Origin of the sequence: Exiguobacterium artemiae (genome assembly GCF_033342815.1) — a bacterium.
Lineage (GTDB): Bacteria > Bacillota > Bacilli > Exiguobacteriales > Exiguobacteriaceae > Exiguobacterium_A > Exiguobacterium_A artemiae_A.
In genome coordinates this window covers 1-115,343 of record NZ_JAWPEN010000010.1, presented here as the reverse complement: position 1 = coordinate 115,343, position 115,343 = coordinate 1, and the positions used below count along the sequence as shown (strand labels likewise).

Genomic DNA, 115,343 nt, shown 5'->3' with positions numbered 1-115,343 from the left:
AGAAGAGCATGAAAAAGGCTGCAGGATAGATCCCGAGTAATGTAAATAAACTGAGTGCAGACGTATCAAATTGGCTTTGGTCGAATCGTAAAAAGGACAGGAGAAAACCGGACGGGAAAACTCTGTTATTCCCGAACAACAGTATAAAGATGATGGCGACAGCCCAGACAAGAAATAATAAATAACGACGATACATGTTGGTACGCCTCCTCTCTTAAATCATTTTCCTCAAACGGAAAAATTCAAACGTGAAACGCTAGGTCCAGTATACCTGATTCCGTACAAGGGAATCTTCTTGTCCTGATTACAAGATTCGTGATACGCTAACGATGAAATAAATGGAAGCGCTTTTATTAAATGCGCAATCGATTGCGCAAATTGTTCACAAGAGGAGTCGATCAATCACATGGAACGTAAATGGTGGCATGACAGTGTGGTCTATCAAATTTATCCGCGGAGTTTCAATGATTCAAACGGAGATGGGATCGGGGATCTCGTTGGCATCATCGAAAAACTGGATTACTTAAAAGAACTTGGAATTGATGTCATCTGGCTGAGTCCGGTCTATGACTCACCAAATGACGACAACGGATATGATATTCGGGATTATGAAGCCATCATGAACGAATTCGGGACGATGGCGGACTTTGATCGTCTGCTCGATCAGGCGCATGAGCGAGGGATTAAAATCGTGATGGATCTGGTCGTCAACCACTCGTCGGACGAGCACGCCTGGTTTGCAGAGTCACGAAAGAGCAAGGACAATCCATACCGGGACTATTACATTTGGAGAAGCGCCAATGAAGACGGGACGCTCCCGAACAACTGGGGCTCGATTTTTTCCGGACCGGCTTGGGAACTGGATGAGACGACAAACGAATATTACTTGCACCTGTTTTCTAAAAAGCAACCTGATCTGAACTGGGAAAACGAAAAGTTGCGTCAAGAAGTCTATCAAATGATTACGCGCTGGTTGGATCGCGGGATCGACGGCTTCCGGATGGACGTCATCAACTTAATCTCGAAGACACCCGGTCTTCCGGATGCGACGGTTCCTCCCGGTGCTCTATACGGGGACGGCGGACAACATTATATTAACGGACCAAGAATTCATGAGTTTTTAAAAGAAATGAATGATGCTTCTTTCGGTAATTATGATGTCTTGACGGTTGGTGAAATGCCGGGGGCGACGACTGACGACGCCATTCTTTATACAGATCCGGAACGCAAAGAAGTCAACATGGTCTTTACGTTTGAACATATGGACTTGGATTCCGGTCCGGGTGGGAAATGGGATGTAAAACCCTTTGATCTTCAGAAACTGAAAGAAAACTTTACGAAATGGCAAGTCGCCTTACACGAAAAAGGGTGGAACTCGCTGTACTGGAATAATCACGACCAGCCACGCGTTGTCAGCCGATTCGGAAATGATACGGCGTATCGCGTCGAATCCGCTAAAATGTTAGCGACCCTGCTGCACTTGTTAAAAGGAACTCCCTACATTTATCAAGGGGAAGAAATCGGCATGACGAACGTGGCCTTTGAATCGATTGAGGACTATGAGGATATCGAAATCCGTAATATGTGGAAAGAACGGACCGAACAAGGGGCTTCACCGGCAGAGTTATTACGTGCTGTCCATGTGAAGGGACGGGACAATGCCCGGACACCAATTCAATGGGATGCGACGGAGCATGCTGGATTTACGACGGGTACACCCTGGTTAAAAGTTAATCCGAACTATCCGACCATTAATGTTGAACAGGCTTTGGCCAATCCGGATTCCATCTTCTATTATTACAAACAGCTGATTGCGTTACGTCATCAGCACGATGTAATCGTATATGGTGAATATGCCTTGATTTTAGAAGAGGAAACGGACATCTATGCGTACACAAGAACGTATGAAAATGAAACATGGTACATTTACTGCTCATTCAGTCAGGAAGAAGTAACAGTTCCACTGTCTCACGATACTTCTGATCCGGTTATTGGAAATTACAATGAATCACCGGCAGGATCAAAAGAAGAGTTGGTCCTTCGACCGTATGAAGCAATCGTCTATCGGACGACACGATAAAATCAGAAAAACAATTAAAAATAAGGGTGGCGGACATGATATCCGTCACCCTTATTTTTAATTGTTGAAGTCCGTTTCTTCTCAAAAAAAGAACGTATCCTTCTTGTTCTAAGTAAAACACGAGTCATTCAAGACGTCGTTTTGACGAATTGTTTGATCGTATCGATAATCTGTTGTTGATCCTCTTTCGTCGTTTCGAGCCGGATACCGTACAAACGCTGGTCATCAAACCATTTTTCATGTAAGATCCGTCCGTTCAGCTTCAAAGGTTCGAGACCGGGTAAAAGAGAAAATTCAACGACGATTGACATCGAACGATCAATCGGCAGTTTCAGCGGTGTTGCAATCGCCATGCCACTCGGGGAGAGATTATGAATTTTCATCGATCCGACCGGTGTCCGCCGTCCCTCTTTGACAAGATAGAATTCACCGGAAACCGGTTGATCAAACTGATACCGGAACGATTCATTGCGTTTGATTTTCAAATGAACACCTCCTGACTTCCATTATCCGTTAAAAGAGAACAATCTTCTAGCGAAATGTTGAAAATCAGGAAGGTGATTGCATTATGCGGCCAAATCTTTCGAAGGAGCCGTCGGATGAATCCGTTTGGCAATATACATGAAAGGAGTCGCGACCCAGGCAATGACGAATTTAGCGAGATAAGTGGTGATGAAAATCTGCCACCAGATATCAAATGGTAAGCTGTGAAAGGCGATTGCACAAAACGTTAATGTATCAATCAATTGACTGAGGACAGTCGAACCGGTTGTACGTAACCAAAGTTTCTTTTCACCCGTCTTCTGACGGATTTTTGAATAGATAAAAACATCAAACAATTGTGAGACAAGGTAGGCGGACAGGCTGCCGAGCGCAATCCAAGGAAGCAACCCGAATAGAAGATTCAATGAATTTGACATGTCTTTTGCGAGTGTGTCATTAAGCGGCGTATACAGTAAACTGTATTGCATCAATAACGTTGTCGTAATCAATGAGAAAAAGCCCATATAAACGCCTTGACGCGCGACTTTCTTCCCGTACTTTTCATTTAAGATGTCGGTCGCCAAGTAACAGCTTCCGTATACGACGTTACCTAATGTGAAAATATAAGAATAAAGTTCGACTTGTTGTGTGACTTGGATATTGGCAATGATCGTTGCGATGGCAATCCACATCATCAGACCGGTTTTGCCAAACAGACGATAACTGAGTAATAATAATCCCATCGTAATTAAGATGGAAGGAAACCATAACCATTCGTTCATGTGAGAACTCCTTTCTGAATCATACAAACCAAAATTTTACGCTGTTTTTAGTTTGATGTCAAAAAAAACCGACGCCTGATTGCGTCGGTCGAATTTCAAGGGCGTTGCAGGGAATAACGTTTACGGCGACCCTTGCTGAAGTAATCATCCTGTTTGACGAATCCGTTCGTCTTCAAAATCTTAGAAGCGATCTCTTGATGGGGAGAGGTCGGCAGGATACGGGCACGCACTTCGTAAAGAGCCAGTACGTTCGACTGCTCGAGTGCTTGCTGCACCGCCTTTGTTCCAAAACCTTGTCTACTGTACGGATCGAATACCATCAAATCAAGTTGGAAATAATGCCCCATCTTTAATAAGAGTACGCGACCGACCAGCTGTTCGTCGACGAGAATATCAAAGTAGAAGTCTTCGGCATAACTGTGTTCAACAGAATCGAAGGCCCGTTCGGTTCCTAGCTCATGATCGTATCCTTGAATTTCCTGACGAGATAATCCGTAAGCCTGTTCGCCGTACTTTAAAAAATGTTCGAATTCAGTCTGATCTACATGACGTAGTGTTCGACGTTTTAAATCCATGACGGTGTCCTCCTCTGATCGCATTTCACTCTGCTCATTTATTATAGCGACTTGAGGAAACAAATTGCAAAAGATAGCCGGAAGGAATCACGCACGTGTAAGGAAACGGGAAGAGGGAAAAAGCAAGTTGTAAACGGATTGTGATTGTTTCATTTCGTGATGAATATGGTAAAGTAATGATGTAGACATCTGTATGCTGGAAGGGGTTGGAAAATGTGTTCACAGAACGCGATGGAATCAAATTACGCTTAGAACAAATCGAACGCTTATATTCTGATTTGAATCGGGAAGCGAAACAATTGACGGAGCGGTTACGCCAACTTGACGAACAAGGTGACGAAGTCCGTCACGATCTTGCCTTGAATAAAGAAGATCGCGATCATTTGAAATCAAGTATTGACGAGACGTTGCAGGCATTATTACAACGGACGACTGTCGATGCTAAAGTCGAACAAGAAAAACAAGAAGATTTGATTTCTAAAAAAGCACTCATCGAAGACATCGAAGGGTTATTGAAGAAAAAGAAATAAGCTGGCGCAGGCTAGCTTATTTTTTTCTGGGAGTGAAACGGATTGGATAAACAAAAAGTGATCTTGACGACATGCTTAAGACCGACAGAAGATATGAAGATCAGACGGCAACAACTTTTTGAAACAGAACAAAATATCGACTTTGCTGTCGTAGAACGAAAAAAACTGAGTCTGCTGGCACTTCACGAGCAACATCAGCTGCCCGTTCTTGTCGTGGATAAAAACCGGTTGGAGTACTATCCGGCAGGAACGGACAGTTCCTTTTTCTTTCATCCGTCCAGTGCGGTTTTTCGGATCAAACAATTCGACCGCGACGGTCACGACCCCTTGATTGCGATTGCCCGATTGCAAGAGGGGATGACAGTGCTTGATTGTACGTTAGGTTTAGGAGCAGACGCAATTGTCATGAGTCATGCGGTCGGCCGGTCAGGTCAAGTCACCGGTATAGAGAGTAATCCGGTCACGGCACTGATCGTCCGGGAAGGATTACAGCAGTGGATTGAAGGATATTCGCCAATCGTTGAGGCGATGCGTCGGATTAACGTTCAACTGACGGAACACTCCACATATCTTAAACAATGCGCGAGTAAGTCGGTGGATGTGATTTATTTTGATCCTATGTTTGAAAAAACGGTTTCGGAATCAACACATCTAGACGGATTGCGGCAATTGGCAAACTATGAACCGTTGACAGAACACGTGTTAGCTGAAGCGAAGCGTGTCGCGCGACAAAGAATCGTCTTAAAAGCTCATTTTGAGAGTGATCTCTTTGAACGGTACGGATTTGAGCGTACAAAACGAAAGTCGTCCAAGCTGCACTATGGTGTTCTTGAATTATGACGGCAACAAACCCCTCTGAGTCAGACTCAAAGGGGTTTTATCTGTTGCTTCAAATTATTCGATGGCTTCTTTTAATTCTTCTTCCATATCGTCAAATGTATCTTGAACCGATTCAACCGGTTGCTTCGTCAAGAGGCTGACAACGACAGTAAAGAGTAAGCTAGTAAAGAAACCAGGTACCATTTCGTATAATGTATCACTGAGTCCGAGCTGGACCCAGGCAATAACCGTAATAGCACCGGATAACATACCGGCAAGTGCTCCTTGTTTCGTCATCCGTTTCCAATAGAGCGAAAGCAGGATGATTGGACCAAAGGCCGAACCAAAACCGGCCCATGCATAACCGACGAGTGATAAAATCGTAGCTGACGGGTTCCAGGCTAATACGGAACCGATGACAGCGATGACTAGGACAGCAATGCGTCCTGTTAAGACTAACTGTTTATCCGTCGCTTTTTTGTTTAAGAACGTTTTATAAAAATCTTCTGTTAAGGCACTTGATGTGACGAGTAACTGGGACGAAATCGTCGACATGATCGCAGCAAGAATTGCTGCCATCAGGAACCCTGTGATATACGGGTGGAACAGAACGTCAGAGAAGCGGATAAAGACTGTCTCCGGATCACCAAGCCCGTTGCCTTGTCCTTCAAAATAAGCGATCCCGACAAGTCCTGTCATCATGGCACCGATGATTGAGACAAACATCCAACTGATTCCGATACGACGTGCGTTTTTCAAATCTTTAACTGAACGAATGGCCATAAAACGAACAATGATGTGCGGTTGTCCGAAGTAACCAAGTCCCCATGCGAGGAATCCGATGATTCCGAGGAATGTCGTTCCTTTTAATGGGTCAAACAAAGTAGGGTCTAAGTTTTCAGCATAGCTGTAGGCTCCGTCAATCCCGCCTACATCTGTCAACGCGACAATCGGTACAAGGACAAGCGCGATGAACATGATACAACCCTGGACGAAGTCGGTCCAACTGACTGCGAGAAAACCGCCAAACAATGTGTAGGCGACAACGACCGCAATCGTCAAGAGCATACCATAATGATAATCAAAGCCGAATGAGCTTTGGAATAACTTTCCGCCGGATACAATACCAGCTGATGTGTAGAACGTGAAGAAAACGATAATGACGACTGCTGAAACCGTCCGTAAGACACGTGATGTATCTTTGAAACGATTTTCCAAGAAGTCGGGAATCGTAATCGAGTCGTTCGCCATTTCCGTGTAGAGACGAAAACGCGGCGCTAAAATCAGGTAGTTCACGTAACATCCAATCAGTAATCCTAAAGCAAGCCATAAAGCAGATACGCCAGTAGCATACATGGCACCGGGTAATCCCATCAACATCCAACCACTCATGTCGGATGCTCCGGCGGATAGAGCTGTGACACCGGGTCCTAAGTCCCGACCACCTAACATATAATCTTCCGTGTTTGTCGTTCGCTTGTAGGCAATGTAGCCGATAGCAAGCATCATGACCAGATACAAGCTGATAGAAATCCATTCTTGCGTCATAACAATAAATCCTCCAATTTAAACTTTTTTTGCGCTGTTCATCTCTTCGTCAAAATAAGCACAATCGATTTGTTCCCCACGTTACAAGGTCTAAAACAACAAAGCAAGTCTTCACAATGTCGTTAAAAGCGGCGTCAGCCCTCGTCTATCAAGGGATTGGGACGGTTTTCGTCCCTGTTGAAGTTTAAATTTTCTGAATTTTGTCTTGTGAACGTAACACGAAAGAAAAACCACTGAAATCTATAACGTTATTAAAAACGGTATGATTAAAAGTTTATTTGCACAAAAAAACGATTCAAGTAACGTGAAAGTTACTTGAATCGCGGGTTTCATCACTCTTAATCCGTAAAGACAATCGCTTCATAAGCCGTTCGAAGACGATTGAGTGCCTCGTCCAATTGACTGCGCGGGCATCCGAAGTTCAATCGCTCAAAGGCTGAAGCATTTTTTCCGAATGGTTGTCCGTGCGTCAAGGCGAGACCAGCCTGTTCCACTAACCAGTCCGCCCGTTCTTTTGAATCAAACGGAAGTGCACGGCAGTCGATCCAAAGCAGGAAGGTCGCGTCCGGTACAACGACAGTGAGACGTGGCATTTCTGTTTGAATTCGCTCGACGGCATGATTTCGGTTTTCCTCAAGATAAAGCAGCAACTCCCGTAACCACGCTTCACTGTCGGGATCAGTATAAGCAGCAATGATAGCTGTTGCTGCAAAAGCATTCGGATGGACAAAATTCGCCTGTTGTACCTGCTCGATTTTGAGCCGCAAGTCGGCATTCGGTACAATCAGATATGACGCATACAGCCCCGGGATATTAAATGTTTTAGAAGGGGCACTGACTAATATCACCTGATCATAATCAAAGGCAATGATCGGGTGATGAGTCGCTTCGGAAAACAGCAGGTCAGCGTGGATTTCATCCGATAACACATAGACGCCGTATTGTTTAGCGAGTGCAACTAACCGTTGCAATTCATCGTAATGGAATACACGGCCGGTCGGATTATGCGGATTACATAAAATTAGCATGCGGGCGGTTTTCATTTGTTGTTCCAACATGGAAAAGTCGATTTCATACCGATCATTTTGCAAGCGGAGCGGATTTTCAATTAAACGTCGTCCGTTTGCTTCAATGACATGATGGAAAGGCGGATAGACCGGAGTCTGGATGATGATTTCGTCGTTTTCTTCGGTCAAGGCCAATACACTGTGCGCGAGGGCGGGCACAACACCGTTTGAATAAAGAATCGTCGCCGGATCAATCGATTGATTGTAACGTTTTTCAAACCAATGTTGAATCGCGTGTTTTGCTTCTTCTTCGAACAAGGAATATCCGAAATTGCCGCTTGCGGCCCGTCTAGTCAAGGCTTTCGTAATGGAGTCGGCAGGACGGACATCCATATCCGCAACCCACATCGGAATCAGTTCATCCGATCCGAACAACTGTTTCAAACCATCCCATTTGACGGAACCGGTTTGTCTTTTTTTCAAAATTTCATCGAACATATGCTCCTTCATTCTGATCAGTCCTTTCTATAAAAAAGTTACCATAACTTCACAGTACCGAATGCCTCTTATTTCGGCAAGCTGGAAAAATAGAGGTTTTAAAAAATGAGCGCATGGGAAAACTCAATATCGTACACAAAAAAAAGGACGGGGTGGATTTTATGTTACATTCAAAAGTGTTAGTAGGACGATCACCAGAAGAACTCGAAGAACGACTTAACCAATTCTTTGAGGAAAACGGTGTCGGTTCAAATTCAATCATCACACTCAAATTCTCGACATTCGTCGCATCGAAAGCGGATGAACATTATTCTGTGTTGATTGTTTTTGATAACTCATTAACTAAAACAGTCCTTTAATGAATCGTTAAAACGGTTAGGGGAAAGTTTTCCTCTAACCGCTTTTTTTCTATATTTGTGAAAATGTTGAATTTCATATTGGCTTACGTTATACTAATATTAGAAAAAACAGGCTTCCGTAGGTTAATGGCAGACCTCAGCAATGGTAATGCTGCAGTGCGAGTTCGATTCTCGCCGGAAGCATCAAAATAAACAGGTCTTCCGTCACAAGTCAATCACTTGAACGGGAGGCCTGTTTTTTTTCCAGAACAGGAACAGATTGTGAAGGAGACATCCATGAATCAATTAAATGTTTCGATTGGTAACGAAATCAAACGGATCCGGCAAGAGCGGAATTGGACACAATCCGAACTGTGTCAGGGAATTTGCAGTCAGGCAGAAATCAGTAAAATCGAGAATGGCCGCAACTCACCCACGGTTGATCTGTTGCAACAAATTGCAGAACGATTTCATATTCCGGTCTCTTCCTTTTTTATCAATGAAGAGAAAAAAACAAATTTTCGAGTACGCGATCAAGAAATAATCCATCTCACACGTCTGAATCAATATGCTGAAATATTTAAACGCATTGATCGGTATCTGACGGAAGAAATGGACAAAGAGATCATCATTTTATTGCGTTATCATAAATTGATTATTGAAGAACAAACGAGCATCATCGATTATCGAACGTGTATCTCACAACTTTTGAACATTTCAGCAGAGGAAAATTTGATTGAAGAGTCATTCCTGCTGTATTTAAGAATTCAAATGTCGATTGCGATTTTATATACGAATTACGGCGAGTACCGCCATGCGGATTCTATTTACTCCCTACTGTTTGAGATTGAATATGATACGATCGAATACAAGAAAGTAAAATTAAAAATTGTATACAACTACATCCGGAACTTGATCAAACAAAAGGAATTTTCTCTGATTTTAAAAGAAACAGAGGCAGCTATTAATGAAAGTAATCAGTTGAAGGACACAAGTTTTTTGGGACACTTTTACTATCAGCAGGGATACGCATTAGAGCAGTTAAACAGTCCTTCAGAGCGGATTCAGGAGGCCTATACACTTGCCTATGGTATCTTCTTGGCAACCGAAAATACTTCATTCGCAACCATTTTAGAAGATCATTTATCAGATACGATGTATTTTTCATTAAAATCAAACTAAAGAACTGTTATGCGACAATAGCCGGAAGAGATGGAAAGGTAAATTATGATGAAATCATTACCTCATATGATTGGAAATGAAATCAAACGGATTCGTAAAGAAAAGAAAATGACACAAAAAGAATTATGCGACGGGATATGTAGCCAGGCAGAGATCAGTAAAATTGAAAATGGGCGCAATTCGCCAACGATTGACTTATTGCAACAAATTGCGAAACGATTGCGTGTACCACTTTCTTTATTATTTCGGGACCAATTGGAGAGTGACGCATTTCGGGAAGCCGATAATCATTTATCCAGTCTGTTTCGTGAGAAGAAATATCAAGAGATGAGACAAGAATTATTACGAACTGATGCGAGTCATCACAATGAAATCCGGCTGTTGAAAGCGTACTTTACGATTCTGTTAGAGGTAAAGACGGAGAAAATTGATTACCGTACTGCTTCAGCATTATTATCACGACTGACGGATCAAGAAGATATCTGGTACGAATCACCTAAAATGTTCATTCGGATCAAGATGGCTATCTCAAATCTGCACGTAGAGAATGAGCAGTATCACTTGGCGGAAAAAGTTTACGAAGAGTTGGAAGAACTGACGTACGACACGGAAGAATTAAAAAAACAATTGATTAAGATTTATTACAATCATTCTCAATTGTTGACCTATGAAAAAAAATATAAAGCCGGCTTAAAAATTACAGAAAAAGCACTAAGCTACAGTTTATCTTTGAATGATGCTTCTTTCATCGCTCATTTTTATTATCAACGTGGTTATTATCATGAAGTGATGCTGGGTGATGACAGTTCATCGGCACAACGGGATTATACAATTTCATATGCGTTGTTTCGTGCCTTTCATCTGCATACCTATGAAGAAATCGTTCTTAAAGGAAAAGAACGATTTCTACTGTTTACATTTTAAAATGTTTCCCCAGCCTTCTCACATGCGGAGAGGGCTTTTTTGATGAGTTCATCCGCACGGTCCGGATATTGTTGGTGTCCTTCCAAAATGATGGTCTGAACATCTTCAATGCCGAAGAAACGGAGTATATCGAGCATGTAACGAACGGCATGTTCGGAGTCCGCTTTATCGGCCGTCGAATAGTCACCGCCGCGTGAATGCAGTAACAACACTTGTTTTCCTTTCACCAATCCGATCGATCCTTCTGCGGTATAACGGAATGTCTGACCTGCTTGCGCCAGATAGTCCATATAGTTATGAAGGGGGGCCGGGACGGTCAGGTTCCACATCGGGAAAGAGAAGACAATTTTGTCCGAGTCGAGAAATCCGGTCAGGTATTCTTGTAATTTTCCGAGCGGAACATCGTCATCGGGATCTACCGATTCCCCGCGAAACAGTTTAGCAGCAGCGGATGCGAGACGTAAATCAAAAAACGGCAACCGTTCCTCAAATAAATTGAGAACAACGATTTCGTCTTCCGGATGATGTGTCCGGTAGCTCGAAAGAAAAGCTTCATTCATATGCGAGCTGATTCCTTTCTTTTGATGGGTACTGTCATTGGCTTCGATAAATAAAAGACGGCTCATGACTTAACACTCCTTTCAATCTTTATTAGTCAATTACCCGATTGAAGACTTCTTTAGACGTGAGGAATGAAATGCAAATTGATGGAGGATTTAGGTTTTAATTCCAACTTGATAAGGAAAAGGAAAGAATGAATTGAAGGGAAAGAGGGGATGATATGAAGGCGAATACCCGTCCTTCATCGACAAATCTTCACTATCATCGCGAATTAAACGCAAACTATCAGCTGTTTGGAATGATTATTTTTGTACTGACCAGTTGTGGCGCCGCTCTGTATATTTTTTCAAGTAGTATCAGTCAAACCGGATTAGGGTGGTCAGACGGATGGCGGGCACTTTTAATTTTTATCGTCGGTGGGATTCAATATTTAGTTGGAAAAAGTAATCTGACCGAGCGCTGGAAACCGCATGTGATGTCGAGCGTCTTCTTATTGATCCCTTTCATCTACTATCCCTATATCGATAATGGAGCACAGACGGTATGGGCAGCCTCGTTGTTGTTTGTCTTGACGTCGCTGGTCGTCATCAACCGGACGATGTTACTGTATGCGACGGGTATCAGTGTTCTGTCCTTACTGTACGTCTGGTTAAATGCACCGACAGGATCGTCAACATTCAGTTCAACGGATCATATTGCACGAATCGGACTGATTCTTATTGCCACACTCATCAGCCTGTTGATTCATAGACAGTATGTTTCACGGCTGGAACGAAATATCGACTACTTAGCTCGACTGAAGGAACAAGCTTTTTTCGATTCGGTCACGGAACTAGCGAATCGGTCTTTTTTTGTGATTGAAACGGAGAAAAAAGCCGTCACGGGAGATATCATCTGTCTGATTGATTTGGATGATTTCAAGACAGTCAATGATGCGTTCGGTTACCGAATAGGAGACCGGACGTTGCACATCATCGGAAAACGGTTGATGACACGTTTTTCCGGTTGTATCGTCGCCAAAGCAAGTGGAAGCGCTTTTTTATTACACGCGACATCCTCGCAACCGGATCAGTTGTGCGATGAAATCTTAGCTAGCATCGCTGAGCGTGTTCAGATTGATTTCAAACAAATCAATGTAACCGCAAGTATCGGAGTGTCATTCGTCAATGGAGAATCGATTGATCATGTCATCAATGATGCCGAGATTGCATTGTTTACGGCAAAATCAAATCGAAAAAATACATTCGCCATTACAGATCAAGTCACTCAAAAAGAACGGAAACGGGCGATGCACTTGACGCGTGATCTGTATGATGCCGACCTTGATCGTGATTTCTTTGTTTTGTTCCAGCCGCAGGTCAGCTCAAACAGTCATCACATCACGGGCGCGGAAGCTTTAGTCCGGTGGAATCATCCGAAGTATGGACAAATTTCGCCACTGGAATTTATTCCATTGGCAGAACGGACACGATTCATCGAGACACTTGGAGGATGGGTAATGCGTAAAGCTTGTCTGCAAGGACAGCAGTGGTTAGAACAAGGACGAAAACCAATCACGATTGCCGTTAATGTCTCGCCTTGGCAGTTGCGGCAAGAAGACTTCACTGAAAAAGTATTGGATATTTTACAAACGACCGGTTTTCCGCCTTACTTATTGGAAATAGAAATGACGGAACATATCTTTGTCGAAGGAACGGAACAAATCATTGAGACATTAAATGCCTTGCACCTTCACGGGATTCGGATTGCACTGGATGATTTCGGAACAGGATTCTCGTCGATGCAGACACTTGTCGAGCTGCCCTTTGATCAGTTGAAAATTCCGAAAGAAATCGTCCAGGCCGCAATCGACTCGGAGGAAAAACGGGCAATCGTCGAAATGATCGTTCAATTGGGAAACCGTTTGAAGATGACGATTGTCGCAGAAGGCATTGAATCGATGGCAGAAGCGGAACTCTTAACGCAATTCGGGTGTCAAACCCTGCAAGGTTATTTATTCTATAAACCGCTAGAAGCATTATCCGTCGAACCCTTACTCGACAAACAAGCATAATAAAAAAGCTCAACGATTTTCACTGTCGTCATATGACGTTTGTGAGAATGGTTGAGCTTTTTTTGTGTTACAGATAGCGGGCGAAATGACGTTCCAACAGTTCTTGTCCGGCAGCAATGACCGCGCAGATGCCCCAGTAGATGAAGGCGATGACAAAGTAAACCGTCATGTAGTCAAACTCCCGTCCGCCGACGATTTTAGCCCGTTGAAAAATCTCAGGCACCGTAATCATGGCAGCGAGCGAAGAGGCTTTTACCAAATCAAGAAGGACATTTGATAACGGGGGGATTGCCAGGCGGACGGCCTGCGGCAAGATAATGCCGACGAACACACGGTATCTGGAAAGCCCGAGCGATTGTGCCGCTTCTCGTTGCCCATGATCAACGGACAAAAGTGACGAACGAATGATTTCAGCCATATAAGCAGCACTGTTCAGACTGAAACCGGCAATGGCAGCGGTTAAGGCATCGAGCTGAATGTTAATGACAGGCAAACCAAAGTAAAACATGAATAATAAGACGAGAATCGGTACACCGCGCATGAAGGAGATGTAGAGAGTGGCGACTGTCCGTAACAGACGTGATGCGGATAAACGTGCCAAAGCAAGCAACAAGCCGAGTCCAAGACCAATCAACATGCTGAGTACCGAAATCCAAAGCGTATGACCGAGCCCTCCTAAGATGTAGGGAAACGCTTCTCTTGCTAATTCCGGGTTAAAGACAGACCGCCATTCAATCTCAGAGAAACTGTTCAATTCACGTCGACGAGCGTCGTTTTGATGTCAGGCATTTTCGAGACGTCTTTGTTGGCATAAAAAGTCTTGGACAGTTTAGCGAGTGTGCCGTCTTTTTTCATTTCGTCGATTTCAGCATTGATGTTCGACTGTAACTCTTTGTTGTCTAAATCCATGATGAGTCCGACTTGGCTTGGATTGTAGGCAATATCAGGATGAATCGTGATGTCGAAATCTTTAAAGAAGTCGACGGCAAGGCTCTGGAGATAATAATCGTTTAAGATGACATCCGTCCGTCCGTTGGAGACATCACGTAAATATTGATCATTCGTTGCATTATCATATGTGACTTCCTTGGCACCGTATTTCTTAGCCACTTGCATGTACGTTGTCGTCGCTTCTCCAGCTGCTTTTTTCCCTTTTAAATCGCCGAGGGATTTGATGCCGGATAAATCACTTTTACGAACAATCGCTGTCCCGTACGTATATTTGTAAGGTTTAGAGAAGGCAAACTTTCCTTTGCGTTCTTCCGTAATCGTAATATCGTTGGCCGCTAAATCCACTTGACCGGTGTTCACGCTTGTCAGCATTCCGTCAAAAGACATTTCTTTAAACGCGACTTTTAAATCAAGACGTTTTGCGATTTCTTTAACGACTTCAACATCAAATCCGGTCAATTTGTTACTTTTTTCTTCATGGAAAGAGGTCGGATAAAGGGTACCTGCTGTTGCAACGGTCAAGGTTCCTTCTTTTTTAATTTTATCGTATGCGGTCATTTGTTTTTCTTCCTGACCACATGCACTAAGGACCAGGGCGGTTCCTGCAATCAAGAGACCCGTCCATTTTACAGAGTTTTTCATTTTAATATTCTCCTTTTCCAAACAAGCACTGATAATTTATTTTCTATTTAAAAATACCACGGAAAAAGGAATTACGGCAAAAATGAATATCATCTTAAAAAATATTTTATTCAAAAAAATTATTCATCTATATGTAAGCGTTATCATCATGATGAGACGGTCTATCAAGGGATGGGAGAACTCAAATTTTGGAAATATACATGGTAGCGAATAAACATAAAAGAGTGTAAAGTATATTTTAACAGAATATACAGAAAATTTAGAACGGTTAGGAGCGTGGTAACATGTCATTTCATCAAATGCCGCAGCGGCAAGGACTTTATGATCCGAGACAAGAACACGATGCGTGTGGAATCGGGGTTTATGCTCATCGGACGGGACGAGCCAGTCATGAAATCGTTCAAAACGCCTTGAAGATGTTGTGTCAGATGGAACATCGGGGAGGACAAGGAAGTGATGCGAAAACCGGCGACGGAGCCGGCATTCTCACGCAAATACCAGATCGTCTCTTCCGTCAAGCCTTGCGAAATGTCCATCTGCCGCGCAGTGGGGACTACGGGGTCATGATGATGTTTTTACCGCGGGAAGACCGGTTGCGTCAACGGTTGGAACGGGCTTTGGAATCAATCATCCTATCAGAAGGACAACGTTTGATCGAATGGCGGACGGTCCCGGTCACGAACACCGTGATTGGAGAAAAAGCCCGTCAAACGGAACCTGTTATCCGGCAATGCTTCATTGAAGCAAACAAAGTGGAAGGACTGGCGTTCGAACGGGCATTGTTTCTGATTCGCCGCTTATTTGAACGGGAAGCGGAGCAGCTTGGAATTGAACAATACGTCTTAAGCAGCTCAAGCGAAACGATTGTTTACAAAGGACTTGTGACAACCGATCAGCTTGGTTTGTATTTTGATGATTTACAGGATGAACGGTATCAGTCCGGCTTTGCGATCGTTCACTCGAGATTCAGTACGAACACGTTTCCGAGCTGGAAACGTGCCCATCCCAACCGCTATTTAATCCATAACGGTGAAATCAATACACTGCAAGGAAACGTCCGGGCGATGCGGAGCCGGGAAACCGGTTTGGCTAAGACGACTTACGGGCGTCGGGCAAAAGATGTCCTGCCGCTTCTGGATGAATCGGGCAGCGATTCATCGATGCTTGATAATGCATTCGAGTTTTTGTATTTATCCGGATTAACGTTGGCGGAAACCGCCTTGATGCTCGTCCCGGAACCGTTTGAACATGAGGAGGTCCGACCGGCAAAACGGGCCTATTATGAATATCACAGCAGCATGATGGAACCGTGGGATGGTCCGTCAGCAATCGTCTTTACAAACGGCAAACAGATCGGTGCGACACTCGACCGGAACGGTCTGCGACCGGCACGCTATATGATGATGCGGGACGGGCACTTCATGTTATCGTCGGAATCCGGTGTCTTACCGATTGCGGAACACGATATTTTGTTTAAGAAACGTCTTGTTCCGGGAGAACTGTTGCTCCTTGATTTTGCATCCGGTCAATTGATTTCGGATGAAGAGGTCAAGCGTGAACTCGCGATGCGTCATCCGTATGCCGAGTGGTTGGCGGAAGAGATGATTGCCTTACCGACAGATGTAAAAACGGAGCCGGTCTCGAACCTCGGAACGTTACAACGGTTGTTTGGTTATACACGGGAAGACATCGATCAGTATTTGATTCCGCTCGTGGAAGAGAAAAAAGATCCGTTAGGGGCGATGGGAATAGATATCCCGCTTGCTGTCCTCAGTGAGCGGCCGCAATCCTTATTCCGGTATTTTAAACAATTATTCGCACAAGTGACGAATCCGCCGATCGATGCATTGCGGGAACAAATTGTCACGTCGACTATGACCTGGCTTGGTCAGCAAGGGGAATTGCTGACGCCGAATCGGCAGAATTGCCGCCGGATCCGACTGACATCGCCGGTCCTCACGCCAGCGGAAGCCGCGGCGCTCAAACAGACGAAACTCGTCCACAAAACACTTTCGACAGTGTTTGACGGTCAGCTGGAGGAAGCACTCGAAGCGTTACTCGAGCAAGCTGTCCATGCCGTCCGGGGAGGCTGTGAACTGTTGATTCTCTCCGATCGGAATGTTCGGCCGGGAGCAGTCCCGATGCCGATTCTCCTTGTCACGAGTGCCGTTCATCATCATTTGATTCGGGAAGGGTTACGAACGAAAGTCAGCTTGATCATCGAAGGCGGAGAAGTCCGGGAAGTCCATCATTTTGCCGCCTTAGTCGGATACGGAGCCGATGCTGTGCATCCTTACCTCGTCTATGCGACGCTTCAGGACGCGGTTGCCGAGACAATGGCCGATTACGCCGAACGATACCGGTCCGCGGTAACGGAAGGTGTGGTCAAGGTCATGTCGAAAATGGGCATTTCGACGGTCTTCAGTTATCGGGGGGCTCAAATTTTTGAGGCTGTCGGTATTTCCGAAGAAGTCATCGACCGGTACTTCACGGGAACCGTCTCGCAACTCGACGGGTTGACGCTGTCATTGATTGAACAAGAGGCTCTTCGCCAGCATGAAGAAGGAGTCAAGCGGACACGGCTTGAGTCCGGCAGCGTTTTCCGCTATCGCCATGACGGGGAACACCACGCCTTTAACCCGGCGACGATTCATCTGTTGCAACATGCCTGCCGGACCGGACGGTATGATTTGTTTAAAACCTATTCCTCGCGGATCCAGGAAGAACCGGCGACGTTTTTACGTCACCTGATGTCTTTCCGGGAAACAACCCCAATTCCGCTTGCCGAAGTGGAGCCTGTCAGTGAAATCGTCAAGTATTTCAAGACGGGAGCGATGTCTTACGGCTCGTTGTCGAAAGAAGCGCACGAGACGTTAGCCATCGCGATGAACCGGCTCGGCGGTAAAAGTAACAGCGGTGAGGGCGGCGAAGAAGAGGAACGGTACCAGTTAGATGAAAACGGGGATTCCCGGATGAGCCGGATCAAACAGATTGCGTCCGGACGATTCGGTGTCACGAGTGATTACCTCGTTCATGCCGACGAACTGCAAATTAAGGTGGCGCAAGGGGCGAAGCCGGGAGAAGGCGGGCAGCTGCCGGGTGAAAAAGTCTATCCTTGGATTGCCCGTGTCCGTGCCTCGACACCGGGTGTTGGATTGATTTCACCTCCGCCGCACCATGATATTTATTCAATCGAAGATTTGGCGCAGTTGATTCATGACTTGAAACGTGCGAATGACCGGGCGCGGATCAGTGTCAAACTGGTCGCAAAAGGCGGTGTCGGAACGATTGCTGCCGGCGTCGCCAAAGGACTGGCCGATGTCATCGTTATCAGCGGTCATGACGGGGGAACCGGTGCTTCACCGAAGACCAGCATTCAGCATACGGGATTACCGTGGGAACTGGGCTTGGCCGAAACCCATCAAACGCTGGCCTTAAACGGATTACGGGACCGTGTCATTCTGGAAACGGACGGAAAGTTATTGACGGGACGTGATGTCGTCATCGCTGCGATGCTCGGTGCCAATGAATACGGTTTTGCAACGGCACCGTTAATTGCCGTCGGTTGCATTATGATGCGGGCCTGCCATCTCGATACATGTCCGGTCGGCGTTGCAACACAAGATCCGAAGCTTCGTGAGAAATTTACAGGGTCAGCGGATCATGTTGTTCACTTCATGGAATTTGTCGCCGAAGAAGTCCGCGAATATTTAGCGCAACTCGGTGTGAGACGTTTAGCCGATTTAGTCGGTCGGACGGATCTGTTGCAAACATCGGACCGGTTAAAGACGCATTGGAAAGCAGCCAGTCTCGATTTATCCCGTCTGTTCGTCATGCCGGGATATTCAGCTGAAAACCGGCAGTACCAGGAGCATCACGTCTCAGCTTCCTTTGACGGGCGTGAACTGGAAACGCTCGTCACGGATCAATCGTTTACGGAACAACAAACCTTTACCTTACCGGTCACAAATACGGACCGGGCAATCGGAACGAATACCGGATCACGTTTGACACGGCTGTATGGAGCGATGGGGCTTCCAACGGATCGGTTAACGCTCAATCTGACGGGTTCAGCCGGTCAAAGTCTTGGTGCCTATATCCCGCGTGGCATGACGTTAAATGTGTCGGGAGATGCCAACGATTATGTCGGCAAAGGATTATCCGGCGGCGTCATCGCCGTGCGCCCGCAGGCCAAATCCAGTTTCGTCTCCTCGGATCAGGTCATCATCGGGAACGTGGCACTGTACGGGGCAACGAGTGGAGAGCTTTACGTCAACGGTCAGGCCGGGGAACGATTTGCTGTCCGGAACAGCGGAGCGACGGCAGTCGTCGAAGGGATCGGCAACCACGGTCTCGAGTATATGACGGGCGGAAGTGTTGTTATTTTAGGTGATGTCGGACTGAACTTTGCCGCCGGAATGTCCGGCGGTGTCGCGTACGTCCTGCCAAAAGACGTCACCCGTTTTGAGGCCCGGATCAACCGGGAGCTTGTCGTAACAGGAGCCGTTTCCGACCCGGAAGAGGCAACCCGCTTAAAAACGTTTATCGAGCGGCATGTCGCCCGGACGAACAGTGAACAAGGGCATGCAATTTTAGCAAACTGGGATCATGTCCTCAGCTCATTCATTCGTGTCATACCGTCGACGTATCAAGCGGTGACGACTTTGATGGCGGGATATGCGCAACAGGGACACAATACGGAAGAAGCGATGTTGCTGGCATTTGAAACGCATATCGGACGCGGAACAGGAGGGAAACAATGAAGAGACGGGATCAATTCATGAACGTTCCCCGCCAGTCAGGCAAGGAACGTGACAGCAGTGAACGGATTGGTGATTTTAACGAGTATAAAGAACGTTTTTCTGAAGCGGAGGCTTCGGAACAGGCTAGCCGTTGTATGGATTGCGGGACACCGTTTTGCCATGTCGGTGAGACGTATGGACAAGTCAAAATCGGTTGTCCGGTCTACAACTTGATTCCCGAGTGGAACGTGCTGGTCGAACAGGGGAATTTTCAGGAAGCCCTTGAACGGTTGCAGGAAACGAATAATTTTCCTGAATTCACGGGCCGGGTCTGTCCGGCGCCATGTGAAGGATCGTGTACGCTATCCATCAATGAACCGGCCGTTACGATTAAACAGATTGAACGGACCATCATCGACATCGGTTTTGAGAATGGGTGGGTCCAACCGCGTATCCCGTCAGTCAGAAGTCAGCACCGGGTTGCAATCGTCGGTTCAGGTCCGGCGGGCTTAGCGGCAGCCGATCAATTGAACCAAGCGGGACATCATGTGACCGTCTTTGAACGGGAAGATCAAATTGGCGGACTGTTGACGTACGGGATTCCGGCGATGAAGCTTTCCAAAGATATCGTCGCCCGCCGTGTCCGGTTGCTTGAGACGGAAGGGATTACATTTAAAACCGGTGTCACGATCGGTCTCGATGTCTCTCTCGATCAACTGGAAACCGATTACGATGCCGTCATTCTCTGTGTCGGTGCAACCGAGCCCCGCAAAATACTGGACGCACCGGGTCAGGGCGTCGGATACGCGATGGACTATTTGACGAGTGTGACACGGCAACTCCTGACCGGACAATCTTTGATCGACTTGCATGATACACGGGGGAAAGATGTCCTTGTCATCGGAGGCGGGGATACGGGCGCCGACTGTGTGGCGACGGCACTGCGGCAAGGCTGCCGCTCCGTCGTTCAGTTCGGCAAACATGAGATGCCGGGTTCAACACGGACAGCGGACAATATGTGGCCGGATACACCGAACCTGTTCACTCTCGATTACGGATATGAGGAAGCACACGTGCAGTTTGGTCGCGATCCCCGGGAATACTTGATTGCGATTGAGCGTTATACGACGGATGAAGCCGGCCGATTGACCGGTGTCTGGACGGTTTATAATGACAAAATCCGTCATGCCGACGGACGGGTGGAGTTTCAAAAGCTTCCCGGAACCGAAAAATATTACCCGGTTGATACAATGCTGATTGCCATCGGCTTCAGCGGCGTCGAGCAGGATGTTCTGCGGCATCTGCCGGTCGCGACCCAAAACGGTAAGATTAAAACGTTGGCGTACGCGACCAACCGACCGGGTGTCTTTGCGGCGGGGGATGCCCGGCGTGGTCAGTCCTTGATTGTTTGGGCGATCCGCGAAGGACGCGAAGTCGCTGAAAAAGTTGAACAACATCTTTTAACCGTGCACAAACAAACCGGTTGACCCGGATTAGACATCAACAAACGTTCGAACCTCCTCAGGCGGGAGATTCGGACGTTTTTTGATCTGTCAGGAATTTTGGACAAAACTAAAAAAAGAAATCGAATAAATCGGTTTGTCATCGCCCCGTTTTTAAGCGCTTTCAGATAGGATAAAAGGGAAGGGGTGAACAGGATGGATATGACGACCATTATCTTTGTCTGCGACTCGGGCTTAGTTAGCAGTGTCATGGGGGCAAAAGTCTTACGGGATCGATTACAAAAAGAGCGATTATCTGTCACGATTGAAACGTGCCGGGCCAAAGAAATTCCGGCGGATGTCAGCTTTCTGGTCGGTCCCCGGCAAATCGTTGCCAATCTTCCGGTGAGGTCCTCGTGCCGGGTATTTGCCATTGATCATTTGTTGGCAACGGCATCCTATGATGTTTTAATTGAGACCATTAGAAATGAGTTGATGCAACGTGACTGATTTTACGGCCCGTGAGCGGGAAATCTTGTTTTATTTACTGACGAAATCAGAACCGGTTCAGATTCAGGAAATTGCGGAAGCATTGGAAACTTCGGAACGGACGATTCAACGGGAACGAGACCGGCTTGGACAAACCGTAGCACCGTTTCAGTTGGAACTGGTTTATGTAAGGGGACGCGGTTTACAGCTGAATGGGGATGAGGGACAGAAACGGGAACTGCGTGAAGCGCTATTATTATCCCATCGTCAGTTACCCTCAGCGGAAGACCGGCAAGTTGAACTCGCGTACCGCCTTTTGCAGGAACAAGGAATGATCAAACTCCAGGCTTTGGCACATGCCATGTACATCGCACCGAGTACAATCAGTCAAGATTTAGAACGGATTGATGAATGGTTCTGTCAGTATGCACTGGAATTAAAACGTAAAAAGGGGTTAGGGGCAGAAGTCATCGGTGACGAAATCAACAAACGGCGGTTGCTGGTCTCGTTGATTTTTACGCAATGGGATGTCTTGTCCTTTTACCGGTTCCTGCAAGGTCATGTCGATCAACTGCCGCAGCTGCTTCAGATTCAGCAGCGGGAATGGATTGAAGCGATCAACCAATCGTATGCCGTTATCGCTCCTTTGACGAAACAGCAGGATATCAGTGATCGACTACTCATGCGGGCGGCGCTGAGTTTAGCCGTTCAAGCGATTCGGATGGACCAGTTTCCGATGGTCTATGAATTAAAAGCCTATCCGCTTGAAGTCTTGCATCACGTCGATACGCTTCAGCAACGTTTGCCGTACCCCTTATCGATTGCCGAGCGGCAATGGATTTCTGAAGAGTTACGGAATTTTCAACAAGATCAGCTGGAGACCGGCGAAGAACTGGTTATTCGTCTGCGTGTCAAACGACTGATCGAACAGGTCTCCTTATTGTACGGAGAAGGTTTCACGGAGGACCGGGCACTCGAACATGGGTTGGTCAGTCACATCATGTCGTATACGAAACAAAACATCGTGAATCCGTCTTATGTCATTAAACAGATCGAACGGGAGTACCCGCGTTTGTTTGACGCTGTTAAACAAGCCGCTGAATTCGTCTTCAACGATCAAACGTTTGCGGATTATGACTTAGCCTTTTGGGTGATGCACTTTGGCGCCGTTTTAAGTAAACCGTTGCCGAAAACACCCTACCGTGTGCTCGTCGTCTGTTCGGCGGGACTCGGATCGTCGAAATTACTGATGAACCGGTTACGGCAGGAATTTACAGAACTCGAGCAAGTCGAAAGTTCGTCTCTCTTTGGGATTGGACGTCTCCAGCTGAAGGATTATGACTTTGTGTTATCGACGGTGCCGTTGCCGGACATTAGTCAACCGCATCTGCTCGTCAATCCGTTACTGCCGAAAGAAGAAGTCGATCGGATCCGGAAGTTACTTGTTTCCCTACCGAAATCGTTCCAATCTCCCGTCCGTCAGGAGTCATCGGGATGGCTGGATTTAGTTCGATTAGAAGAATTGGTCAAGACGGCCCGTCAATTAAGTGACGCGTTTTCCATTGAAACGATTGCTTCGCAAACGGAAGGGTTGGAAGAAATCCTGCTTGAAATCAGCAATGGACTGGTCGAAAAAAACGTAACCTCGTCGGCCGTCCAATTATCGGCGCAATTGTTACGGCGGCACGAGATGTCAGGACTCGGTATTCCAGGGACACGGTTGGCTTTATTTCATGGTCGCGACGAATCGATTCATCGTGGAGGGTTCTTCATCTATGAGCTGGACCAATCAATCGATCTTTTGGGGATGGATCAGCTCATTCAACCGGTCGAACGGATTTTAGTACTCGCGGCACCAGAAGAAGCGACGGATCAACTGCTGCAACTGCTCAGCTCAATCAGTGGTGCGATCATCGAAAATGATGAACAAACCCATCAATTTGAATACGGGGATGTTCATCAACTTCAACAGATTTTGAACCGGACATTCCGGAAAGTCATTGAAAGAGAGCTCGAGACGGTCGAACAACCGATTAATTTCTCATGATGACGATAAATCAGAAGAACCATTCGTTGATACGGATGGTTCTTTTGGTCTTGTCCAAGTTAGTTGCCAAAACGTGAACTAGGAAAGATTGAGTAAGCGTTTCCAGAGCGCATACAATAAGGGCATAGCAAAGCACTTATCTTACAATGCAAACGAAATGGAGGGTACACCAATGACAACAACACAAGCAGGAAAACGTGGACTCCGTGTCCAGGTTCAACGGTTCGGAAGTTTCCTCAGCGGGATGGTCATGCCGAACATCGGCGCATTCATCGCCTGGGGGATCATTACGGCGTTATTCATTCCGACCGGATGGGCACCGAATAAAAGTCTGGCGGAGTTAGTCGGTCCGACGATTACGTATCTGTTACCGCTTCTGATTGGATTTACCGGCGGAAAACTCATGCATGATGTCCGCGGGGGAGTCGTCGGGGCACTGGCGACGATGGGGGTCATCGTCGGAACAGAAATTCCGATGTTCCTTGGCGCAATGGTCATGGGACCACTCGGCGGATTTACCATCAAGAAATTTGATCAACTGATTGAAGGCAAAGTTAAACCGGGTCTTGAGATGCTCGTCAACAATTTCTCGGTCGGGATTATCGGAGGTTTGTTGATGATCGGTGGCTTTAAACTGTTTGGTCCGCTGATGACGGGATTGGACGACATCATGGCAGCGGCTGTTGGAGCAATCGTCAGTGCGCATTTGCTGCCACTTGCGAGTCTGTTCATCGAACCGGCTAAAATCTTGTTCCTTAACAATGCGATCAACCACGGGATTTTGAGTCCGCTCGGCTTGGATCAAGTCAGCGAAGCCGGAAAATCGGTGCTGTTTTTACTTGAAGCGAATCCGGGACCGGGTCTCGGTTTGTTACTCGCTTATTCGGTCTTCGGTTCAGGCGCAGCGAAAAAGACAGCACCAGGGGCAGCCTTCATCCAGTTCATCGGCGGGATTCATGAAATCTACTTCCCGTATGTGCTGATGAAACCGGTTCTCTTACTCGCCATGATTGCCGGCGGTATGAGCGGTATCCTCACTTTCGTCTTATTTGATGTAGGTCTGGTCGCACCGGCCTCACCAGGAAGTATCATCGCTGTCCTTGCGATGGCATCCCGCGGTTCATATGTCGGTCTTGTTGCCGGTATCTTGATTTCTGCATCCGTTACGTTTGTTGTGTCGTCTGTCTTGCTCAAAACGAGTAAAGCAAAAGAGACATCACTCGAAGAAGCAACAGCTAATGTCAGCGCGATGAAAGGTAAAAATTCGATTGCTTCTTCGCTTGTTTCAGCTGAATCCGCAACTTCGTTAGCGCACGTCGAACACATCATTTTTGCTTGCGACGCCGGAATGGGATCGAGTGCAATGGGCGCATCCGTCTTACGCAACAAAATCAATAAAGCCGGACTGCCGATTAAAGTAACGAACACGTCGATCAGTCAACTCCCGACAGATGCCGAATTCATCATCACGCACCAGGATTTGACGCAACGGGCGAAGGAACAAGTGCCGCAAGCTGAACACCGGTCCGTCGAAAACTTCTTGAATGCCGGTTACTATGATCAACTGGTTCATGAAATTGAAACAGCACGCAATAAAATTTCTTAAAAAATAGACAGGAGTGAATGAAGGATGGCAACTGCGATGAAACTAGAAAAAGAAATGGTGTTACTGAATCAACAGTTCAATACGGACGAGGAAGCGATTGAAGCAGCGGGAACGTTGCTCGTCGATCATGGGTATGTCCGTCCGAACTATATCGAATCGATGAAAACCCGTCACCGGTTGTCGACGGTCTACATCGGAAACCATGTCGCGATTCCCCACGGGACGGAAGAGTCAAAAGAAGAAGTCTTAAAAACGGGATTATCCATTCTGCAGGTTCCGAACGGCGTGTCGTTCGGAACAGAACAGGCGAAGCTGATCATCGGGATCGCCGGCATCGGTGACGAACACCTGGAACTGCTGTCGCACATTGCCATCATCTGTTCGGATGAAGAGAATGTCGAGCAGTTGGTCAAAGCGCAAACAGCCGAAGACATTATCCAGCTGTTATCTGTGGAGGTGTAAGCCATGAAAGCCGTTCATTTTGGTGCAGGAAATATCGGCCGGGGCTTCATCGGCTTACAATTGGTTAAATCAGGTTATGATGTCTGTTTCATTGACGTGAATGCCGAAGTCGTCGAAGCGTTGAAAACGCGCGGGGCGTATACGGTCGGTTATGCAGCGGAAGAAGCAGCGGCGGAAGAGGTGTCGCGTGTCACAGCCTTGAACAGTCAGACCGAAGCCGAGCGGGTAATCGAAGCTATCGCGACAGCCGATGTCGTGACGACAGCTGTCGGACCGACGTTGCTTGCGAGAATTGCTCCCTTGCTTGCAGAGGGACTCAAACAACGGACGACAACTAAAAACGTTTTTGTGATCGCATGTGAAAACATGATTGAAGGATCCAGTCACTTGCAGCAAGAAGTGATGCACCATCTCGAGTCAATACCGGCCAATGTCTTTTTCCCGAATGCCGCCGTCGACCGGATTGTCCCGTTGCAACACCATGACGATCCGTTATACGTCGAAGTCGAACCGTTTTTCGAATGGGTCATTGAGACAAAGGCATTACCGGATGGTTATCCGGTGTTCGAAGGCGTGACATACGTGGCTGACATCACACCGTTCATCGAACGGAAATTATTCACCGTCAACACCGGGCATGCGATCGCCTCTTACCTCGGTGCGTTGTTTGGAAAAGAGACGATTGCCGAAAGTCTGCAGGATGTCCGTGTCCGGCGTGGCGTACAAAGTGCCTTGTATGAAACCGGATGGCTACTGCTTGAGAAATACGGCTTTGATCCAAAAAATCACAGTGCCTATATCCAAAAAAACATTAAACGATTTGAAAACCCGCGGATTCATGATGAAATCGTCCGTGTTGCCCGTTCACCGATCCGGAAGCTCGGACCACGTGATCGGTTGGTCAAACCGGCCCGTGAATTAATGGATCGTGGTATCGAGGCGAATGGATTAGCTTTAGGGATTGCCGCGGCTTTAACCTATTCCGATCCAAATGATTCAGAATCTTCTGAATTAAATACTTTTATCGAACAAAACGGCATCCGAAAAACCGTTTCGACTTATCTGGGACTGGAAGCAGACGAACGTCTCAGTCAACTGATCGTCAGTCAGTATGAACAGATGCATCCGATGAGTGATTCCATTGCCTGATCCCGTTTGATCTGAACCAGTTCCGGTGTTTGCCGGAACTGGTTTTTTTGTCTTTAAGTCCAATTGTTTTAGGAAAAGCATCATAGTTTTCTATTTTCCAAATCTTTAACATAAATTCATAGTCTTGTGTATAACAAATTTAGAATATTCGTTATCGAATATTTTTAACAGTTTTTGCGATGTACGCTATAGAAACGGAACTATTCTCCGATCCGATTCTTAGTTAAGAGAAGGTGGCATTATGCAAAATTATAAAGTGAACGTATATATGGTAAAAGGCGCACGATTAAAAACCAATCATTCTTTGACAGCCAAACATTTGATTTATACAAGCCAATTTTCATCCCATACACCGGTTGAACTGCTTCATCAATTGCTGTTAAATCGTTTGACACTCGAGCAGGAACAGAACCAGCACTTGATGTATACACTCGAAGTCAATACCGTTGTCGACCAGTACGTGATTGATGTCCGTCTTTCCTCTGAAGGGGACGTATCGGACACGGTAGAACGCGGACTGATTGAATTGATTGAACGAGAAGAAGTGAGACATATCCAGGCACTTGAAATCGGAAAACCGGATTATGCCGAATTTGCGCATCTGGTCCTGCACGTCAAACCGGGAGCTCATCGCGTCGATCAAGAGAAAATGCAACATGTCTTTGATGGATCCGGCGTTCAAGGGCGGATTATCCTGCAAAAAGAGCGGATTGACAGCCGGGAACCGTGTCATTCCATCCAACTGTTGATCGGTGGGATGGAGAAGAGTTTATACAGCCTCTCACATTACCAGCTGGATCCGCTGTTTCGGAAATACGGTTTAGTCATCCAGTCCCTGAATCTGTTGCCGTTTGACTTGTTCTTGATTCGTGACAAAGTGGCGATGTTATCCTCCGCTGACGCTACCCGGCTGTGGATTGATGATATCACGACTTCTAAAAACGGCAGAAGCCATCAAATCTGCTTCAAGGATGGTCAAGAATTCATGACGGTCATCTGTGATTTACACGGCTCGATCCGCTCCTATAAATGCTCTTGAGACAGTCTTTGACGTTTAACATGGTTTCATTTCGGTTAAATCCTTTAGAGAAGAAGCTGAAGCTAAAGAATTGGAGATGAAGGCTATGTTATCAGAAAAGCAAATTGAGACATTCAAAACACGTTTGTTAAAGGAAAAAGATAAAACGGAAACAAATATTGAAAATCGCGAAGTCGATTATGATACGGGGGAACTGTCGAGCTACGACAACCACCCGGGCGATTCGGGAGACGAATTGTTTTTACGGGAACGCGATCAAGCAATGACAGATATGCAGGAAGAAATGTTATCGGACGTCGATGTCGCGTTAAAAGCGATTGAAGACGGCACGTACGGAATCTGTAAAGTCTGCGGCAAAGAAATTGAAATCGAACGTCTCGACATCATTCCGGAAACGTTATTATGTATCGAAGACGCGAAAAAAGAAGAAGAGCAGCTTGGAAACGATCCGACGTCGCGCCCGAGTGAAGAGGCGGTCCTTGATCCATCCGTTACGGCAACCGGTAAAGACATCGACGGGGCAACTGACGGATTCAGTAAAGTCGGTGAGTTCGGAAACTCGGATACACCTTCGGATAAAGAAGACGGCATCGATCCGACACGCTAATTCGACCAATCCGCACGTCAATCCATTTTTTTGGAGATGACGTGTTTTTATGTGATAAAAAATCGTAAAAAAATATCGGAAAATTTTGACTTTTACAAAACATTTGGTACGATAGAAACGAGAAGACATTTCGATAGGGGTAAAATGAAAGCGCATACATGAGATACCTTCTCGTCGGTTGACCATTTTATTTGAGGGAGGAACAATCAGATGATTTATGAGATTCCAAACACGCAAGGGTCAAAGGTACAATACAAGGATCGTTATGAAAATTTCATTAACGGAAAATGGACGGCACCGGTCGGTGGAGAATATTTTGATAACGTGACGCCGATTACCGGGAAAGTATTATGTCAAGTCGCCCGTTCCGGTAAAGAAGATATTGAACTCGCTCTCGACGCGGCACATGCGGCAAAAGATGCCTGGGGTAAGACGTCAGTCGCAGAGCGGTCAAACATCTTAAATAAAATTGCGAATCGGATGGAAGAAAATCTTGAGATGCTTGCCTATGCGGAAACGCTCGAAAACGGGAAAGCGGTCCGTGAGACACTGAATGCCGATCTTCCGCTTGCCATCGATCACTTCCGGTACTTTGCAGGTGTCATCCGGGCCCAAGAAGGTTCAATCGGGGAGCTCGACAACGATACAGTCGCTTATCATTTCCATGAGCCGCTTGGAGTCGTCGGTCAGATCATCCCGTGGAACTTCCCGATTTTAATGGCTGTCTGGAAACTCGCACCGGCACTCGCGGCAGGAAACTGTGTCGTCTTGAAACCGGCGGAACAAACACCGGCAAGTATTTTACTGATGACGGAACTGATTGAAGACTTATTACCTCCGGGTGTCCTGAATATCGTCAACGGTTTCGGACTGGAAGCCGGAAAACCACTCGCCTCAAGCAAGCGGATTGCGAAAATCGCCTTTACGGGTGAGACGACGACGGGACGACTCATCATGCAGTATGCGTCGCAAAACATCATTCCGGTTACACTCGAGCTCGGTGGGAAATCACCAAACATCTTCTTCGCTGATATCATGGATGCCGATGATGCCTTTTTCGATAAAGCAATCGAAGGGTTACTGATGTTTGCCTTGAATCAAGGGGAAGTCTGTACGTGTCCTTCACGTGCCTTGATTGAAGAATCCATCTACGAGCCATTCATGGAACGGGTCCTCGAACGTGTCAAAGCGATCAAACTCGGTAATCCGCTGGATGCTGACGTGATGATGGGAGCTCAAGCTTCGAGTGAACAAATGGAGAAAATCCTGTCGTATCTCGAAATCGGAAAATCGGAAGGGGCCGAGTGTCTGATTGGCGGCGAACGGAACCATCTTGACGGTGACCTCGCGGATGGTTATTATATTCAACCAACGATTTTCAAAGGAAACAACAAGATGCGGATTTTCCAAGAAGAGATTTTTGGGCCTGTCCTGTCCGTCACGACATTCAAAACAGAAGAAGAGGCGCTGCAAATTGCCAATGACACGCTGTACGGCTTAGGCGCCGGTGTCTGGACGCGTGACATGAACCGGGCGTACCGCTTCGGACGGGCGATTGAAGCAGGACGCGTTTGGACGAACTGTTACCACCAGTATCCGGCACACGCTGCGTTCGGCGGATACAAAATGTCGGGAATCGGCCGTGAAAACCATAAAATGATGCTCAACCATTACCAGCGGACAAAAAATCTTCTCGTCAGCTACAGCCCGGATAAACTTGGTTTCTTCTAATCGAAGAAAGGATGTGGCGACATGGTCGAACGTGTACTTGCGACCGATGCCGGCTTGGAATTGATTGAACTGTTGAAAGCAAAACACGGACCGTTGATGTTTCATCAATCGGGTGGATGCTGTGACGGCAGTTCCCCGATGTGTTTTGCGGAAGGGGATTTATTTTTAGGCGATCAAGATTTATTGATCGGTACAATCGGCGGCTGTCCGTTTTATATTCATGAGGACCAATACGCTTACTGGAAACATACGCAACTGATCATTGATGTCGTTGATGGTCGAGGCGGGATGTTTTCCTTGGAAGGTGTCGAGGGCAAACGGTTTTTAACACGTTCCCGTGCTTTTACGTCCGAAGAATATGCGGAGCTCACAGCTGCTGCCAAACCATAGAGCCATGAAATGAAGACACCTCGCCCGAGTATTTAAGTGCTTGTGACTTAGATACTCCGGGCAAAGGTGTTTTTTTTGTGGCATCACGTTATAATTAAAAGATATTTCACAAAAAAGAGGAGGACGAAACATGGCGACTTTTCAAGAGTTGACGTCCATTGAAGCCGTAAGGGACTTGTATCTCGGACAGCGGGCGAGTTTTATTTATGTTTCGAGTCCAGGCTGTGGTGTCTGCGCTTCGTTGTTTCCGCAGATTGAGCCGATATTAGCAAGTCATCCCGAATTTCGGTCGGGACATGTCGATTTAGGGAGCGTCCCGGAAATTGCTGGAGAATTTTCCGTATTTACCGCTCCGGCTTTGCTGTTTTTTGTGAACGGGAAAGAAATTCACCGGGAAGTACGAATCGTTCCCATTGAACCGTTTACTAAAAAAGTCGAACAGCTCAGTCGATTGGTGGCATCGCTCGATTAACAATATTACATCGTCAGGAGGAAACAGACATGCGTTATCCTTATTTAGGTTGGACCGGACAAACAATCGGTGTGACGGCTCCGTCTTCCGGATTACCGGAAGAACTGCATCCGATGATTGAAGAGGCGACGAATCGATTACAGGATCGGCAAATGACTGTTCAAGTCGGACAAACCGTTTGGACACAACAGCAGGCAACAAGCGCGCCGGCTCAAATACGGGCGGACGAGCTGAATGCGATGCTGCAAAATCCGGAAATTGATGCGATCATTCCGCCGTTCGGAGGGGAACGGGCGATTGATGTGTTACCATTCCTGGATTTCGAACGAATTCCGCCAAAGTGGTTGCTCGGGTATTCGGATAACAGTACATTGCTGTTTGCGATTACGGTCAAGACCGGCATTGCGACGGCGCACGGACCAAACTTCGTCGACATGCGCAGTGAAGAATGGGATGAAACGACGACAGCTTGGCGACGAGTTCTCGCGACGCCCGCCGGATCGACCGTGACGCAGTGGACATCTGATTTGTATCAGACGAATTGGAATCATGCGGAACGGCCCGAACGTTACATGTACCACCTCGACGCGGCAACAGAGTGGAAAACAATCAATCCGGCTCAAAAACAGGTATCCGGCCGGTTGCTTGGTGGATGTCTTGAGACGATTCGTCATCTCATCGGAACACCGTACGGAGACGTGACCACGTTTCAGGCGGATCAGCTGAATGAAGAACCGATTCTTTGGTACTTTGAAGTATCGGAAGCGAGTGCCACCGACGTTCACCGTTCGCTGATGCAGATGTACCTTGCGGGGTGGTTCGAGCGGGCATCGGGCATCGTATTCGGGCGAACAGCCGGCGGACGGACGGTTGAGGAGTATACCATCCTCGATGTGTATGAAACGTTTAAAGGTTTGTTGGACATTCCGGTGTTTTACGATCTCGATATCGGTCACCAACCGCCGCAAATGACACTCGTCAACGGAGCATCAGCAACCATCATGATTCAAGGAAAAGATTCTAGATTAGACATGACATTCCAGTAATCTAGAAGAGGAGGACAGATATGGCGAGTCGGAAGTTTCAATCGTTAGCAGCGTACAAGCGGGTGCACATCAATCCGGAAACACGGCGGATGACCCTGCCTGAACCGTTTTATGATGCGTTACAGGTAAAAGATGAACTTATGTTAGCACAGGTCGGTCAAGTGCTGATTATTCGGAACCCACAAGAGATCGTCACGACGGAAACGGATTTGCTGTCGGACATCGTCGAAGAAGGATTTATGGGACAAGAATTGGTTCAGGAATTTGCTTACCGAAAGGCACAACACGAACATCGTCTGCGGCAACAAATTTTACAAGAAGAGGATGCAGAGTCCTCGGCGCAATTACAAATTGATCTTTAAGAGCAGATGAGGAGTGGGAGCAATGCGAACACGAACGAAAATCGGTTTAGGAGTAATCGGTTCTGGGATGCTTGCAGCGAGTTATTACTTTTATGAAATGGCGATCGCGACCAATCCGAAACCCTTTTTATCCAACAACCGTGATTTGAGTGACGAGATGGTCCGTCTGATGCAGCCGGGGCAGACGTGGATCAAAGAACAGCCGCTGGAGCTGATTGAAGTCAAGGCGCATGACGGATTAACGTTACGCGGGCATTACTTGCCGCCGCTTGTACCATCGGACCGGATTGTGATTTTAGTGCATGGATACGGCGGTGTCGGAACGGATTTGGCCGGATTTGCGTATCTGTATCACCAAGCCGGTTTCCACGTCATGATGCCGGATAATCGCGGACACGGAAAAAGTGACGGGAACTATATCGGTTTCGGGTGGCATGACCGGGAAGATTGTCTCCGGTGGACTGAATATCTGGTAGCTCGTCTTGGCCGGGAAAGTGCAATCTTTTTGCACGGGGTCTCAATGGGAGGAGCAACCGTTCTGATGACCAGTGGGGAACTGTTGCCTCCGCAAATCAAAGGCATCATTTCAGATTGTGCGTATACGTCGGTCAACGCCGTTCTCGCCTATCAAATGAAGCGGATGTATCGTCTGCCGCACTTTCCATTTCTGACGATGACAAGTATCTTGACGAAATTAAAAGCGGGCTATTTTTTCAGTGAAGCCTCGGCAATTAAGCAAGTCCAGCGGGCGACGGTTCCGATTCTGTTTATTCACGGTGGAGCCGATACATTTGTTCCGACCTCGATGGTCTATGAATTGTATCAAGCCTGTCCGACGGAAAAAGAATTGTTAGTCATTCCGAATGCAGCCCACGCGATGGCTTATTTCGAGGATCCGGACACCTACGATACGGTCGTGGAACAATTTGTCCGGCGAATTTTAGACGAACCGACAGAAAAAGTGTAAAAAAATGCATGAAACCGTTGACACGAAAAAAACTATTTAGTATTCTAATAACATAAATAGAAGTCGTCGTGGCGGAACTGGTAGACGCGCTAGACTCAGAATCTAGTGGTGGCAACACCGTGGAGGTTCAAGTCCTCTCGGCGGCATTTTAAAGTGGAAATAGGAGTACTCTTCGTCAGAAGGGTGCTCCTATTTTTTTTATTTCGAAAAATTTTGATTCATGTCCTTAACAAGTTTGTTCGTAAAATTTGAATTTTTCTGATAAAATATGTGTTAAGGAAAAGTTTTTGAGGAAAATACATGAAAGAAGGCATTTGCCTTCAAGAGAGGAGTAACAACATGAAAAAGCATTTATCGGTATTATTTTTATTGCTCAGCTGTCTCGTGGTATTAAGCGCATGTAGCATCGGTTCACAGGACGAGGTCTCGAAAGACAAGACGTACAAGGTTGGCATCGATGTTACGTATCCGCCGTTTGAATATAAAGACGGGGACACATACAAGGGAATCGATATCGACCTCATCAAAGCGATTGCCAAAGATCAAGGATTTAAAATCAAGTTTGAAGCGATGGATTTCAGCGGAATCATTCCCGCTCTTCAAGCGAACCAACTGGATGTAGCGATTGCCGGAATGAGTATCACACCGGAACGGAAAAAGGTTGTTACGTTCTCAGATCCGTACTTTAAAGCCGGGCTGATCCTGGTCGTCAAAGAAGATGAAAACAAAATCAAATCAGTCGATGATTTGAAAGGCAAGAAAGTTGCGGTTAAAAAGGGAACAACAGGTGCAAAATATGCAACTGACAATGCAGACAAACTCGGAATCACCGTCACGCAATTCAATGATAGCCCGGCGATGTTCCAAGAAGTCAAAAACGGCAACGCTGCCGCATTGATTGAAGATTATCCGGTCATCTCCTATGCAAACAAACAGCAAAACCTTGGTCTGAAACTCGTCGGAGACCGTTTGAATGGTGATAATTACGGAATTGCCGTCCTCAAGGGTGAAAACGAAGAGTTGATGAAAAAAATCAACAAAGGACTCGCAAACCTGAAAGAAAACGGGGAGTACGACAAAATCGTCGATACGTATTTGAAATAAGCCATTTGAACGAATGACAAGGGAGTTGAGTCACTGATGGAAGTCGCAAAAACGGCGTTTCCGTTTTTTCTGGAAGGGTTACAGATTACCCTCTATATCTTTATCATCGCGGTCATCGTCGGATTTTTAATCGGCTTGATCGTCGCCTTGATGCGTTTATCACCACTTAAGATTTTAAACGGTATCGCCATCGTCTACATCGATGTCATCCGGGGAACGCCTTTTATCGTCCAATTGTTCTTCATCTATTTTGGACTCAATTCGCTTGAGTGGCTGTCGATGGACCGGATGTATGCCGGGATTCTCACCGTCGCCATCAATGCCGGAGCCTATTTTGCCGAGATTATCCGGGCCGGCATTCAATCGATTGATAAAGGGCAGACTGAAGCGGCGCGCTCTCTCGGTATGACAGGGCGTCAAACGATGACGCAAATCGTTTTACCGCAAGCCTTCCGCCGTATGCTGCCGACGATTACGAATCAATCGATCATCAGTTTAAAAGATACGTCGTTACTCTCGATCATCGGTATCGCGGATTTGACGCAACAGGGACAAGTGCAGCAAGCAACGACATTTGAACCGTTCATTGTCTGGACGGTCGTCGGTCTGATGTACTTCGTCGTCATCTATCTCCTTTCACTATTAGGGAAATTCTTGGAGCGGAGGTTTACACTGCGATGAGTATCATTGAAGTCAAACAATTAAAAAAATCCTTTGGTTCGAACGAAGTCTTAAAGGATATTTCGGTCGAGATTGAAGAAAAAGAAGTTGTGTGTGTCATCGGACCTTCGGGATCCGGGAAAAGTACGTTTCTCCGCTGCTTAAACCGGCTCGAGGATATCACCGGCGGCACAGTAATCGTCGATACCAATGACATCACGGATCCGAAAGTCGACATCAATAAAGTCCGGGAAGAAGTCGGAATGGTGTTTCAGCATTTTAACTTGTTTCCCCACAAGACCGTGCTTGAGAACGTCACGCTTGCACCGATGAAAGTCCGGAAAACGGACAAAACGCAAGCGAAACAGCGGGCATTCGAATTGCTGGATAAAGTCGGATTACGGGAAAAAGCCGATAATTATCCGGGGGAACTGTCCGGCGGTCAAAAACAACGGGTCGCCATTGCCCGTGCCCTGGCCATGAATCCAAAAATCATGTTGTTCGACGAACCGACATCCGCACTCGACCCGGAAATGGTCGGCGATGTCCTTGCCGTCATGAAACAGTTGGCGCTTGAAGGGATGACGATGATTGTCGTCACGCACGAGATGGGATTTGCGCGTGAAGTCGGAGATCGGGTTCTTTTCATGGATGGTGGTTTCATCGTTGAAGAAAACATTCCGAGTCTATTGTTTGATTCTCCACAACACGAACGGACACAATCGTTTTTAAGTAAAGTGTTATAACATAAGACATTGAGCAGGAATGACCTTCAGGGAGGTCACTCCTGCTTTTTTTTGACGAATACGGCTGATTTCCCCTAGAGAGGTTTCATTCATAAACAACACAGGGTACAGTCATAAGAAAAACTTATACATTTATGACTGAGAAATTGGGAATTCGAAACGCACTGACCTAAAAGAAGTAGTAATATAATAACTAAGGCAAACACTTTTGACATACAGGCCATCGTTAAGGGTTATGTTCGGCCTCGTTGCAAGGAACATGACGATTATCGAATTTTTATGTCATATGATTTGAAAGCGCTAACAGGTAGAGAGCTGGAAATGTACTGAGTTTCAGTACAAAGAGTGGAATGAATGAAACGGGGGGAACCGTACATGGCAAGCCGGGAACAGGAACAGCAAACATTTTATGGACCAAACCTTGGATACATCATTGAATTGTATGAACGTTTTTTAGAAGATGCTTCTTCTGTTGATGAAGAAACACGGGCCTATTTCGAACAAAATGGTGCTCCGATCGCAGAATCTGTGACTCAGCAACCGATCGAAACGGGAGATTTCGAAAAGTACTTGGCAGCGAGTCGCTTAGCGGATCAAATTCGAGCAAAAGGTCACCTTGCGGCTGACATCTATCCGCTGAAAGACCATCCGCGGGAAACGGAATTGCTGGAGCTTCGTCAGTTCGGATTGACGGAAGCCGATTTACGCGGCATGCCGGTCACGCTTGTTTGTCCAGAACCGCCGGGACATCTGAAGGATGCCTATGAAGGGATCGAACATTTAAAAGCACAGTATACAGGTGCCGCCGCCGTTGAATTCCAACATGTCGATGATTTGGAAGAAAAGAAATGGTTACGCCAAAAAATTGAACAAGGTGCATTGACGGCACGTTTATCGGTCGAACAGAAAAAGCAGTTGTTCAAACGGCTCGCTGAGACGGAGTTATTCGAAAAGTATCTCCATAAAACATACGTCGGACAGAAGCGGTTCTCGATTGAAGGTCTTGACGCGATGGTTCCATTGCTCGACACGATCGTTGGACATCTGATTGCCAATGGGTCGGAAACGATCAACATCGGAATGGCGCACCGGGGACGATTAAACGTCTTGGCGCATGTATTAGGAAAACCGTATGAAATGATTTTCGCGGAATTCCAGCATGCACCGAACCATGATCTTGTCCCTTCTGAAGGATCAATCGGCATCACGTACGGTTGGACGGGGGATGTGAAGTATCATTTAGGGTTAAACCGAAAAATGGAGCAACAGTCAAGTAACGTCCGGATGACGCTTGCCAACAATCCGTCTCACCTCGAGTTCGTCGATCCTGTTGTCGAAGGATTCACACGGGCAGCGCAAGATGACCGTTCACAAAAAGGGGCACCGCGTCAGGAACAAGGGAAAGCCGCCGCTATCCTCATTCATGGAGATGCTGCTTTCCCGGGACAAGGAATCGTTGCTGAGACGTTGAACCTGACGAATCTGAAAGGCTATAACACAGGCGGAACGATTCATATCATTGCCAATAACACAATCGGCTTTACAACGGAACCAACGGATTCCCGGTCGACCCGTTATTCAAGTGATTTGGCAAAAGGGTATGAAATTCCGATTTTCCACGTCAATGCAGATGAGCCGGAAAGTTGTTTGGCCGTAGCTTTGCTTGCGAGCGAATACCGCGCGACATTCAACAAAGACGTCTTGATTGATTTGATTGGATACCGTCGTTTCGGACATAACGAGATGGACGAGCCGATGAATACAAATCCTGTCCTTTACGATTTGATCCATAAACATGACTCAGCCCGTATCTTATATGCGAAGCAACTGGTCGAACAAGGTGATGTCACGAAAGAAGATGTCACGACGATTGAAACGGACATCAATGACATGATGAAAGCGGCTCGCGAGAAAGTTCCGAATGTCGAAAAAGAATACGGCGGCATCATGCCGGATGTTGTCTTTAAAGGTGTCCCGCACATCGAGACTGGTGTCGCAGTTGAAAAATTGACGGCTTACAATGAGCAGTTGCTCGAATGGCCAAGCGGATTCAATGTCTTCCATAAACTTGAAAAAGTGTTGAAACGCCGGACCGACGCGTTGACGACTAAAAACGGCATCGACTGGGGACATGCAGAAACGTTGGCATTCGCCTCGATTCTTTCCGACGGTACACCGATTCGACTCAGTGGTCAGGATTCAGAACGTGGAACATTTGCCCAGCGGAACATTAATTTAAATGATGTGAAGACAGGCAAAGCGTTTTCACCGATGCACAGCTTGAAGTCAGCAACGGCATCATTTGCCGTATACAACAGTCCGTTGTCGGAAGCGGGCGTTCTCGGATTCGAATACGGCTATAATGTTTTTGCACCGGAAACACTGGTACTCTGGGAAGCCCAGTACGGCGACTTTGCCAACTCGGGTCAAGTCATCTTTGATCAGTTCATCTCGGCAAGCCGTGCCAAATGGGGGCAGACGTCTGGACTTGTCATGCTGTTACCGCACGGATATGAAGGACAAGGACCCGAGCACTCGAGCGCCCGCCTGGAACGTTTCCTGACTCTGTCCGGGGAGAAAAACTGGACGGTCGCCAATGTATCGAGTGCGGCCCAGTATTTCCATCTGCTACGCCGTCAAGCTGCGATTCTCGGGAAAGAAGAAGTCCGTCCGCTTGTCGTCATGACACCAAAAAGTTTACTTCGCCATCCACTGGCGACGTCCGATCTGTCCGAACTGACAGAAGGCTCATTCAAACGGATCGTCGAACAGGACGGTCTTGGGCAATCACCAGAACAGGTGGAGCGAATCGTCTTCTGCAGCGGAAAAGTGGCCATCGATTTGGCAGAAGCCGTTTCGAAATCAGATGATGATTTTAATTGGTTGCACATTGTCCGGATTGAAGAAATTTATCCGTTCCCGGCCAAGCAGTTAAATGCTTTGCTTGAACGTTATCCGAATGTCAGTGAGTTTGTCTGGGTTCAGGAAGAACCGAAAAACATGGGGGCTTGGACATACATCGAGCCGCGTCTTGAATCGGTTGCCGTCAATGGCATTACAACGGTCCGCTATATCGGCCGTCGTCGACGTTCGAGTACGGCGGAAGGTGATCCGACAGGACATAAAGTCGAACAGGCACGGATTCTGACAGATGCCTTGACGCGGACGACAGTCGATCAACCGAGCACATCAGCTACTTCCGAAACAAATGTCTAAGCTAGAATCAAGTGGGGTCAAACACGAAAAGTCTTAGGGGGACGAATTAACATGGAAATCAAAGTACCAGAACTTGCAGAATCGATTACAGAAGGTACGGTCGCATCGTGGTTAAAACAACCCGGCGACCAGGTAGAAAAAGGGGAAGCGATCGTCGAACTGGAGACAGATAAAGTTAACATCGAAGTACCATCTGATGAAGCGGGCATCCTGTCCGAAGTAATGGCAGCTGAAGGTGATACAGTCCGTGTTGGAGAGACGATTGCCATCATCACGGCAGGCGGAGAAGCGGCACAACCGGCAGCAACAACGCCGGCACCAGAGCAAAAAGAAGCACCTGTCGCAGAAGAGCCGAAAAAAGAACAACCAGCAGCTGTCGCAGCAACAGAAGCTACATCACGTGCTGACCGTCCGATTGCCTCTCCTGCTGCCCGAAAAATGGCCCGTGAAAAAGGAATTGATTTAGCGCAAGTTGCGACGCAGGATCCACTCGGTCGCATTCGTGTGCAGGACGTTGCAACATTTGAAGTCGCGCCACGCGAACAGGTAAAAGCACCACAAGCTCCGGCACCACAAGCAGCTCCGCCAGCAGCTCCGGGTAAACCGGAAGAGCGGATTAAAATGTCGCGCCGCCGTAAAACGATTGCCAACCGTTTAGTGGAGGTTCAACAAACGGCAGCGATGTTGACGACGTTTAACGAAATCGATATGTCGGCCGTCATGTCTTTACGGAAACGCCGTCAGGAAAAATTCGTCAAGGACAATGAAGTTAAACTCGGTTTCATGTCGTTCTTCACGAAAGCAGCCGTCGCTGCCCTGAAAAAAATGCCGTATTTAAATGCCGAAATTCAAGGGGACGAAATCGTTCTCAAGAAATTCTATGATATCGGAATCGCAGTTTCTGCGCCAGACGGCTTGGTTGTACCGGTCGTTCGTGACGCCGATAAAAAGAACTTCGGTGAAATTGAAAAAGATATCATCAATTTGGCCGTCAAAGCCCGGGACAACAAACTTGGCTTATCTGATTTGACAGGCGGGACATTTACGATTACAAACGGCGGAACGTTTGGATCATTGATGTCGACACCAATCCTCAACGGACCGCAAGTCGCGATTCTCGGAATGCACGCGATCAACCTGCGTCCGATCGCCATCGATGCTGAGCGGATGGAAAATCGTCCGATGATGTATGTCGCCCTTTCCTATGATCACCGGATCGTTGACGGGAAAGAAGCCGTGACGTTCCTGAAGCACATCAAAGATTTGCTCGAAGATCCGGAGTCATTGATTTTTGAAGCATAAGTCGATTTAAGACAAAGGCGTTCTCCTGCGATAGGGAGAACGTCTTTTTTCGTCTCTTCAGATAAGCCGGTGATCCGTTTGATTACAAGTCTGTCATCGATTCTAAAAACTTCTTCACGTCAACAATATGTTTCCTTCATAGTCGTCACGTAAGATTCATTCTGTAAGTTACTTTTAAGGGGGAAATACAATATGATGAAACAGATTGGCGTTACCGTACTTACAGGAGCAATAGCCGCAACTAGTTTCGGCGGTATTGACGCTTCGGCACATGCAAAACATGACCTACTCGACCCAAATCGTGTCGTTAACATTGCCCACCGAGGTGCTTCTGGGTATGCACCGGAGCATACGATGCTTGCTTACGAAATGAGCCATAAAAAGTTTAAAGCGGATTATATTGAAATTGACTTACAAATGACGAAGGACGGCCAACTGATTGCGATGCACGACGAAACGGTCGACCGGACGACAAACGGAACAGGTGCTGTCAAAGATAAGACATTAGCTGAAATTAAACGCCTCGATGCAGGGAGCTGGTTTAATACAGCGAATCCTGATTATGCGAAGGCTGAATATAAAGGACTCCAAGTGCCGACAATCGATGAAATATTTGATAAATATGGCAAACATGCCAACTATTATATTGAAACAAAATCACCTGAAGTTTATCCGGGAATGGAAGAAAAACTACTGAAAACATTAAAAGATCATGGTTTATCCAGTGACCGTGTTAAACCGGGACAAGTCATGATTCAATCGTTCAGTCAAGCCAGTCTGTTAAAAGTTAAAGCACTTGATGAAGGTTTTCCACTCGTCCAGCTGATGGAAGCACCAACCGTTCAATCCATCACGCCTGAGACACTTGACGAAATTCAGACATACGCAGTCGGGCTCGGTCCCTCATTTAAAGGACTGACGCGAGAAAATACGGCAATGATTCGGGAACGTGGTCTGTTGCTTCACCCCTATACGGTGAACGAGAAAGTCGACATGGAACGGATGCTCGATTACGGCGTGACGGGAGTTTTTACGAACTACGCGGATCGTTTCAACGAAGTATTGCATGACATGAAAAAGAAATGAATCGTTTAAAAGTCAGTTTCCTGTTCAGGAAACTGACTTTTTTGGTTTAGACGGCATCCAAACCTCTCTCCCGTACGTATACTGTTAAAAGCACATCCTTTATTTTCGACTAGGATCGAACATGATACGATGAAACAGCAATGTGAAGTGGGATTAAAAACGGGTTCCATGAACAGGAAGAGAGGAAAAATATGCGAATTACTCAATATACAGACTATGGACTTCGCGTTCTAATTTATTTAGGTCTTCACCGAGAAGAAGTGACACCGATGCCGGCAATTGCCAATCATTACGGTATTTCTTCCAATCACTTAATGAAAGTTACCCAACAATTGACGAAGCTTGGATACGTAGAGTCGACACGCGGTCGGACCGGTGGACTTCGGCTGATTCGTGATCCGGAAGAAATCAATATCGGAAAAGTCGTTCGCGAGATGGAGCCGATGGATATCGTCGAGTGTTTTGCGGCAGATGGTCATTGTGTTATTGAACCCCATTGTCAGCTAAAAGGTATTCTTGCTCGTGCCTTGCGTGCTTTTATCCGGGAACTGGAACAACATACATTAGCCGAATTACTCAAAAACCCATACGAACTGAACTTGTTATTCGCAAAAACGGATGCGAACCCTTCACGTTAAGTGAACGGTGGCATCCGTTTTTTTATATGCTTGTTTACTTGTTTAGTAGAAACAAAGAAAACTGAGCTCATTTTAATTTAGGTGCAGGTCGTTTTTTAGGTGTCACGTGTTCCGGATTTTTGGCAAGGTCATCCTGAACCGAACCTTTCCACAGCGGAACATCACTGTAATAGGCAGCGCGGGCAATTAAATGTCCGCCGATTGGTGCTGTGATTAAAACAAACAGGATGCCGAGGACGACTCGGGACGAGAAAAATCCGTCTTCAGCGACAAAATAGATGATGACGCTGATAAGAATACTCATGACGCCGAGTGTTGCGCTCTTGGAGGCGGCATGCGCACGTGTATAGAGGTCAGGTAACCGGATAAGGCCAAGTGCCGTCACGAGACTGAAAAATGCCCCGATCAATGCAAAGGCTGCTACGAAAAAATCACTGATTGCGGTCACGTTCGATGATCTCTCCTTTCTCGATGAATTTCGAGAAGGCGACCGTCCCGATAAAGGCCAAAATCCCAATCAACAAAATGACTTCGAGATAATCGCTTGTCCGTAAGATAATGGAAACCAGACCGACGACGGAAATCAGGCTGATCCCGATTGAATCAAGGGCGATGACCCTGTCAGCCACGGAAGGTCCTTTGATGACCCGGTAAAATAAACCGAGCATCGACAGGAAGACGCCTCCTAAGGCGATGAATAAAATCGTCTCTAACATCATCGGCTCACCTCCAAGATGGCTTTCTCAAAACTGTTTCGGATCGAAGACACTGCATCATCTGCTTCCGGCATGTGCAGAGCATGGATATACAATGTCTTATTGTCATCTGAGATATCGACGACCAATGTCCCGGGTGTTAACGTGATCAACAGTGACAGCAATGTGATCTGCCAATGGTGTTCGAGTTCGGTCTCATAGGCGAAGATACCGGGTTTGATGTCGAGGCGCGGTTTTAAGATGATGGACAAAACTTCAAGGTTCGCGACGACCAGTTCATACAGGAAACGAAATGCAAGTCGAATCAACGCGATGAACGGTCCCAGATAAAACCGGCTGCTGAACCCCCGCCGCATCGCAAACATCGCAATCAAACCGAGTAAGTAGCCGATGATGAACGATGAGGTGGAAAAAGAGTTAGCGAGAAACATCCAGAGGAATGCAAGCAAGATGTTGAGTAATAACTGAAACGGCATGGGTTAATCCTCCTTCAGTACAGCTTGGATATAGAGTGTCGGATCAACGAGCGGATCGACAGCTTGCGAGATGAACGGACGGACGGCTTCCGTTCCGATTCCGTACAAAACGGTCATTGCGACTAAAGCAAGTGCAGGAGCCAGCAACTGTTTGGTCAGATGGCGTTTTGGACCGCTGTAGGTTTTTGGTGTCCCCCAGAAGCCGCGGATGAAAATCTGCATCACGGAATAAAGCACAAGTAGACTTGAAATCAAGACGACGAACGGACCGATGAGATCTCCGGCTTCAAAACCACCGCGGACGATCAACAGTTTCCCGATGAATCCGCTGAGTGGGGGAATGCCGGCAAGTGATAATGCCGCAATGAAATACGTCCAGCCAAGCAACGGATAGTCTTTGATCATACCGCCCATGTCTTTTAAACGGCTGGATCCGGCAATACCGATCATCACACCAATCAACAGGAATAACGCAGCTTTGATCAGCATGTCATGAATCAGGTAGAAGACGGCACCTTCAAGCGACTGGCGGGTCATGACAGAGACGCCGTACAAGATGACACCCACCGCAACGATGATGTTGTAAATCAGAATCTGTTTCACATCACGTGTCGCGAGTGCACCGATGACACCGATGACGATCGTTGCGAGCGCCAGCCAACCGAGCAGTTGATGCGTGAACTGCTGCTGGTGCGAGAAGAACAGACTGTATGTCCGCAAGATACCGTAGACACCGACTTTTGTCAGCAAGGCGCCAAACAGGGCGAGAACAGGTGTCGGCGGTACTTGATACGAACCGGGAAGCCAAAAGTACAACGGGAAGATGGCACCCTTTAAGCCAAAGACAATTAAAAACAGAACCGCGATGACACTGAGGATACCGGGTTGATTGATTTCAGTGATCTTTTGTGAAATATCAGCCATGCTGAGGGAACCGATGATACCGTATAAAAAGGCGACGGTCATGACGAACAAGGCGGACGAAATGACGTTAATCAACAAATACTTCAGCGACTCCCGAAGTTGAGCCGGCTTTCCACCGAGAACAATCAGGACGTAAGACGAAATCAGAAACACTTCGAAAAAGACGAACATGTTAAAAATATCACCAGTCGTAAAGGCACCGTTGACACCGAGCAGTAAAAATTGGACGGCAATATAATAATAAAACCGTTGGTGCAAGTCGGACAAATAATACATTGAATACCATATGACAAAAAAGACGAGCAGGCTGGTCGTTAAGACAAGCAGGGCGGACAACATGTCCGACACAAGCGTAATACCGAACGGAGCCGGCCAGCTGCCGAGTGTCACGGTCAGAATGCCGTCTTTTCGGACACTGTAAACGAGATAGATTGTTGCAACGATCGTCAAGAAGGTCGAAACAAGTGAAAATGTTCGTTGTAGACGGAGCCGGTTCGGAAACAGCATCAAGATAACTCCGGTAATCAGTGGAATTAACAGCGGTAGTAACGGTAAATTAATCATGCGTATCGGTTCCTTTCATTTCCTCCAGATTATCTGTTCCCAGTTCCTGATAAGCCCGATAAGCAAGTACAAGGAAAAATGCAGTCACGCCAAAGCTGATGACGATCGCCGTCAAGACCAATGCTTGCGGCAGCGGATCCGTATATTGGGTGACGCCGTCCTTGATGACAGGAGCGGCACCGGTCTTCAGACCACCCATCGTCATGACGAGCAGATGAGCAGCATGACTGAGTAAACCGGTTCCGATGATGATGCGTAAGACACTTTTTGAAAGAATGAGATAGACGGCACACATCGTCAAGATGCCTGCTGCAATCGCCATGATGATTTCCATGCGTTAATCACTCTCCCCAATCGTTTGAATAATTGTCATTGTCACACCAACGACTACAAGATAAACACCTAAATCGAATAACATCGCTGTATGCAAAGATGTTTTGCCGAACAACGGTAAATTGAAGTAACTGTGGGCGTGCGTGAAAAATGGTTTGTTGAACAGCAGGGCACCGGACGCTGTCAGCACAGAAATCAACATACCGACTGCCGTCATCTGTTTGTAATCAATCGGCAGAATCTGTCGAAGTGTCTTGATATCAAAAGCCAGCAGTACGAGAACCAGTGCCGACGCGGTTACAAGCCCGCCGATAAATCCGCCGCCCGGTGTGTAGTGACCGGCAAAAAACAGGTAGACGGCAAACAAAAAGATGATAAAGGTGATGAATGTCGTCGAAGATTCCAAAATGACGTCATTCGTATGCTTTTTGATTGGATTTTTCATTTGTCGATTCCTCCTGTCTTACGGAAATTAATCATCGCGTAAATCCCGAGCCCGGCAATCGCAAGCACACTGATTTCAAACAATGTATCAAAACCACGGAAGTCAACAAGGATGACGTTGACCATATTCCCACCGGCAGCGAGATCCGCCACGTTGTCGATATAATACTGGGCAATCGAAGCAAATGACCGTTGGCTGAGCGAAGCGAGTGCAACAAGTGTGACACTTAAGCCGACAAGTGCGGAAATCGCAGCGTTTCCAAGTTTAAATTTAATCCGTTCCTCTTTCCGGCTGATTTCCGGCATGTGATAAAACACAAGCAGGAACAAAGCGACAGAGACCGTTTCGATGACGAGCTGGGTCAAGGCCAAGTCAGGTGCCCGGAATAAAACGAAGAACAGAGCAACCGTATAGCCGACGACACCAAGTAAGATGATCGACGTCAAACGCGACCGGGCAAACGTAATCGATAAGGCACTGCCGATAAGGACAAGGACCAAGACGACTTCATAAGCATGAACCGTACTGAGCGGATTCACATCAAACCGGAAGGCATCCAGGAAATAAAGACTTGATAATACCAGGGCGACGATAAAGCCGAAGATATACACGAGGTATGAACGCATATAGCCGGTCATGACCGTATCATGGATGGCAGTCGAGGTCCGCTCACCGCGACTCAACAGGGCATCATATTGATGATTGAGTGAGAACTGTTTTGGCATCCGGTGATACAAAGACCGCCATTTCGGCAAGGTCAGGAATAAAATTGTTCCGGCTGAGATGATCAGGATAGTTAAGAACAGTTCCGGATTAAAACCATGCCAAAGTTTAATTTCGACCGGAATCGTGCCGCCATTTGCGATGACTTTCGGTAAAATCGCTTCAGCTGCCGGACGAATCAAGGTGTTTGAGAGTAAGTTCGGGAACAGACCGATCAAAACGACCAAGGACACGAGGACAAGTGGTGGAATCAGCATGCCGATTGGTGCTTCATGCGGTTTTTTCGGCAACTTATCGAGTTGCTTCGGACCAAGGAATGTCCGGTAGACGATTAATATACTGTAGACAAACGTAAAGATGCTGCCGACGACGGCAAAGAACGGGAACAACAGACCGAATGTATCGAGATGGAATAAGCCGGACTCTGATACCTGAAGGACACCAGTCAAAAACATTTCCTTACTTAAGAAACCGTTGAACGGCGGTACACCCGCCATCGACAGCGTGCCGATCGTCGCAATCGTGAACGTCACCGGCATCAGTTGCGATAAACCGCCGAGTTTCCGGATATCCCGTGTGCCGGTCTCATGATCGACGATTCCTGCCATCATGAACAGACTTCCTTTGAACGTCGCATGGTTAATCAAGTGGAAGACGGCAGCGACGGTTGCAACCGTATAGAGGCTGTCCGGTATGATGTCGACCTGCAATGCAGCTGCTCCGAGTCCGAGCAATGACATGATCAAACCAAGTTGTGAAATCGTTGAATAGGCTAAAATCGCTTTTAAATCAACCTGTTTGACAGCGTTCAATGATCCCCAGAAGAGTGTGAACATTCCGACGGACGACACCAGATAAAACCAGAGAGGTGTTTCCGCAAAAATCGGACTCATCCGGGCTACGAGATAGAGACCGGCCTTGACCATCGTAGCCGAGTGGAGATAGGCGCTGACCGGAGTCGGTGCCTCCATTGCGTCCGGTAACCAGATGTGAAACGGGAACTGAGCGGATTTCGTAAAAGCCGCCAGTAAAAACAGGACAAGCGATACGGTGAAGAGCGGATCACCAGAATAGGTGCCGACCGTCGCAAGCGATTCACGGATACTGAATGAGCCGGACAGGAGCGACAGCAGGGAAATCCCGCCGAGCATAGACAGACCACCAAAAACAGTGATGAGCATCGATTTTTGGGCACCGTAACGAGAGCGTTCCCGTTCGTACCAATAGCCGATTAACAGGAAAGACGAAATTGATGTCAATTCCCAGAACAGATACATGACGATCATATTGTCGGACAAGACGATTCCGAGCATTGCCGTCATGAACAGGAGCAGGTACACATAAAAATTATGAAGAGCTTCTTTTTTTGCATCGAGATAATAGATGGAATACAGCACGACGAGCGAACCGATTCCGGTAATCAATAACGCGAACAGTAAACCAAGACCGTCGACGTAAGCCACGAAATTGATATCGAGCGAAGGAATCCATTTCATCGTCGCAACGACTGTTTTTCCGGCCATCGTCTGGCTGAGGAATTGACTGAAGTAAGCGACGAGCGTCAGCGGAACAAGCAGGACGAACCAGCCTGTGTGCACCGATCGAATTTTTTTATACAGCAATGGAATGAAGAGACTGACGAGTAACGGCAACAAGATTGCCAAATGAAGCAATGACACATGATTCCCTCCTTTTCATATCGTTCATTTCATCGAAAAAATGAAAGAAGGACGCAGTACGCAAGCGAGCAGTCGTGCTTGTGACGAGTCCTTTTTTATCCAATCATTCGATTCTTATGAAGCATCTGTTAAAAGTATAACGTAGATTTCGGCTCTCTGCATGACCCGAACCTTCTTGAGGTAGTGCAGGAAAGCGGTTTTTGGATAAATTATTAAATATGTAGGAACACGGCAGAAAAACAGGAAAAAAAGTTCGAAAAAATTTTTGAAGACAGCGGAAATTTGATTACAATAGTCTTTTTCAGGGAAAACCAATAAAGTCTAAAAATTCAGCGAACAGAGGTGTCGTCATGAAAAAGTCATTTAAACAAGGTTTGGTCATTGGGGGGCTCGCAGCCTTATCTGCGTTAGCTATTAAACGTTATAAGCAAGCAGGGAATTCGTCGCAAGGATTCAGTGATCCGACTGCACTCGACCGTCACCAAAGTGTCGACGCAAAAAAAGATGAAACGGAAGTCGGATTAACACAACTCGATTCCATTCATCGCGCGGATTGGCAAGCCAATGGTTTCCCGCAAACACACGCTGAACTGGAACGTCTCGAAAAAGAAGAAAACCAGTAAAAAAAACACGCTCTCCAATTGGGGAGCGTGTTGTCATATATAGAATTAAGCACTTGTCGAAACGAGCGCTTGAATCCGCTCACTGTGTGCAGCATAGGAAGAGAGGTGTTCGAATTGATGTAAAGTCAGTGTCGTCATCCGACTGTGACCGGTACTCGATTCAAGGAACAGGTACGCTTCGTTTTGATCCTGACCACCACCGTCGAAACGAATTTTAGCCGTGATCGTTCGTCCGTCGTTCGTTTGCATATAGATATCGTAACCGCCGAAATCAACCCGGTTGAAGCGATTAGCTTCACTTACGATTCGTTTAAAAGTTTCAATCAATGAATAAGACATACCATTTCCTCCTTATGTGAAAAACACGTGACCTAAAAATATATCACCTATCAGTATCGAATATGTCTTTTCCCATTATATTCAAAAATTAAACCTTTAAAAAGAATCTTTTTTTAAGGTTGATATGAAACGCGTTTCATACTTTATCATTAATTCTGACAGCGCGTGACCATCCGGACGATGGGCGTCAGCTGAGCCAGGAAACGGAACTGTTCATCTATACAGACGAACGGAAGCTACACAAAAAGGAATCGGATATACATCCGATTCCTTTTTGTGTATAAAAGCCGGTATGAGAACCGGCTGATGGATGAATCGACGATCAAAGTTCGACGTTGTGATAGACTTGCTGGACGTCTTCGAGGTCTTCGAGCGCATCAATCATTTTTTCGAACTGTTGCACGTCTTCGTCAGACAACGTCACTTCGTTTTGCGCAAGCATGACGAGTTCAGCGACTGAGAAATCAGTGATTCCTGCCTCTTTTAATGTCTCTTGAACCGCATGGAACTGTTCCGGCTCGGCATAGATGATGACCGATTCCTCTTCTTCCAAGATGTCGCGGACATCGATATCCGCTTCCATCATCAGTTCCAAAATATCGTCTGCCGTTTTACCTTCAAAAGCAAAAATCGCTGTTGCATCAAACATGTAAGCGACCGATCCGCTGACACCCATGTTCCCGCCATTTTTACCAAAAGCAGCCCGGACGTCAGACGCTGTCCGGTTGACGTTGTTTGTCAATGTCTCGACGATGACCATGGAACCGCTTGGTCCAAATCCTTCATAACGTAAGACGTCAAAGTTTTCTTCCGCGCCGCCTTTTGCCTTTTCGATGGCACGATCGACGATGGCGCGAGGGACGCTATACGTCTTCGCACGCTCGAGTACTACCTTTAAAGCCTGGTTAGATTCCGGATCCGGCTCACCTTGTTTAGCGGCAACATAAATTTCCCGGCCGAACTTCGCATAGACGCGACTAGTATTTTTGTCTTTCGACGCCTTTTTTTCTTTAATGTTATTCCATTTACGACCCATCAGAATCCACTCGCTTTCACATGACTTCGAATTAGTTAGGAACTGCTTGGTTCCTTCTGCTTCATCAGTATACCGCATAAGTTGTTGATTGCTAAACTGAAAAGATAGTGAAATCGCTGTTTTTTCGAGATAAACGTTTACACACAGCCTGAAATCGGGAAGTAAAGGAAGATGAAATGAAGAAGATGAAAGGGGAGGGACTTATGAATAAAGCAGCTGTGTTTCACCGGGCCCTGTCTCCGTATGTCTATACATACGATCAAGAAACGGTTCATATCCGCTTGATGTCGGCTAAAGGGGACGTGGAATCTGTTGAACTGATCCACGGGGATCCTTATGAATGGGATGCAGAAAAAGAGGAAGATCGGGACTGGAACTTTGATCCGGATAAAGAAAAGTTTTGGAAAACGGAGACGACAGCAATGACGTTTGCCGGATCGGATGCGACACATGATTTTTGGTTTGTTGCCATCCGGCCGAAAAAGAAGCGGGTCCGCTACGGCTTTAACGTTCATGCGAACGGTGAATCGGCTGTCTATACGGAACGCGGCTGGTACGATGAAGTACCGCTCGATCATCCGGGCTACTATTTTGCCGTCCCATATATGAATGCGGTCGATGTATTTGATACGCCGTCATGGGTCAAAGACACCGTCTGGTATCAAATCTTTCCCGATCGGTTCGCGAACGGGGATTTGACGAATGATCGTCCGGGTACCATCGCCTGGGGTGCCGAGGCACCGGCGTTTGACAATCATTTCGGGGGCGATTTCCAAGGGGTGATTGATCATATCGATTACTTAAAAGACCTGGGGATTACCGGCATTTACTTTTGTCCGGTCTTTGTCGCACCGTCGAATCATAAATATGATACGTTAGATTATTTACGTCTCGATCCGGCCTTTGGGACGGAAGAGACGTTCCGGGAAATGATCCAGCTACTCCATAAAAATGGGATTCGAATTTTACTGGACGCCGTCTTTAATCACGTCAGCGTGGATCATCCGGCCTTCCAAGACGTCATTGCGCATGGCAAAGAGTCGCAGTATGCGAATTGGTTTATGATGGACTCGTTTCCGGTCCAATCGACACCGGTGCCGAACTATGAAGTATTTGCTTTTGAAGGGAATATGCCGAAACTCAATACGGCACACCCTGATGTAAAAGAGTACTTGTTAAAAGTCGGGCGTTACTGGGTGGAAGAGTTCCACGTCGACGGATGGCGACTGGATGTCGCGAGTGAAGTGGACCATGCTTTTTGGCGTGAGTTCCGGCGTGAAGTCCGGGCAGCGAATCCGGAAGCCTATATCGTCGGTGAGTGCTGGACAGACTCACAACCGTGGTTACTCGGCGATCAGTTTGATGCAGTCATGAACTACGGATTGACGGAAGCTTTCTTGACATTTTTTGCGACGAACGAAAGTACGGCGTCTGAATTCAGTCATGCAATCGTCAGGAATCTGAACAGCAATACGATGAACGTCAACGAAGTAATGTTCAATCTGGTGGATTCGCATGATACACCTCGTGCTTTGACGCGGGCGAATGGGGACCGTGACCGAATGAAACTGTTGATGCTGTCCCTGTTGACATTCACGGGAAGTCCGGTCATCTATTATGGAGATGAAATCGGTATGACAGGCGGTCAGGATCCGGATAACCGGAAGTGTATGGTCTGGGATCAGGCGGAACAGGACAGGGATCTCTTGGCATATATCACAAAGTTGGTTGATTTACGGAAATCGCACCCCGGTCTTGCCAACGCGAGCGGCTATCAATTCGAACAAATGGATGATGAGACGGCAAGTTTCCTCGTTCGTCGTCAGTCTGAGAAAGCGACCTATTTGATTGGATTTAACAATGGTTCAAAAGAAATCCGCTTCGACTTGGACAAAGCAGCGGTTGATTTAATGGATGGACAACGGTATTCGGGGACTGTCACCGTACGTCCGGTGTCCGGAAAAATTCTCCGGGTGGAAACAACATAACCAAACTAAAAACATCCGTTCAGGAAAAATTAATTTCTTGAACGGATGTTTTGTTGTCTAAAAATGATTAGAAAAATGGATGAATCAGCAAACCACTTCTTAGTTTGGGTTCAAACCAGGTCGATTTCGGCGGCATGACTTCACCGGCGTCAGCGACCGACATCAGTTCGGTTAAGCTCGTCGGATGAAGATGGAATGCGACGGCCATCGTGCCTTGGTCAACCAGTTGCTCGAGTCCGTCATATCCGCGAACGCCGCCGACGAACTGAATCCGTGCATCTGTTCGAGGATCTTCAATTCCGAGGAATGGCGTCAATAATTCGTCCTGCAGAATGGCGACATCGAGATCTTCCTTGACGGATCCACGATTTTTCTCGTAATCCAGTGTATACCATTTTTGTTTGACATACATTTCGAAACGGTGTTTTTTAGTTTCTGTCGCACGTCCTTCGGTCACGTTGAACCGGCTGCTGAGTCTTTCGAGCAAGTCATCAACCGACTGACCGTATAAATCTTCGACGACACGATGGTAGCCTTGAATGTTTAATTGATCACTTGAAAAGGAGACGGCGAGAAACAAACCGGCATCTTCATGAGGATTCAGCCGGGCGACTTGCGAGGCCGCTTCCGCCCGGTGATGACCGTCAGCAATATACAGGTGATCGTGACGGGCAAACTGACTGCCGATCGTCATCATGGCATCACGGTCCGTAATTTTATAGATAGTATGCTCAATCCCGTCTTCAGCGGTAAATTGATAAAGCGGGGATTGATCCGTCTGTTCCGAGACGACGCGATTCAGTTCATCATCCGGATGATGGGCCAGTAAAATCGGACCGGTATGGGCAGCGAGCGACTGAACGTGACGGACGCGGTCCCGTTCTTTATCCGGTCGCGTGAATTCGTGCTTCCGAATGATACCTTGGTCATAGTCCGCGACAGAGACACAACCGACAAAGCCGGTCTGCGTATGCGTCCCGTCGGTCAGACGATAGAGATAATAACTTTCGACGTCATCGGTCAGGAGAATCCCGCGTTCAATCGCTTCCTTGAAATGAAGGGCTGCTTGCTGATAAACACGCGAATCATGATCATCAATCAAGTCCGGTAATGTCACTTCGGCCTTATCGATTCGTAAAAAAGACAATGGACGCCGCCGGACTTCCAACCGTCCCTCCGCGCGATTGAAGACATCGTACGGGAGAGACGAGAACGCTTCTGCATATTTCGGATCAGGTCGCAAGGCATGGAAAGGTTCAAATGTAGGCATAGTCATCGCTCCTTAAAGTAATCTTGTTTTCAGTACACCGGGAATGCCGTTTAATGGTTCCAGTGAAATCGTTTCATCCAGATGGTTATCGATATCGATGATCGTGTAGGCGATACCATCCTTACTGCCGTTGATCATATTGGCAATATTGATTTGTTCTGTCGCAAGGACAGAGGCGATTTGACCGACCATGTTCGGAATATTTTGATGGGCGATTGTCAGGCGACGTTTACCGGCATATGGCAATTCGACAGATGGGAAGTTCACCGAGTTCCGGATGTTGCCGGTTTCAAGGAACAGCTTCAATTGATCAACAGCCATGATGGCACAATTTTCTTCTGCTTCCGCCGTTGATGCGCCGATATGCGGCAGTGGAATGACACGAGGAAGAGAAAGAATAAAGGCATTCGGAAAATCAGTAACGTAGTTAGATAACCGACCTGATTTCAACACTGTTGCCAAAGCCTGTTCGTCAATTAATTCACCACGGGAAAAATTGAGTAATGTTGCTCCTTGTTTGACTTTTCCGAGTAACCGTTCATCGAGCAGATGTTGGGTGGAATCAATCAACGGCAAGTGGAGTGTAATGTAATCACTTGTCGCGAGCAATTCTTCAAGATTGGTGACGCGGTGAACCTGATTCGAGACGCGCCATGCGGATTCGACGGACATATGTGGATCGTAGCCGGAAACCGTCATCCCGAGTTCGTGCAGTGTATTCGCTAAACTGGCCCCGATCGCACCGAGTCCGACGATGCCAATCCGTTTTCCGAGTAACTCCGTGCCGGCAAATTGTTTTTTGTTCGCTTCAATCCGTTCCGGGATGTCCGGTCCACGCAGGTTGTTGGTCCATAAGATACTGGGGATTAATTTCCGGGCAGTCAGGAACAAGCTTGCGATGACCAGTTCTTTCACGGCGTTGGCATTTGCGCCGGGGGTTGAGAAAACAGGAATTCCCCGATTCGCTAATTGGTCAAGCGGGATGTTGTTGACGCCGACGCCGGCACGGGCGACCGCTTTTAAGGAAGGCGGGAACTTCATGCCGTGTAAATCTTTACTGCGGACGAGAAAAGCGTCTGCGGCTTCGATGTCTTGTTTGACGACATAGTGGTCAGTGAAGCGTTTTAAACCTTTTTCAGACACGTCATTCCATAGTTGTACATGATGCATTTACCGTTCCCCCTGTTCGAATCGTTCTAATATGGCAATCAGGGCATCGACGCCTGCCGACGGCATTGCGTTATACAGACTGGCACGCATTCCTCCGACAGAACGATGTCCTTTTAAATTCACGAGCTGATGACGTTCTGCAAATTGCAGGAATTTTTCATCTAACTCCGTTTCACCGGTTGTAAAAGGAATGTTCATTCGACTTCGATCCTGTACAGCAACAGGATTTGAGAACAAGGCAGATTGGTCCAAATAAGCGTATAGGGAAGCGGCCTGCTCGCGGTTACGCTCGACGATTGTGTCGAATCCCTGCTCTTTGATCCATTCGAGAACCAGTTTCGTCAAATAGATGCTGTATGTGGGTGGTGTATTGTATAAAGAATGATGAGTAGCATGCATGTCGTACCGTAAATAGGATCCTAAGCGGTCCGGTGTTCGTTGTAACAGATCCTCATTTATGATGACAAGCGTCATACCGGCCGATCCAAGATTTTTTTGAGCCCCGGCATATATCACGTCAAACTGACTGACATCGATTGGTTCCGACAAGATGGAGGAGGAGAAGTCTGCCACTAACGGGACATCGACTGTCGGCACCGAAGTAAACGTGGTTCCTTCGAGTGTATTATTCCAGGTGATATGCAGGTAATCGGCGTCAGAATGGATTGCATCGGTCGGGATCGAACGATAGCGGTCCGCTTTTGAGGAGGCAACGATATTGGTCTGAACAAAAGCCTGGGCATCCTGTATCGCTTTTTGTGACCAACTTCCAGTATCAATGAAGTCGACGCGCTGACGGGCAGTCGCTAAATTAAGCGGTAACATGGAAAATTGAAGGGTTGCACCGCCTTGTAAAAACAAGACACGGTAATGATCCGGAATTTGGAGAAGCTCTCGAAGCAGAGACTCTGTCTCCTGAATGATATGTTCAAATAAGCCGGAACGGTGACTCAATTCTAAAACGGATTGTCCAGACCCTTGATAATTCAGAAGCTCGGATTGAGCTTTAAGTAAGACCGGTACCGGTAGGACTGCCGGACCGGCTGAAAAGTTAAATACAGTCATCGCATTCCGCCTCCAATAATTTTCAGAAAATATTCACAACTAAAGTGTAACGGAATGAAAACAGTTTATCAAACTTCATTTCGAGTATAGGATGAAGTTTCTGAAAGGGGAGGACAAATCAATCCGTGCATCAAAAAAGCCCAGCCCTCCTGAAGAGTGACTGGTCCGATCGGGAAATCCGTATAGTATATTGTTCTTAAGAAGGGTCAAGAGGCGTCAGCTGGTGAAAATGCCATTTCCATCCTTCGTTTGCCCAGTGATAAAGTGAAACACTTCGGAAGCGGCCGACGTACATGCTGCGACCGTATGAAAAATGATCTTCGACGATTTCCTGGACGAGAGCCGTCGTCTCGAAGACTTCGACCACCATCGACTCACTGACTTGATGACTCCATTGAATTTGGTCTGAATCGACATAATGATCGAGATACGTCTCAGCATCGAACTGCCGCCCCTGACCGTCAATGAATGAGAAATCATTTGAGAGCAACTGGTGCATCGCTTCTCGATTTCCTTCCATCAAATAAGCATGGCGTTCGCTCAAGAGTGTTTGCAGTTGAAGGTGTTTAGCTGATGGTTCCATGAATATCATCCTTTCTGTCTTAGAATGAACAGTCAGTTCAAAGAAAAATCAAATAAAAAAGACCCTGCAACAGCAGAGTCTTGGAAAATTAAAGTTTAGTAACGTTAGTTGCTTGCGGTCCGCGTTGGCCTTCTTCAACTTCAAACGAAACTTCTTGACCTTCGTCAAGTGATTTGAAACCGTCTGTTTGAATAGCTGAGAAGTGAACGAAAACGTCGTCGCCGTTTTCACGTTCGATAAAGCCAAAACCTTTTTCTGCGTTAAACCATTTTACTGTACCTTGTTCCATGTGTGTTGCCTCCTGCGTATGACTGAGCCATACTGATTATTACTACCGTGATCAATTTCATCGAGTCAAAAGTGTAACCTTTGTATCTCCACCGAACAACAATAATTACTTAATAATATACCATGTCCGGTTTGAAAAAGATAGGGGTAGGCGGAAAAGAATTAAAAAAGAGGAAACGCGGCTGCGTTTCCTCTCAGGAAAATTAAAGTTTAGTAACGTTAGTTGCTTGTGGTCCGCGTTGGCCTTCTTCAACTTCAAACGAAACTTCTTGACCTTCGTCAAGTGATTTGAAACCGTCTGTTTGAATAGCTGAGAAGTGAACGAAAACGTCGTCGCCGCTTTCACGTTCGATGAAGCCAAAACCTTTTTCTGCGTTAAACCATTTTACTTTACCTTGTTCCATGTGTGTTGCCTCCTGCGTATGACTGAGCCATACTGATTATTACTACCGTGATCAATTTCATCGAGTCAAAAGTGTAACCTTTGTATCTCCACCGAACAACAATAATTACTTAATAATATACCATGTCTGGTTTGAAAAAGATAGGGGTAGGCGGAAAAGAATTAAAAAAGAGGAAACGCGGCTGCGTTTCCTCTCAGGAAAATTAAAGTTTAGTAACGTTAGTTGCTTGTGGTCCGCGTTGGCCTTCTTCAACTTCAAACGAAACTTCTTGACCTTCGTCAAGTGATTTGAAACCGTCTGTTTGAATAGCTGAGAAGTGAACGAAAACGTCGTCGCCGCTTTCACGTTCGATGAAGCCAAAACCTTTTTCTGCGTTAAACCATTTCACTTTACCTTGTTCCATGTGTGTTGCCTCCTGCGTATGACTGAGCCATACTGATTATTACTACCGTGATCAATTTCATCGAGTCAAAAGTGTAACCTTCATATCTCCACCGAACAACAATAATTGTTCATAATATACCATGACGAGATAGAAAAAGATAGGGATAGGCAAAAAAGATTGAATTAACTTCATTTTACGCTTCGCTAAGAGGCGGAGGGTTCTTGAGTTATCCACCCGAGCGGTCGAAAATTGACGTGTCGTAAGACATGCTTTGCCCGAATATAAAAATACTCCCACTTGCACAGGGCTTGCCCGGAACATTGAGAAGTGGGAGTATTCTCGTCTGATTTCAATAAAAAAAGAGGATTCGCATCAGCGAATCCTCTAAGGAAATTAAAGTTTAGTAACGTTAGTTGCTTGCGGTCCGCGTTGGCCTTCTTCAACTTCAAACGAAACTTCTTGACCTTCGTCAAGTGATTTGAAACCGTCTGTTTGGATAGCTGAGAAGTGAACGAAAACGTCGTCGCCGCTTTCACGTTCGATGAAGCCAAAACCTTTTTCTGCGTTAAACCATTTTACTTTACCTTGTTCCATGTGTGTTGCCTCCTGCGTATGACTGAGCCATACTGATTATTACTACTGTGATCAATTTCATCGAGTCGAAAGTGTAAACTTTGTATCTCCACCGAACAACAATAATTGATTATAATGTACCATAATTAAATGGGAAAAGGAAGTAATAAACAAAAAAAGTAGAAGTTCTCCCTAAAATTATCAAACTGATCTTTAAAAGATAAAGGGATTTATTTGAATTTTTCGAATATCTATAACATTAATCATCTTCTACTATAGAAGAGTTGCATCGTAAAAGAAGAATCAATGAATCGGTTCGCGTTGCGAGCGAACTTGTTTCACGGCTTTGATTAAATAACCGTGAATGGATGGGTATTGGTTAGGACTTGTCCAGACATCCTGAAAGATTTGTCTTAAAGTAAGTTGAACTCTCTTTTCGTCATTTAACATACGTGTAAGGAGTAAGTATAAGGATTTCTCGTAACGGTCGTATAACGCTTCGAGAGCTTGCTTATTTTTTAATTCGATTTGTTTGAATAATTCTGTATCTGTACGCATGCTCTCCTCCTTGTCATCGTTTACATCCCCTCTGTAAACAGTTTGTTACTTATTCAGGTTTTTATATTTTTCCCGAAAAATGAATTATCAAACGCTTTAACTGTCTAAAGTTAAAGAATTATGAATTCATACTATTTTTTAATGGAGGAAATTAATCATGGGAACTATTTTTCTTCGCCCGTACCAGCTGTCAGATGCAGAACAGCTGCTCCAGTTAAACGTAAAAAATCAATTACATTTTGAGTACTGGATGCCGGTGAAACCGCAAGCAAATGCTTACACATTGAAAAAACAACAAGAACGGATCGAACAGATGATGGAAAACAGCTTGGCGGACCGTTCGTACGCCTTTGGAGTGTTTTTAACGGAAAACAATCAACTGATCGGTGATGTATCTGCTGTATTCGTCGAACGGTTTCCGGCAGAGACGTGTATGATCGGATACCAATTGGACCGGGAACATAACGGGAAAGGAATTATGGCAGAAGCGGTCCGGCAAGCCGCAAGAATTTTGTTTGAGACGTATCAGTTTCACCGGTTACGGGCAGAGGTCATGCCGGAAAATATCGGTTCCATCCGTGTATTGGAAAAAGTAGGGTTCAGAAGAGAAGGTCTTGCTAAAAAAAGTTTGTATATTAACGGGGCATGGGAAGATTTTATTTTATTTGCATTGTTGAAAGAAGAATTTTCATTCGATTGAAAGGATAGTGTTTAAGCTTTTTTTCACCTGTTGAAAAAGAGGATGGATTCTATTTTTATGAAAAACTCCTCGGAGATCGTTTTCGGAGGAGTTTTTTTAGTTTAAAAGACGAACATTAAATGAATTTAGAGTTAAAAAGTATGTTTTTTAGCGAAATGTTTTTGACAATCTTTTAATCGTTCGTTATAGTGTTATAGTACGAACGTTAAAGGTTTATTTATAAAAAATATTCGTTATTTGGGGTGTTAGTGATGGATGTAGTATTTGATTATGAAGATATTCAATTGATTCCAGCTAAATCGATCGTCGGAAGTCGTTCAGAGTGTGATACGACGGTTGAATTTGGAGGAAGACGCTTTAAATTACCTGTCGTTCCGGCCAATATGCAAACAATCATCGATGAAAAAATCGCAACTTTTCTGGCTGAAAACGGCTATTTTTATATCATGCACCGGTTCGAGCCGGAAACGCGACTGAACTTCGTTCGCGAGATGCAACAGCGGGGATTGATTGCTTCGATCAGTGTCGGAGTGAAAACGGAAGAATATACGTTCATCGAGACGTTGGCGCAAGAAGGATTGACACCGGAATATATCACAATTGATATTGCACACGGACACTCAGAAGCAGTCATCCGGATGATTCAACATATCAAACAAATACTGCCGGAAAGTTTTGTTATCGCAGGTAACGTCGGGACTCCGGAAGCTGTTCGCGAACTGGAACATGCCGGCGCAGACGCTACAAAAGTCGGGATTGGACCGGGGAAAGTTTGTATTACGAAAATCAAAACAGGTTTCGGTACCGGAGGCTGGCAATTAGCCGCATTAAGATGGTGTGCGAAGGCTGCTAGCAAACCAATCATCGCAGATGGTGGCATCCGGACACACGGAGACATTGCTAAATCCGTCCGTTTTGGAGCGACGATGGTCATGATCGGTTCCTTATTTGCCGGACACGAAGAGTCACCGGGTGAAATGCAGGAAGTCGACGGTTTACAGGTGAAAGAATACTTCGGATCGGCTTCTGAATTTCAAAAAGGTGAAAAGAAGAATGTTGAAGGTAAAAAAATGTTCGTTGAATTTAAAGGAAGTCTGTCTGATACCTTGATTGAGATGGAACAAGATCTGCAGTCGGCGATTTCCTATGCCGGCGGCAATAAATTGCAGGCCATTCGAACGGTTGATTATGTGGTGGTTAAAAATTCAATCTTTAATGGGGATAAAGTTTACTAAACAGATCGGAGTAAGGCCTATCCAAGGTCTTATTCCGATTTTTTTAGTAAACTATGAAAACGCTTACTTTGACTGATAATGGGTAAAGATAATGGTGTATATTTTCAGAATATTTCATAATAAAGGGAGTGGAAGCGTTGAGTCAGGAAACAACAACCTACTTAGCAGACAAATTTTATACAGTCCGAAACCAGACACTTACGTTGATTGAACCATTGGAGCAAGAGGACTTTGTGATTCAGGCAAGTTCCGACGTCAGTCCGCCGAAATGGCACATTGCCCATACGACATGGTTCTTTGAACGAATGATCCTTCAAGAGTATGCTGATACGTATCAAGTGTTTCATCCCGCATATAACTATTTATTTAACTCCTACTACAACTCGATTGGTCCTTACCAACCCCGTCACCAGCGGGGTGTGTTATCCCGTCCGACAGTCAAGGACGTCATTGCTTATCGTAAACACGTCGATCAGGCTGTCCTGACATTTTTACAGGAAGAACGGGACGCGTCGTTGCAACAGACGATCGAGCAATTGATTGAAATGGGGCTGCAACATGAACAGCAGCATCAAGAGTTGATTCTGATGGATGTAAAATATAATTTCTTTACCAATCCGTTGTTACCGGCTTATCAGACGCGTCAAGCCGAGCGTACTGCAACCGATCATTCTCCGTCACTTGAGTTTGTGCGATTTGAGGGTGGACTCATTGAAATCGGTCATGACAGTCACGGGTTTGCTTTTGATAATGAAAGTCCGGTGCATAAAGTCTGGCTCGAATCCTTTGAATTGGCGACACGCCCCGTCACCAATCGTGAGTTTTTGGCCTTCATCGAGGCCGGAGGATATGAGCAGTCCGAATATTGGCTGTCGGACGGTTTTCAAGTCGTCAAGCAACAACAATGGAAGGCACCTCTGTACTGGATGAAAGATCAACAGGGAGACTGGTCGATCTTTACATTAAACGGTGTTGAACCGTTGCAGTGGGATGAACCGGTGTGTCATGTCAGTTTTTATGAAGCGGATGCATACAGCCGCTGGTGCGGTAAACGTCTGCCGACAGAAGTCGAATGGGAATATGTCGGACGGCAAGTCGCTCAACGAGGAAACTTCATGGAACAGGAATCCTTTCATCCGCGTTCGGTTTCGGATGCGGACCACGCGATACACGGTATGTTTGGTGACGTCTGGGAGTGGACGGCGAGTGCCTATGCCCCGTATCCGAAGAGCCGCCCGCTCGAAGGCGCGCTTGGAGAATACAATGCCAAGTTCATGTGTAACCAAATGGTTCTTCGCGGCGGAGCGTGTGTGACCCCGGGTGACCATATCCGAGCGACGTACCGGAACTTCTTCCCGCCGGATAAACGTTGGCAGTTCAGCGGCTTCCGATTGGCGGGTGATCTATAAATGCGGCAACAGGTTGAAAGTTTTGATATGTATACGGATCAGCAGAACATGCTGCAGGAAGTGTTGAACGGCTTGGCGCAACCTCAAAAGATGTTGCAGGCAAAATATTTTTATGATCAGACGGGTTCCGAATTGTTCGAGCAGATTACACAACAGCCGGAATATTATTTGACGCGGACGGAAATCGATATTTTATCCGAGTACCAGTCCGCTATCGCAGATTGTATCGGTCCCGTTCATACCTTGATTGAGTACGGGAGCGGCAGCAGCCGTAAAATCAAAAGTTTACTCAGCTCCCTTCATCAGTTGGAACAATATATGCCGATTGATATTTCCAAAGATTTTTTAATTCAATCCGCGCATCAATTGTCGGAAGATTATCCGTCGCTCCGGATTAAAGCGGTTTGCGGCGACTATTCCGCGCCTTTACTTCTACCCGTCGAGGAGAAACAGAAAAAGGTGATTTTCTTTCCCGGTTCGACCATCGGGAACTTCCATCCGCAGGAAGCAGCCGACTTTTTACAACAGTCCAGTCAATTGCTGGAGAAGGGAGACGGCTTCCTGATCGGAATTGATACAAAAAAAGAAGACCATGTGCTTCATGCGGCTTACAACGATCAAGCAGGCATCACGGCTCAGTTTAACTTAAACATTTTACGGCATATCAACGGATCGCTCAACGGGACGTTTGACGTCGGCCTGTTCGAGCATGTCGCTTTTTATAATGAACGGCAGGGACGGATTGAAATGCATCTGAAAAGTCGAATCGATCAAATCGTCACGATTGCCGATCAGCGGTTTACCTTCAAAAAGGACGAAACAATTCATACGGAAAATTCCTATAAGTACAGTCAGGAAGAGTTTCAATGGTTGGCCAAACAAAACGGATTCACACCGATCAGATGTTTCACGGATCCGCACCATCATTTCAGCGTGCACTACTTGGAAAAAACACGGGTCTGATATCTGTCCGTTCGGAAACGAAAAAAGAAGGAATTGCGCATCTGTGATGGCGATTCCTTCTTTTTTTGAAGTCAGTCCGGCGGTTCAGACAGTGTTAACTCAAGCGACTGCCGTCAGGGATCGGATGTTCCGGACAGGCGAGTACCGGCATCAGACGATCCCGTGTCCCGAGTTCCAACACACGACCGGTCGTACCGGCAACGATGCCTGGAACGTTGAGCAGGATCAAAGCTTGTTTCCCGATGATTTCTTCATACTCGAACCGTGTTTCTTTCCAATCCAGAAAGACGGATTGCTGAAAATCTTCAAATACAACCGACAGGACTAAAAAGTCTGGTTGAGTGTCTGAAACGCGGAGGGAACGGATAGTGCCGACACGAATGTCTAACGCTTCAAATTGTTTAAGGGTCACCATAGCTTTTATCGGATGCACATCCAGGACTCCTTCATACGTCAAATTAAAAGAACGTTTGTTCTTATTTTGTAAAGGGTATATCTACTATACAGGTGATAATACGCAAACCGCGAACAGGTTATTGTAAAAGATAATCGTTCAAATCAATTTCTAGCTCTTGATCGAGTGCCAGTTTCGCCAACTCTTGACCGAGATACGGACCAATCGTTAGGCCAGAGGCACCGAGACCGTTAGCGACTAAAACATTCGGATGAGTCGCCAGTCTGCCGATGACAGGTAAGGAATTACTTGTATACGGGCGGAGACCAACACGCATCTCATTAATGTTGGCTTCTTCGAGTACCGGTGCAACGGGAATGGCGCGAGTCAACAAGGCGTACATGCCTTTGACGGTCGGCTGAAGGTTATAATCGAGTTGTTTTTCATGTGTCGAACCGAGGGCGAGTTTGCCGTCTTCGATCGAGACGAGATATAAACCACGCTGTCCCATGATGACAGGCCATTCTTTCGATTGGTCACTCGAGATATCCAGATGAAGAATCTGTCCTTTTTCGGCACGAATATCAAGTTTTGTCTGCAACGGTTCGAGTAATTCGTTGACCCAGACACCTGCAGTCAAGATGACCTGGTCGGCATAGTGGATGTCCTGACCGATTTGAACCCCTTGAACGTGACCGTCGACGACGACCAACGAGGCGTCTGCTTCAAGGACGGTAGCCGCGTGTTTAATCGCTCCGCGTTCCATGGCAGCCCGTAAGGCACGACCGTCGACACGAGCACCTCCTGAGACGAACAGAGCATCTTCGACGAACTCAATCAAAGGAAACATCGACCGGACCTGATCGGCCGTCAATCGTTCGATGCGTTGAATGGCCGGTGCTTCCGGGAAACGGTTTTCCGCAATCGTTTGCATTTTTTCGATTTTTGATGTTTCATGCAAGGCGATGGTTCCGACTTTCTGATAGCCTGTCGTTGTTTCGCCAAGCGCCTCCAGTTCCGGGATCAACGTATCGTAGTAATGTGCTCCGTTATTGGCGAGGCGGTACCAGGCTTTATTTCGTCGCTGTGTCATCCAGGGACAGATGATACCGGCTGCGACATGTGTGGCGCGTCCGGCTTCTTTCCGGTCGACAAGCAGGACAGTTGCCCCTTGTTTCGCTAAATGATAGGCGGTCGATGTTCCGAGGATTCCGGCACCGACAATGATGTGGCTGTACATGTTTTTTTCATCTCATTTCCAAAGTGATCTTTATCAAGTGTAAAGAAAAAAATCAAAATCGACAAATTTTGATGAGACAGCACATTATAAATATGGGGAATGATGGGAAAGTAAAACCTTTTGTCAAAATATTTCGTATACTCAATATAAACTAATATTTCACACGAAATAGACGGTTAGAAACGGTCCAATGAGGAAACATACCCTTATAGGCATCAGATCCCGACATCATCGACTCGAACATGTAGTCACCATTGAAGGAGGGGAAGGCAATGAACATTAGTCGCGCCATCGTACGCAAACGCTACACGGATCACACTTTGTTTTATTCTGCCATCCTAATTTGGAAGTTGCTCTTCTTCCTGCCCTTGCTCATGTATGTCAATAGTGGGTCGGACAACATTTTTCGTCTTTATTTCGTACCTTATTTGACGGTCATCGTTTTATTTCGTGTCATGACTTATTTTGCCACGTATAAAGCTTCCTTTATGGAAATGACCGAAATGGGATTATCCGTCTTTTTAATCATCGCCGATTTTTATTTAATTGCGTTGTTTGATGTACCGTTACCGTTCGGGATGATCATCATGCTGTTATCGATTTTACACTTTACAGCGGCGTTTAGTCGGTTCCGTTGGTTCCGCCGTCGATTATGGCTCAATCGTCATTTAGAGATTTTAAATTTTTTGACCGATCACGGGGAGACACCTGTCAAGATTGCTGTCGTTTCGGAAGATGAAATGCTTGTAACGACAAAAAGTGGTAAAGAATTTACGTATCGTCATGTCTATTGGAATGGCTTTTACTTTGAACGGGGATAAAGGGAAAGACTGTAGCGCTTGGTTAAGTCTACAGTCTTTTTTTTATGGAAATCGAGCGGGATGTTTGCGATACTGTGTGGATAAACCGTAATGAAAAGAAGGGGAATGTTTATGATACGCTGTCTAATGGTGACGACAGACCATCAAGTTTTAGTGGATGATGGCTTAGATCGTCTTCATGCACCCGATATTAAATGGTACTTTGTCGATTTTAATCAACCGACGGAACAAGAAAAACAACAGTTGGTATCCGCCTTTGACTTTCATCCGTTGGCTCTCGAAGATTGTTTTCAATACTTACAGCGTCCGAAGCTGGAATATTACGACGGATACAGTTTTTTTGTGTTGCATGCTCTTGATACGGAGTCATTGAAGGGAAAAGAAATCAACCTGTTTGTCAATGAGAACTATGTGGTTTCATATCATGAGGAGCCATCGAGTGAAATTGATGTGGTGTTCCAAGCTTTCCAGCGCGTACATAATAATTCCGAACACTGGACGATCGAGATTGTACATAAAATCATGGATAAAATCGTCGATGGTTATTTTCCAATCGTTCATGCGTTAGAAGACAAAATTTTTGCGCTGGAAGGTCGATACGAGCAACGCGGGAATGATAAACGGATCATGGAAGAGATCTTTGAGATTCGGTCCGATTTATTAGTCGTCGCCCGAACGCTCTTACCGATGCGGGATTTGTTGTACCGGGTCGTTGAATCCCGGCGACTTGCGATTCATGCCAACAAAAAAGCATTTTTCCAGGATATTTATGATCATCTGCTTAAACTCAACGAAATGATTGAGTATAACCGGGAGATGACCTCCGAATTCCGGGATAATTTCATTTCCCTCAACTCGTACCGGATGAATAATATCATGAAAACATTAACGATTTTTACAACCATCTTCATGCCGTTAACGTTTATTGCCGGCATCTATGGGATGAACTTTGAACATATGCCGGAACTCGCGACACGTTTTGGTTATTTCTTTACACTCGGGGGTATGGCAGTCATTGCGCTGGGGATGATTATGTATTTTAGAAAAAATCATTGGTTTGATGAGTAGAGGGGGAAGTAAGATGGATATCCGGCAATTGACATTTTTTACGACGATTGTAGATCATTCCTATAATTTAACGCGGGCATCCAAACATCTGCATATTTCGCAACCGGCGCTCAGTCAACTGGTGCGGGAATTTGAAGAGTTAGAGCAAGTAGAGTTATTTTTGCGTCATCACGGACGATTAACCGGTCTGACGGACGCTGGACAACAATTTTATGAGGATGCCCTCAGTGTCCTGCACGGACATCGACAAATGATGGAACATCTTCATGAACGGTCACGTGTCATCCGCGGGAAAGTCCGGCTCGGGATTCCGCCGGTCATTTTGCCCGTCCTTTTTTCGCAACTGATTCCGAAATTGATGGCGGAACATCCCGGGATTGAGCTGGAAATTATTGAAGAAGGCGCTTTTGAATTGAAGCGCCGTCTGTTGCTCGAAGAACTGGACCTGGCGATTTTGATTGAACCGGGGGAGTCCTACGGCATCGAACGGTATCGATTGATTGAAGATGAGGTCGTCGTTGCGGTCAGACCGAGCCATCCGTTAAGCGAAGCCAAGAGTGTCTCTTACCGTGAACTCGCAGCGGAACCTTTGGTCATTCTTAATGATAGCTTCATGTTGCATCATCAGATTTTATCGCAGTTTCGGCATGTGCAAGTCGAACCGCAGATCTTTTTTACTTCCGGTGCATGGGACTTATTGATTGGTATGGTTCAGGAACTTGACGTCGTGTCGATTTTACCGGAACCGATTCTCCGGTTTCATCATGCCGAAGACATCCGGATCTTACCGTTTGACCCGCCGATGTTATGGGACGTCTCGTTAAATCATTTAGCAGGAGTCGAGCAACGTCCGCTCGTGCGTCACGTCCAGGACTATGTCTTACATTATTTTAAATCCTATTGGCCGCATCCCTCCGATCGCGGTACAAGCGTTAAAAAGAACCCGGATCAGTCACCGCTTCTGTAAGAAGTGGATCTGATTCGGGTTCTTTGTGTAGGAACGGGTCTGCTCGTGAAGAAAAATTAAACAGTTTGATTCAGATGGCTGATGCTGGCGTGAGCTTGTTTGAATTGTTCCAGATGGTCGGTGGTCGCCAAGCTAGTTCGTTCCATCTCGATTTGTTTATGCAATGTTTCGGAAATCCGGGCATACATCTCGTCGAGCAGACGGGCGACATGTTGCTGCGCGAGTTCGCGCAACTGCTGTTCCTCCGTTTCCAGATAAGAGGTCGCATCCGGTTTTGTCAACTGAATCAAAGCATCTTTCAGTTGTTCCTTTTCATTGCGTTCAAAAAAGGCTTTTGGATTACGGAAATACTGTTTCACGGACTGATACGGCGTCGCATCCTGGAACGGTCCTTCGAAATGGACGGACGTCATCGCCGGCGCTTCGAATGGGGACAGTTGGAAAGAGGGATTCAACTTCACTGCATACCGTTCCTCTTCCTGGAAACGTTGAACGAGCGCAGCTTTGATCCAGCCGTCAATCCGGAAGTGGGTTACACGTAATTCTTGTTCAAAATCATATTTCAAAAAGCCGAGCAGCTCGACAAGCGCTTCCTGCAACGCCTGCTGTTTTGTGGCATTCGCAAAGCGGACGGGATGATATGCTTCCTTGAAGAAGTCAGGAAAACGGTAATAGATCCGTTGGTTGACATGATGCAGCAACTCGTGAATTTCCGCGAACAACGCATGACGAAGTAAATCGGTCCTTGGATCTGAAAAGTGTGCTTCAATCGTCCGCTTCAGGTCATCCAGTTCTTCGAGACGTGTTTCTTTACGGGCGATGTTGAACTCGGTCTGCTCCATCATTTGACGTAACCGGTGGACGGTTTTCTCCGTTTCCTCCGACAATACTTGGACAGCCAGTCCTTTCAGATCCCGTTCCAAAAACTGATGGAAGGCGTCTTCGAAGACAGGAAGACCCGAGTCGAGCGCACGGTCCGTCTGTTTCTCTGCCAATGCCTGAAGGCTGGAGACGCCGAACAGACGAGGGGCCCGAATGCCGAACCGTTGTAGTTCCGTCTCGACATACTGCAGGACCGCTTGTTTTTCGCTCTCGTTTTGTGCGAGGTCAATCGCATTGACGATGAAAAACATCTTGTCCAGTTCGAAGGCATCCTTGACACGGCCGAGCTGAATCAGAAACTCCCGGTCGGCACGGGCGAACGCGTGATTAAAATACGTCACGAATAAGATCGCATCCGCATCTTTGATGTAGTCAAACGCGACATCCGTATGACGGGCATTGATCGAGTCGGCACCCGGCGTATCGACCAATGTAATCCCGAGACGGGTCAACGGGCTGTCGAAGTACAAATCGATGACATCAACGAAGCAACTGAGGTGCTCTTTTGCGACGTAATCGGTGAACGTCGTTTGATCGACTGTTTGTGTTGTTCCGACGAACGGCGCAACAGTCGGATAACCGGTTAAAAAGGCCCGTAAGAAAGAAACATCCCGTAATGTGTGTGCCGGCTGGGATTCAATCCAATCCGCCGCTTCTTTCAAAGAAGGAACAGTGACGTCGAACGCCTGGAGGAGAGCGTTTAATTCAGCAACGAGTTCCTGCTCCGTCTTAAAGCAGATGGTCGCCGTCCCGTGCGGATGTGCCGCACTGACGGGATTAATCCGGTTAATCGAAGCCGTCGTCGGATTAGGTGAGACAGGCAAGACCGGTTGTCCGAGCAGCGCGTTGCAAAAAGATGACTTCCCGGCGCTGAACGCACCGAACAAAGCAATCGTAAAGGTACTCGAAGCGACCCGCTTCAGTTTGTCTTGCAAGTAGGCGACCGTTTCTTCAAATCCGGGAACGGACGACAAAATCGTTTGAATCTGGTGCATTTCTTCCGGCGTATAGGCACGTGTGTCCTCGACATCGGTTGACCGAACCGCTTCTGCCGCGACGGCGACTTCCTCCAGCGTTTCCTGCGGTTGGAACGGGATTAACGCTTGCTCGGCCTGAATCAGTTCCTGTTGCCAAAGCATGACCTGTTGTTTTGCAGTTTGCAATTGCTTATCCGTCGGTGAGTCGGCCTGTTCGAGATACGTGTTTAAAACTTTCCGGGCTTCGGCTTCGGCTTTCAATAAGTCACATTTTTGACGTAAACGGGTTTGTTCTGTCAGCACCTCTTGTTTGACGCTGCCGTCTGTTTGTTCGAGTTCCGCTCGAATTCCGTCCCGCCAGCGGTTCGTCTCTTTCGTATACCAGTCAGCCGTCAGACTGACGACACGATTCGTAAACTGGAGGACGGATTCACCGGTAATCGTAATGCCTTCCTGGACAGCATCCTCGATGACACGAAGCGGTGGATCAAGTGGATAGTTGTCGATCTGCATCGTATGCTGATCAGTTAAGATACCGGCTTCCGCCAACGATTGTTTCATCAATTTCCGAAGATGCAAGGCAATTTCGGATGTCGTGACGGATTGATACGCCCGCAAGAGTTCGTCTGCTACCTGTTGCTGGGTGGACTGTGTCTTTTTCGCACTTCTGAAGAACCCGACTTTAAAGGACGCTTGTCGTGTCTCTAAAAAAGTCCGCATTTTCTCGCGAAGTTCAAACGGCATCAAAGTGGCATTTCGCAACAAACTTTCCCGGTGCTGTGAAAACCGGCTGACCCATTGTTCTGGAGCCATCAGTTCGAGTTGCAAATCCAATTGGTGCAGCTGTTCAAGCAATGCGTCCGATTGTTGCCGTTCTGCCGGTGTCAATCCTTCATTTGTCGATTCGGCGGCTTCCTCGATTCGTGTTTCGAGGTACGCCACGTGTTCGGCATGTAAGGATTCCAGTGTAGTGGCTGCTGATTGCAACAGTTTCGGTTGAACGTCCCGGATGCTGTGATCGACGAGTTCTTTAACGGTCTGGAAGTCATTTTCCGGATGATCTGCTTCCCGTAAGCTCGTAAAGAAGATCCCTTTTGGTTCCACGCCATGGGCAGCAAACGACTGGATGACGGAACGCTTAAAGGCGGTAAAAGATAATTCACTGGACTGGTGTTTATCGATTTGATTAACGATTAAATATAGTTCAGGTACGGAAGTCAACAATTCACGAGTGACGGTGAAGTTCAACTCGGACTGGACATGGTTGTAGTCCATGACATAAAAAATCAAGTCAGCCAGGTGTAAAGCGGACTCGGTGGAAATCCGGTGGGCATCATCGACGGAATCGACACCCGGTGTATCCATTAAAACAAGTCCTTGCGGTAAGTTTGAGCCGGCATGGGTGATATCAATCCGTTCAACGGTACCGTCACGTCCTAACGTCTCGAGATGAGGTAAATCGGCCGCTGCCAGCTTTACGGCAGGGCGGTCGTGAAAATGGATGATGGCGGCATCCTGTTCTTCCCGGCGTAATGTGACGATGTTGGCACTGGTCGGAATCGGACTGGTCGGTAAAATCGACTCTCCGGTCAGTGCATTGATCATGCTTGATTTCCCGGCTGAAAAATGACCGGCAAAAGCAATCGTAAATTCGCGTTTTAATAATTTCTCGGAAAATTTATTTAACTTGTCGAGCCGGAGTTGATCCGACGAGGGTTGAATCAATGTCGTGAGAAGCGCGGTCGCTTCAATGTGATTCGTTAACCGTTCTTCAAATGAGCGCATGCGTGTGAAACCCCTTTCTTACAATCCAGTTTTAGTGTATCACGCTTATTTTGGTTCCGTCATCTGTTCATCGGTAAGTTCCGCAATCACGCAACAGGCAAGACGTTAAAACTTACGGATTCCGTAAAATGCTATATGATAATAACAGACTGATCACCAAACGATCCGTCGAAAACCCGGGTGGTGAAAAGTCATCAAAAAAGACTGAATTCCCGTTTCCTTGGGAATTCAGTCTGGTAGAAAATCTGAGTTTGTTTACAATCAAGCGTTTGTTTCCGGGACAATCATATCCGACTCGTCAGGAGCGTGTTCCGTCGTCTGCATCAGACGGAGAAGGTGGAGCTTAAACAGGTACATGACGAGCAGATGAATGTTGGCTTGCGTCGATTTGTAAATAATCCACGGTAAAGCCGGTACATACTCATGAATGGCAATCAGGCACTCCTGGGATCCGGGAATCTGTCGGAATTCAATCCGTCCTTTGCTGCCTTCCTGAACTTGCGCAAACAGTCCGCCGGTAATCCGGTACGTAGCTTGCTCGGCATCCTGAAACGGCTCTTTCGTCAATTCGAGAAGCGGTGCATCGAGAAACGGCACTTGAATCTTTACGACGGTCTCGTTCGCAATAGTCGAAGTGAGGAACGGCTTGGCGAAAGAGGAGAGCCAAGACACATAGTTATCTGCTGCCCAGTTGGCATCGCGTCCTTCCGGCAGACGGACACGCTGAACGGACCGGACATCGAGCACCTCGTCTTTTTCTTTTTTGGACGAATGACCCGATTGTTTTTTCTGATCCTTTTCCTTCTGCTCTTCTTTTAACGCCATCCGAACGGATTCCTCGAATGTGACTTTCCCATCGCTGATGCCGTCCACCATTTTATCCGGATCTGCGACCATCTCGTGTACCATGCTCTCGACGAGCGGATAGACCGTCTCCTTCGGCTCCCCGGAAACTAACGTCACCCAAAGGCGGGACAGTTTGACTGTCATTAACGGAATATCGAACGTCGGTTGGTTTTTCCCCATGACTTCGGCCGTTTTCAAAATCATTTCTTTATACGTCATCGATTTCGGACCGCCGATATCGATGGCACGGTCTTTTAAGTCTTCCCGTCCGACGCTTGATCCGAGGGCATGGATGACATCCGGCAATGCAACGGGATGCGTCTGATTCCGTGTCCATTCCGGCAACAACATGACGGGAAGCCGTTTGACGAGCTTCGATAAGATCGGGAAGGAAGAACCTTTTGGACCGACGATCAACGCAGCCCGGATGGTCGTTACGGGAGTCCCGTAAGCACCAAGCACACGTTCCACTTCCAAGCGGCTTTTTAAATGGCGGGACAAGTCCTCCGTCTCTTCCGGAATGATACCGCTCAGGTAGACGATTTGCTGAATGCCGTTTTCTTTGGCGGCACGCGCATAATTGTCCGCTAAAATCAAGTCCATATCTTCGAATGAGCCCTGTGTCAGTTTAGCCGACGGCATCATCGAATGGACCAGATAGATGGCGATATCCGCGCCTTGTAACCCGTCAATGGTATCATTCAGCGAAAACAAATCACACGAGCGCCACTCGACATGGTCTTCATCATCCTTGTCATCGCCGTTTCGGGATAAGGCGATGACATCATATTTTTTCTTGAGCTCGTTTAAGAGATTATGTCCGATATATCCGGTTGCACCTGCAAGTGCCAGCCGTTTGCGTGTTTGAGTCATGTGTTTTCCCCCTCGATTAACGTTACTTGTTGAATTTACCCGAATCAATCTGTTCGTAATCCCTTCGGATATTTTCAGGAAATAACAGGCTTGAGGCATAAAAAACAGGGAAAAGGAAAAATAGACCGAATAGGAGTGGTGACATCCACCAACTTCCATGTACATATTACTTCATTTCTACTTTAAGGAGAGGGCGAAGATGAACGCAGTCTGTTTCTTAGATGAGCAACACCAGAAGCGGTACCAGATGATTTTAAAACGTTTGAGTTCGCGGAATCGTGTGAAACCGCCGTTTCAAGCCGTTTTGTTTCTGGCGACGGGAAATTTACAATTGATGCAATTATTCAGTGATTACTTTTTCCCGGAAACGGGTGAGTTTTTTTATCAGGAAATGTTGGCGGAATCGATTGATGACCGGATGATTGACGTGGAGCGTCAACTTCTTGTGCAATTGTATAACGGGCGGACGACAGTGACTGTGATCGAAATCATCGATCAGTTGAGTCCGACGGAATTGAAGTTGGCACTCGGAGCCATTCAGGTAAGGATGTTTGGAACAGATGAAGAGGCGGGACGGCGTCAAACGTAACCGGAATTCGAACGAAGGAGAAGAGGTTGAAAGCAGCCTCTTCTTTTATTTTTTACTGAAAACGATAAAGAAAAGATAATAACGAGAATTTTATTAAAAGATGTTTGTGACATAAGTTTATTATCATAAAACGGTATCCGAATAAAAGCTAAGCTTGTTTACTAAGATTTGATTGAACCGCCGAATCACTGGAAATAAGATGTAAGTAACAGGAAATGGATAACGGCTCAACTGAAATTTCTGACTGAGATGTGAGAGGAGTGGACGTATGCAACTCAAGCAATCGATTTACTTTCATTCACCGATTTTTCTTCAAAATATCTTAACGACGATTTATGGTCGTGTGCTGTATCAGGAACGATATGGTCCGGTTTATCAGAAACGGTTACAGGAGTTGAAGGAAAAAGAACGTTTTCAGACGAATGCGCAGACGGAACAGTTGGCACGTCTGAATCAATTTCTATTGTTTTGCCAGACGTACAGCCCTTACTATCAAGAACTGTTCGAGCAATACCGGATCACTTTACCGCTTGAAACATTAGACGAACTAAAACAGATTCCGGTTTTAAGCAAGGAAATCCTCCGGACACGGAATGCAGACGTGCATGCTAAAATCCGGGCGCCGATCCTCGGAAAAACGGGCGGAACGACGGGGAAGTCGATTCAAGTCCATTACACAAAGGAAGACATGCAGATCCGGATGGCGCACCTCGATTATTTTAAGTGGACACACGGGATTGAACGCGGCATGCGGCGCGCCAGCTTTACGGGACAGACGCTGGCGGCAGAATCACAGAAAGCACCTGTTTACTGGCGGATGAATAAAGCCATCAATCAGATGCTGTTTACGATCAAAAACATTAATCCGCAAACGGCAGCCTTGTATATCGAACAACTGAACCGATTTAATCCGGAATCGATTGACGGTCTTCCTTCAGGTATGATTGAAGTGGCCCGCCATGCCAAAAAGTACAATATTCGGTGTACGTTCCGACCGAAGGCGATTTTCCCGACAGCGGAAATGATGACGGCGGCGGAACGCCAATTGATTGAAGAAGTATTTCATGCGCCGATTTTTGATCAATACGCATCGTCAGAGGGAGCGCCGATTGTCGCAGAATGCCGTTACGGAAAAAAACACCTTCACTATGAAATGGGCATCATCGAGGTCGAAGAAGATGGTCAGATTCTCGTGACGAGTTTTGATACCCACGGCACGCCGCTCGTCCGGTATCGTGTCGGGGACCGAATGACGTTAAGTGAAACGACGTGCCAGTGCGGACACGCCGGTCCGGTTATCGCATCCATTGACGGACGGGGACGAAGTTTTATTCAGCTGAAAAACGGTCATCGGATTTTTGAAGGAGAACTGGCCGGGATCGTCCGGGCCTTCCCGAACTGTATTGAACGGGTCCAGTATATCCAATCCGACAAAGAAGAAATCGTCATGCTGTATGTACCGGACGAACGTTGTTTCAAAGAAGAACATGAAAAAGAACTGTACTTCGTCTTAAAACGTTTGTTCGGCGGACAAATGGAAGTGTTGTTACGGGCAGTGCCGGAAATTCCGAAAGAAATCAGCGGGAAAACATTATTGATCAAACAACTGTTACCGGAAACGAGTTGAAAAACCGACTATACGATGCGAGCAGACTCCCTTTATTTTCAAAAAGGTCGTCTGCTTTTTTGATGTCTTTGCAAAAAAAGAGGGAGTTTGCTAAAGAAGGAAAAAAATCGAAGTGAAAGTGAAGTACGGTAGATTTTGTCATGTGATTGTCAGAATGCCAACGTAAGCTGAACCTATTAAGAATATATTCAGTGAAGGCGTCGAGTCGTTGTTCGAAAGGACGTGCGCAGATGGGAATCAAAGAGCAAGTCTATCTGTATTCACCGGTGTTCATGCAAAATCTTCTCACCACCTTGTATGGCTATCGACTTCAACGGGAACGGTATGGACCGGTGTACCAAACACGATTTCAGGAATTAGCGGACAAATTAGAAAAATCGATTGATGTGGAACGGGATCAATTGGCGCGTCTCAATACGTTTTTGCTGTTTTGCCGGCAACATAGCCCCTATTACAACACGCTGTTTAAAGACTTGAATCTGCAACTGCCTTTTCGAACGTTAACGGAGCTCCGGCAGATTCCGTCACTTGAAAAGGAGACGTTACGGCAACAAATCGAATCGATTCGTACGGATCTCTATGCACCGATTCTCGGGAAAACAGGCGGTACGACAGGAAAGTCGATTCAAGTCCGGTATACAAAAGAAGACATGCAGGTACGGATGGCGCATCTCGATTTTTTTAAAGCGACCCATGGTGTCCAAAAGGGGATGCGCCGGATCAGTTTTACAGCGCAGGCGCTCGTTTCGGAACGGCAACAAAAACCTGTCTACTGGCGGATGAACCATTCGCTGAATCAACTGCTGTTCACCGTCAAGAAACTCAGTCCTGAAACGATGACTGCTTATTTGGAGGCAATCGACCGGTTTGATCCGGAATCGATTGACGGGTTGCCGTCAGCGATGATTGAGCTCGCCTACCATGCCAAACGAATCGGCATGGAGTTGCAGTGCCGGCCGCGCGCTATTTTTCCGACGGCAGAGATGATGACCGCGACGGAACGGAAACTAATTGAAGACGTCTTTCACGCGCCGGTGTTTGATCAATATGCCTCATCGGAAGGGGCACCGATCGTTTCCGAGTGCCGTTTCGGAAATAAACATCTGCACTACGAGATGGGCATCATTGAAATTGAACCGGACGGGCAAATTCTTGTCACGAGCTTTGATACCCACGGGACTCCGCTCGTCCGTTACCGGGTTGGGGACCGCATGACGAGCAGCGGCAAAACCTGTTCCTGCGGCCATCCGGGTCCCGTAATCGATTCAATTGAAGGTCGGGGACGGGGGTATATCGTCAAACAAAACGGACAAAAGGTTTTTGAAGGTCAGTTATCCAGTTTGGTCAAAGTGTTGCCGAATAGCGTCGAACGGGTTCAATATATCCAAAACAGTGAACGGGACATTACGTTTTTATATATTCCGGACCGGACCCGTTTTTTATCGGAGCATGAAGAACAGCTGTACCGGTTTTTAAAGACTTTACTCGGTTCCGAGATGAACGTCTCGTTACGTGCCGTCGATAACATTCCGCGTGAAGTCAGCGGCAAGACGCTTTTGGTTAAACAGTTGATGTAAACGGAACACGGATCCAGTTGAGGATCCGTGTTTTTGATGGATTTTTTTTACAATTACTGTAGTATGAAAGAGGATCACCAAAAAAGGAGGAAGACGATGAGGCGACGCGGGACTGTATTACTGCTCGGGAGTATACATTTTGACCGACCGGATAACGGAGACTTACTTCATTTACGAGGCGGATCGATGCTGACACCGGACCGACAAAAACAAATTGAGGACGTATTAAATGTCCTGTCCGACTTTCGTCCGACAAAAGTCATGCTGGAAACGCGTTCGGAGAATCAACACGACCTGACGCTTGAGTACGCGGCTTATCGCGCCGGAAACTTGACGCTGACTGCCGATGAACGGCATCAGCTTGGTTTTCGTCTGGCGGCTCAAATGAATCTTGCCGATCTCCTGGCGATTGATTGGAATCAGATGGTTGACGGAGTGCCGTCGCTCGGTCAGCTGAGAGACGAAGAACCGGAGCGATTTGACGAGATTATCGCAAAAGAGACAGAACGGATACGACAGATGGAGCACGAATTTTCTGAACTGCCGTTACTATCGTTTCTGCATAAAATCAATACAGACGGACGGACGCGGGAGATGCACCAAACCTATTTGACACTCGCCTGTCTCGGGGTGTCGGGGATGGAGTGGATGGCCCGGTATTGGTATGTCCGGAATCTGATGATCTTTAAAAATATCCTGACACAAAGCGAAGGGCCTGAGGAACGGATTGTTGTCATATACGGATTGGCACATGTGCACTTGCTGCAACAGCTGTTAAGGGAGAGTGGCGAAGTAAATCTTTTGACGTTTGACGATATCATGATATAGGGAGCGATACATATGTTATTTCATTATCATCTTTGGACACCGTTCGTCGAAGACACAGAACGGTTTTATCAGCAGCTTGGTTTTCAGGTGACACAACGGATCGGGAAATACGCGGGGGAGTTCACTTCGTTTGATCCTCCGCTCGATTGGGACGATTTCCGCGAGCAACAGATTTTGTTTCGGATCATCGAGATGAAACGGGGGACCATCAATATTACGTTTGGTTACGGAAAAAAGGTGATGTTCGATCATATCGGGTTTCTTGTAACGGAAGCTGACCGACTGAAGGTACTCGACCGGGCGGAAGATCTGGGATTGACGATTCAGGCAAACGAACGCCGGACGTTTATCGGAACGCCGTTTGGTTTCCGGATTGAATTGCAGACCCATCCGGATGCCGTCGAGTCAGAAACAGGGGACCAGCTCCTGCAACTTGGAATCGCGACACCGACACCGGGTCTTGAGCCATTGTTGTCTCAGTTACTGGCTCGGCCGGTTCCGGAAATTACGACGTCTGTCTCGGAACGGATACATGCCAGAGAGGTTGTATTTTCAGGAACACCTGCGCTACCGGTGCAAGATCCGAACGGTCTCGCGGTCCGAACGGTGAGTTAATCAACGGACGGATAGAGGACTAAAACCTTTAAAGGCGTCGCGTCTGTCAGCAAATGCTCAAAATATCCGACTAAGTCATGGGCTGAGACCGTTTTTTCAAACAACTGTTCGAGATGTGGAACATGTGGTGCCGTCTTGAAAAACCATGCGGCATGTTCGTGGTAATCCCATCCGTCACTCGAACCGACAAGCCGCAACTCCTTCTCGTAAAAGGCCGGCGTCAACGATAAGGCTTCATGATTCCCGTCTGAAAGAATGCAGAGCTGTCCATGGGGAACAAGTTTTTCCTGTAATAAGGCAAAAGCGTCCTGTCGTGCGGAACATTCCAGTGCATGTGTAAACGTCTCGCCGGATAGATTAGTGTCTGAATACAAAGCATGCGCCCCGATTGACAGGGCAAGCGATGTCCGGATGGGATCAGGGTCAAAGACGACAATCCGGTCGACATGATAGAAGTGCCGCAGATAAAAAACAGTCAGCAGTCCGATGACACCCATTCCGGTCACTAAAACCGAGTCTGTCGGTTTGGGGGCCAGTTTCCGGACACCTTCTGCAGCGTCACACGATAAGATGTTCAGCAAGGCGAGTTTTTCGGATATGCCGTCCGGAACAGGAATGGCTTTGGCTTCGTCGACGAGTGCGATATCATGATGTCCGTAAAAGGCAAGCAGGCGGTCGCCGACTTGAAACCGGGTGACCTGATCTCCGACGGCAATGACGGTGGCGTAGCTTTCGTAGCCGGTCTCTTTCGGATAGACGGGAGCCGGATCGGTCGGGTCGTCGCCCCGGACTTGCGGCAGTTCAGCCCCGATGCTGATTGCACCGGCAATCGTCCGGACAAGTAGTTCGTGTGCCTGTACCGGAGGAAGATGATGTCTGGTCCAGGTGACAGACCGGGCTGCCGTGACCTGTAAGCGTTCTTGATTCATGAAAACCCCTCTTTTCTGAAAACATAAATCTTCTTTCTATAGTATAAGGTAAAAAATTCCTTATCTAAATAAAAATATGACAATTTTGTAAGGTGGAAACTGTTCGGACGGGGGTAGTTCACGAACTAGTTTATGTTATTCTGAAAAAAAGGCAGAAATAAAAAAAGGACGTGACCCCCATCGAACGGATCGAAATGTCAATTCATCGAGGATTAGTGGAGTTAAAAAACTTGGATAAACGGATTCAAAAAGCACAATCAAAATCGTTCATCGGTGTGCAGAGTGGCAGCCAGGCACCGGCGGGCTATCCGTCGGTCGTGACATTTGCGGAAGAAGCGCAAGCGAACCTGCAGTCGATTCGGGATTTGATGGAGCGGCGGAACCGGATCAAGTCCGCCATCACGGCGTCGAATGCTGTGACGGTCGTCCGTATTAACGGTCGTGAGATGACCGTTGCGGAGGCCATTGACCGGCGGGATGTCGGGCTTGTCTATGAACGGCAACTGTTGCAGACGTTACGGGAGCAGCTGCGGCAAGTCGAACAGACGATCGAGACAGAACGGCAAGACGTCGTACGGCGGGCAGACAGCCACATCGAGGCCACTTACGGTTCCCGGGAAAAAGGGAATGCGGACGAGATGGAAAAATCACGTCGACTGTTCATCGAGCGCCTGGAGCCGAAGTTGATTGATCCGTCGAACTTGCGTCAGGTCATCGCTGAGCTGGATGAGACGATCGATACCTTTGAAACGGAAGTCGATTTTACATTGTCCGAAAGCAATACCGTAACGAAAATTTTTGCGTAATGACGATTTCCTGTTAGTCTGATATTCCTGCGACCAAACACGCCTGTTTTGTGCGATAACAAAACAATCCGTGCTTCGGCACCTCACATCGGTTCCACTGAGAACCGGAAGTGAAAGTTCAATGTTCACAGCTCAAGGAACAACGAACAAAGGTGAACGCTCAGACCATGAAAGCTAAACCATCAACGAGAAAAGAGTGATCAAATCCACGATTAAACGGGATAAGAGAGGGCTTGTTTGTTGCCTCTGGGAGTACCGCGTGGCTGGGCTGACAGGGAACCTACATATAAAAACGTTAACCGGAAAGGATGGAGAGATATGCTGAATCTGTATTTGACTTTGCTTGACATGCCGAGCCTCGCGATTGCAGCACTTGTCATCGGCCTTGTTTTAACCATGAAGTACGGGCGGCTGTTCGTCCGTCGGGACATTCCGGGAATCCAGTAAACGAATAGCAGCTGTTCTGTATACGGGCTGTCTGTTCGGTTTGGGCAGTATCGTCCTGTTATATACGTGACGCATGAACCTTTTTTGATCGGAGTTATCCGTTTCAAAAAAGGTTTTTTTGATTCCGGAACGAAGGAGATACTGTCACCTGAAATAAACACGAAGGAGGAATTGAAGATGGATGGATTATTAAAACGTAGGATCGGAGCGGGCATCGTCGACGTACTTGTTCAAGGAATCGTTTCCGGTGTACTTGAAGAAACTGTCTTGAAGCGTGTCAAGAACAAGGCGGTACATGCACTAATTACGGAACCGGTCGTTAATTTTTTAATTGAGACGGTCCAATTGTCAACGGGGAGCGGACAAACCGTCGGACAACGTCTGTTTCAGATTCAAGTCGTCAGCGAGAATCATCAACCGCTTGCCGTAAAACAGATTGCGAAGCGGATTGTGTACCGGGAAACGATTGCTCCGGTTAAAGCCTGGAAAAATCGGAAAGTATATCTGCGAGACGGATCGATCCTGCCGGAGGATGAATTTGCCGGAACCCGGGTCATCCGGAAAATCAACTAGGTTTGCGGGTGGACCCGTAAAACAAATCAAACGGAGGAGGATGACAGACACACAGTCTGCTGTCCTCCTCTTGCTCTGAAATCAATACGTCGTGCTAAACGAATAAGTCGTCTCGTGAAAGTAGGGAATTGAACCGCGGATGAGAGATGACAGAAGGAAATCCGTTGAATCAAAACAAATACCGGAGAAGGACGTGTCGGTATGATGCGCTGTTGCGGACAACACAAAGCCGGGTTGGGAAGTTTCGATTGTCATCCAGCGCCCGCTTATGGCTTCGTGAACAGAGATGACCGGTTGTTGATGAAATGAAAAATAAGTATCGGCAGGAAACTTTGAAAACATCTTGTCTAAAAAGAAACGGTTCAGACGACGCCCTAACCGGAAATCAAAGGGTGTTCCTTTCGTCTGTTGCAAGCAGGGATTAATCGACAGCGCCGGTACGGGGTGGATGAAACAAGAACTGGCAAACTTCAAATCATGTTGTGTCATACTGGCTTTTAAATTACCGCTTAGGTTAAAGAAAACAGGAAGCGACAAAGAGAGGCGAAGCGGCTGGTTGGTCGTCGCTGCATATCGGAGAATCAGTTGATTGTTGTTAGTCAGCACATAAAGCATGTCGATTGCGATCACCTGTCCATTGACAGATATTTCCGCCGACAGACGAAGTCCGGATTCTTGTATTGTCGAGAAAGGTTCAGCTGTGAATAAAAGTTGATGTAATGCCAGATCGATTTCGTGAACGGAACCGGACGACGTATCGTACAGCCGGCCGGATAAACCGCGAGGAATCGCAGGAACCGTTACTGAAGAACAGTCAAACATAATATTTTCGGGATGACCATTTCGGTCAGGCACGATCAAACGTTCAATGCTTCCTCCTTTGCTTGCAATCTCGACTTCCATTCCCCGATCATTGTTCAAACAATATCGTGCCGATTGGTCTTTTTGTGAATTCATCCGGACCTGCAATTTCTTTCCTCTTCTTTTCGTGTGAAATTAAACTCTTTTTAACGGTATAATACATATACAATAATCAAATCAGTAAACTTCTTTCCTTTTACTTTACCACTCGCAAAATATTTTAATCTAATAATTTACTAAATTTTTTTACTTAAAATAATTAAAAAAAGAGGCGGATGCATGATGGCGACGATCAAAGATATTGCAAAAGAAGTGGGTTGTTCGATTTCGACGGTATCCCGCGTATTGAATAATGACCCGACGTTATCAGTCGGAGACGAGACGAGAGCCCGGATTTTTGAAGTGGCGGAAGAAATCGGATACCGGAAAAAAACACTGAAAACACTCGTGAAGAACATCGCGTTTTTATATTGGCTGACCGATAACGAAGAGCTCGAAGACGTCTATTTTCAAACGATGCGGGTGGAAATCGAAAAAAAAGCACGGGAAAACAACATCGAATTGACGACCTATAAACTCGAAGACGGGATTGAAAAAATCCCGCTGGATATCGACGGATTCATTGCCGTCGGTTCATTCATGAACCGCGAGCTCGAATATTTGAGAGAATTGACACCGCATGGCGTATTTATCGACTCTACACCGGATCCTGCACATTACGATTCGGTTCGTCCGGATCTTGCGCAAATCACCCGTCAGGCAGTTGAAGTGCTGGTGGAGCAAGGTCATGAAAAGATCGGGTTTATCGGCGGCACGTATCATAACCTCGATACGGACGCGGAAGAGATGGATGGACGGGAGCGGGCGTTTCGTCAAACGATGGAGGAACGTGACTTGTTGCGGGAAGATTTCATCTTTTGCCGGCGGGGATTTTCGGTCGACAATGGACATTACTTAATGAATCAGGCGGTCGAACAACTCGGGGAAGAGTTGCCGACAGCGTTTTATGTAGCGGCGGATCCGATTGCAGTCGGTTGTTTACAAGTCTTGAACGAGCAACAGATCGAGATTCCGAAACGGGTCAGTCTGATCAGTGTCAATGATACAAGTATTTCGAAATATGTGTCGCCGCCTCTGACGACGTTCCATATTGACCTCGAGGAGATTTGTCAAAATGCGATTCAACTTTTACTGGAACGTGTGTTAAAGAAACGAAACATTGTCAAAACGGTTTATATCGGCGCGGAATTGATTACTCGTAAAAGCACTTTGTAAATAAATTTAGTAAAATATTTTACTAAATTTATTTACAAAGTTTTCTTGTGGTGCTATATTTTGATTATTAAAGCGCTTACAAAAAAGTGTTTTAATCTTTTCAGAATATGACTCACAGGAGGAAAAAGAAGATGAAGAAAACCATTACATATATGACTGTCCTGAGTAGTCTGGCATTGACGGCCTCGCTCGCGGCGTGTGGTCCCGGGGAAGAAGCGCAGGGAAACAAGGAACAATCATCAAACAAAGAAGCGAAGCTGATCGTCTGGGAAGACATTGAAAAAGGCGAAGGAATCAAAGACATCGTTTCAAAATTCGAACGGGACAACGATGTCGACGTAAAGGTCATCGAAAAACCGTACGCCAAGCAAATCGAGGATTTACGATTGGATGGTCCGGCCGGTACGGGTCCTGATTTGTTGACGATGCCGGGGGATCAGATCGGCACGGCGGTAACGGAAGGAATCATTAAAGAAATGGATGTCCCGAAAGGGATCCAGTCGATTTATACCGATGTTGCCCTTGATTCACAAAAAGTGAACGGAAAACTCTACGGTGTCCCGAAAGCGGTGGAAACAACGGTTTTATACTATAACAAAAAACTGGTCTCTGAAGAGAAATTACCAAAAACCCTGGAAGAGTGGTACGCCTTATCGAAAAAAACAACAACCGGACAATCGTTTGGCTTTCTCGCTTTATTTGATCAAATCTATTATGCCCAAAGTGTTTTAAGTGGATATGGCGGTTATATTTTCAAGCAGGATGGTCAAGGGAATTACCAGACAAAAGAAGTCGGCCTTTCGAATACCGGTGCCATTGAAGGGGCGACCTATATCCAAAAGTTTTATAAGGAAAAATTATTCCCGTCAGGTATCATCGGTGAGCAGGGCATCAATGTTCTTGAGTCCTTGTTTACGGAAGGGAAAGCAGCCGCCATCATCTCCGGTCCCTGGAACGTCGAGCCTTTTACGAAAGCAGGCATTGATTTCGGGATTACGAAACTGCCGGAGCTTGAAAACGGAAAAAATATGAGTTCCTTCATCGGTGTCAAAAGTTATAATGTCAGCGCTTACTCCAAACAGTCGGAAATGGCGAACAAGCTGGCGCTTTATCTGACGAATGCGGAAAACTCGAAAAAGCGTTTTGAAATCACAAAAGAAGTGCCGGCCGTCAGCGCGTTGGCACAAGATCCGACCGTGACGAAAAGTCCAGCCGCACAGGCAGTCGCTGAACAATCGAAATTTTCCGAGCTGACACCTAATGTCCCTGCAATGAATGAAGTCTGGAAGCCCGTTGATGCCGCGCTTCAAACGATTGCGACCGGAAAAGCAGAACCGGAAGCAGCGATGAAACAAGCCGTTAAAACGATTGATGGGCAGATCGAAGCGAAGCACGGAGCAAAATAACCGTGCTTGAAGTAACATTTCCAGACAATCAGAGATTCTAGTGAAGAGGTGAAGGACGTGCAGCACCGGAAAATTGGAGTGTTATTATCGATCATTCCAGGACTTGGTCAATTGTATCACCGGCAATGGGTGAAAGGCGGACTCTTGCTTTTCATCAGTATTGCCTTTTGGATCGCGTTCGCAGATTTACTCAACATGGGATTATGGGGAATTGTGACGCTTGGAACAGAAGTCCCGCGCGACAATTCGATTTTTCTGTTGGCGCAAGGGATCATCGCGATCATCGTCTTGTTGTTCGGGGCCGGCCTGTATGCGTTTAATTTACGAGACGCCTACCGCAACGGGCAAAAGCGGGATCAAGGATTTCGGCCGAATTCTTTGTGGGCGGATTATCGGAATTTGATGGATCACGGTTATCCGTATTTAGTCAGTGGTCCGTCTTTGTTTTTATTAATCTTTGCCGTGGTTTTTCCGATTTTGTTTAGTTTTGCTTTGGCGTTCACGAACTATGATTTATATCATTCCCCGCCTGCGAAGCTGGCGGATTGGGTCGGATTTTCTACCTTTGCTCAAATCTTCACAGTCGATATTTGGCGATCGACGTTCTTTGATGTCTTGTCCTGGACCATTATCTGGACCTTGGTCGCCTCCACCTTACAAGTGTCACTCGGCATTTTTTTAGCGGTCCTCGTCAACCAAAAAGAGGTCCGGTTCAAACGGACGATCCGGACGATTTTTGTTTTGCCATGGGCTGTTCCGGGTTTTGTGACGATCCTCGTTTTTGCCGGGCTCTTTAATGACAGTTTTGGTGCGATCAACATGGACATTCTGGCCTGGTTCGGTATTGAGCCGTTGCCATGGTTGACGGATGAGAAATGGACGCGTGTTGCACTCGTCTTCATGCAAGGTTGGCTTGGCTTCCCGTACGTCTTTTTAGTGACGACGGGTGTCTTACAATCGATTCCGGAAGATTTATATGAAGCGGCCACGATTGACGGTGCCTCGATTTTGGCGAAGTTCCGGCATATTACGATGCCGATGGTACTGATCGCCATGTCGCCGATCATCATCACCCAGTTCACGTTTAACTTCAATAACTTTAATATTATCTATCTCTTTAACGGCGGCGGACCGTCCGTACCGGGTTCCAATGCCGGCGGAACGGATATCCTCGTCTCCTGGATTTATAAACTGACGATGCAGTCCGGTCAATATGCATTAGCGGCCGCTTTGACGATCTTACTGTCGATTTTCGTCATCGGAATTGCGTTATGGCAGTTCAGACGAACCAATTCCTTTAAGGGAGGAGCGTGATCGAGATGGCGAGTAGAAACATGACACGGACGGTTCGCCTGACGCTGACCTATTTGATTCTATTGTTTGTTGCAACCTGTATCATCTACCCGCTCCTGTGGACGATTGGGGCAAGTTTTAATCCGGGAAACAGTTTAGTCAGCACATCGATCATTCCGAAAAATCCGACACTGGATCATTACCGGGAATTATTTGCCGGAAAAGAAAGTCTGCAATACAGTCAGTGGTATATGAACTCGTTAAAAATCAGTCTCTTTACGATGCTCGGGACGGTCGTCAGCGTCTCCTTTACAGCCTATGCCTTTTCGCGTTTTCGCTTTAAAGGACGTCAGCAAGCTTTGACGTTGTTCTTACTGCTTCAGATGATTCCGCAGTTTTCGGCGTTGATTGCCTTGTTCGTTTTGGCTCAGATGCTCGGTATGATGAACAGTCACTGGTTGCTGATTCTGTTGTATATCGGCGGTCAGATTCCGATGAACACCTACTTGATGAAAGGGTATATGGATTCGATTCCGATTGATCTCGATGAGAGTGCCAAACTTGACGGAGCGGGTCACACGCGGATTTTCATCCAAATTATTTTACCGCTCTGTCGCCCGATGCTGGCCGTGGTCGCGATGAACGGATTTACGGGACCACTCGGGGATTTCGTACTCGCTTCGACGATTTTACGGACGCAGGAAGCCTATACGTTACCGATCGGTCTGTTTAATCTCGTAAATGAAGCGATGGGCGCAAGTTATACGACGTTTGCTGCCGGAGCGATTTTGATCAGCATCCCGGTCGCGGTTCTGTTTGTCCTGCTGCAAAAACATTTTGTGTCCGGGCTAACGGCCGGGGGAACAAAAGGGTAAGAGAGAAAGAGAAACGAAATAAAGGATTAAGGGAGAGGCTTAAAAAATGGGGCAAACGATTTATACGACAAAGGCCAGACATATGTTACACGGAGGGGACTATAACCCGGATCAATGGCTCCACGTACCGGACGTCTTGCAGGACGATTTACGGTTGATGCGTCTTGCGCATACGAATACGTACTCGATCGGCATCTTTGCCTGGAGTGCGCTCGAACCGACCGAAAATCAGTTCACGTTCGAATGGCTCGACCGGATCATTGACGATATTTACGCGAACGGCGGACAGGTCATCCTGGCGACACCAAGCGGGGCACGTCCGGCCTGGTTATCGCAAACATACCCGGAAGTGCTGCGTGTTGACGAGCGCCGTGTCAGACAGCTTCACGGCGGGCGTCACAATCACTGTCTGACGTCACCGGTGTACCGTGAAAAAACACAACGGATCAATCGCTTGTTGGCTGAACGGTACGGGAATCATCCGGCGCTGTTGATGTGGCATGTTTCGAACGAGTACGGCGGCGAGTGCCATTGTCCGCTCTGTCAGGCAGCCTTTCGCGACTGGCTGAAAGTAAAATATGAGACGCTTGACGCGCTGAATGCCTCCTGGTGGAGTGCCTTTTGGAGTCATACGTTTGACGATTGGTCGCAGATCGAGTCGCCGTCACCAATCGGCGAAAGTATGGTCCATGGTCTGAATCTGGACTGGAAACGGTTTGTGACCGATCAGACGATTTCGTTTTTTGAACAGGAAAGTGTCCCCCTGCGCGAATTGACACCGGATCTTCCGGTCACGACCAATTTCATGGCGGATACCGAAGATCTGATTCCGTTCCAGGCCCTTGACTACAGTCGATTCGCGAAGAATGTCGATGTCGTCAGTTGGGATGCCTATCCGACCTGGCACAATGACTGGGAAACAACAGCCAATTTAGCGATGAAGGTCGGGTTCATCAATGACTTGTTCCGGAGTTTGAAGCAGCAACCGTTTCTCTTGATGGAATCGACGCCGAGTGCCGTCAATTGGCATCCCGTCAACAAAGCGAAACGCCCGGGCATGCACCTGTTGTCCTCGATGCAAATGATTGCCCATGGTTCCGACAGCGTGCTGTACTTCCAGTGGCGGAAATCCCGCGGCTCGTCAGAAAAGTTCCACGGGGCGGTCGTCGACCATGACCGGTCGGAAGAGAACCGGGTGTTTCAGGAAGTCGCCCAAGTCGGACGAACCCTCGAGCAACTCGGCGCCGTCGTCGGTACGACGCGTCCGGCAGAGGTCGGGATTCTTTACGACTGGGAAAATAACTGGGCGTTAAATGATGCGCAAGGGTTCGCAAACGATACGAAACAGTATCCGCAAACGCTGCAGGAGCACTACCGTTTCTTTTACGAACAGGATATCCCGGTCGATGTCATCACGAAAGAACAGCCATTTGATGCTTACAAACTGTTGATCGTGCCGATGCTGTATCTGGTCAGTGCGGCGACCTTGGAACGGCTACAACGATTTGTCGAGCATGGGGGAACGTTGGTCACGACATACATGACCGGTCTCGTCGATGAACATGATTTGGCGTATGCCGGATGGCCGGATGAACTGAAGACGATCTTTGGCCTGATACCGGCAGAGACGGACACGCTGTATCCGAGCGATCGCAATCACGTGATGTTTAACGGGAAACAGTATGAACTGCAGGATTATGCGACGGTCATCCAGGTCGATTCAGCAAAAGTCGTTGGTACCTATACGGATGACTTTTATCAACAGACACCGGCCGTGACCAAAAATCAGTATGGACAAGGTGTCGCCTGGTATATCGGCGGACGACTCGAGGCAACGTTTCAACGTGACATGTATGCGATGTTAATGGATCGGTTAAACATCAAGGCACCTTTCGACACGACGCATACGGCAGAAGTATCGATTCAAGTGCGACGTGGACAGGAGGCGGACTACGGGTTCATCCTGAATTTTTCCGAAGTCGAGCAAACGGTTGAACTGTTCGAGTCGTTGCTTGAGCCTGCAACACAAACGGAAATCAGCGGTCAGCTGATGCTTAAACCGTATGAAGTCAAGATCGTTGAACGGAAGAAAACATGAATGCAATACAAAACGGCTTTTTAGACAGAGATATGTTCTGTCCGAAAAGCCGTTTTTTGGATGTGTCCGTTAAAAGGTTGTGTCCTCTTGCGTCCGGCTCATCCATTCGAGCAATGTTTTAGCCGGACGCGACAGGATTGCTTGTTTTTTCCAAATCAAGTAGGTGTTGGCAGTGAGCGCCGGCGCAAGCGGAACGAAAATGAGTTCACTTCCACTTGTGTTGATGATGCGGTCGAGACACACGGCATGACCGATTCCTTCCTTGACGAGGAGCGAAGCATTAAACAGCAGGTTGTAGGTTCCGACGATGTGGACCGTGTCCCAATCCAAACCAGTCCGTTCGGCAAACGTCCGGTTTCCTTGGAGTTGTTCCGAAACGATTAACGGAAGGTCCCGCAAGTCGTCTGTCATTACCGTCGCCTGTTGACCAAGCGGATGATCGCGCCGTGTCAAAATGCCCCATTGATCCGTTTGATCAAGTTTCAGGTGATGATAAGCGTTGACATCAAACGGCTCAATGACCAGTCCGAAATCAAGAATCCCTTTATCGAGCTTATCAAGGATATCTTGACCGTTCCCGCTGTGAATCCGAATCGTGACGTCCGGATGCCGCAACTGCATCTGTTTGAACGACCGGATGACCGGTAACAGGCTTTCCGTCTCGCCGCCACCGATGTAAAGTTCACCACGCAATGTTTCCTGTGTCGCGAGGTTCGTGACGATTTTATCTGCCAGCGTCACAAGTTCACGCGCCCGTTCCGCCAGATAATATCCGCTTTCTGTCAGGACGATCCCTCCCGGTGTCCGGTCGAACAACGGACCGGTTTCGTCTTCCAACCGTTGCAACTGACGGGACAGAGCGGGCTGTGAAATCCGAAGAATCCGTGCCGCCCGGGTGATGTTTTTTTCCTCGACAACTGCTAAAAAGTATCTTAATTGTTGAATTTCCATGGGGTCCTCCTATGCGTTTTGGTTATGGTATATGATTTTATATTAGCATTAGACATGAAGCGTGAATACTCGTAACCTTGTAGACAAGCAACAACTAAGAGGAGGAATACAAATGAACACACCATTAGATAAAGTCATTGTCATCATGGGCGCGTCAAGCGGGATCGGCGAAGCGACTGCACGTCTGCTCGCATCACGCGGAGCAAAATTAATGCTCGCCGCCAGGCGGATCGAGCGGTTAGAATCCATTCGGAAAGCGTATCCCGAGGCGGATATTCAAATCAAACAGGCGGACGTCACTGAGTTCGATCAAGTTGAAGCTGTCGTACAGGAAGCAAAAGCAGTCTACGGCCGGATTGATGTTCTCTTCAACAACGCCGGCATCATGCCGACTGCTCCACTTGCGGCTGGACACCGGGAGGACTGGAAAAACATGCTCGACATCAACGTGATGGGCGTCTTGAACGGAATTGCCGCGACACTGCCGATCATGGAGCAGCAACATGCCGGGCATATCATTGCGACAGATTCGGTCGCGGGACATGTCGTTTATCCGGAATCAGCGGTCTATTGCGGAACGAAGTTTGCCGTCCGGGCGATTATGGAAGGATTACGTCAGGAGCAACGCGAAAATAATGTCAAATCGACGATTATTTCACCGGGTGCCGTCCAAACGGAACTGTATACGACGATCAGAGATCAAGCAACAGGCGAGTCGCTCCGGCAAGCGCAACAAGAGTGGGGATTAACGAGCGAAGATGTCGCCCAAGCCGTGCTATATGCCATTGATACACCGGACCGTGTCTCGATCAGTAACTTAATCATCCGGCCGACACAACAACAAGTGTGATGCTGATGGAATCATCATCACTTTTTCAACAGATTCAAAATCGACTGATTGAGGCGGACGATCCCCTGCTCGAGCAGATTCATGCCGTACAGCGGGACGGAGAGCGGCTGCTCCACCGGTTGAATCAGCAGTTGTTGTCACCAATGGAGTTTCGCGAGACGCTGGGTGAACTGATTGGTCAGCCCGTTGATGAGAGTGTGGTCGTCTTACCCCCGTTTTATACAGACTTCGGGCCACATATCTCACTCGGGAAAGACATCTTCATCAATCGTGGAGTCATGTTGACGGATCTCGGTTCAATTCAAATCGATGATCACGTGCTGATCGGTCCGTTTGCGAAGCTGTTGACCGTCAATCATCCCGTCAGTCCGTCCAAGCGACGGGGACTGTCCGTCAAACCGATTCACCTGAAACGAAATGCCTGGATTGGAGCGGGGGCAACGATCCTGCCAGGTGTCACGATCGGCGAACATGCCATCGTTGCAGCAAACGCGACCGTGACGAAAGATGTGCCGGACTTGGCGATTGTCGCCGGAACCCCGGCGCGGATCATCCGTTATATCGATGAATCGGAGGACTGACATGAAGCAACGTTTGGAAACCGTCATTGTCCTCCTTTCGCTTGGACTGGCAGGTTGCGGTCCGGCGGTCCCGATTTCGACAGAAGTCAAACAAGAGCTTGAGGAGAGCGATACCATGAACATCAACGTCAACGGTCAGGTCGCTTCGATCCAACTGGAAGACAATGCGACAACCAAAGCTTTAGTGGCGGAAGCTCCGTTTACGATTCAAATGGATGATTTACATCAGAATGAGAAATACTATTATTTCGACAAGTCGTTTCCGGCGAATCCCCAAGCAATCCAGTCGATTGAAGCCGGAGACCTACTGCTGTATCAAAATAACTGTCTGGTGATTTTTTATCAAGCGGCTGAACCGGTTGTTCCGTATACGCGGATTGGAAAAATCCATCATTTTCAGGATATCCGGGCGTCGTTCGGTAACGAGTCCGTTTCCGTGCAGTGGTATGAAAGAGAGGGAGGACAATTATGACAAAATCCAAGACACCTGTAGAATATCCTTTTCAACATGGAGAAAAAAATGAGGCGTTTGCGGCCTATTTCACGGGACAAAGTTATCTCCAGCCGTTAGTCAATGATCCAACGCTCGAAATTTCAGTCGGTCAGGTGACATTCGAACCGGGCTGTCGCAACCATTGGCATATCCATCGGGGAGGATACCAAATCTTACTTGTGACAGACGGAGAAGGGTGGTATCAAGAGATGGGGAAGCCGGCCCGTCTGTTGCGAAGCGGCGATACGGTCGTCACACATGACGGCGTCAAACATTGGCACGGGGCGACGTCAGACAGCTGGTTTTCGCACCTCACCATCACGGCAGGGATTCCGGAATGGCTGGAACCGGTTGCGGAACAGGAATACGACGTGCTGAAGAAATAAATGAAAAACGAGATCTACCTTCAGTCCGTCATCTGGACTAGAGCGTAGATCTCGTTGTCGTTTGGAGTGGGGAAATTAAAACGAACTTCCGAGTGTCCAGAAGGAATCTCCTAGTTGCTGCATCAGTTCGTTGGCTCGGCTTTCGATGCTTTCCGGTAACGTCGCTTGACTAAAGTAGGCCAAATCAAGACTTTCTCCGTCAAGCATCGCCAGCGTCCCCGTGACATTTTTCGCATGATAGAGATGAATGACACCGTGCACTTCATCTCCGTTCGGGTACTGGTAGTAAAAGCGTGGACCGGAAAAGACACCGATCAGTTCCAGTTGATTTGTATGTAATCCAGTCTCTTCCTGCAGTTCACGGATGGCGACTTCTTCAAGCGTTTCGCCGAGTTCCATCGATCCGCCAGGCAGTCCCCAGTCGAGCGTATCGGACCGGTGTTGGAACAAAACTTCCTGCTGGTCATTTGTCACAAGGACGGTAGCGCCGACACTGATGATCGGACGACTGCCGATGAGTTGCCGTAATTCTGAGATGTATCCCATTTAAATCAATCCTTTCTTTTTTCATCGTTTTGATAATATGGATGTTTACCGTGCGAATCCGCCTTCGGCATGGATGACTTGACCAGTGATCCATGCCGCGTCTTCACTGACGAGAAACGCAATCGTCCGTGCGGCGTCCTCCGGTGTCCCGATCCGTCCGAGCGGAAACTGCGGTATCAGGTGCGTCCGGATGTCGTCCGTCATCCAGGTCGAATCGGTTGGTCCGGGATTGAGGGCATTGACGGTAATGCCGAGCGGTGCGACGGCTGATGCGAACGAAGACGTGAAGGCCGAGATGGCCCCTTTTGTTGTCGCATAAGCGAGTTCATCCGGCATCGGTCCGAGATCCTGACCGGATGTCAGATTGATAATCCGTCCGTCCGACAAACCGGCCGCAGCAAACGTCCGCGCGAATAACGTCGACAACAGGACGGTACTCCTGACATTGACGGCGTAATGGGCATCGAGCGACGAGACGTCAAGCGTGGTGAGATCCGTTTGTGTCGAATGCGCCGCATTGTTGATCAGGACGGACGGGGTGCCGAGAGTCGAGCACGTATGCGCAAGCACGCGTTCTGCCGCATCCGGTGCGGACAGGTCGATTTCGAATGCTTCGCTTTGAAAACCGTTTACCGCCAGTTCTGCTTGGAACGTCTTGATCCATTCGAGATCCGCCTTCCAATATGTAAAACAAATCGTCATCCCTTCGGCTGTGAGCTTCCGGCAAATGGCTGTGCCGATATCACGCGGGTGGCTTGCACCGGTGACGAGGGCGATCCGGGGAGTATGTGACATAACAGCGCCTCCAGTTCAACTAAGTATATGCTTGTTCATCTTACCGCTCCCGAAGGAACAACGTCTAGAGAAAAGAGGGATTTTTTTACAAAAAAGACAAGTGGTCTTGATTTTCAAGTGATATGATGGGATATGAGGTGGTCGAACATGACACAACGTAAATATGCCGCCCGATCATCGTGGAAGCGGATCGTAAAACGGCATTACCGGGAACGGTATCTTGAGACGACATCGTTTACAGGATACGTGACCCGGCTTGATCTTATCGAAGTAACGCATCCGTTATTGGTTCGTTATTCGGAGCAGGAGATTCAGATTGTTGGCGACGGTTATTCCTGGCTCCAACAGTTTCCGGCAGGTCAGAAGCACGTCGTCACGACGATGTTCAATGCACACGGACAGGTTATTCAATCGTACATCGATATTTGTCTTCGGAATGGACGGGATACGACCGGGATTTTCTGGGACGATTTATTTTTGGATCTGGTTTTGTTGCCGTCCGGCGAGTGCCTGATTTTGGATGCGGATGAGTTGGAGACGGCGCGGGAAACAGGATTGGTCAATCAGGATCAGTACGCGGCAGCATGGATGGAAGTCGAGATGTTGCAACATCAAATCAGGACGAAAGAGCTGTTGTTCCAACCGCTAGCCCTAGCCCGTGTGCACCATGATTTACTGAATGAAGCGTGACTAAAAGAACCCCCATCCCATTGATTAGATAGATCGTCAACAGGATGGGGGATTTGAAGTGATCGCAGTCTCGCGAGTTACGTCTAAACGATTTTGTTATGGTTATTATAGAGGACAAACAGAACGATACTGATAACGGCTAAGGCGACCACGATGAGCACCATCATGATGGTTCATCTCCTTTTTTCTACTGCAACACGACCTGTCCCGTTAACTATCTTTACCCGAAAATCAACAAAATGAGTAAGTTGTCTGAAGAAATCTGTTACTAAATGGAGACAACTGATGAGAAGTCGTCTCTTAATATGCAAGGAGGACATCAATATGAAACAGGCGTATATCTTTGATATGGACGGCACGTTATTTCAAACGAACCGGATTCTTGGTCATGCGTTAGAAGATGCATTCGACTTCTTACGCATGAATGGTCGCTGGACCGGGGAAACACCGCTGGCTGAGTATCAGACGATCATGGGAGTGTCGTTACCGGAAGTTTGGCAAACCTTACTGCCGGGGCATTCGGACGAGGAACGGGCACTCGTTGACCGGATATTCCAAGACGCATTGATCCGTCACATCGAACAAGGGCAAGGTGCCTTGTATTCCGGAGCGGAAGCGACACTTCAGGCCTTAAAAGAAACAGGGCATCCGCTCTATATCGCAAGCAATGGCTGGAAAGTTTATTTAACGGCCATCGTCCGGCAGTATGGGCTGAATCGCTGGCTCGATGGCGTCTACAGCATTGAAGACGTCGCTTCGTCGCAAAAAAGTGATCTTGTCGCCTACATCCTGTCCGAGCATCAGTTAACGGACGTGGTCGTCGTCGGAGACCGGATTTCCGATTTCCAGGCAGCCAAGGTCAACCGATTACCCGCCGTCGGTTGCCGGTTCGATTTTTCGAACGAAGCAGAACTAGAACAGGCAGATGTGATCATTGACGATTTACGGGAGCTCTTTCAAATCGATTTAAAAGCTGTAACGAAGTGACAAAACAGATCAAAACCGGTACCTCCTCCAAATGCTGAAGGGGACACCGGTTTTGTTTATCTGGTCATTTTTTTCGGAAGAGGGCCGTCCACAGTCCGGACAGTCCGAAGACGGAATCGGTCGGAGCCGCTTCCTGCATCAAACGGATATCAAGAACCTCAAACGGTTCGAAAATCGACCGCAGTTTCTCTTCCGTGAAGCCGAGACCGCCGTTTAGACTTCGTTGCCGGTACACATCCCAGTCCGTCATGTCGGATCCGCCGTACTGTCCGCCTTCGACAAAGCAGGTCAAGGCAAAACAGCCGCCGGGGCGCAGGGCATCGGAAACGACGCGGATATAGTCGTGTCGGCGGTGCGGGGCAATATGGTGGAAACAGCCGGAATCATAAACAAAATCATAGGTCCCGTATTTGAACGGCAGTTCAAACAAGTTTCCTTGGCGGAACGAAACGTCGAGTTGCCGCTCCCGTGCCCGTTCATTGGCCCAGTCGATCGAAGTTTGGGCGAGATCGACCGCGTCGACCTGACTGCCATTTTCCGCGAGATACAAGGCATTTCGTCCGGGACCGCTTCCCAGTTCGAGCACCCGGTTCACCGGAATCTCCAGTTGTTCGACGTAGCGGACCAGATTCTCGTCCGGTTTGTCGACGAAAAAGGGGATCCGTTTCGTCCGGTCGGCATAAAATCCGTCCCAAAAGGCGGTTGGTTCCCGGAGTAAAGCGTCAAGCATCTGTAACAGATCGTCGTGCGTCCGAATTGTTTCGTTCATCATCAGTCCTCGTTTCTTCCCGGCAGGTTTCGCAGGCGGACTGCCGTTGTGAGTGTTTCTTTCAAGTGTTCCGCCCGTTTTTCGGTAAAGGTCGTCCAAAACGTCTCACCGATCGTTGCCAGTTCGTCCGGCGAATAGACACCGGGTTCAAAGCTTCCCCAGCAACCGTCCGTCGTCAGTTGATCCCAAAAGACATAATCAGCAACCGGATAATGGGACAGCGGAACGTCGCCGCCCATCGGTTGCAGGTCAACGAGCTCCGGACAAAGCCACATCGCGGTCGCGACGGACAACAGACCACCGTGCCGTTCGTTTAAACCGTCGAGTCCCGCGGCGTGTAACGCTTCCTCGAATGCCCGGTAGCGGTGCGTCGTGATGATGACGATCTCCGGATACTTAAAGTTAATCTGTTTGACGAAAGCCGACTCCCAGTACGCACCGCCGTGTCCGTTGCAGAGGATGAATTGAGTAAACCCTTGCCGGTGCAGATTGACGATGATTTCTTCGAGCATCATCGAGATCACCGCCGGGCTGACGGTGACGGTCCCGATTTGATTGGCATGTTCTTCGGAGGTGTTAAACGGAAGCGTCGGTAAGACATAGGCGTTTAACCGTTCACCGAAGACAGTGACCTGGTGCTCGGCAATCAATGTATCAAGATGCATCGGCAGATACGGTCCGAACTGTTCCGTCGCTCCGACCGAGAGAATTGCGGTGACAGTCTGACTGTCCTTAATAACCTTCGTACTGTTTTTATAACTGAGCATTAATTCATTTCCTTTCATTCAAATACTTGGCGTAACTCGATTTGTCCTTCACCGTGACCTTGCGGATCCGGCATACGTCTGGCCCAGATAATCGCTTCCTCTCTTGACGCCACATCGATCAAAATAAATCCTGCCAATTGGTCCGCCGACGGTTCAAACGGTCCGGATGTGACGTCCGGTTCTTCATTTGGTTGGTGAAACGAAAAGCGAACGGCTTCCCGCGTCGGGTGCAGTCCTTTTGCCATGACCCGGACGCCGGCTTCGACCAGGTCCCGGTTAAAGGCGGTCATCGCTTCCTGAAGGAGTGGATCCGGAAACAGACCGGCTTCAGAGCGGTTTGACGCTTTAACGAGCAATAGGAATAACCGGGACCAACCTCCTTGCGATAATTGAACATATAGGTAAAAAAACTTCTACTGTTTCTTATTCGACAAATGGGTTGTAAATCCTGTTTTTTAACTAAAAAATGGGTGTTAAAATTCTTTTGATGGAAGAAGAAAGGAAAAAACGTTGCTCTGTCTAACCCCTTCGTTTAGCATAAAGTCAGAAGAATGAAATCAATTCTTATCAGGAAAGGAGCGGGGAAATGGTCTATTGTATCGGCATGTTTGTACTCGGTGTCGTTGCCCTGACGGCGCGGGGACTGTATTTTGACATTTTCCGCATCACGGAGTGGGGGAGTCTCGTTGCTTTTCTCCCGGCGGCCCTGTTGCTCTTTTGGATTGAGCGGTGGCAGCAAAAACGGGATACCGCGTTTAACGGAGGCGGAACCGGTTACACTTCGCTGCTCAGTGACCGTCAATCGACGGGCATCAAACAGATCTACCGGTCGGAGACGATTGTCGGTTCCTACCGCCGGACGTTTGAACAAGCCTGGCACCGCTGGTTCGTCGCTTTTCCGAAAGTGGAAAATTTTTTTCTGAATCTCGATTTTGATTTTTCGCAGCGCGAACTCCGGTTCGAGGAAAAAGCGGGTCAACGACTGTGGAGCAATCAGACGGAGTGGACGATCGAAGAGGGCGGCGAAACCGTCGGTGACATCCAAACTGAAAATACGGTCCGGCATGCCGTTGAATTTACTGAAGTACTAAAGATGACGTACCGTGGCGAGACGTATCACATCCGGTCGCCCCGGTTATCCCGACGGATTGAAGTGAGGCGCAACAAGACAACGATTGCGACAAGTCACCGGAAACGGCACCTGCTGACGTTTGATGTCCCCGATCTTGAGAGACAGGCGGTCCTGCTCGCCGGCATGATTTTGTTTCGGCTCCATTTTCGCGAGTGAAGCCGGATAATTTTACATGACTTGGTACAGACAGGGAAATCGGCTATCCTAGACAGGTAAGCAAAATTAAAAGCAGAAAGCAGGCGATGTTTGATGAGCAATCCACTGAGCCAACTCGCATGGACCTTCGTTTCGGAGTGTGACATCCCGCAAGACGTGCAAGGACTATTGATTCAAGGGGAAGAGGCGTTGTCCGCCTATAAGACGATCCGGGACGTCGCGATTTTTACGACACACCGGCTGATCATCCGGGACGCCCAAGGGTTGACAGGGAAAAAGGTCGAAGTCTATTCAATTCCCTACAAGTCGATCAACATGTATTCAACGGAAAACGCCGGTGGCATGTTCGACATCAACTCGGAAGTCCAACTTTTCACCCGGGCTGGAATGATCAAAATCAATCTCAACAAAAAAGTCGATGTCCGAAAAATCGATCTGTTGATTGCCAACGCGATATTATAAGGAGGAAAACGTGATGAAAAGAACGTTCAAGAAAAAAAGATTTGTTATCTTGCTGACAATCCTCGCAGCCATCTGCCGACCAAAACGAGTCCGCTAATTTTATTTCAAATGCCGTATTTAATATTTAATTCCACACAGAGTAACGAAAGTCTATTTTCACATCCTGGATCCATCACTTCTAATTACAGGGAAACATCAAGAAAACGCTCCTTCAAATAAAAAACGGATCCGTTAAGGACCCGTTCCACAGCTGACTGTATAATTTTGCGTCGTTTTTTTACTGTAACAGATCGTCGGGGTCATGCCGGTTTCACTGTCATAGTCGTACCACACGACATCATACATCCGACCGTATTCCGGATCAAGCATTCGTTTATCGAGGATGGCGGTGTAACTTTGGTACGGATGACCCGCTTCATACAGATAATGCCGGATGGCACCGCTCTCCGTCTCATTCGAAAATACGACCGGAGACAGCAGGGGTAAGACGATGAACAAGGTGAGTACGGATCCACCAATCCACAGCCCGATTTTTTGCCAACGCTTCATTTGAAAATCACTCCATTTCAGTTAAAATATTGAAGTTATATGTAAAACAACGACCGACAGTCACTGGATTGTCGGTCGTTTTGGTTTACCCTGTCTTTCGCATCGACTCAAACAAACGTCCCTTGTAGACGTCCGCGATCGTGTTCAGGAAGGATTCGGAAAAGCGTTTCGGGAAGTACGGTTTCGCATAAAAATACTGATAGGCCCGTTTTAAGTCATCCCACTGCGTACACGGATCCGTCTGCCGGAACCGTGCGACATCGATGATTCGCGTGCCGGTCGGCGTCAACAAGATGTTTCGTAAATGAATGTCGGATGGGTTCAAGCCGACCGAGCGGGCTTCTGCTAAAGCCTGATCGACGGTTTGGATGACATCGTCCGTAATGAGCGTGCCGCTGATCAAACATTCGAACAACGTCTGTCCTTCGATGTATTCGATGACGAGGTAGTCTGGACCATATTCATACTGTTTGGCGTACGTCGCAAACGAATCCAATTGTTCGTAAATCGATCCTTCGATTGCTGCAAGATGTCGGTGCGACGGGAAAAACTTTTTGATGACCCGGTCGGTTCCGGTGATGCGAAATACAAAGGCGCTGCGGCCTGTTCCAATCCACTCCAGTTCGTCCGGATGGGACGTTACCGTGTAACCTTCCGGAGTCTCCGTCAGCCGGATGGCACAAGCCAGTTCGGAATCTGTCTTCACACATGCCACTTCCTTTCTCTTCTTTTATATTATACGACGTTTAAGCGGGGATGGTTTCATAAAACGACTCCTGTGTGAAAGTTTTGAACATTTTGTGATATGCTGAAAATGTACAGCCAATACTTAGCTCAAGGGGGCATTTTAATGACTACTTTACAACAATGGCGTGACCATTTTGAGGCGCTTCGGGCATACGACGAAGCCGTCGCGTTACTTTACTGGGACATGCGGACATACATGCCGGAACAATCGGCCGACAACCGTTCGAAATCAATCGGATTCCTGTCGACGGAAAGTTTCCGCCGCCGGACGGGGACAGCGTATCAGACGTTACTCGAAGCGATGGGCCAAGAGACGTTGACAGGCGTCGAAGCGGTCTCATACGCGAAAGCGAAACAAGCATATGACCGCGACTCGAAGATTCCGGAAGCGGAATACCAGACGTTCATCACCTTGATTTCAGAAGCGGAAAGTGTTTGGGAAAAGGCGAAAGATGCGGATGATTGGGACTTGTTTGCACCATACTTGGAAAAAATCGTCGAGATGGAACGGAAGTTCGTTGAGTACTGGGGGTATGACAACCATCCGTACGATGCGTTACTCCATGATTACGAGCCAGGCATGACGGTCGCGGAACTTGATCCGTTGTTTGCGGAACTCCGTCAAGCGATCATCACATTGTTAAAACAGCTCGACGGAAAAACATTCCCGACACTCGACTGGTCAGCCGACCGCGAAACACAGATTCGATTGAATCACGAATGGTTACAGGACATCGGTTATGACTTTACGGCCGGGCGACTGGATGAGACCGTTCATCCGTTCCAGACGACGATCAACCGGAAAGATGCCCGTGTCACGACGAAGTACGATGAAAATGATTACCGCAATTCCGTTTTCGGAACGATGCATGAAGCCGGACACGCAACGTATGAGCAAGGCATCGCTCCGGAGCTCGATACGCTCGGACTCGGTGAAGGAGCTTCGATGGGGATTCATGAATCGCAATCGTTGTTTTTTGAGAACTTCATCGGCCGCAACCAAGGTTTTCTGTCAGCCCGCTATGCCGGTCTGCAACGAGCGATTCCTTCTTTGACGGATGTCCCGTTTGAGACGTTTTATGCCGCGGTCAACGAAGTCAAACCATCGCTGATCCGGATCGAAGCGGACGAATTGACGTATGCCCTGCATATCATCATTCGCTATGAGCTCGAAAAACGTCTGATTACGGGTGAACTCGAAGTCAAAGACCTGCCGGCGGAATGGAACCGTCTCTACAAGGAATACCTCGGAGTCGATGTCCCGTCTAACGCAAAAGGTGTCCTGCAAGATGTCCACTGGTCCGGCGGATCATTCGGCTACTTCCCGAGTTATGCGCTCGGACTCGTCTACAGCGCTCAGCTGAACGAAGCGTTGCGCCGTGATGTTGCCAATGTCGATCAACTGATTGCTGACGGAACACTGGCACCAATCAAGGAATGGCTGAACGTCAACATTCATCAGCACGGAAAAGCAAAGACTCCGGCAGAATTGATTCAAGCGGCGACTGGACAATCGATTTCCGTCCAACCATTGATCGACTACCTGACGGCGAAATATACGCGGGTCGTCGAAGCATTATGATGAAGTGGTTCGCCCATCGCGGAGCGAGTGATCGGTTTCCGGAAAATACGCTCGAAGCGATTGAAGCAGCGATCCCATATGTCGACGGCATTGAATTTGATGTTCATTTTTCGCGCGACGGAGTCGGTGTCATCATTCATGACGAGACGGTCAACCGGACGACGGACGGAACGGGACGGGTCGTTGATTTGACACTGGCTGAATTGAAGCGACTGAATGCGGGAGCACGGTTCAAAGGGAACGGCGGACCGATACAGACGACAATTCCGACGCTTGACGAAGTACTCACTCTGCTTGCACCAACAAAACTTCTGCTCAATATCGAGCTGAAGACGGACACGATCCGGTATCCTGGCATCGAAGCGTACACACTCGAACGGTGTCGCGCTCACGGCATTGCGAACGACCGTCTGATTCTGAGTTCGTTTAATCATTATTCGGTCGCAACCGTCCGGGAACTTGATCCAACGATCGAGACGGCGATTCTCTATCCGTATCCGTTGTATCATCCGGAACAACAAGCGATCCTGCTCGGAGCCAAGGCCATTCATCCGGATTACCGCCGGGTGACGAAAGAAGATGTCATGCTGGCCCATCAAGCCGGGATTGAAGTCCGGGTCTATACGCCGAAAACGGCTGACGATGTCAGACGGATGATCGAGATCGGGATTGACGCCGTCATCGTCAACGATCCACAAGCATTTCAGAAAAGTCTATCCATCCCATAAGGAGGTAGCGTCATGCGGAAGGAGCATCTGTTTATCATTTTAGCGTCATTGGTCGCACTCGTCATCGGTCTGCAGATTGGTTTTGCCAGTCTGCCGGCACCCAAACCGAAACAGGTGGAGGAATCGGTGACACGACCAAATGATTTTCAGGCAGGACTCCGCGATGCGAAAACCGAATTGAAGATGGTACAACGGTTTAACCGAACGAGTACGATCGAGCATAACAGTTCGAACCAAACTTGGATTTATTCCAGTCCGACACCGACGCGTATTGCCGTCGATTGGTATTACGTCGCGAGTTACCCTGAAAAAAATGTGCAGATGACTCGAAATGACGTATCCCGGATTTTAACGTATGACCGGTATCTTGTCGTCATCCGCCCCATTTACGGTGTGATCGAAGACAGTGAACTCGAACAATTTGCACTTCGCTTTTCGAGCTATTTCATGGCAGTGCAACAACAAAAGGAGGAGAACGATGTCAGGTAAAATCATTCTGTTGATTGGTGGATCGGGCAGCGGGAAATCTTCCTTGATCAAACGATTACGCCAGGAATATGAACGGGTCCGCTTTATTCCGTCCGTGACGACACGACCAAAACGTCCGACGGAACACGACGGGGAAAGTTATCATTTCGTTGACGTCAAGACGTTCCAACAATTGATTCAGGAGAACGGATTCATTGAATATGCCCACGTCCACCGGGCCTGGTACGGGACACCGCGGCAGGCGTATGAAGAAATTCTTGCGACCGATGGAATTGTCATCAAGGATATTGATCCGAAGGGGGCGACAGCGTTCAAAACGTTGTTTGCCGATCACGTCATTACGATTTTCGTCTCCGTTCCGCCGGATTTGATGAAGGAGCGGTTGCTGATGCGGGGCGATACACCGGAGTTCGAAGCGCGGCTCGTCGATTACGCCGATGCCTGGAAAGAGCGTGATCATTACGATTATATGATTGAAAACATCGATTTTGAACAAGCCTATGCGGATCTTTTAGGAATCATTTCCGCGTATATTCCCGGACAACCGTCCGAATCGTAACAGCAGGGAACGTTCCCTGCTGTTTTTAGTATTGTCAAAGAGAGGAGGGGAACGCGGATGGATGTCTGGCTACAGATCTTGCAAGCGGAACCGGAGCTCCGGTCCTTGACCGACTGGAACCGTCTTCCGACGCGCTATACTGATTCACCGAAATACACGGCGCGCGACGAAAGTGGTCTTTCCATCATTCATACTGCTCCGCTGGCGTTATTTGAGCGGAAAAAGCGGGAGTTTGAGCTTTTGCAACAGTTGCGACAAGATGGGTTGCCGGTCCCAGAACCACTCCATTTGAAGCGGATTCCGGCAGGAGCTGTCTGTTACAGCCACTATCGTTTTCTCGAAGGTACGACAATCCAAGCGTCTTTGCCGCTCAGTCGGGACAAGATGTACAGACTCGGGCAGGAGACGGGCCACTTGTTACACAGGATCCATCAGCATGAAGTGCCCCGGGCGACGGAGTGGGCGGTCCGTTGCCTCGAAAAACACAAGCGGTATGTTGCGCTGTACCAAGAAGAAAGACCGTTGACCGACGATCAAATCATTCTGTCCTTCATCGAACGAAACCTCCATTTGATCGCGGGACGGCCGAACCGGCTGCAACACGATGATGTTCATCTCGGAAATCTGATTACGGACGGGGAACACCTTGTCGGACTGATCGATTTCTCGAATCAGGATGTCGGCGACCCGTGGCATGATTTCGTCAAAATGGGACTGTTTCAGGTCGACGACAGTATTGCATTTGCGGTCGGTCAAGTCGACGGTTATTTCAGAGGAGACGTTCCAGAGCTGTTTTGGCGTGTCTACAGCGTCTATCTGGCGATGGCTTGTATTTCATCAATCGTCTGGACAAGCCGGCATGCACCGGAGGAAATGGACCAGATGCGCCGGCGACTCGAACGTGTGTTGTCCGATCACCGGCGGTTTGAGTGTGCCGTCCCGATTTGGTATGAGACGTTTGACCGGACATGATCGTCTGAGCGGACTTTTCGTTCGACAGAAAAAACCGTGCCTTTCACCGATTGACTCGGTCAGGACACGGTTTTTTTAGTTCAGTTCCCGTCCCAGGTCTCGTCGACTCGAGAGGCATAAAAGCGCAGGGCACGGGCATACGCGTGAATGTCCGGATTTTCTGTCGTATCGACAAGCGTTCCGATCAACCGTTCGATTGCTTCGGCCGACCGGTCGAGATTATGTAACGTCAGTGCTAAAAACGTCTGCAAGACGGCATGCTGCGGAAAGTGGACGAGTCCTTCCGTCAGCGTCCGGTAAGCATCATCGTAACGGCCGAGGGCGCGGTACGTACTGCCGAGTCCGACGTACGCCTCCTGTAAATCGGGAGCAGTCAAACCCTGTTCGATGGCAGCGACGTAATGTGGGACAGCCGCGGCTTCTTCCCCCAGATTGTCGTGACACCATGCCATCTGGTAATGAATTTGTGGATCGTCTGGAGCCTGCTTCAGGTAAGAGGCGACGACAGCTTTTGCGGCGTGATACTGTTTCGCTTGACGGAGACGCGAGACGGCAGCAAGGTCGAAATTCACCTCAGAAGATACTTTGTCTGGATGATGATAAACGAAGGTCAGGGGACGATGCGGCTGTTCATCCGGTAATACGCTGTAGCGGAACTGCAGCCCAAGCCGAGAAGCGGCAGCGAGTGCCGGTTCGTTGTCCGGAGCGATTGAAGCTTCAACCTGTTGAAAATCAAGTTTTTTGAAGACGAATGCCAGCACAACAGGAAGTGCTTCGGTGGCATGACCTTGTCGTAAAAACAGCGGGTTGATCTGGCAATGGACATGTGCTGTCCGGACGTCCTGACAAAGAAGGGCTGTGACGCTCACCGTTCCGAGTCTGGTTTCGTCGTCTGCGCGAAACACTTTAAACGTATACGTATCCTGTCCGGATGGATCGACGGCACCTTGAATCCGTAACTGCGTAGTCTCAAGCATCAGAAAAGCTGTCATCTGAAGTCACTCCTCGCATATGATATCGATAGAAAAACCCTTCAACCAGTCAGGCTGAAGGGAACGAGATTAATTTTGTTGCTCGAGTTTCGTTAATAATGTTCGGAACGTATCGAGTTCGGCATCCGAAAAGTCGGCGAAGACGTCCGACAGGTATTCCATCTTCATTGCTTCAAGTTTCCCGTACAGTTCAATCCCGTCTTCCGTTGCCCGGAGTTCGACGACACGACGGTCGAGTTCACTTCGTTCGCGTGAAATCAGCCCTTTTTTCGTCAACTCATCGGCCAGTGCCGTGATCATACTCGCTGAAAACTGAAATTCGTTGGATAAAGCCGATGCGATTTGGGGACTGCTTGTGCAAAGCGACTTCAGGATAAAGAATTCGTTTCGCGTCAAGTAAGTCGTGAACATACTCCGGACATCTTTTTTGATAGCGCGGTAGTTCATCCGTAATCCTTTTTCTGTATCCACGATCAACTGATCGCGATTTGCTACTTCTAATGTAGTTGCCATAGTTTCACTCTTTCCATACCGTAGTTTCTTCTTCCGAGATTTAGTATAGTGAAAAATTTTAGTTTAATCAATATTTTTCTCTTGAATCATCTGTTTAGTTAACGGTTGGACTTGTTTGATGATGTCGTCGACGTTCCGGAGCTCTGGATAGAACCGGCGGAAGAAGTAGTCAATCCGGTGTGGGTCATTCCCGGCAATCGTCACGGCCATACAGATATAGGCGATGCCGATTCCTTGGCGGGGCAGGAACGGGTTCGGCATGACCTGGGCACACTTCAAGGCAAGGGGGCTGTGGACGGCGACAGCTTCAATCAATTCTCCGTAATTCCGGATATCGACATAATGGAACATCCGGATCAGTTCATTGATCAACTGCTGATCGGAATCGAGCATCATCTGGGACGTGACTAGTTGTTTGTCGAGATCGTTGATGACAGCGGAATGGTCGATAAAATAGTTTAAATTATCCGATGTGATGCGGACTTTATGAGGATCCGATAAAATTTGTTGGACCGTCTCGTCTTCGAATTGTTTCAGTTGTTTTTTGATATTCACGAATTCCTGATCGGCGATTTCGAGGAGTCCGGCAACCCGGCTAAAACTGCGACGGACTTCCGCCGGCACGCTGTTCGGATTTTTATACCCTAAATCGTGTTCGATTTCGGCCCAGGCATGTTGTAAGATCGACCGGATTTGAATTTCAGCGGTATGATCCTTAAAACGGCCGTATTCACTGAGCGCAAGCCGCTGTTCATTTAAGGCGGCGACGAAATGGACCGACAGATAACCGAACTCGGTCGTATCAAGCAATGTGGATTTGTCGACGGATTGATCCCGGTCGATTGAAAATTCATTTTCGATGATCCGGGCCGCTTCCCGGACATCATCGTGAAAGTACGTCACGATCCGGATTCCCGTCAAATCGTGCACATCCCGGAGCGATTGGTATTTATTCGGTTGCCGTAACACTTTTTGGTACAGGCTGTCGGACTCTTTTGTCCGGGCGACGATCGAATGGTATTTGATGCCGGCTGCATCGAGCAATTCCGATAATAAGACTTTTAATTTATCGGCAAAGGCATCATAGTCTTCCTTGTCATTGACATATTCGAGCATCATCGTATTTAAGTCCTGTGATTGCACGGAATTCACCTTCCTTGTCATGTCTTCTTCTGACATTATTGTAGCACTCGTTTTCACCGGACGCACGGAAGGACCCTGTTTCAAGGAGGACGCTTCGTGGGAAAGACAGAGTAGAACATCTGGGAGGGGTGCTAGAATGGAAATTTTGGACGCGCGGGCGTTGCCAGCTGATCATTCTGATATCTTACATGTCACACCATCATCGGTTTATTTCCGCCGCCGACTCAACGACAGTCAATTTCATATCAGCCGGTTTGATTTAGAGGATCAAGAACAGGTCGATCTGACGCCGGAAGTGTTGCAGGACCACGGACCGACCCGGCCATTCGTCAAAAAGGGAAAAGTGTATTGTCTGAATGAAAAAGACCGGGAAGAGGGCGGCGAGACGCAATTGATCGCGATTGACCTGCATTCAGGAAAAAGTGAGCACCTTGCCACGTGGCGCCTCGGAGGCGATTTAACGCTCTACTGGGTCTTGAATGAGCGGTATATGGTCTTGTTACATGTCGATGAGGGGACAACAGCCTTTTTGTATGACATCGAGACGACGCGTCAGCATCCGATTAAAGATGAACGGTTGTACGGAATCACGGAAAACTACCGTGAACTGTACTTTTTCCTCGTCACGTTAGCGGATGCCGATTATATCGTCTGCAATGCCCGGCTCGATGAGTTCTCCTTTTACGATGCGCTGGAGAGCGGAGTCATCTCCCCGGAAGATCCGATCGACCATTCGGAAAGTTTATTGATTGCACCGCTTACGACGATCGTCACGGAAATCGAACAGGGAGTGGAACACCTCTCCTTTCGGACGTTGTTGCGGCTGGACGGGGAAGGGGATACCGTCCAGTATCTGGGCGAACAGGATGGTCATCTCGTGTTTAGTGCCTATACGGAACGCCTGAATGAAGAAGTGTTTTATGAAATCAAGGAACAATCGGCCGTTACGGAGCGGGAACGGATTCGCTGGAGTGATTTTGAACCGCTTGACTTCACCTATGATGATGTCGAGTCGACGATTTTCATCGTCAATGACCGGTCGGATCAGCACCATGAAGTGATGAATCTGCGGACCGGTGCCCGTTATCTGGACCGTGACCCGTTTGAGCGGGTGCTGCGCGACCGGTTTTACCTCCATGAATCGATCGGGACGGATGCTGAACCGATGGTCACGGTGTACGACGGTGAGCAGGCAGTGCGTCACCGGTTCGAGGATGCCTATTATATGATTGTCTCCGGAGAATTGGTCATCCTTTCCGTCAATCAGTTAAAATGAATGAAACAACCGAACAATTCAGGGAATCACACTGTGAAGAAGACAGTGTGATTTTTAAACAGAAGACTTATTTATTTCGTATACCGTAATTCTTATGTAAAAATAAATTAAAAAGCAAAAAGTATAAGCTTAATTCCATCAAAAACAATAAAAAACTCCTCCCTGTCAGCGAAATACGCCAAGCAGGAGGAGGAGTGGTATGCTTATTCTGAGTCAGTCGTCCGTGTGAAGATATCGACCTGAATGTTTCCAGCTGTCGCACGTGAGTAAGGGCAAACACTGTGGGCGAGTTTACCAAGCTCCGCAGCTTGTTCTTCTGAAACACCACGGACAAGAACATCAAGTTCTACTGAAAGTGTGAATCCGTCTGTTGCTTCATTAAGTGTGACATGTGCCGTTACTTCACTGCCATCATGCTTGATGCCTTGTTTACGAGCGACAAGGTTTAACGCGGAATCAAAACAAGCCGAGTATCCAGCAGCAAATAATTGTTCCGGGTTGGTTGCTTGCTTTTTAGATCCCGGTACAGGCATGGCGAGTGCAACGTCTAAGATACCGTCTTCCGATACGACGCGGCCGTCACGGCCTCCGACAGCTGTGGCAGATGATGTGAACATTGGTTTCATAATGATAACTTCCTTTCGGGTTGGCTGATTAATTTAAGTAGCTTACAATTAGATTGTATACAATCTATAAAAGAACGCAACTATTATGCTTGAAGGAGGAACTTATATGCCGAATCCTTTATTACTGGAGGAACAACTCTGTTTTCCGTTTTATGCGATTTCCCGGGAGATCACGAAACGATACCGCCCCTTGCTTGAACCGCTGGGGTTAACCTATCCGCAATATCTCGTCATGCTTGTCCTGTGGGAGCAGGATCAACAGTCGTTAAAAGCGGTCGGGGAACGATTGCACCTCGATTCGGGAACATTGACACCCTTATTAAAAAAATTAGAAGCTTCCGGCTTAGTCGAACGGGTCAAAAATCCGGCGGACGAACGTCACATCCAAATCACCTTGACGGCAGACGGTCAGGCTCTTCGAAAAGAAGCCGAACAAATTCCGCTCGCTTTAAAAGAATTACTGGGTGTATCGGACGAAGATCTGGAACTGGTCAAACAGACATTAAATCGCCTGACCATAAAAATGAACGGAACTGATTGACAGTCCCGTTCATTTTGAATGTTTATTTGCGGCGGAATCCTTCTTCTTCAAGGTAGTTCGCTGCTTCTTTATACGAATTAAACGCTCCGTCAAGCAAGTCGCCCGCGTATACCAACCAAGTATCGAGGTCTTCGTTTAACAACGTCAACTCAAATTGGTTGTCATTGATCCATGTTTCTTCCAGCGTTTCGACCGTTTCGACCGTCTCCAGTGCTTTGATCGCATCTTGTAACAAGAGGATTAAAGCGGGCTCGGAGAATTCACGGATGTTGACGAAACCTTTCCGGTCCGTCTCATATCCCGGCAATCCTGCAGCGTAGACAAAACCGTTGCCGTTCGGGTGAAGATGATAGACGACGATTTTTTTCTCGAACTGACTTTCCGGGAAGTGGAAATTGACACGGTTAAGCGAGACTTCTTTCCGGACAAGTTGTGGGAAAGTCTCGATGATGTTTAATTTTTCTTCAAATGTTAGCATGGTTCCTCCTTGAAATACATTTCTACTCTCTTATATATGCGATGATTCGCAGCGAAATGTCAACGTCTGTTTGATGACAGTGAAACTTGAGCAAGTCTCTTCCCGTATGGAAAAAGGAAAGGCAGGGGATTGGATGCAACCAAATCAACCGACCGAGGGATGGCAACGTTTGCCACATGCCTCGGTGACCGCCGAACGTCAATACGTCGGTATTAAGTATACCATTTATCTGTTGCTCATCGGAACAGCAACCGTAGTTCAAATTAAGTGGCTCGATCTGTCTCCCTGGTGGATGTGGATTTTGGCCGGTCTGTGGACGGTGTTCTTTGTATTTCAGTTCGTGTATGTCCCGAAGATCAGACAACGGTATTTTAAATATCGGGTCGATGATGAATTTTTAGTCGTTGAATTCGGCATCTTTGTGTTACGCCACGTCGTGACGCCACTGGTCAAAGTACAAATCATCGATACATCGTCCGGTCCGTTGCTTCGCCGGTTAAACTTGATGAACATGAATGTCCATACGGCGTCCGGTCAAATTGAGTTACCCGGACTGGAAGTCACACAAGCCGGCATCTTAAGACAACGCATTGAACGCTTCGCGAAACTTGAGGAACAAGAGGAGGAGTCATTATGACACGACGGGTTCACCCATTGTTCATCTTAATGACGACCTTGACGCAACTGCGGTCACTCGTCATTCCGATTGCCGTCATCTTGTTCAATGATTTGAAAAATGATGGATTCGGTATGTATACGATGATTGGCGTCATCGTCGTCAGTATTTTTTTACTCGTGTTCGGCATCATTTCTTGGTACTTTTATACGTTCACGATTGATGAACAATCGATTCGGGTCAATAAAGGAATTTTTCGCAAAAGTGAGCGGACGACGCAACGTCAACGGATCGAGTCAATCGGCATCAATCAAAACCTGCTCGAGCGGATTCTCGGTTTGGCGACACTGACGGTCGAAACTTCATCCGACAGCGGCAAACCGGAAGTCGAATTAAAAGGGGTTCGGCTCGAGTTTGCCAAACAATTGAAATCAACGATCGGCACAGCGGTCTTGCCACCTGCCGAAAATGCGGAGACAGCCGTCACCTATACAGTCGGCTTAAAAGATTTGGTAACGGCAGGCGCGTTATCTGGCCGACTCGGTCTTGCACTCGTCGGATTCGGAGCCGTCTATCAGTTCGCCAACCGGTTCATTGAGCAATACATCAGTCGGGCGTTTGACGAATTGTTGCATTTATCACTTATGATTTTGCTGATTCTCGGCGGAATACTTTTACTCTTGATTTACCTTGGCTCGATTTTGGTTTTCGTCCTTCGGTATGGTTCCTTCCGGGCGACACGTGATAAACAGCGGATGACGATTGGATACGGCCTCTTGAACCGGACGGAAATCGTCTTTCATCAAGATAAGGTGCAGGCGCTGGTCATCGAGGAAAGCTGGATCAAGCGGCGTTTGAAACGGGCACATCTCTCGTTACACATTATCTCCGCAAGCGGTGAAGAAGAAAAGTTACTCTTGCACCCTTTTATCCGCACGAGTGAGATCGACGATTTTTTGAGCCGGTTTTTACCGCGTTTTCAATTGCAACATCCGCAGAAACGGGCTGTCGACCGGGGATTTTTTTACATCGTCCGCTGGCCGCTGCTCGGCTACAGTCTGGGATTACTTCTGTTGAACGTGGCGATGCTGTATACGTTACCGGACCCTTTCCGATATTTCGGATTACCGTTCATTCTGCTGTTGCCCGTTTATTACGCGGTCGCACGGTCCGGCTATCAAAACACCCGTTACGGGCATCAGGACGATTTGTTTGTTCTACGCAAGGAACTGGTCAACCGGGAAACGATTTATGCGCCGCGCCTCAAGATTGAAGCCTTCTCGAGCCACGTGTCCCGTTTTCTGGAGCACAAAGATATTTTGAAGTTTCATCTTACATTACGCGGTTCAAGTGTCTTTCATGCCGGTTATTTTACACAGGCGGAGTTTGAAGACGTACTGCGTTGGTATCAACAGACTTTTCTCAAACCACCGGCTCCACCGGCAGGGACACGGCTGTCGGATGACGAATAGCTTCTGAAAGAAACAGACGACAAAAGGAGTGAACATGGTGCGCAAATGGATTTTGATACTCTTGCTGATCCTGTTCGGAATCGGAGGTCTGATCGGATATGACGGCTACCGGTTACAGCAAACTTTAACAAAAGCGTCCGACCGTTCTCGTCTCCTCCCTGAAAAGCAAACCAATCCGGACACAGCGGATCAGGCATGGATGAAGCGGCAGGATGTGAAAACCCTCCAATTAAAAACGACCGGGGAAGAACGTGTCGGGCGTTACCTGCCGGCTTCTCCCGCTTCCGATAAGACGGTAGTGCTTCTCGCTGATGATGTCCGCTTCGGTTCCTCCGAGACGGAACCGCTCATCCGCTTTTATCAGGAACAGCTCGGATACAACGTATTTGTTCCGGATCGCCGCGGTCAGGGAGGCAGTAAAGGACCATTAAATTATGGTTGGCTTGACCGGCTGGATCTGATCGAGTGGACCAATCAATTGATTGAGGAGACCGGAACCCGTCACATCATCTATCACGGACTGGGTGTCGGAGGGGCGACGGCGCTGCTCGCAGCAGGAGAGCCGACCGTTCCAAAACAAGTTAAGGTCGTCATTGCCGAAGGCGCATATACCCGTCTGGATGATTGGCTCCAGTCGCTTGCCAAAGCAAATCTGCCGTATCCGGCCGGTCCGTCGCTTGCCGTGGCAAGTATCTTGAATAAAGTCGAACAGGACTTCTTTTACGGGGATGTTTCCGTCACGCGGCAGACAAGCCGGATCATGGTGCCGACGTTGTTCATCCAGGGAACGGAGGACAAGATTGTTCCACCGCGGATGGTCTATGAGCTGTATCAGGCAAAACCCGGGATCAAACAATTGTATCCGGTCCGCGGAGCGGGTCACGGCATGACCTATTCCGAAAATGCCGGGAATTACGAAAAACGTCTGCGTTTGTTCGTTCAACCGTTTGTCACGACCCCTTAACGGTTGTGTCATGAGGGCGGATGACCAGATAGGGAACAGGCAGATTGAAAGGGGCCACAACAGTAATGACGGATTTAGTTTGGATAGGCAATGAAACACCGTTCGTCGATGTCATCTCCATTGAATCGGTCGGACCGATCACGGTCGGACGATTCGGAGGATGCAGCCGTTCCGGACAGACTAAAAATGAGGACGGTTGTGTCGTCTGGATCGGGGAGGACTGGGAATGGACCATGCTCCTCGACGCACATGATACGGCGGAAAGTGCCGTCTTGTTGACCGACTACTTTACCGCGCATCGTGCGAAAATCGAACGGATCCTGAATGAACCTCTAGAAATGATGTTCTCCGTGCTCGAACAGCAGGTCGTATCCTTGTTGCAAAACGAAGCCTTCCGGACCGCTTGTCAAGACGTACAGGGCGAGACCGCCTGTCTGTTTCTTGTCCGGAAAGGAAAATATGTCTGGTGGTTATCGGTCGGCGATGTCGTCGCTTATCTGTTCCATCCTGATTTAAGTAAACATCTGCAATACAAATTAAACGAGCGGCAATTTTTTGAATGGATCGGACGGGTCAATACATTTGATTTACCGGTTCCGTGTTATGGGCGGGGAATTCGTGAATTGCGGCAGGGAACCAATCAGCTGTTGTTGACGACGGACGGATTGATTGAATGTCCGGGAGCCCCGTTTCAGGACGGAAAACAGATGGAAACGATTCTGAACACTTCAACAGCCGGCGTTAAGACGTTACTGACGACAATCGAGCAGCTTGGTGTCCGGGACAGCACGACCATCTTGGCCTGGACGGTCGAGGTGGAGGAAAGCGTCACGATGCCCGGAAATTCAAGATAAAAAAGCATGACCCGTCTTTTCCGTTCATCAGGGAAAGGGGGCATGCTTTTATTCGGTCGTTGCCGACTCCGCATCCGTCTGGTTCGTTTGTAACGGGATTGGTTCTTGTGCCTCTTTTTCGGTATGCGCCAACGGCAGGGCAATCCCGACGCTCGTCAGTAAAGCGATCAGCGCCGTATTCGTCAATGTTTGGTACATCTGGATTCCTCCTTTTCTGAAAATTGTGTCACCTTTTTAACTATTCTGAATATTTATTCACGATTCGTCAAGTAATCGTCATCTTCCCGGTAGTCTTTTTTTCCTTGAAACCGGTATACTTAAACGTGAAAAAGGGGGATCTCGCTTGAAACTTACTAAAGCCAACACACGTATTTTAGAGTCATTGTTACCACGGTTGAACCTGAACGTCGAAGAACCGGAACGGACGGATATCGAACGCCGTCTCCAAGCGGATCTGTATGAAGCCCAGCGCCTGCAAAAACCGTTTGAAACCGTCCACGGACAATCACCGGAAGAACGGTTGAATCAAATGATTGCCGAGATTCCGGAATTACGGCGGATCGAAACCCAAAAGCGTTGGACGCGGAATTACATTTCGACGATTTTGATGTTTATCTTCATCGAAGGAATCGATGGGATCTTCCAGTTCGCCCTCGCAGATTACATTTTATTTTCGATCATCGCTTTGTTCCTGATTGATGCGATGTCCATCTTAATCACGTCGCCGAAAATCCGCGACGTCAAAAAACGGGTCTGGATTCAATTTTTAGTCAGCTTTATCTTGTTTGCGACGTACAAAGCTGTCCTGATCCAATTTGTTCCGAATCCCGTCGTCCTGATGCAAGTCAGTGGCACCCCGGCGTATCTGATCGGAATTGCCGGATTAGTCGGTCTTTATCTCTACTGGTCTAAAAATCCGCTTCGGAAACGCGCATAAAGCAGAAGGAGGGAAAAAGATGGAGTTCACGCACTGGAAAAGACGTTTGCAAGATCATCTGGAACGGATGGGATTTGATTTACGGATCGAGCGGCTTGCCATGCAGGATATCCTGAAACTTGAAGCCACACATGGTGCTTTCTTATTTTTCCCGATCACGATCAACTTATATGAACGGATGGGATGGCAAATGGTGGCCATCGAATCCCATCATCCGGAAAGCGTCGACGATTTGTTTGCCGAAGCACAGGTCCAGTCCCTGTTTCAAATGACGATGATGACGTTTGAAGAGGAAGAACGGGAATATATTTTAGGTTTTTACAGCAATACCGGCCGCTATCTGACGGATACACTCTCGTTGACCGGACAGCTCGTCCGCGTCATCGAAGAGGAGTGGAACGGCGGTGAACCGCTTCGGATTGCTACGTTCGAACCGTTCCCCGGTCTGTTCGTCGCGCCGTCCTTTGCCCATCAGACCTATGCCTTCGCAGCAGTTGAAGACCACTGGCAACTGTTCGTCGGGCGGACGGGTCGTCCGGCAAGTGATTACCGGCTTGACGGAACGGTCCTCGCACCGCACCGTGTACCGGAGAGCGAATTGTTCACGCGGATTCCGTTGGCTGTCCCGCTCCATGAGTTCGAGGATGTCCGGACGCAGTTGCAGGCGGAACGAACGGAAGTGCAATCATTTCTTGCACAGGTGATGGCCGTCATGCAGGCTTACGATCCGTCGTTCGGTTTCGCCTGGCGCGGGACGGTAACGTTTTTCCACGGTATTCCGGTCAATCCGTTCGCCCAGCGCTTGTGGCTTGACGACGGACAAAAACGGTTCCGGATCATGCAGCAAGGATCGCGACGGATCTTAGCGCTTGGGGACACGGCACCGGAAGCCATCGAACGACTCGACGAAGCGGTCGGGGCGGGGGAGCCGGACGGAACGCCTGTCAGTGCCGTCGGTCAATTGCTGTTAGGGATTTGGAAACAGTTCGAGTCCGACGAGACAACTTATTTGACGGAAGTCTCCTGTGAAGGGATTTCGAGACAACAAGTCGAAAACCGGGTCCGCAACGCCTTGGCACGGCAGGAAACGATTGATTGGATCATCCGGGCACAAAACAGTAATGACAGTTGCCGATTTGCGGGACTGACGATCACGTTCCCGCATCGTCCGCCGGGTCTTGTCCGGATTCAACGGACGGAAGATTTGACCGGAAACCGGTGATAGCCGGAAAAAGAAGAAATAAAAAGAGGCTGGGACATAACTCAGCTTTATAAATGAGAAGGCCCTCGGAACGTTTTTCGTTTCGAGGGCCTTCTTCTATGATGAAAAACCGATTTTAAGTAAACAAATAAGGACTTCCTC

119 protein-coding genes and 2 tRNA genes (1 of these 121 running past the window's edge) are annotated in these 115,343 nt (G+C 47.6%); 74 read left to right on the top strand and 47 right to left on the bottom strand.

Annotated features, from left to right (window positions below; all coding sequences use genetic code 11):
• Window positions 1–196, bottom strand: partial view of a hypothetical protein gene (locus R7V76_RS10975; RefSeq protein WP_318092521.1) — the start only. It extends 422 nt beyond the left edge of the window; only the first 196 of its 618 coding nucleotides appear in the window; the start codon lies at window positions 194–196; its stop codon lies beyond the left edge, outside the window.
• Between the two features lie 210 nt (window positions 197–406).
• On the opposite strand from R7V76_RS10975, the gene R7V76_RS10970 reads away from it, so the two are divergent.
• Window positions 407–2,080 carry a glycoside hydrolase family 13 protein gene (locus R7V76_RS10970; RefSeq protein ID WP_318092520.1) on the top strand — a complete coding sequence of 558 codons (1,674 nt, stop codon included), beginning with the start codon at window positions 407–409 and terminating at the stop codon, window positions 2,078–2,080.
• A 128-nt stretch (window positions 2,081–2,208) separates the two neighbouring features.
• Here R7V76_RS10970 and R7V76_RS10965 read toward each other — a convergent pair whose 3' ends face one another.
• The 3 genes from R7V76_RS10965 to R7V76_RS10955 form a co-directional block, all read right to left on the bottom strand.
• Window positions 2,209–2,565: a PilZ domain-containing protein gene (locus R7V76_RS10965; RefSeq protein WP_318092519.1), complete on the bottom strand. Its 357-nt coding sequence runs from the start codon at window positions 2,563–2,565 to the stop codon at window positions 2,209–2,211.
• A gap of 81 nt (window positions 2,566–2,646) precedes the next feature.
• Window positions 2,647–3,345, bottom strand: coding sequence for a queuosine precursor transporter (locus tag R7V76_RS10960; RefSeq protein ID WP_290828612.1), 699 nt, complete (start codon window positions 3,343–3,345; stop codon window positions 2,647–2,649).
• 95 nt (window positions 3,346–3,440) lie between these two features.
• Window positions 3,441–3,920, bottom strand: coding sequence for a GNAT family N-acetyltransferase (locus R7V76_RS10955; RefSeq protein ID WP_290828610.1), 480 nt, complete (start codon window positions 3,918–3,920; stop codon window positions 3,441–3,443).
• 215 nt (window positions 3,921–4,135) lie between these two features.
• Between R7V76_RS10955 and R7V76_RS10950 the strand changes: the two genes are divergently transcribed.
• Both R7V76_RS10950 and R7V76_RS10945 read left to right on the top strand, forming a co-directional pair.
• A complete protein-coding gene (locus tag R7V76_RS10950; protein WP_012370605.1) occupies window positions 4,136–4,450 on the top strand; it encodes a hypothetical protein in 315 nt (104 codons plus the stop codon).
• A 57-nt stretch (window positions 4,451–4,507) separates the two neighbouring features.
• Window positions 4,508–5,290, top strand: coding sequence for a class I SAM-dependent methyltransferase (locus tag R7V76_RS10945; RefSeq protein ID WP_440137046.1), 783 nt, complete (start codon window positions 4,508–4,510; stop codon window positions 5,288–5,290).
• A gap of 54 nt (window positions 5,291–5,344) precedes the next feature.
• On the opposite strand, the gene putP is transcribed toward R7V76_RS10945, so the two are convergent.
• Both putP and R7V76_RS10935 read right to left on the bottom strand, forming a co-directional pair.
• Window positions 5,345–6,817 (bottom strand): sodium/proline symporter PutP, encoded by a 1,473-nt coding sequence (putP, locus tag R7V76_RS10940; RefSeq protein WP_318092517.1) that lies wholly within the window; start codon window positions 6,815–6,817, stop codon window positions 5,345–5,347.
• Between the two features lie 338 nt (window positions 6,818–7,155).
• Complete coding sequence (locus tag R7V76_RS10935; RefSeq protein ID WP_318092516.1) at window positions 7,156–8,322, bottom strand: MalY/PatB family protein; 1,167 nt, start codon at window positions 8,320–8,322, stop codon at window positions 7,156–7,158.
• A 161-nt stretch (window positions 8,323–8,483) separates the two neighbouring features.
• Here R7V76_RS10935 and R7V76_RS10930 point away from each other — a divergent pair, with 161 nt between their 5' ends.
• The 4 genes from R7V76_RS10930 to R7V76_RS10915 all read left to right on the top strand — a co-directional run bounded on the left by R7V76_RS10930 (window position 8,484) and on the right by R7V76_RS10915 (window position 10,766).
• Entirely contained in the window at window positions 8,484–8,681 is a 198-nt protein-coding gene (locus R7V76_RS10930; protein ID WP_012370601.1) for a hypothetical protein, read from the top strand.
• A gap of 112 nt (window positions 8,682–8,793) precedes the next feature.
• Window positions 8,794–8,864 (top strand) — tRNA-Thr (locus tag R7V76_RS10925).
• A 93-nt stretch (window positions 8,865–8,957) separates the two neighbouring features.
• Window positions 8,958–9,842 (top strand): helix-turn-helix domain-containing protein, encoded by an 885-nt coding sequence (locus R7V76_RS10920; RefSeq protein WP_318092515.1) that lies wholly within the window; start codon window positions 8,958–8,960, stop codon window positions 9,840–9,842.
• Window positions 9,843–9,890: 48 nt separating this feature from the next.
• Window positions 9,891–10,766, top strand: coding sequence for a helix-turn-helix domain-containing protein (locus R7V76_RS10915; RefSeq protein ID WP_318092514.1), 876 nt, complete (start codon window positions 9,891–9,893; stop codon window positions 10,764–10,766).
• Here R7V76_RS10915 and R7V76_RS10910 read toward each other — a convergent pair.
• The gene (locus R7V76_RS10910; protein ID WP_318092513.1) at window positions 10,763–11,392 is read right to left on the bottom strand and encodes an FMN-dependent NADH-azoreductase; all 630 of its coding nucleotides are present in this window, start codon (window positions 11,390–11,392) and stop codon (window positions 10,763–10,765) included. The two genes, R7V76_RS10915 and R7V76_RS10910, sit on opposite strands and share 4 nt — an antisense overlap.
• A 155-nt stretch (window positions 11,393–11,547) precedes the next feature.
• Between R7V76_RS10910 and R7V76_RS10905 the strand changes: the two genes are divergently transcribed.
• Entirely contained in the window at window positions 11,548–13,380 is a 1,833-nt protein-coding gene (locus R7V76_RS10905; RefSeq protein ID WP_318092512.1) for a putative bifunctional diguanylate cyclase/phosphodiesterase, read from the top strand.
• 67 nt (window positions 13,381–13,447) lie between these two features.
• On the opposite strand, the gene R7V76_RS10900 is transcribed toward R7V76_RS10905, so the two are convergent.
• Window positions 13,448–14,134: an amino acid ABC transporter permease gene (locus tag R7V76_RS10900; RefSeq protein WP_318092511.1), complete on the bottom strand. Its 687-nt coding sequence runs from the start codon at window positions 14,132–14,134 to the stop codon at window positions 13,448–13,450.
• Window positions 14,131–14,973, bottom strand: a complete 843-nt coding sequence (locus tag R7V76_RS10895; RefSeq protein WP_318092510.1) for a transporter substrate-binding domain-containing protein — start codon at window positions 14,971–14,973, stop codon at window positions 14,131–14,133. The genes R7V76_RS10900 and R7V76_RS10895 overlap by 4 nt, the downstream gene beginning before the upstream one ends.
• A gap of 284 nt (window positions 14,974–15,257) precedes the next feature.
• Here R7V76_RS10895 and gltB point away from each other — a divergent pair, with 284 nt between their 5' ends.
• The 23 genes from gltB (at window position 15,258) to R7V76_RS10780 (ending at window position 42,276) form a co-directional block, all read left to right on the top strand.
• Window positions 15,258–19,736 (top strand): glutamate synthase large subunit, encoded by a 4,479-nt coding sequence (gene gltB / locus R7V76_RS10890; protein ID WP_318092509.1) that lies wholly within the window; start codon window positions 15,258–15,260, stop codon window positions 19,734–19,736.
• The gene (locus tag R7V76_RS10885; RefSeq protein WP_318092508.1) at window positions 19,733–21,202 is read left to right on the top strand and encodes a glutamate synthase subunit beta; all 1,470 of its coding nucleotides are present in this window, start codon (window positions 19,733–19,735) and stop codon (window positions 21,200–21,202) included. The genes gltB and R7V76_RS10885 overlap by 4 nt, the downstream gene beginning before the upstream one ends.
• Before the next feature lie 171 nt (window positions 21,203–21,373).
• Window positions 21,374–21,667: a hypothetical protein gene (locus tag R7V76_RS10880; RefSeq protein WP_290828595.1), complete on the top strand. Its 294-nt coding sequence runs from the start codon at window positions 21,374–21,376 to the stop codon at window positions 21,665–21,667.
• A complete protein-coding gene (locus tag R7V76_RS10875) occupies window positions 21,660–23,693 on the top strand; it encodes a BglG family transcription antiterminator (protein WP_318092507.1) in 2,034 nt (677 codons plus the stop codon). Before R7V76_RS10880 ends, R7V76_RS10875 begins: the two co-directional genes overlap by 8 nt.
• A 172-nt stretch (window positions 23,694–23,865) precedes the next feature.
• On the top strand, window positions 23,866–25,299 hold the full coding sequence (locus tag R7V76_RS10870; RefSeq protein ID WP_318092506.1) for a PTS mannitol transporter subunit IICB: 1,434 nt from the start codon (window positions 23,866–23,868) through the stop codon (window positions 25,297–25,299).
• 24 nt (window positions 25,300–25,323) lie between these two features.
• Window positions 25,324–25,761, top strand: a complete 438-nt coding sequence (locus R7V76_RS10865) for a PTS sugar transporter subunit IIA (RefSeq protein ID WP_012370590.1) — start codon at window positions 25,324–25,326, stop codon at window positions 25,759–25,761.
• 3 nt (window positions 25,762–25,764) lie between these two features.
• The gene (locus tag R7V76_RS10860) at window positions 25,765–26,910 is read left to right on the top strand and encodes a mannitol-1-phosphate 5-dehydrogenase (protein WP_318092505.1); all 1,146 of its coding nucleotides are present in this window, start codon (window positions 25,765–25,767) and stop codon (window positions 26,908–26,910) included.
• A gap of 241 nt (window positions 26,911–27,151) precedes the next feature.
• Window positions 27,152–27,949 (top strand): hypothetical protein, encoded by a 798-nt coding sequence (locus R7V76_RS10855; RefSeq protein WP_318092504.1) that lies wholly within the window; start codon window positions 27,152–27,154, stop codon window positions 27,947–27,949.
• Between the two features lie 85 nt (window positions 27,950–28,034).
• A complete protein-coding gene (locus R7V76_RS10850; RefSeq protein ID WP_318092502.1) occupies window positions 28,035–28,556 on the top strand; it encodes a TraR/DksA C4-type zinc finger protein in 522 nt (173 codons plus the stop codon).
• Between the two features lie 210 nt (window positions 28,557–28,766).
• A complete protein-coding gene (adh, locus tag R7V76_RS10845) occupies window positions 28,767–30,287 on the top strand; it encodes an aldehyde dehydrogenase (protein ID WP_214764666.1) in 1,521 nt (506 codons plus the stop codon).
• Between the two features lie 21 nt (window positions 30,288–30,308).
• Window positions 30,309–30,677, top strand: coding sequence for a DUF779 domain-containing protein (locus R7V76_RS10840; RefSeq protein ID WP_318092500.1), 369 nt, complete (start codon window positions 30,309–30,311; stop codon window positions 30,675–30,677).
• A gap of 130 nt (window positions 30,678–30,807) precedes the next feature.
• Window positions 30,808–31,149, top strand: coding sequence for a thioredoxin family protein (locus R7V76_RS10835; protein ID WP_318092499.1), 342 nt, complete (start codon window positions 30,808–30,810; stop codon window positions 31,147–31,149).
• Between the two features lie 29 nt (window positions 31,150–31,178).
• Complete coding sequence (locus R7V76_RS10830; RefSeq protein ID WP_318092497.1) at window positions 31,179–32,195, top strand: S66 family peptidase; 1,017 nt, start codon at window positions 31,179–31,181, stop codon at window positions 32,193–32,195.
• A 20-nt stretch (window positions 32,196–32,215) separates the two neighbouring features.
• On the top strand, window positions 32,216–32,557 hold the full coding sequence (locus R7V76_RS10825) for a hypothetical protein (protein WP_318092496.1): 342 nt from the start codon (window positions 32,216–32,218) through the stop codon (window positions 32,555–32,557).
• A 22-nt stretch (window positions 32,558–32,579) separates the two neighbouring features.
• Complete coding sequence (locus R7V76_RS10820) at window positions 32,580–33,524, top strand: alpha/beta hydrolase (RefSeq protein ID WP_318092495.1); 945 nt, start codon at window positions 32,580–32,582, stop codon at window positions 33,522–33,524.
• A gap of 62 nt (window positions 33,525–33,586) precedes the next feature.
• Window positions 33,587–33,670, top strand: a tRNA-Leu gene (locus R7V76_RS10815).
• Window positions 33,671–33,863: 193 nt separating this feature from the next.
• Window positions 33,864–34,628, top strand: coding sequence for a transporter substrate-binding domain-containing protein (locus R7V76_RS10810; protein ID WP_214764691.1), 765 nt, complete (start codon window positions 33,864–33,866; stop codon window positions 34,626–34,628).
• A gap of 36 nt (window positions 34,629–34,664) precedes the next feature.
• Entirely contained in the window at window positions 34,665–35,309 is a 645-nt protein-coding gene (locus R7V76_RS10805; protein WP_012370579.1) for an amino acid ABC transporter permease, read from the top strand.
• On the top strand, window positions 35,306–36,034 hold the full coding sequence (locus R7V76_RS10800; RefSeq protein WP_318092494.1) for an amino acid ABC transporter ATP-binding protein: 729 nt from the start codon (window positions 35,306–35,308) through the stop codon (window positions 36,032–36,034). The genes R7V76_RS10805 and R7V76_RS10800 overlap by 4 nt, the downstream gene beginning before the upstream one ends.
• Window positions 36,035–36,388: 354 nt before the next feature.
• Window positions 36,389–39,250 (top strand): 2-oxoglutarate dehydrogenase E1 component, encoded by a 2,862-nt coding sequence (locus tag R7V76_RS10795; RefSeq protein WP_318092493.1) that lies wholly within the window; start codon window positions 36,389–36,391, stop codon window positions 39,248–39,250.
• 51 nt (window positions 39,251–39,301) lie between these two features.
• Window positions 39,302–40,552: a 2-oxoglutarate dehydrogenase complex dihydrolipoyllysine-residue succinyltransferase gene (gene odhB / locus R7V76_RS10790; protein WP_318092492.1), complete on the top strand. Its 1,251-nt coding sequence runs from the start codon at window positions 39,302–39,304 to the stop codon at window positions 40,550–40,552.
• Window positions 40,553–40,744: 192 nt separating this feature from the next.
• A complete protein-coding gene (locus R7V76_RS10785; RefSeq protein WP_318092491.1) occupies window positions 40,745–41,638 on the top strand; it encodes a glycerophosphodiester phosphodiesterase in 894 nt (297 codons plus the stop codon).
• Window positions 41,639–41,829: 191 nt separating this feature from the next.
• Window positions 41,830–42,276, top strand: coding sequence for an Rrf2 family transcriptional regulator (locus tag R7V76_RS10780; RefSeq protein ID WP_318092490.1), 447 nt, complete (start codon window positions 41,830–41,832; stop codon window positions 42,274–42,276).
• A gap of 67 nt (window positions 42,277–42,343) precedes the next feature.
• Here R7V76_RS10780 and mnhG read toward each other — a convergent pair whose 3' ends face one another.
• Genes mnhG through R7V76_RS10745 form a run of 7 tightly spaced genes read right to left on the bottom strand, consistent with a single transcriptional unit; the run spans window position 42,344 to window position 48,136 of the window.
• Complete coding sequence (gene mnhG, locus R7V76_RS10775) at window positions 42,344–42,724, bottom strand: monovalent cation/H(+) antiporter subunit G (RefSeq protein WP_012370573.1); 381 nt, start codon at window positions 42,722–42,724, stop codon at window positions 42,344–42,346.
• The gene (locus tag R7V76_RS10770; RefSeq protein ID WP_014970528.1) at window positions 42,708–42,992 is read right to left on the bottom strand and encodes a Na(+)/H(+) antiporter subunit F1; all 285 of its coding nucleotides are present in this window, start codon (window positions 42,990–42,992) and stop codon (window positions 42,708–42,710) included. Before R7V76_RS10770 ends, mnhG begins: the two co-directional genes overlap by 17 nt.
• Entirely contained in the window at window positions 42,992–43,468 is a 477-nt protein-coding gene (locus R7V76_RS10765; RefSeq protein ID WP_318092489.1) for a Na+/H+ antiporter subunit E, read from the bottom strand. Before R7V76_RS10765 ends, R7V76_RS10770 begins: the two co-directional genes overlap by 1 nt.
• A gap of 3 nt (window positions 43,469–43,471) precedes the next feature.
• Window positions 43,472–44,956, bottom strand: coding sequence for a Na+/H+ antiporter subunit D (locus R7V76_RS10760; protein ID WP_318092488.1), 1,485 nt, complete (start codon window positions 44,954–44,956; stop codon window positions 43,472–43,474).
• Window positions 44,949–45,290 (bottom strand): Na(+)/H(+) antiporter subunit C, encoded by a 342-nt coding sequence (locus tag R7V76_RS10755; protein WP_290828972.1) that lies wholly within the window; start codon window positions 45,288–45,290, stop codon window positions 44,949–44,951. Before R7V76_RS10755 ends, R7V76_RS10760 begins: the two co-directional genes overlap by 8 nt.
• Before the next feature lie 3 nt (window positions 45,291–45,293).
• A complete protein-coding gene (locus R7V76_RS10750) occupies window positions 45,294–45,734 on the bottom strand; it encodes a Na(+)/H(+) antiporter subunit B (RefSeq protein ID WP_318092487.1) in 441 nt (146 codons plus the stop codon).
• Window positions 45,731–48,136, bottom strand: a complete 2,406-nt coding sequence (locus R7V76_RS10745) for a Na+/H+ antiporter subunit A (protein ID WP_318092486.1) — start codon at window positions 48,134–48,136, stop codon at window positions 45,731–45,733. Before R7V76_RS10745 ends, R7V76_RS10750 begins: the two co-directional genes overlap by 4 nt.
• A gap of 350 nt (window positions 48,137–48,486) precedes the next feature.
• Between R7V76_RS10745 and R7V76_RS10740 the strand changes: the two genes are divergently transcribed.
• Complete coding sequence (locus tag R7V76_RS10740) at window positions 48,487–48,759, top strand: hypothetical protein (RefSeq protein WP_318092485.1); 273 nt, start codon at window positions 48,487–48,489, stop codon at window positions 48,757–48,759.
• A gap of 45 nt (window positions 48,760–48,804) precedes the next feature.
• Here the strand turns inward: R7V76_RS10740 and R7V76_RS10735 are convergent, their stop codons facing one another.
• The gene (locus R7V76_RS10735) at window positions 48,805–49,098 is read right to left on the bottom strand and encodes a hypothetical protein (protein ID WP_318092484.1); all 294 of its coding nucleotides are present in this window, start codon (window positions 49,096–49,098) and stop codon (window positions 48,805–48,807) included.
• A gap of 322 nt (window positions 49,099–49,420) precedes the next feature.
• Window positions 49,421–50,134 (bottom strand): YebC/PmpR family DNA-binding transcriptional regulator, encoded by a 714-nt coding sequence (locus R7V76_RS10730; protein ID WP_012370564.1) that lies wholly within the window; start codon window positions 50,132–50,134, stop codon window positions 49,421–49,423.
• Between the two features lie 203 nt (window positions 50,135–50,337).
• Here R7V76_RS10730 and R7V76_RS10725 point away from each other — a divergent pair, with 203 nt between their 5' ends.
• Window positions 50,338–52,122, top strand: coding sequence for a glycoside hydrolase family 13 protein (locus tag R7V76_RS10725; RefSeq protein WP_318092483.1), 1,785 nt, complete (start codon window positions 50,338–50,340; stop codon window positions 52,120–52,122).
• A gap of 67 nt (window positions 52,123–52,189) precedes the next feature.
• Here the strand turns inward: R7V76_RS10725 and R7V76_RS10720 are convergent, their stop codons facing one another.
• The 9 genes from R7V76_RS10720 to R7V76_RS10680 all read right to left on the bottom strand — a co-directional run bounded on the left by R7V76_RS10720 (window position 52,190) and on the right by R7V76_RS10680 (window position 58,418).
• The gene (locus tag R7V76_RS10720; protein WP_318092482.1) at window positions 52,190–53,392 is read right to left on the bottom strand and encodes a DUF1015 domain-containing protein; all 1,203 of its coding nucleotides are present in this window, start codon (window positions 53,390–53,392) and stop codon (window positions 52,190–52,192) included.
• Between the two features lie 12 nt (window positions 53,393–53,404).
• Window positions 53,405–54,562: a phosphoglycerate dehydrogenase gene (locus R7V76_RS10715; RefSeq protein ID WP_318092481.1), complete on the bottom strand. Its 1,158-nt coding sequence runs from the start codon at window positions 54,560–54,562 to the stop codon at window positions 53,405–53,407.
• Entirely contained in the window at window positions 54,563–55,627 is a 1,065-nt protein-coding gene (serC, locus tag R7V76_RS10710) for a 3-phosphoserine/phosphohydroxythreonine transaminase (RefSeq protein ID WP_318092480.1), read from the bottom strand. It lies immediately after the preceding gene.
• A gap of 196 nt (window positions 55,628–55,823) precedes the next feature.
• Window positions 55,824–56,210: a nuclear transport factor 2 family protein gene (locus R7V76_RS10705; RefSeq protein ID WP_318092479.1), complete on the bottom strand. Its 387-nt coding sequence runs from the start codon at window positions 56,208–56,210 to the stop codon at window positions 55,824–55,826.
• An 88-nt stretch (window positions 56,211–56,298) separates the two neighbouring features.
• Entirely contained in the window at window positions 56,299–56,499 is a 201-nt protein-coding gene (locus R7V76_RS10700) for a cold-shock protein (protein ID WP_012370558.1), read from the bottom strand.
• 202 nt (window positions 56,500–56,701) lie between these two features.
• On the bottom strand, window positions 56,702–56,902 hold the full coding sequence (locus tag R7V76_RS10695) for a cold-shock protein (protein ID WP_012370557.1): 201 nt from the start codon (window positions 56,900–56,902) through the stop codon (window positions 56,702–56,704).
• A 202-nt stretch (window positions 56,903–57,104) separates the two neighbouring features.
• Complete coding sequence (locus R7V76_RS10690) at window positions 57,105–57,305, bottom strand: cold-shock protein (RefSeq protein ID WP_012370557.1); 201 nt, start codon at window positions 57,303–57,305, stop codon at window positions 57,105–57,107.
• A 375-nt stretch (window positions 57,306–57,680) separates the two neighbouring features.
• On the bottom strand, window positions 57,681–57,881 hold the full coding sequence (locus R7V76_RS10685; RefSeq protein ID WP_012370557.1) for a cold-shock protein: 201 nt from the start codon (window positions 57,879–57,881) through the stop codon (window positions 57,681–57,683).
• Between the two features lie 282 nt (window positions 57,882–58,163).
• A complete protein-coding gene (locus tag R7V76_RS10680; RefSeq protein WP_318092478.1) occupies window positions 58,164–58,418 on the bottom strand; it encodes a hypothetical protein in 255 nt (84 codons plus the stop codon).
• A 157-nt stretch (window positions 58,419–58,575) separates the two neighbouring features.
• Between R7V76_RS10680 and R7V76_RS10675 the strand changes: the two genes are divergently transcribed.
• From R7V76_RS10675 to egtD, 4 genes are all read left to right on the top strand, one after another.
• Window positions 58,576–59,118 (top strand): GNAT family N-acetyltransferase, encoded by a 543-nt coding sequence (locus R7V76_RS10675; protein WP_318092477.1) that lies wholly within the window; start codon window positions 58,576–58,578, stop codon window positions 59,116–59,118.
• Window positions 59,119–59,369: 251 nt separating this feature from the next.
• Window positions 59,370–60,353 (top strand): GMP reductase, encoded by a 984-nt coding sequence (gene guaC / locus R7V76_RS10670; protein ID WP_318092476.1) that lies wholly within the window; start codon window positions 59,370–59,372, stop codon window positions 60,351–60,353.
• A gap of 137 nt (window positions 60,354–60,490) precedes the next feature.
• The gene (egtB, locus tag R7V76_RS10665; RefSeq protein ID WP_318092475.1) at window positions 60,491–61,762 is read left to right on the top strand and encodes an ergothioneine biosynthesis protein EgtB; all 1,272 of its coding nucleotides are present in this window, start codon (window positions 60,491–60,493) and stop codon (window positions 61,760–61,762) included.
• Window positions 61,763–62,725, top strand: coding sequence for an L-histidine N(alpha)-methyltransferase (egtD, locus tag R7V76_RS10660; RefSeq protein WP_318092474.1), 963 nt, complete (start codon window positions 61,763–61,765; stop codon window positions 62,723–62,725).
• A gap of 94 nt (window positions 62,726–62,819) precedes the next feature.
• Here the strand turns inward: egtD and R7V76_RS10655 are convergent, their stop codons facing one another.
• Both R7V76_RS10655 and R7V76_RS10650 read right to left on the bottom strand, forming a co-directional pair.
• Window positions 62,820–63,140 carry a hypothetical protein gene (locus tag R7V76_RS10655; RefSeq protein ID WP_318092473.1) on the bottom strand — a complete coding sequence of 107 codons (321 nt, stop codon included), beginning with the start codon at window positions 63,138–63,140 and terminating at the stop codon, window positions 62,820–62,822.
• Window positions 63,141–63,258: 118 nt separating this feature from the next.
• Complete coding sequence (locus R7V76_RS10650) at window positions 63,259–64,359, bottom strand: NAD(P)/FAD-dependent oxidoreductase (protein WP_290826447.1); 1,101 nt, start codon at window positions 64,357–64,359, stop codon at window positions 63,259–63,261.
• A gap of 272 nt (window positions 64,360–64,631) precedes the next feature.
• On the opposite strand from R7V76_RS10650, the gene R7V76_RS10645 reads away from it, so the two are divergent.
• The 3 genes from R7V76_RS10645 to R7V76_RS10635 all read left to right on the top strand — a co-directional run bounded on the left by R7V76_RS10645 (window position 64,632) and on the right by R7V76_RS10635 (window position 67,215).
• The gene (locus R7V76_RS10645; protein WP_318092472.1) at window positions 64,632–65,180 is read left to right on the top strand and encodes a hypothetical protein; all 549 of its coding nucleotides are present in this window, start codon (window positions 64,632–64,634) and stop codon (window positions 65,178–65,180) included.
• A 111-nt stretch (window positions 65,181–65,291) separates the two neighbouring features.
• Window positions 65,292–66,248 carry a magnesium/cobalt transporter CorA gene (gene corA / locus R7V76_RS10640; RefSeq protein ID WP_318092471.1) on the top strand — a complete coding sequence of 319 codons (957 nt, stop codon included), beginning with the start codon at window positions 65,292–65,294 and terminating at the stop codon, window positions 66,246–66,248.
• 13 nt (window positions 66,249–66,261) lie between these two features.
• On the top strand, window positions 66,262–67,215 hold the full coding sequence (locus R7V76_RS10635) for a LysR family transcriptional regulator (RefSeq protein WP_318092470.1): 954 nt from the start codon (window positions 66,262–66,264) through the stop codon (window positions 67,213–67,215).
• A 56-nt stretch (window positions 67,216–67,271) separates the two neighbouring features.
• On the opposite strand, the gene R7V76_RS10630 is transcribed toward R7V76_RS10635, so the two are convergent.
• Complete coding sequence (locus R7V76_RS10630) at window positions 67,272–70,859, bottom strand: dynamin family protein (RefSeq protein WP_318092469.1); 3,588 nt, start codon at window positions 70,857–70,859, stop codon at window positions 67,272–67,274.
• Window positions 70,860–71,120: 261 nt separating this feature from the next.
• A complete protein-coding gene (locus R7V76_RS10625) occupies window positions 71,121–72,578 on the bottom strand; it encodes an NAD(P)H-binding protein (RefSeq protein WP_318092468.1) in 1,458 nt (485 codons plus the stop codon).
• A 199-nt stretch (window positions 72,579–72,777) separates the two neighbouring features.
• On the opposite strand from R7V76_RS10625, the gene R7V76_RS10620 reads away from it, so the two are divergent.
• The 5 genes from R7V76_RS10620 to R7V76_RS10600 all read left to right on the top strand — a co-directional run bounded on the left by R7V76_RS10620 (window position 72,778) and on the right by R7V76_RS10600 (window position 77,814).
• On the top strand, window positions 72,778–73,167 hold the full coding sequence (locus tag R7V76_RS10620) for a hypothetical protein (protein ID WP_318092467.1): 390 nt from the start codon (window positions 72,778–72,780) through the stop codon (window positions 73,165–73,167).
• Window positions 73,168–73,435: 268 nt separating this feature from the next.
• On the top strand, window positions 73,436–74,794 hold the full coding sequence (locus R7V76_RS10615) for a phenylacetate--CoA ligase family protein (protein ID WP_318092466.1): 1,359 nt from the start codon (window positions 73,436–73,438) through the stop codon (window positions 74,792–74,794).
• Window positions 74,795–75,024: 230 nt separating this feature from the next.
• Window positions 75,025–76,371, top strand: coding sequence for a phenylacetate--CoA ligase family protein (locus R7V76_RS10610; protein ID WP_318092465.1), 1,347 nt, complete (start codon window positions 75,025–75,027; stop codon window positions 76,369–76,371).
• 96 nt (window positions 76,372–76,467) lie between these two features.
• A complete protein-coding gene (locus R7V76_RS10605) occupies window positions 76,468–77,199 on the top strand; it encodes a DUF5694 domain-containing protein (protein WP_318092463.1) in 732 nt (243 codons plus the stop codon).
• Between the two features lie 12 nt (window positions 77,200–77,211).
• Window positions 77,212–77,814: a VOC family protein gene (locus R7V76_RS10600; RefSeq protein ID WP_318092462.1), complete on the top strand. Its 603-nt coding sequence runs from the start codon at window positions 77,212–77,214 to the stop codon at window positions 77,812–77,814.
• Here R7V76_RS10600 and R7V76_RS10595 read toward each other — a convergent pair.
• On the bottom strand, window positions 77,811–78,743 hold the full coding sequence (locus R7V76_RS10595) for a zinc-dependent alcohol dehydrogenase (RefSeq protein WP_318092461.1): 933 nt from the start codon (window positions 78,741–78,743) through the stop codon (window positions 77,811–77,813). The two genes, R7V76_RS10600 and R7V76_RS10595, sit on opposite strands and share 4 nt — an antisense overlap.
• A 230-nt stretch (window positions 78,744–78,973) precedes the next feature.
• On the opposite strand from R7V76_RS10595, the gene R7V76_RS10590 reads away from it, so the two are divergent.
• The 3 genes from R7V76_RS10590 (at window position 78,974) to R7V76_RS10580 (ending at window position 80,569) form a co-directional block, all read left to right on the top strand.
• Complete coding sequence (locus R7V76_RS10590) at window positions 78,974–79,549, top strand: hypothetical protein (protein ID WP_318092460.1); 576 nt, start codon at window positions 78,974–78,976, stop codon at window positions 79,547–79,549.
• A gap of 318 nt (window positions 79,550–79,867) precedes the next feature.
• Window positions 79,868–79,996: a hypothetical protein gene (locus R7V76_RS10585; RefSeq protein WP_318092459.1), complete on the top strand. Its 129-nt coding sequence runs from the start codon at window positions 79,868–79,870 to the stop codon at window positions 79,994–79,996.
• Between the two features lie 177 nt (window positions 79,997–80,173).
• Entirely contained in the window at window positions 80,174–80,569 is a 396-nt protein-coding gene (locus R7V76_RS10580) for an RDD family protein (RefSeq protein ID WP_318092458.1), read from the top strand.
• A gap of 81 nt (window positions 80,570–80,650) precedes the next feature.
• Here the strand turns inward: R7V76_RS10580 and R7V76_RS10575 are convergent, their stop codons facing one another.
• Window positions 80,651–81,526 carry an aldose epimerase family protein gene (locus tag R7V76_RS10575; protein ID WP_318092457.1) on the bottom strand — a complete coding sequence of 292 codons (876 nt, stop codon included), beginning with the start codon at window positions 81,524–81,526 and terminating at the stop codon, window positions 80,651–80,653.
• 186 nt (window positions 81,527–81,712) lie between these two features.
• On the opposite strand from R7V76_RS10575, the gene R7V76_RS10570 reads away from it, so the two are divergent.
• The 5 genes from R7V76_RS10570 to R7V76_RS10550 all read left to right on the top strand — a co-directional run bounded on the left by R7V76_RS10570 (window position 81,713) and on the right by R7V76_RS10550 (window position 88,377).
• The gene (locus R7V76_RS10570) at window positions 81,713–82,705 is read left to right on the top strand and encodes a LacI family DNA-binding transcriptional regulator (RefSeq protein WP_318092456.1); all 993 of its coding nucleotides are present in this window, start codon (window positions 81,713–81,715) and stop codon (window positions 82,703–82,705) included.
• A gap of 131 nt (window positions 82,706–82,836) precedes the next feature.
• The gene (locus tag R7V76_RS10565; RefSeq protein ID WP_318092454.1) at window positions 82,837–84,111 is read left to right on the top strand and encodes a sugar ABC transporter substrate-binding protein; all 1,275 of its coding nucleotides are present in this window, start codon (window positions 82,837–82,839) and stop codon (window positions 84,109–84,111) included.
• 57 nt (window positions 84,112–84,168) lie between these two features.
• Window positions 84,169–85,425, top strand: coding sequence for a carbohydrate ABC transporter permease (locus R7V76_RS10560; protein ID WP_318092453.1), 1,257 nt, complete (start codon window positions 84,169–84,171; stop codon window positions 85,423–85,425).
• 5 nt (window positions 85,426–85,430) lie between these two features.
• Entirely contained in the window at window positions 85,431–86,279 is an 849-nt protein-coding gene (locus tag R7V76_RS10555; RefSeq protein WP_318092452.1) for a sugar ABC transporter permease, read from the top strand.
• A gap of 46 nt (window positions 86,280–86,325) precedes the next feature.
• Window positions 86,326–88,377, top strand: a complete 2,052-nt coding sequence (locus tag R7V76_RS10550) for a beta-galactosidase (RefSeq protein ID WP_318092451.1) — start codon at window positions 86,326–86,328, stop codon at window positions 88,375–88,377.
• Window positions 88,378–88,446: 69 nt separating this feature from the next.
• Here the strand turns inward: R7V76_RS10550 and R7V76_RS10545 are convergent, their stop codons facing one another.
• Window positions 88,447–89,328, bottom strand: coding sequence for a LysR family transcriptional regulator (locus R7V76_RS10545; RefSeq protein ID WP_318092450.1), 882 nt, complete (start codon window positions 89,326–89,328; stop codon window positions 88,447–88,449).
• Between the two features lie 112 nt (window positions 89,329–89,440).
• On the opposite strand from R7V76_RS10545, the gene R7V76_RS10540 reads away from it, so the two are divergent.
• The 4 genes from R7V76_RS10540 to R7V76_RS10525 are packed head-to-tail and all read left to right on the top strand — an operon-like array spanning window position 89,441 to window position 91,638.
• The gene (locus R7V76_RS10540; protein ID WP_318092449.1) at window positions 89,441–90,178 is read left to right on the top strand and encodes an SDR family oxidoreductase; all 738 of its coding nucleotides are present in this window, start codon (window positions 89,441–89,443) and stop codon (window positions 90,176–90,178) included.
• 5 nt (window positions 90,179–90,183) lie between these two features.
• Window positions 90,184–90,759: a DapH/DapD/GlmU-related protein gene (locus R7V76_RS10535; protein ID WP_318092448.1), complete on the top strand. Its 576-nt coding sequence runs from the start codon at window positions 90,184–90,186 to the stop codon at window positions 90,757–90,759.
• 1 nt (window position 90,760) lies between these two features.
• Complete coding sequence (locus R7V76_RS10530; RefSeq protein WP_318092447.1) at window positions 90,761–91,231, top strand: cyclophilin-like fold protein; 471 nt, start codon at window positions 90,761–90,763, stop codon at window positions 91,229–91,231.
• Window positions 91,228–91,638 carry a cupin domain-containing protein gene (locus R7V76_RS10525; protein ID WP_318092446.1) on the top strand — a complete coding sequence of 137 codons (411 nt, stop codon included), beginning with the start codon at window positions 91,228–91,230 and terminating at the stop codon, window positions 91,636–91,638. The genes R7V76_RS10530 and R7V76_RS10525 overlap by 4 nt, the downstream gene beginning before the upstream one ends.
• A gap of 75 nt (window positions 91,639–91,713) precedes the next feature.
• On the opposite strand, the gene R7V76_RS10520 is transcribed toward R7V76_RS10525, so the two are convergent.
• Both R7V76_RS10520 and R7V76_RS10515 read right to left on the bottom strand, forming a co-directional pair.
• Complete coding sequence (locus R7V76_RS10520; RefSeq protein ID WP_318092444.1) at window positions 91,714–92,184, bottom strand: NUDIX hydrolase; 471 nt, start codon at window positions 92,182–92,184, stop codon at window positions 91,714–91,716.
• A 45-nt stretch (window positions 92,185–92,229) separates the two neighbouring features.
• Complete coding sequence (locus R7V76_RS10515; RefSeq protein ID WP_318092442.1) at window positions 92,230–92,979, bottom strand: SDR family oxidoreductase; 750 nt, start codon at window positions 92,977–92,979, stop codon at window positions 92,230–92,232.
• Between the two features lie 147 nt (window positions 92,980–93,126).
• On the opposite strand from R7V76_RS10515, the gene R7V76_RS10510 reads away from it, so the two are divergent.
• Window positions 93,127–93,669, top strand: coding sequence for a DUF402 domain-containing protein (locus R7V76_RS10510; protein ID WP_318092440.1), 543 nt, complete (start codon window positions 93,127–93,129; stop codon window positions 93,667–93,669).
• A gap of 324 nt (window positions 93,670–93,993) precedes the next feature.
• Window positions 93,994–94,656 (top strand): HAD family hydrolase, encoded by a 663-nt coding sequence (locus tag R7V76_RS10505; protein WP_318092439.1) that lies wholly within the window; start codon window positions 93,994–93,996, stop codon window positions 94,654–94,656.
• A gap of 64 nt (window positions 94,657–94,720) precedes the next feature.
• Here R7V76_RS10505 and R7V76_RS10500 read toward each other — a convergent pair whose 3' ends face one another.
• Genes R7V76_RS10500 through R7V76_RS10490 form a run of 3 tightly spaced genes read right to left on the bottom strand, consistent with a single transcriptional unit; the run spans window position 94,721 to window position 96,548 of the window.
• The gene (locus tag R7V76_RS10500; RefSeq protein WP_318092438.1) at window positions 94,721–95,425 is read right to left on the bottom strand and encodes a class I SAM-dependent methyltransferase; all 705 of its coding nucleotides are present in this window, start codon (window positions 95,423–95,425) and stop codon (window positions 94,721–94,723) included.
• 2 nt (window positions 95,426–95,427) lie between these two features.
• Window positions 95,428–96,210 carry a creatininase family protein gene (locus R7V76_RS10495; protein WP_318092437.1) on the bottom strand — a complete coding sequence of 261 codons (783 nt, stop codon included), beginning with the start codon at window positions 96,208–96,210 and terminating at the stop codon, window positions 95,428–95,430.
• Window positions 96,207–96,548: a YciI family protein gene (locus tag R7V76_RS10490; protein WP_318092436.1), complete on the bottom strand. Its 342-nt coding sequence runs from the start codon at window positions 96,546–96,548 to the stop codon at window positions 96,207–96,209. The genes R7V76_RS10495 and R7V76_RS10490 overlap by 4 nt, the downstream gene beginning before the upstream one ends.
• 230 nt (window positions 96,549–96,778) lie before the next feature.
• On the opposite strand from R7V76_RS10490, the gene R7V76_RS10485 reads away from it, so the two are divergent.
• Together R7V76_RS10485 and R7V76_RS10480 are read left to right on the top strand one after the other, a co-directional pair.
• A complete protein-coding gene (locus tag R7V76_RS10485; protein ID WP_318092435.1) occupies window positions 96,779–97,480 on the top strand; it encodes a hypothetical protein in 702 nt (233 codons plus the stop codon).
• A gap of 93 nt (window positions 97,481–97,573) precedes the next feature.
• A complete protein-coding gene (locus R7V76_RS10480) occupies window positions 97,574–97,942 on the top strand; it encodes a PH domain-containing protein (RefSeq protein ID WP_318092434.1) in 369 nt (122 codons plus the stop codon).
• 231 nt (window positions 97,943–98,173) lie between these two features.
• Here R7V76_RS10480 and R7V76_RS10475 read toward each other — a convergent pair whose 3' ends face one another.
• Together R7V76_RS10475 and R7V76_RS10470 are read right to left on the bottom strand one after the other, a co-directional pair.
• Complete coding sequence (locus R7V76_RS10475) at window positions 98,174–98,491, bottom strand: hypothetical protein (protein ID WP_318092433.1); 318 nt, start codon at window positions 98,489–98,491, stop codon at window positions 98,174–98,176.
• Between the two features lie 85 nt (window positions 98,492–98,576).
• Window positions 98,577–99,197, bottom strand: a complete 621-nt coding sequence (locus tag R7V76_RS10470) for a serine/threonine protein kinase (protein WP_318092432.1) — start codon at window positions 99,195–99,197, stop codon at window positions 98,577–98,579.
• A 144-nt stretch (window positions 99,198–99,341) separates the two neighbouring features.
• Between R7V76_RS10470 and R7V76_RS10465 the strand changes: the two genes are divergently transcribed.
• Genes R7V76_RS10465 through R7V76_RS10445 form a run of 5 tightly spaced genes read left to right on the top strand, consistent with a single transcriptional unit; the run spans window position 99,342 to window position 103,568 of the window.
• A complete protein-coding gene (locus R7V76_RS10465) occupies window positions 99,342–100,820 on the top strand; it encodes a carboxypeptidase M32 (protein ID WP_318092431.1) in 1,479 nt (492 codons plus the stop codon).
• Window positions 100,817–101,548, top strand: coding sequence for a glycerophosphodiester phosphodiesterase (locus R7V76_RS10460; RefSeq protein ID WP_318092430.1), 732 nt, complete (start codon window positions 100,817–100,819; stop codon window positions 101,546–101,548). Before R7V76_RS10465 ends, R7V76_RS10460 begins: the two co-directional genes overlap by 4 nt.
• 12 nt (window positions 101,549–101,560) lie before the next feature.
• A complete protein-coding gene (locus R7V76_RS10455) occupies window positions 101,561–102,037 on the top strand; it encodes a hypothetical protein (protein ID WP_318092429.1) in 477 nt (158 codons plus the stop codon).
• On the top strand, window positions 102,027–102,596 hold the full coding sequence (locus tag R7V76_RS10450) for a guanylate kinase (protein ID WP_318092428.1): 570 nt from the start codon (window positions 102,027–102,029) through the stop codon (window positions 102,594–102,596). Before R7V76_RS10455 ends, R7V76_RS10450 begins: the two co-directional genes overlap by 11 nt.
• A 57-nt stretch (window positions 102,597–102,653) precedes the next feature.
• Complete coding sequence (locus R7V76_RS10445) at window positions 102,654–103,568, top strand: phosphotransferase family protein (RefSeq protein ID WP_318092427.1); 915 nt, start codon at window positions 102,654–102,656, stop codon at window positions 103,566–103,568.
• A gap of 80 nt (window positions 103,569–103,648) precedes the next feature.
• Here R7V76_RS10445 and R7V76_RS10440 read toward each other — a convergent pair whose 3' ends face one another.
• From R7V76_RS10440 to R7V76_RS10430, 3 genes are all read right to left on the bottom strand, one after another.
• Window positions 103,649–104,560, bottom strand: coding sequence for a tetratricopeptide repeat protein (locus tag R7V76_RS10440; RefSeq protein WP_318092426.1), 912 nt, complete (start codon window positions 104,558–104,560; stop codon window positions 103,649–103,651).
• 69 nt (window positions 104,561–104,629) lie between these two features.
• A complete protein-coding gene (locus tag R7V76_RS10435; protein WP_014970479.1) occupies window positions 104,630–105,073 on the bottom strand; it encodes a MarR family winged helix-turn-helix transcriptional regulator in 444 nt (147 codons plus the stop codon).
• Window positions 105,074–105,136: 63 nt separating this feature from the next.
• Window positions 105,137–106,216: a GTP pyrophosphokinase gene (locus R7V76_RS10430; protein WP_318092425.1), complete on the bottom strand. Its 1,080-nt coding sequence runs from the start codon at window positions 106,214–106,216 to the stop codon at window positions 105,137–105,139.
• Window positions 106,217–106,352: 136 nt separating this feature from the next.
• On the opposite strand from R7V76_RS10430, the gene R7V76_RS10425 reads away from it, so the two are divergent.
• Window positions 106,353–107,492, top strand: coding sequence for a Six-bladed beta-propeller, TolB-like protein (locus R7V76_RS10425; protein ID WP_318092423.1), 1,140 nt, complete (start codon window positions 106,353–106,355; stop codon window positions 107,490–107,492).
• Window positions 107,493–107,695: 203 nt separating this feature from the next.
• Here R7V76_RS10425 and R7V76_RS10420 read toward each other — a convergent pair whose 3' ends face one another.
• Window positions 107,696–108,118: an organic hydroperoxide resistance protein gene (locus R7V76_RS10420; protein WP_012370502.1), complete on the bottom strand. Its 423-nt coding sequence runs from the start codon at window positions 108,116–108,118 to the stop codon at window positions 107,696–107,698.
• A 106-nt stretch (window positions 108,119–108,224) separates the two neighbouring features.
• Here R7V76_RS10420 and R7V76_RS10415 point away from each other — a divergent pair, with 106 nt between their 5' ends.
• Window positions 108,225–108,659, top strand: coding sequence for a MarR family winged helix-turn-helix transcriptional regulator (locus R7V76_RS10415; protein ID WP_318092421.1), 435 nt, complete (start codon window positions 108,225–108,227; stop codon window positions 108,657–108,659).
• Between the two features lie 22 nt (window positions 108,660–108,681).
• Here the strand turns inward: R7V76_RS10415 and R7V76_RS10410 are convergent, their stop codons facing one another.
• A complete protein-coding gene (locus tag R7V76_RS10410) occupies window positions 108,682–109,137 on the bottom strand; it encodes a hypothetical protein (protein WP_012370500.1) in 456 nt (151 codons plus the stop codon).
• 133 nt (window positions 109,138–109,270) lie between these two features.
• Between R7V76_RS10410 and R7V76_RS10405 the strand changes: the two genes are divergently transcribed.
• From R7V76_RS10405 to R7V76_RS10390, 4 genes are all read left to right on the top strand, one after another.
• Window positions 109,271–109,774, top strand: a complete 504-nt coding sequence (locus tag R7V76_RS10405) for a PH domain-containing protein (protein ID WP_318092419.1) — start codon at window positions 109,271–109,273, stop codon at window positions 109,772–109,774.
• The gene (locus R7V76_RS10400; RefSeq protein WP_318092418.1) at window positions 109,771–111,225 is read left to right on the top strand and encodes a PH domain-containing protein; all 1,455 of its coding nucleotides are present in this window, start codon (window positions 109,771–109,773) and stop codon (window positions 111,223–111,225) included. The genes R7V76_RS10405 and R7V76_RS10400 overlap by 4 nt, the downstream gene beginning before the upstream one ends.
• A gap of 34 nt (window positions 111,226–111,259) precedes the next feature.
• Window positions 111,260–112,189 (top strand): alpha/beta hydrolase, encoded by a 930-nt coding sequence (locus R7V76_RS10395; RefSeq protein WP_318092416.1) that lies wholly within the window; start codon window positions 111,260–111,262, stop codon window positions 112,187–112,189.
• Window positions 112,190–112,254: 65 nt separating this feature from the next.
• Entirely contained in the window at window positions 112,255–113,043 is a 789-nt protein-coding gene (locus R7V76_RS10390) for a protein phosphatase 2C domain-containing protein (RefSeq protein ID WP_318092415.1), read from the top strand.
• 48 nt (window positions 113,044–113,091) lie between these two features.
• On the opposite strand, the gene R7V76_RS10385 is transcribed toward R7V76_RS10390, so the two are convergent.
• Window positions 113,092–113,241 carry a hypothetical protein gene (locus R7V76_RS10385; protein WP_012370495.1) on the bottom strand — a complete coding sequence of 50 codons (150 nt, stop codon included), beginning with the start codon at window positions 113,239–113,241 and terminating at the stop codon, window positions 113,092–113,094.
• Window positions 113,242–113,386: 145 nt separating this feature from the next.
• On the opposite strand from R7V76_RS10385, the gene R7V76_RS10380 reads away from it, so the two are divergent.
• Together R7V76_RS10380 and R7V76_RS10375 are read left to right on the top strand one after the other, a co-directional pair.
• On the top strand, window positions 113,387–113,980 hold the full coding sequence (locus tag R7V76_RS10380) for a hypothetical protein (protein WP_214849191.1): 594 nt from the start codon (window positions 113,387–113,389) through the stop codon (window positions 113,978–113,980).
• A gap of 19 nt (window positions 113,981–113,999) precedes the next feature.
• A complete protein-coding gene (locus tag R7V76_RS10375; protein WP_318092413.1) occupies window positions 114,000–115,202 on the top strand; it encodes a hypothetical protein in 1,203 nt (400 codons plus the stop codon).
• Window positions 115,203–115,343 lie beyond the last annotated feature (141 nt).

Bases quoted from the DNA above. Each gene is read 5' to 3' on its own strand.
- R7V76_RS10970 (WP_318092520.1), top strand. From the start codon at position 407: ATGGAACGTAAATGGTGGCATGACAGTGTGGTCTATCAAATTTATCCG.
- R7V76_RS10960 (WP_290828612.1), bottom strand. From the start codon at position 3,345: ATGAACGAATGGTTATGGTTTCCTTCCATCTTAATTACGATGGGATTA.
- R7V76_RS10955 (WP_290828610.1), bottom strand. From the start codon at position 3,920: ATGGATTTAAAACGTCGAACACTACGTCATGTAGATCAGACTGAATTC.
- putP (WP_318092517.1), bottom strand. From the start codon at position 6,817: ATGACGCAAGAATGGATTTCTATCAGCTTGTATCTGGTCATGATGCTT.
- R7V76_RS10935 (WP_318092516.1), bottom strand. From the start codon at position 8,322: ATGTTCGATGAAATTTTGAAAAAAAGACAAACCGGTTCCGTCAAATGG.
- R7V76_RS10930 (WP_012370601.1), top strand. From the start codon at position 8,484: ATGTTACATTCAAAAGTGTTAGTAGGACGATCACCAGAAGAACTCGAA.
- R7V76_RS10920 (WP_318092515.1), top strand. From the start codon at position 8,958: ATGAATCAATTAAATGTTTCGATTGGTAACGAAATCAAACGGATCCGG.
- R7V76_RS10915 (WP_318092514.1), top strand. From the start codon at position 9,891: ATGAAATCATTACCTCATATGATTGGAAATGAAATCAAACGGATTCGT.
- R7V76_RS10910 (WP_318092513.1), bottom strand. From the start codon at position 11,392: ATGAGCCGTCTTTTATTTATCGAAGCCAATGACAGTACCCATCAAAAG.
- R7V76_RS10905 (WP_318092512.1), top strand. From the start codon at position 11,548: ATGAAGGCGAATACCCGTCCTTCATCGACAAATCTTCACTATCATCGC.
- R7V76_RS10895 (WP_318092510.1), bottom strand. From the start codon at position 14,973: ATGAAAAACTCTGTAAAATGGACGGGTCTCTTGATTGCAGGAACCGCC.
- gltB (WP_318092509.1), top strand. From the start codon at position 15,258: ATGTCATTTCATCAAATGCCGCAGCGGCAAGGACTTTATGATCCGAGA.
- R7V76_RS10885 (WP_318092508.1), top strand. From the start codon at position 19,733: ATGAAGAGACGGGATCAATTCATGAACGTTCCCCGCCAGTCAGGCAAG.
- R7V76_RS10880 (WP_290828595.1), top strand. From the start codon at position 21,374: ATGGATATGACGACCATTATCTTTGTCTGCGACTCGGGCTTAGTTAGC.
- R7V76_RS10870 (WP_318092506.1), top strand. From the start codon at position 23,866: ATGACAACAACACAAGCAGGAAAACGTGGACTCCGTGTCCAGGTTCAA.
- R7V76_RS10865 (WP_012370590.1), top strand. From the start codon at position 25,324: ATGGCAACTGCGATGAAACTAGAAAAAGAAATGGTGTTACTGAATCAA.
- R7V76_RS10860 (WP_318092505.1), top strand. From the start codon at position 25,765: ATGAAAGCCGTTCATTTTGGTGCAGGAAATATCGGCCGGGGCTTCATC.
- R7V76_RS10855 (WP_318092504.1), top strand. From the start codon at position 27,152: ATGCAAAATTATAAAGTGAACGTATATATGGTAAAAGGCGCACGATTA.
- R7V76_RS10850 (WP_318092502.1), top strand. From the start codon at position 28,035: ATGTTATCAGAAAAGCAAATTGAGACATTCAAAACACGTTTGTTAAAG.
- adh (WP_214764666.1), top strand. From the start codon at position 28,767: ATGATTTATGAGATTCCAAACACGCAAGGGTCAAAGGTACAATACAAG.
- R7V76_RS10840 (WP_318092500.1), top strand. From the start codon at position 30,309: ATGGTCGAACGTGTACTTGCGACCGATGCCGGCTTGGAATTGATTGAA.
- R7V76_RS10835 (WP_318092499.1), top strand. From the start codon at position 30,808: ATGGCGACTTTTCAAGAGTTGACGTCCATTGAAGCCGTAAGGGACTTG.
- R7V76_RS10830 (WP_318092497.1), top strand. From the start codon at position 31,179: ATGCGTTATCCTTATTTAGGTTGGACCGGACAAACAATCGGTGTGACG.
- R7V76_RS10825 (WP_318092496.1), top strand. From the start codon at position 32,216: ATGGCGAGTCGGAAGTTTCAATCGTTAGCAGCGTACAAGCGGGTGCAC.
- R7V76_RS10820 (WP_318092495.1), top strand. From the start codon at position 32,580: ATGCGAACACGAACGAAAATCGGTTTAGGAGTAATCGGTTCTGGGATG.
- R7V76_RS10810 (WP_214764691.1), top strand. From the start codon at position 33,864: ATGAAAAAGCATTTATCGGTATTATTTTTATTGCTCAGCTGTCTCGTG.
- R7V76_RS10805 (WP_012370579.1), top strand. From the start codon at position 34,665: ATGGAAGTCGCAAAAACGGCGTTTCCGTTTTTTCTGGAAGGGTTACAG.
- R7V76_RS10800 (WP_318092494.1), top strand. From the start codon at position 35,306: ATGAGTATCATTGAAGTCAAACAATTAAAAAAATCCTTTGGTTCGAAC.
- R7V76_RS10795 (WP_318092493.1), top strand. From the start codon at position 36,389: ATGAAACGGGGGGAACCGTACATGGCAAGCCGGGAACAGGAACAGCAA.
- odhB (WP_318092492.1), top strand. From the start codon at position 39,302: ATGGAAATCAAAGTACCAGAACTTGCAGAATCGATTACAGAAGGTACG.
- R7V76_RS10785 (WP_318092491.1), top strand. From the start codon at position 40,745: ATGATGAAACAGATTGGCGTTACCGTACTTACAGGAGCAATAGCCGCA.
- R7V76_RS10780 (WP_318092490.1), top strand. From the start codon at position 41,830: ATGCGAATTACTCAATATACAGACTATGGACTTCGCGTTCTAATTTAT.
- R7V76_RS10770 (WP_014970528.1), bottom strand. From the start codon at position 42,992: ATGTTAGAGACGATTTTATTCATCGCCTTAGGAGGCGTCTTCCTGTCG.
- R7V76_RS10765 (WP_318092489.1), bottom strand. From the start codon at position 43,468: ATGCCGTTTCAGTTATTACTCAACATCTTGCTTGCATTCCTCTGGATG.
- R7V76_RS10760 (WP_318092488.1), bottom strand. From the start codon at position 44,956: ATGATTAATTTACCGTTACTACCGCTGTTAATTCCACTGATTACCGGA.
- R7V76_RS10755 (WP_290828972.1), bottom strand. From the start codon at position 45,290: ATGGAAATCATCATGGCGATTGCAGCAGGCATCTTGACGATGTGTGCC.
- R7V76_RS10750 (WP_318092487.1), bottom strand. From the start codon at position 45,734: ATGAAAAATCCAATCAAAAAGCATACGAATGACGTCATTTTGGAATCT.
- R7V76_RS10740 (WP_318092485.1), top strand. From the start codon at position 48,487: ATGAAAAAGTCATTTAAACAAGGTTTGGTCATTGGGGGGCTCGCAGCC.
- R7V76_RS10735 (WP_318092484.1), bottom strand. From the start codon at position 49,098: ATGTCTTATTCATTGATTGAAACTTTTAAACGAATCGTAAGTGAAGCT.
- R7V76_RS10730 (WP_012370564.1), bottom strand. From the start codon at position 50,134: ATGGGTCGTAAATGGAATAACATTAAAGAAAAAAAGGCGTCGAAAGAC.
- R7V76_RS10725 (WP_318092483.1), top strand. From the start codon at position 50,338: ATGAATAAAGCAGCTGTGTTTCACCGGGCCCTGTCTCCGTATGTCTAT.
- R7V76_RS10720 (WP_318092482.1), bottom strand. From the start codon at position 53,392: ATGCCTACATTTGAACCTTTCCATGCCTTGCGACCTGATCCGAAATAT.
- R7V76_RS10715 (WP_318092481.1), bottom strand. From the start codon at position 54,562: ATGCATCATGTACAACTATGGAATGACGTGTCTGAAAAAGGTTTAAAA.
- serC (WP_318092480.1), bottom strand. From the start codon at position 55,627: ATGACTGTATTTAACTTTTCAGCCGGTCCGGCAGTCCTACCGGTACCG.
- R7V76_RS10705 (WP_318092479.1), bottom strand. From the start codon at position 56,210: ATGGAACCATCAGCTAAACACCTTCAACTGCAAACACTCTTGAGCGAA.
- R7V76_RS10700 (WP_012370558.1), bottom strand. From the start codon at position 56,499: ATGGAACAAGGTACAGTAAAATGGTTTAACGCAGAAAAAGGTTTTGGC.
- R7V76_RS10695 (WP_012370557.1), bottom strand. From the start codon at position 56,902: ATGGAACAAGGTAAAGTAAAATGGTTTAACGCAGAAAAAGGTTTTGGC.
- R7V76_RS10690 (WP_012370557.1), bottom strand. From the start codon at position 57,305: ATGGAACAAGGTAAAGTGAAATGGTTTAACGCAGAAAAAGGTTTTGGC.
- R7V76_RS10685 (WP_012370557.1), bottom strand. From the start codon at position 57,881: ATGGAACAAGGTAAAGTAAAATGGTTTAACGCAGAAAAAGGTTTTGGC.
- R7V76_RS10680 (WP_318092478.1), bottom strand. From the start codon at position 58,418: ATGCGTACAGATACAGAATTATTCAAACAAATCGAATTAAAAAATAAG.
- R7V76_RS10675 (WP_318092477.1), top strand. From the start codon at position 58,576: ATGGGAACTATTTTTCTTCGCCCGTACCAGCTGTCAGATGCAGAACAG.
- guaC (WP_318092476.1), top strand. From the start codon at position 59,370: ATGGATGTAGTATTTGATTATGAAGATATTCAATTGATTCCAGCTAAA.
- egtD (WP_318092474.1), top strand. From the start codon at position 61,763: ATGCGGCAACAGGTTGAAAGTTTTGATATGTATACGGATCAGCAGAAC.
- R7V76_RS10655 (WP_318092473.1), bottom strand. From the start codon at position 63,140: ATGGTGACCCTTAAACAATTTGAAGCGTTAGACATTCGTGTCGGCACT.
- R7V76_RS10650 (WP_290826447.1), bottom strand. From the start codon at position 64,359: ATGTACAGCCACATCATTGTCGGTGCCGGAATCCTCGGAACATCGACC.
- R7V76_RS10645 (WP_318092472.1), top strand. From the start codon at position 64,632: ATGAACATTAGTCGCGCCATCGTACGCAAACGCTACACGGATCACACT.
- corA (WP_318092471.1), top strand. From the start codon at position 65,292: ATGATACGCTGTCTAATGGTGACGACAGACCATCAAGTTTTAGTGGAT.
- R7V76_RS10635 (WP_318092470.1), top strand. From the start codon at position 66,262: ATGGATATCCGGCAATTGACATTTTTTACGACGATTGTAGATCATTCC.
- R7V76_RS10630 (WP_318092469.1), bottom strand. From the start codon at position 70,859: ATGCGCTCATTTGAAGAACGGTTAACGAATCACATTGAAGCGACCGCG.
- R7V76_RS10625 (WP_318092468.1), bottom strand. From the start codon at position 72,578: ATGACTCAAACACGCAAACGGCTGGCACTTGCAGGTGCAACCGGATAT.
- R7V76_RS10620 (WP_318092467.1), top strand. From the start codon at position 72,778: ATGAACGCAGTCTGTTTCTTAGATGAGCAACACCAGAAGCGGTACCAG.
- R7V76_RS10615 (WP_318092466.1), top strand. From the start codon at position 73,436: ATGCAACTCAAGCAATCGATTTACTTTCATTCACCGATTTTTCTTCAA.
- R7V76_RS10610 (WP_318092465.1), top strand. From the start codon at position 75,025: ATGGGAATCAAAGAGCAAGTCTATCTGTATTCACCGGTGTTCATGCAA.
- R7V76_RS10605 (WP_318092463.1), top strand. From the start codon at position 76,468: ATGAGGCGACGCGGGACTGTATTACTGCTCGGGAGTATACATTTTGAC.
- R7V76_RS10600 (WP_318092462.1), top strand. From the start codon at position 77,212: ATGTTATTTCATTATCATCTTTGGACACCGTTCGTCGAAGACACAGAA.
- R7V76_RS10595 (WP_318092461.1), bottom strand. From the start codon at position 78,743: ATGAATCAAGAACGCTTACAGGTCACGGCAGCCCGGTCTGTCACCTGG.
- R7V76_RS10585 (WP_318092459.1), top strand. From the start codon at position 79,868: ATGCTGAATCTGTATTTGACTTTGCTTGACATGCCGAGCCTCGCGATT.
- R7V76_RS10580 (WP_318092458.1), top strand. From the start codon at position 80,174: ATGGATGGATTATTAAAACGTAGGATCGGAGCGGGCATCGTCGACGTA.
- R7V76_RS10575 (WP_318092457.1), bottom strand. From the start codon at position 81,526: ATGAATTCACAAAAAGACCAATCGGCACGATATTGTTTGAACAATGAT.
- R7V76_RS10570 (WP_318092456.1), top strand. From the start codon at position 81,713: ATGGCGACGATCAAAGATATTGCAAAAGAAGTGGGTTGTTCGATTTCG.
- R7V76_RS10565 (WP_318092454.1), top strand. From the start codon at position 82,837: ATGAAGAAAACCATTACATATATGACTGTCCTGAGTAGTCTGGCATTG.
- R7V76_RS10555 (WP_318092452.1), top strand. From the start codon at position 85,431: ATGGCGAGTAGAAACATGACACGGACGGTTCGCCTGACGCTGACCTAT.
- R7V76_RS10550 (WP_318092451.1), top strand. From the start codon at position 86,326: ATGGGGCAAACGATTTATACGACAAAGGCCAGACATATGTTACACGGA.
- R7V76_RS10545 (WP_318092450.1), bottom strand. From the start codon at position 89,328: ATGGAAATTCAACAATTAAGATACTTTTTAGCAGTTGTCGAGGAAAAA.
- R7V76_RS10540 (WP_318092449.1), top strand. From the start codon at position 89,441: ATGAACACACCATTAGATAAAGTCATTGTCATCATGGGCGCGTCAAGC.
- R7V76_RS10535 (WP_318092448.1), top strand. From the start codon at position 90,184: ATGGAATCATCATCACTTTTTCAACAGATTCAAAATCGACTGATTGAG.
- R7V76_RS10530 (WP_318092447.1), top strand. From the start codon at position 90,761: ATGAAGCAACGTTTGGAAACCGTCATTGTCCTCCTTTCGCTTGGACTG.
- R7V76_RS10525 (WP_318092446.1), top strand. From the start codon at position 91,228: ATGACAAAATCCAAGACACCTGTAGAATATCCTTTTCAACATGGAGAA.
- R7V76_RS10520 (WP_318092444.1), bottom strand. From the start codon at position 92,184: ATGGGATACATCTCAGAATTACGGCAACTCATCGGCAGTCGTCCGATC.
- R7V76_RS10515 (WP_318092442.1), bottom strand. From the start codon at position 92,979: ATGTCACATACTCCCCGGATCGCCCTCGTCACCGGTGCAAGCCACCCG.
- R7V76_RS10510 (WP_318092440.1), top strand. From the start codon at position 93,127: ATGACACAACGTAAATATGCCGCCCGATCATCGTGGAAGCGGATCGTA.
- R7V76_RS10505 (WP_318092439.1), top strand. From the start codon at position 93,994: ATGAAACAGGCGTATATCTTTGATATGGACGGCACGTTATTTCAAACG.
- R7V76_RS10500 (WP_318092438.1), bottom strand. From the start codon at position 95,425: ATGAACGAAACAATTCGGACGCACGACGATCTGTTACAGATGCTTGAC.
- R7V76_RS10495 (WP_318092437.1), bottom strand. From the start codon at position 96,210: ATGAAAGGAAATGAATTAATGCTCAGTTATAAAAACAGTACGAAGGTT.
- R7V76_RS10485 (WP_318092435.1), top strand. From the start codon at position 96,779: ATGGTCTATTGTATCGGCATGTTTGTACTCGGTGTCGTTGCCCTGACG.
- R7V76_RS10480 (WP_318092434.1), top strand. From the start codon at position 97,574: ATGAGCAATCCACTGAGCCAACTCGCATGGACCTTCGTTTCGGAGTGT.
- R7V76_RS10475 (WP_318092433.1), bottom strand. From the start codon at position 98,491: ATGAAGCGTTGGCAAAAAATCGGGCTGTGGATTGGTGGATCCGTACTC.
- R7V76_RS10465 (WP_318092431.1), top strand. From the start codon at position 99,342: ATGACTACTTTACAACAATGGCGTGACCATTTTGAGGCGCTTCGGGCA.
- R7V76_RS10460 (WP_318092430.1), top strand. From the start codon at position 100,817: ATGATGAAGTGGTTCGCCCATCGCGGAGCGAGTGATCGGTTTCCGGAA.
- R7V76_RS10455 (WP_318092429.1), top strand. From the start codon at position 101,561: ATGCGGAAGGAGCATCTGTTTATCATTTTAGCGTCATTGGTCGCACTC.
- R7V76_RS10450 (WP_318092428.1), top strand. From the start codon at position 102,027: ATGTCAGGTAAAATCATTCTGTTGATTGGTGGATCGGGCAGCGGGAAA.
- R7V76_RS10445 (WP_318092427.1), top strand. From the start codon at position 102,654: ATGGATGTCTGGCTACAGATCTTGCAAGCGGAACCGGAGCTCCGGTCC.
- R7V76_RS10440 (WP_318092426.1), bottom strand. From the start codon at position 104,560: ATGACAGCTTTTCTGATGCTTGAGACTACGCAGTTACGGATTCAAGGT.
- R7V76_RS10435 (WP_014970479.1), bottom strand. From the start codon at position 105,073: ATGGCAACTACATTAGAAGTAGCAAATCGCGATCAGTTGATCGTGGAT.
- R7V76_RS10425 (WP_318092423.1), top strand. From the start codon at position 106,353: ATGGAAATTTTGGACGCGCGGGCGTTGCCAGCTGATCATTCTGATATC.
- R7V76_RS10420 (WP_012370502.1), bottom strand. From the start codon at position 108,118: ATGAAACCAATGTTCACATCATCTGCCACAGCTGTCGGAGGCCGTGAC.
- R7V76_RS10415 (WP_318092421.1), top strand. From the start codon at position 108,225: ATGCCGAATCCTTTATTACTGGAGGAACAACTCTGTTTTCCGTTTTAT.
- R7V76_RS10410 (WP_012370500.1), bottom strand. From the start codon at position 109,137: ATGCTAACATTTGAAGAAAAATTAAACATCATCGAGACTTTCCCACAA.
- R7V76_RS10405 (WP_318092419.1), top strand. From the start codon at position 109,271: ATGCAACCAAATCAACCGACCGAGGGATGGCAACGTTTGCCACATGCC.
- R7V76_RS10400 (WP_318092418.1), top strand. From the start codon at position 109,771: ATGACACGACGGGTTCACCCATTGTTCATCTTAATGACGACCTTGACG.
- R7V76_RS10395 (WP_318092416.1), top strand. From the start codon at position 111,260: ATGGTGCGCAAATGGATTTTGATACTCTTGCTGATCCTGTTCGGAATC.
- R7V76_RS10390 (WP_318092415.1), top strand. From the start codon at position 112,255: ATGACGGATTTAGTTTGGATAGGCAATGAAACACCGTTCGTCGATGTC.
- R7V76_RS10385 (WP_012370495.1), bottom strand. From the start codon at position 113,241: ATGTACCAAACATTGACGAATACGGCGCTGATCGCTTTACTGACGAGC.
- R7V76_RS10375 (WP_318092413.1), top strand. From the start codon at position 114,000: ATGGAGTTCACGCACTGGAAAAGACGTTTGCAAGATCATCTGGAACGG.